Annotated in this window: 65 protein-coding genes, 3 pseudogenes and 1 riboswitch; of the genes and pseudogenes, 32 read left to right on the forward strand and 36 right to left on the reverse strand. The window is 71.6% G+C overall.

Features of this window, described 5'->3' with window-relative positions:
- The 9 genes from ADK52_RS12575 to ADK52_RS12610 form a co-directional block, all read right to left on the reverse strand.
- Nucleotides 1–318: phosphoadenosine phosphosulfate reductase family protein (locus ADK52_RS12575; protein WP_159045920.1), on the reverse strand; the 318-nt coding region annotated here is incomplete at its 3' end.
- On the reverse strand, nt 315–860 hold the full coding sequence (gene cysC / locus ADK52_RS12580; RefSeq protein WP_053689860.1) for an adenylyl-sulfate kinase: 546 nt from the start codon (nt 858–860) through the stop codon (nt 315–317). The genes ADK52_RS12575 and cysC, both read right to left, overlap by 4 nt.
- Nucleotides 861–970: 110 nt before the next feature.
- Nucleotides 971–1,699: a phosphoadenylyl-sulfate reductase gene (locus ADK52_RS12585; protein WP_053689861.1), complete on the reverse strand. Its 729-nt coding sequence runs from the start codon at nt 1,697–1,699 to the stop codon at nt 971–973.
- On the reverse strand, nt 1,696–1,875 hold the full coding sequence (locus ADK52_RS12590) for a hypothetical protein (RefSeq protein ID WP_053689862.1): 180 nt from the start codon (nt 1,873–1,875) through the stop codon (nt 1,696–1,698). The genes ADK52_RS12585 and ADK52_RS12590 overlap by 4 nt, the downstream gene beginning before the upstream one ends.
- Nucleotides 1,872–3,581 carry a nitrite/sulfite reductase gene (locus tag ADK52_RS12595; protein WP_053689863.1) on the reverse strand — a complete coding sequence of 570 codons (1,710 nt, stop codon included), beginning with the start codon at nt 3,579–3,581 and terminating at the stop codon, nt 1,872–1,874. The genes ADK52_RS12590 and ADK52_RS12595 overlap by 4 nt, the downstream gene beginning before the upstream one ends.
- Before the next feature lie 229 nt (nt 3,582–3,810).
- Complete coding sequence (locus ADK52_RS44995) at nt 3,811–3,894, reverse strand: putative leader peptide (RefSeq protein ID WP_351782709.1); 84 nt, start codon at nt 3,892–3,894, stop codon at nt 3,811–3,813.
- A 158-nt stretch (nt 3,895–4,052) separates the two neighbouring features.
- Nucleotides 4,053–4,616, reverse strand: coding sequence for a GNAT family N-acetyltransferase (locus tag ADK52_RS12600; protein ID WP_053689864.1), 564 nt, complete (start codon nt 4,614–4,616; stop codon nt 4,053–4,055).
- Between the two features lie 26 nt (nt 4,617–4,642).
- On the reverse strand, nt 4,643–5,914 hold the full coding sequence (locus ADK52_RS12605) for a GAF domain-containing protein (RefSeq protein WP_053689913.1): 1,272 nt from the start codon (nt 5,912–5,914) through the stop codon (nt 4,643–4,645).
- A gap of 355 nt (nt 5,915–6,269) precedes the next feature.
- Nucleotides 6,270–7,955, reverse strand: a complete 1,686-nt coding sequence (locus ADK52_RS12610) for an acyl-CoA dehydrogenase family protein (RefSeq protein WP_053689865.1) — start codon at nt 7,953–7,955, stop codon at nt 6,270–6,272.
- A 17-nt stretch (nt 7,956–7,972) separates the two neighbouring features.
- Between ADK52_RS12610 and ADK52_RS12615 the strand changes: the two genes are divergently transcribed.
- Nucleotides 7,973–9,106 (forward strand): YihY/virulence factor BrkB family protein, encoded by a 1,134-nt coding sequence (locus ADK52_RS12615; protein ID WP_053689866.1) that lies wholly within the window; start codon nt 7,973–7,975, stop codon nt 9,104–9,106.
- Nucleotides 9,107–9,182: 76 nt separating this feature from the next.
- A complete protein-coding gene (locus tag ADK52_RS12620) occupies nt 9,183–9,944 on the forward strand; it encodes a helix-turn-helix transcriptional regulator (protein ID WP_053689867.1) in 762 nt (253 codons plus the stop codon).
- Here ADK52_RS12620 and ADK52_RS12625 read toward each other — a convergent pair.
- Complete coding sequence (locus tag ADK52_RS12625) at nt 9,881–10,300, reverse strand: VOC family protein (RefSeq protein WP_053689868.1); 420 nt, start codon at nt 10,298–10,300, stop codon at nt 9,881–9,883. The genes ADK52_RS12620 and ADK52_RS12625 overlap by 64 nt on opposite strands.
- A 311-nt stretch (nt 10,301–10,611) precedes the next feature.
- Here ADK52_RS12625 and rsgA point away from each other — a divergent pair, with 311 nt between their 5' ends.
- On the forward strand, nt 10,612–11,733 hold the full coding sequence (gene rsgA / locus ADK52_RS12630) for a ribosome small subunit-dependent GTPase A (protein WP_053689869.1): 1,122 nt from the start codon (nt 10,612–10,614) through the stop codon (nt 11,731–11,733).
- 98 nt (nt 11,734–11,831) lie between these two features.
- Here rsgA and ADK52_RS12635 read toward each other — a convergent pair whose 3' ends face one another.
- The 3 genes from ADK52_RS12635 to ADK52_RS12645 form a co-directional block, all read right to left on the reverse strand.
- Nucleotides 11,832–12,212, reverse strand: a complete 381-nt coding sequence (locus ADK52_RS12635; protein WP_053689870.1) for a PPOX class F420-dependent oxidoreductase — start codon at nt 12,210–12,212, stop codon at nt 11,832–11,834.
- Nucleotides 12,213–12,306: 94 nt separating this feature from the next.
- Nucleotides 12,307–12,789 carry a DUF456 domain-containing protein gene (locus ADK52_RS12640; protein WP_053689871.1) on the reverse strand — a complete coding sequence of 161 codons (483 nt, stop codon included), beginning with the start codon at nt 12,787–12,789 and terminating at the stop codon, nt 12,307–12,309.
- Between the two features lie 54 nt (nt 12,790–12,843).
- Nucleotides 12,844–13,821 (reverse strand): helix-turn-helix domain-containing protein, encoded by a 978-nt coding sequence (locus tag ADK52_RS12645; protein WP_053689914.1) that lies wholly within the window; start codon nt 13,819–13,821, stop codon nt 12,844–12,846.
- 199 nt (nt 13,822–14,020) lie between these two features.
- Here ADK52_RS12645 and ADK52_RS12650 point away from each other — a divergent pair, with 199 nt between their 5' ends.
- From ADK52_RS12650 to ADK52_RS12665, 4 genes are all read left to right on the forward strand, one after another.
- Nucleotides 14,021–17,797 carry a S8 family peptidase gene (locus tag ADK52_RS12650; RefSeq protein ID WP_053689872.1) on the forward strand — a complete coding sequence of 1,259 codons (3,777 nt, stop codon included), beginning with the start codon at nt 14,021–14,023 and terminating at the stop codon, nt 17,795–17,797.
- Nucleotides 17,798–17,902: 105 nt separating this feature from the next.
- Nucleotides 17,903–19,792 carry a protein phosphatase 2C domain-containing protein gene (locus ADK52_RS39850; protein ID WP_107090044.1) on the forward strand — a complete coding sequence of 630 codons (1,890 nt, stop codon included), beginning with the start codon at nt 17,903–17,905 and terminating at the stop codon, nt 19,790–19,792.
- Between the two features lie 61 nt (nt 19,793–19,853).
- Nucleotides 19,854–21,596 (forward strand): pyruvate dehydrogenase, encoded by a 1,743-nt coding sequence (locus tag ADK52_RS12660; protein ID WP_053689873.1) that lies wholly within the window; start codon nt 19,854–19,856, stop codon nt 21,594–21,596.
- Between the two features lie 173 nt (nt 21,597–21,769).
- The gene (locus tag ADK52_RS12665; protein WP_234343689.1) at nt 21,770–22,204 is read left to right on the forward strand and encodes an ATP-binding protein; all 435 of its coding nucleotides are present in this window, start codon (nt 21,770–21,772) and stop codon (nt 22,202–22,204) included.
- 37 nt (nt 22,205–22,241) lie between these two features.
- On the opposite strand, the gene ADK52_RS12670 is transcribed toward ADK52_RS12665, so the two are convergent.
- Both ADK52_RS12670 and ADK52_RS12675 read right to left on the reverse strand, forming a co-directional pair.
- The gene (locus tag ADK52_RS12670) at nt 22,242–23,303 is read right to left on the reverse strand and encodes a DUF2637 domain-containing protein (protein ID WP_053689874.1); all 1,062 of its coding nucleotides are present in this window, start codon (nt 23,301–23,303) and stop codon (nt 22,242–22,244) included.
- A 204-nt stretch (nt 23,304–23,507) separates the two neighbouring features.
- On the reverse strand, nt 23,508–24,359 hold the full coding sequence (locus ADK52_RS12675; protein WP_053689875.1) for a (2Fe-2S)-binding protein: 852 nt from the start codon (nt 24,357–24,359) through the stop codon (nt 23,508–23,510).
- 99 nt (nt 24,360–24,458) lie between these two features.
- On the opposite strand from ADK52_RS12675, the gene ADK52_RS12680 reads away from it, so the two are divergent.
- Complete coding sequence (locus ADK52_RS12680) at nt 24,459–25,169, forward strand: GntR family transcriptional regulator (protein WP_053689876.1); 711 nt, start codon at nt 24,459–24,461, stop codon at nt 25,167–25,169.
- Nucleotides 25,170–25,375: 206 nt separating this feature from the next.
- Here ADK52_RS12680 and ADK52_RS12685 read toward each other — a convergent pair whose 3' ends face one another.
- Nucleotides 25,376–26,149, reverse strand: a complete 774-nt coding sequence (locus ADK52_RS12685; protein WP_199828492.1) for a hypothetical protein — start codon at nt 26,147–26,149, stop codon at nt 25,376–25,378.
- Nucleotides 26,150–26,360: 211 nt separating this feature from the next.
- A complete protein-coding gene (locus ADK52_RS12690; protein WP_053689878.1) occupies nt 26,361–28,040 on the reverse strand; it encodes a PucR family transcriptional regulator in 1,680 nt (559 codons plus the stop codon).
- A 254-nt stretch (nt 28,041–28,294) separates the two neighbouring features.
- Between ADK52_RS12690 and ADK52_RS12695 the strand changes: the two genes are divergently transcribed.
- The 7 genes from ADK52_RS12695 (at nt 28,295) to ADK52_RS12725 (ending at nt 38,006) form a co-directional block, all read left to right on the forward strand.
- Nucleotides 28,295–29,191, forward strand: a complete 897-nt coding sequence (locus ADK52_RS12695; RefSeq protein ID WP_053689879.1) for an FAD binding domain-containing protein — start codon at nt 28,295–28,297, stop codon at nt 29,189–29,191.
- Between the two features lie 2 nt (nt 29,192–29,193).
- Nucleotides 29,194–29,802, forward strand: coding sequence for a (2Fe-2S)-binding protein (locus ADK52_RS12700; protein ID WP_053689880.1), 609 nt, complete (start codon nt 29,194–29,196; stop codon nt 29,800–29,802).
- 2 nt (nt 29,803–29,804) lie between these two features.
- Nucleotides 29,805–32,210, forward strand: a complete 2,406-nt coding sequence (gene pucD, locus ADK52_RS12705) for a xanthine dehydrogenase subunit D (RefSeq protein WP_053689881.1) — start codon at nt 29,805–29,807, stop codon at nt 32,208–32,210.
- Nucleotides 32,211–32,592: 382 nt separating this feature from the next.
- The gene (locus tag ADK52_RS12710; protein WP_053689882.1) at nt 32,593–34,056 is read left to right on the forward strand and encodes an NCS2 family permease; all 1,464 of its coding nucleotides are present in this window, start codon (nt 32,593–32,595) and stop codon (nt 34,054–34,056) included.
- Between the two features lie 74 nt (nt 34,057–34,130).
- Nucleotides 34,131–35,294: an XdhC family protein gene (locus tag ADK52_RS12715; protein ID WP_053689883.1), complete on the forward strand. Its 1,164-nt coding sequence runs from the start codon at nt 34,131–34,133 to the stop codon at nt 35,292–35,294.
- A 124-nt stretch (nt 35,295–35,418) separates the two neighbouring features.
- Nucleotides 35,419–36,705 carry a YncE family protein gene (locus ADK52_RS12720; RefSeq protein WP_053689884.1) on the forward strand — a complete coding sequence of 429 codons (1,287 nt, stop codon included), beginning with the start codon at nt 35,419–35,421 and terminating at the stop codon, nt 36,703–36,705.
- A 68-nt stretch (nt 36,706–36,773) separates the two neighbouring features.
- On the forward strand, nt 36,774–38,006 hold the full coding sequence (locus tag ADK52_RS12725) for a GNAT family N-acetyltransferase (protein WP_053689885.1): 1,233 nt from the start codon (nt 36,774–36,776) through the stop codon (nt 38,004–38,006).
- Nucleotides 38,007–38,109: 103 nt separating this feature from the next.
- Here the strand turns inward: ADK52_RS12725 and ADK52_RS12730 are convergent, their stop codons facing one another.
- A complete protein-coding gene (locus ADK52_RS12730; protein ID WP_053689886.1) occupies nt 38,110–40,341 on the reverse strand; it encodes a terpene synthase family protein in 2,232 nt (743 codons plus the stop codon).
- A gap of 242 nt (nt 40,342–40,583) precedes the next feature.
- Complete coding sequence (gene cobN / locus ADK52_RS12735) at nt 40,584–44,195, reverse strand: cobaltochelatase subunit CobN (RefSeq protein WP_053689887.1); 3,612 nt, start codon at nt 44,193–44,195, stop codon at nt 40,584–40,586.
- A 32-nt stretch (nt 44,196–44,227) separates the two neighbouring features.
- Nucleotides 44,228–44,366, reverse strand: a riboswitch (cobalamin riboswitch).
- 139 nt (nt 44,367–44,505) lie between these two features.
- On the opposite strand from cobN, the gene ADK52_RS12740 reads away from it, so the two are divergent.
- Genes ADK52_RS12740 through ADK52_RS12750 form a run of 3 tightly spaced genes read left to right on the forward strand, consistent with a single transcriptional unit; the run spans nt 44,506 to nt 48,028 of the window.
- Nucleotides 44,506–45,882 (forward strand): cobalamin biosynthesis protein CobG, encoded by a 1,377-nt coding sequence (locus tag ADK52_RS12740; protein ID WP_234343693.1) that lies wholly within the window; start codon nt 44,506–44,508, stop codon nt 45,880–45,882.
- Nucleotides 45,879–46,526: a precorrin-8X methylmutase gene (locus ADK52_RS12745; RefSeq protein WP_182508515.1), complete on the forward strand. Its 648-nt coding sequence runs from the start codon at nt 45,879–45,881 to the stop codon at nt 46,524–46,526. The genes ADK52_RS12740 and ADK52_RS12745 overlap by 4 nt, the downstream gene beginning before the upstream one ends.
- Nucleotides 46,523–48,028: a precorrin-2 C(20)-methyltransferase gene (locus ADK52_RS12750; RefSeq protein WP_053689890.1), complete on the forward strand. Its 1,506-nt coding sequence runs from the start codon at nt 46,523–46,525 to the stop codon at nt 48,026–48,028. The genes ADK52_RS12745 and ADK52_RS12750 overlap by 4 nt, the downstream gene beginning before the upstream one ends.
- Nucleotides 48,029–48,050: 22 nt before the next feature.
- Here the strand turns inward: ADK52_RS12750 and ADK52_RS12755 are convergent, their stop codons facing one another.
- The 4 genes from ADK52_RS12755 to ADK52_RS12770 form a co-directional block, all read right to left on the reverse strand.
- Nucleotides 48,051–48,749, reverse strand: a complete 699-nt coding sequence (locus tag ADK52_RS12755; protein ID WP_053689891.1) for a hypothetical protein — start codon at nt 48,747–48,749, stop codon at nt 48,051–48,053.
- A gap of 101 nt (nt 48,750–48,850) precedes the next feature.
- Entirely contained in the window at nt 48,851–49,609 is a 759-nt protein-coding gene (locus tag ADK52_RS12760) for a cobalt-precorrin-6A reductase (RefSeq protein ID WP_053689892.1), read from the reverse strand.
- Complete coding sequence (gene cobM, locus ADK52_RS12765; protein ID WP_053689893.1) at nt 49,599–50,348, reverse strand: precorrin-4 C(11)-methyltransferase; 750 nt, start codon at nt 50,346–50,348, stop codon at nt 49,599–49,601. Before cobM ends, ADK52_RS12760 begins: the two co-directional genes overlap by 11 nt.
- Nucleotides 50,345–51,685, reverse strand: coding sequence for a bifunctional cobalt-precorrin-7 (C(5))-methyltransferase/cobalt-precorrin-6B (C(15))-methyltransferase (locus ADK52_RS12770; RefSeq protein WP_053689894.1), 1,341 nt, complete (start codon nt 51,683–51,685; stop codon nt 50,345–50,347). Before ADK52_RS12770 ends, cobM begins: the two co-directional genes overlap by 4 nt.
- A gap of 160 nt (nt 51,686–51,845) precedes the next feature.
- Here ADK52_RS12770 and ADK52_RS12775 point away from each other — a divergent pair, with 160 nt between their 5' ends.
- Complete coding sequence (locus ADK52_RS12775; RefSeq protein WP_053689895.1) at nt 51,846–52,778, forward strand: oxidoreductase; 933 nt, start codon at nt 51,846–51,848, stop codon at nt 52,776–52,778.
- A 141-nt stretch (nt 52,779–52,919) separates the two neighbouring features.
- Nucleotides 52,920–54,335 (forward strand): NAD(P)/FAD-dependent oxidoreductase, encoded by a 1,416-nt coding sequence (locus ADK52_RS12780; protein ID WP_063783825.1) that lies wholly within the window; start codon nt 52,920–52,922, stop codon nt 54,333–54,335.
- Nucleotides 54,336–54,407: 72 nt separating this feature from the next.
- Here ADK52_RS12780 and ADK52_RS12785 read toward each other — a convergent pair whose 3' ends face one another.
- Entirely contained in the window at nt 54,408–55,433 is a 1,026-nt protein-coding gene (locus ADK52_RS12785; RefSeq protein WP_053689896.1) for a trypsin-like serine peptidase, read from the reverse strand.
- Between the two features lie 244 nt (nt 55,434–55,677).
- On the opposite strand from ADK52_RS12785, the gene ADK52_RS12790 reads away from it, so the two are divergent.
- The 8 genes from ADK52_RS12790 to ADK52_RS12825 all read left to right on the forward strand — a co-directional run bounded on the left by ADK52_RS12790 (nt 55,678) and on the right by ADK52_RS12825 (nt 62,676).
- Nucleotides 55,678–56,754, forward strand: coding sequence for a phosphatidylinositol-specific phospholipase C domain-containing protein (locus ADK52_RS12790; RefSeq protein ID WP_053689897.1), 1,077 nt, complete (start codon nt 55,678–55,680; stop codon nt 56,752–56,754).
- Between the two features lie 47 nt (nt 56,755–56,801).
- Nucleotides 56,802–57,866: a tRNA (adenosine(37)-N6)-threonylcarbamoyltransferase complex transferase subunit TsaD gene (gene tsaD / locus ADK52_RS12795; protein ID WP_053689898.1), complete on the forward strand. Its 1,065-nt coding sequence runs from the start codon at nt 56,802–56,804 to the stop codon at nt 57,864–57,866.
- Between the two features lie 171 nt (nt 57,867–58,037).
- A complete protein-coding gene (locus ADK52_RS12800) occupies nt 58,038–58,706 on the forward strand; it encodes an O-methyltransferase (protein ID WP_053689899.1) in 669 nt (222 codons plus the stop codon).
- 40 nt (nt 58,707–58,746) lie between these two features.
- The gene (locus tag ADK52_RS12805; protein ID WP_234343695.1) at nt 58,747–59,496 is read left to right on the forward strand and encodes a tyrosine-protein phosphatase; all 750 of its coding nucleotides are present in this window, start codon (nt 58,747–58,749) and stop codon (nt 59,494–59,496) included.
- Between the two features lie 126 nt (nt 59,497–59,622).
- On the forward strand, nt 59,623–60,459 hold the full coding sequence (locus ADK52_RS12810; RefSeq protein WP_053689900.1) for a S1 family peptidase: 837 nt from the start codon (nt 59,623–59,625) through the stop codon (nt 60,457–60,459).
- Nucleotides 60,460–60,573: 114 nt separating this feature from the next.
- Nucleotides 60,574–60,885, forward strand: coding sequence for a DUF6968 family protein (locus tag ADK52_RS12815; protein WP_053689901.1), 312 nt, complete (start codon nt 60,574–60,576; stop codon nt 60,883–60,885).
- Nucleotides 60,886–60,940: 55 nt separating this feature from the next.
- Nucleotides 60,941–61,534, forward strand: a complete 594-nt coding sequence (locus ADK52_RS12820) for a DUF421 domain-containing protein (RefSeq protein ID WP_053689918.1) — start codon at nt 60,941–60,943, stop codon at nt 61,532–61,534.
- A 224-nt stretch (nt 61,535–61,758) separates the two neighbouring features.
- A complete protein-coding gene (locus ADK52_RS12825) occupies nt 61,759–62,676 on the forward strand; it encodes a DUF6891 domain-containing protein (RefSeq protein WP_053689902.1) in 918 nt (305 codons plus the stop codon).
- A 366-nt stretch (nt 62,677–63,042) separates the two neighbouring features.
- On the opposite strand, the gene ADK52_RS12830 is transcribed toward ADK52_RS12825, so the two are convergent.
- Complete coding sequence (locus ADK52_RS12830; protein WP_234343696.1) at nt 63,043–65,943, reverse strand: AfsR/SARP family transcriptional regulator; 2,901 nt, start codon at nt 65,941–65,943, stop codon at nt 63,043–63,045.
- 118 nt (nt 65,944–66,061) lie between these two features.
- Here ADK52_RS12830 and ADK52_RS12835 point away from each other — a divergent pair, with 118 nt between their 5' ends.
- The 3 genes from ADK52_RS12835 to ADK52_RS42945 all read left to right on the forward strand — a co-directional run bounded on the left by ADK52_RS12835 (nt 66,062) and on the right by ADK52_RS42945 (nt 70,449).
- Nucleotides 66,062–66,361 carry a trypco2 family protein gene (locus tag ADK52_RS12835; RefSeq protein ID WP_053689903.1) on the forward strand — a complete coding sequence of 100 codons (300 nt, stop codon included), beginning with the start codon at nt 66,062–66,064 and terminating at the stop codon, nt 66,359–66,361.
- Nucleotides 66,358–69,426, forward strand: a complete 3,069-nt coding sequence (locus ADK52_RS44440; RefSeq protein WP_053689904.1) for a trypsin-like peptidase domain-containing protein — start codon at nt 66,358–66,360, stop codon at nt 69,424–69,426. Before ADK52_RS12835 ends, ADK52_RS44440 begins: the two co-directional genes overlap by 4 nt.
- Nucleotides 69,427–69,627: 201 nt before the next feature.
- Nucleotides 69,628–70,449 carry a DUF6801 domain-containing protein gene (locus ADK52_RS42945; protein ID WP_324615909.1) on the forward strand — a complete coding sequence of 274 codons (822 nt, stop codon included), beginning with the start codon at nt 69,628–69,630 and terminating at the stop codon, nt 70,447–70,449.
- 480 nt (nt 70,450–70,929) lie between these two features.
- Here the strand turns inward: ADK52_RS42945 and ADK52_RS12850 are convergent.
- The 9 genes and pseudogenes from ADK52_RS12850 to ADK52_RS39870 form a co-directional block, all read right to left on the reverse strand.
- Nucleotides 70,930–71,115: pseudogene (locus ADK52_RS12850) on the reverse strand (CorA family divalent cation transporter); the annotation flags it as partial.
- Nucleotides 71,116–71,430: 315 nt separating this feature from the next.
- A pseudogene (locus ADK52_RS41395) lies at nt 71,431–71,562 on the reverse strand (TerD family protein); the annotation flags it as partial.
- 48 nt (nt 71,563–71,610) lie between these two features.
- Nucleotides 71,611–75,315, reverse strand: coding sequence for a tetratricopeptide repeat protein (locus ADK52_RS44445; RefSeq protein ID WP_053689906.1), 3,705 nt, complete (start codon nt 75,313–75,315; stop codon nt 71,611–71,613).
- An 89-nt stretch (nt 75,316–75,404) separates the two neighbouring features.
- A complete protein-coding gene (locus ADK52_RS42295; RefSeq protein ID WP_159045921.1) occupies nt 75,405–75,770 on the reverse strand; it encodes a hypothetical protein in 366 nt (121 codons plus the stop codon).
- Between the two features lie 185 nt (nt 75,771–75,955).
- The gene (locus ADK52_RS12865) at nt 75,956–77,218 is read right to left on the reverse strand and encodes a TIGR02679 family protein (protein WP_053689908.1); all 1,263 of its coding nucleotides are present in this window, start codon (nt 77,216–77,218) and stop codon (nt 75,956–75,958) included.
- Complete coding sequence (locus tag ADK52_RS12870; protein WP_053689909.1) at nt 77,215–81,447, reverse strand: TIGR02680 family protein; 4,233 nt, start codon at nt 81,445–81,447, stop codon at nt 77,215–77,217. Before ADK52_RS12870 ends, ADK52_RS12865 begins: the two co-directional genes overlap by 4 nt.
- Entirely contained in the window at nt 81,444–82,769 is a 1,326-nt protein-coding gene (locus ADK52_RS12875) for a TIGR02678 family protein (protein WP_053689910.1), read from the reverse strand. The genes ADK52_RS12870 and ADK52_RS12875 overlap by 4 nt, the downstream gene beginning before the upstream one ends.
- Nucleotides 82,766–84,388, reverse strand: a complete 1,623-nt coding sequence (locus ADK52_RS12880) for a TIGR02677 family protein (RefSeq protein WP_053689911.1) — start codon at nt 84,386–84,388, stop codon at nt 82,766–82,768. The genes ADK52_RS12875 and ADK52_RS12880 overlap by 4 nt, the downstream gene beginning before the upstream one ends.
- A gap of 411 nt (nt 84,389–84,799) precedes the next feature.
- The gene (locus ADK52_RS39870; protein WP_078988282.1) at nt 84,800–86,050 is read right to left on the reverse strand and encodes a serine/threonine-protein kinase; all 1,251 of its coding nucleotides are present in this window, start codon (nt 86,048–86,050) and stop codon (nt 84,800–84,802) included.
- Between the two features lie 317 nt (nt 86,051–86,367).
- On the opposite strand from ADK52_RS39870, the pseudogene ADK52_RS43590 reads away from it, so the two are divergent.
- Nucleotides 86,368–86,533 (forward strand): annotated as a pseudogene (locus tag ADK52_RS43590) (GNAT family N-acetyltransferase); the annotation flags it as partial.
- A gap of 49 nt (nt 86,534–86,582) precedes the next feature.
- Here ADK52_RS43590 and ADK52_RS12885 read toward each other — a convergent pair.
- Nucleotides 86,583–89,117 (reverse strand): hypothetical protein, encoded by a 2,535-nt coding sequence (locus ADK52_RS12885; protein WP_159045922.1) that lies wholly within the window; start codon nt 89,115–89,117, stop codon nt 86,583–86,585.
- A gap of 1,436 nt (nt 89,118–90,553) precedes the next feature.
- Nucleotides 90,554–91,629, reverse strand: a 1,076-nt coding sequence (locus ADK52_RS12890; RefSeq protein ID WP_053689921.1) for a magnesium and cobalt transport protein CorA, incomplete at its 5' end; no start/stop codon positions are given.

Consider the following 91,629-nt stretch of genomic DNA (forward strand, 5'->3'; position numbering starts at 1 on the left):
CACGTGCAGGCGCAGGTTGTGCTTGGCCACCGCGCGGTCGCGGTAGTCGAGGACCTCGGGGAAGTTGTGCCCGGTGTCGACGTGCAGCAGCGTGAAGGGTACCGGCGCGGGCGCGAAGGCCTTGAGCGCCAGGTGCAGCATGACGATGGAGTCCTTGCCGCCGGAGAAGAGGATCACCGGCTTCTCGAACTCGCCCGCCACCTCGCGGAAGATGTGCACCGCTTCGGATTCGAGGGCGTCGAGGTGCGACAGCGCGTACGGCGCGGCCCCCAAAGAATCGTCCGCAGCGTCGTGGACGTGTGCGACGGTGGCCGTCATGCCAGACCCCTCTCGGTGAGCAGCGCGTGCAGGGCCGAAGCCGACTCCTGCACGGTCTGCGTGTGCGACTCGATGCGCAGGTCCGGGGAGTCCGGAGCCTCGTACGGGTCGTCGACGCCGGTCAGACCGGAGATCTCGCCCGCCGCCTGCTTGGCGTACAGGCCCTTCACGTCGCGTACGGAGCACACCTCGACCGGGGTGGCCACGTGCACCTCCAGGTACGGGGTGCCCTCGGCGGCGTGCCGCTTGCGGACGGCCTCCCGGCTGTCCGCGAACGGCGCGATCACCGGTACGAGCGCCTTGACGCCGTTGCTCGCGAGGAGTTCGGCGACGAACCCGATCCGCTGCACGTTGGTGTGGCGGTCCTCCCGGGTGAAGCCCAGGCCGGCGGAGAGGAACTCGCGGATCTCGTCGCCGTCGAGGACCTCCACGCGGTGGCCCTCGGCGCGCAGCCGCTCGGCCAGCGCGTACGCGATGGTGGTCTTGCCGGCGCTCGGCAGCCCGGTCAGCCACACGGTGGCGCCCTGGTCGCTCACGCTCATCGTTCTCGTCTCCGTCGGTTCTGTGAGAGTCGGTGCTTCGGTACTCGCTGCTTTGGGACTCGGTGTCTCGGGACTCGGTGTCTCGGGACTCGCTGCTTCGGGGCCGCTCATCAGCCGTGCAGTCCGCACTCGGTCTTGGCCCGGCCGGCCCAGCGGCCGGCCCGTGCGTCCTCGCCCTCCGCCACGCGGCGGGTGCAGGGGGCGCAGCCGACGGAGGCGTAGCCGTCCATCAGCAGCGGGTTGGTCAGGACCCCGTACTCGGCGACGTAGGCGTCGACCTCGTCCTGGGTCCAGCGGGCGATCGGGGAGATCTTGACCTTCTGCCGCTTCTCGTCCCAGCCGACCACCGGGGTGTTCGCCCGGGTGGGGGACTCGTCGCGGCGCAGGCCCGTCGCCCATGCGTCGTACGCGGTCAGGCCGTCTTCCAGCGGCTTGACCTTGCGCAGCGCGCAGCACAGGTCGGGGTCGCGGTCGTGCAGCTTCGGGCCGTACTCCGCGTCCTGCTCGGCGACCGTCTGACGCGGGGTGAGGGTGATGACGTTGACGTCCATCACGGCCTCGACCGCGTCGCGGGTGCCGATGGTCTCCTCGAAGTGGTAGCCGGTGTCGAGGAAGACCACGTCCACGCCCGGGAAGGCGCGGGAGGCCAGGTGGGCGACCACCGCGTCCTCCATGGAGGAGGTGACGCAGAACTTCTTGCCGAAGGTGTCGGCCGCCCAGCGCAGGATCTCCAGCGGGGACGCGTCCTCGAGGTCGCGCCCGGCCTGCTCGGCAACGCTCTTCAGGGACACGGCCTCGGGGCCGCCGACGTTGAGACGGTCGTCTTGAGTCGTGGTCATATCTCCTCCCCTCCCGCGGTGTCGGACGTGACGCCCCGGGCCAGCAGCCCGAGGTACTGCAGCTGGAAGGCCCGGTTGCAGGCCCTGCACTCCCAGGCGCCGTGACCCGTCTCGTTCGGAAACAGGTCCTCGTCGCCGCAGTACGGGCAGTAGAACGGGGCCGCGCGCTCGCTCACGAGAGGTCCTCGTCCTTCGCACGGGTCACCCAGGCGGCGAATCGCTCGCCGTCCTCGCGCTGCTCCTCGAAGCGCGTGACGACCCGCTCGACGTAGTCGGGCAGACCGGCCGAGGTGACCTTGAGGCCGCGGACCTTGCGGCCGAAGCCGGCCTCCAGGCCGAGGGCGCCGCCCAGGTGGACCTGGTAGCCCTCGACCTGGTTGCCGTCATCGTCGAGGACCAGCTGGCCCTTGAGACCGATGTCCGCCACCTGGATGCGGGCGCAGGCGTTCGGGCAGCCGTTGATGTTGATGGTCAGCGGCTCCGCGAACTCCGGCAGGCGGCGCTCCAGTTCGTCGATCAGCGAGGCGCCGCGCGCCTTCGTCTCGACGATGGCCAGCTTGCAGAACTCGATGCCGGTGCAGGCCATCGTGCCGCGGCGGAACGGGGACGGCTTGACCCGCAGGTCCAGCGCCTCCAGCGCGGCGACGACGGAGTCGACCTTGTCCGCCTCGATGTCGAGGACGATCATCTTCTGCTCGGCGGTGGTGCGCAGGCGGCCGGAGCCGTGCTGCTCGGCGACGTCCGCGATCTTGGTGAGGGTGGCGCCGTCCACGCGGCCGACGCGGGGTGCGAAGCCGACGTAGAAGCGGCCGTCCTGCTGCCGGTGGACGCCGACGTGGTCGCGCCACTGGCCGCTGGGCTGCTCGGGCGCGGGGCCGTCGGTCAGCTTGCGCCCCAGGTACTCGTCCTCCAGGACCTGGCGGAACTTGGCCGGGCCCCAGTCGGCGACGAGGAACTTCAGCCGGGCGCGGGTGCGCAGGCGGCGGTAGCCGTAGTCGCGGAAGATCGAGATGACGCCCTCGTAGACGTCCGGGACCTCGTCGAGCGAGACCCAGGTGCCCAGGCGCACGCCCAGCTTGGGGTTGGTGGAGAGGCCGCCGCCGACCCAGACGTCGAAGCCGGGGCCGTGCTCGGGGTGGTTCACGCCCACGAAGGCGATGTCGTTGATCTCGTGCGCCACGTCGAGCAGCGGCGAGCCGGAGACCGCGGACTTGAACTTGCGGGGCAGGTTGGAGAAGTCCGGGTTGCCCACGATGCGGCGGTAGATCTCGTCGATGGCGGGGGTGCCGTCGATGATCTCGTCCTGGGCGATGCCGGCGACGGGCGAGCCGAGGATGACGCGGGGCGTGTCACCGCAGGCCTCGGTGGTGGAGAGGCCGACGGCCTCCAGGCGGCGCCAGATCTCCGGGACGTCCTCGATCCGGATCCAGTGGTACTGCACGTTCTGCCGGTCGGTGAGGTCGGCGGTGCCGCGCGCGAACTCCTGCGAGATCTCGCCGATGACGCGGAGCTGCTCGGTGGTCAGCCGGCCGCCGTCGATGCGGACGCGCAGCATGAAGTACTTGTCGTCCAGCTCCTCCGGCGCCAGGATCGCGGTCTTGCCGCCGTCGATCCCGGGCTTGCGCTGGGTGTACAGACCCCACCAGCGCATGCGGCCGCGCAGGTCGTTGGGGTCGATCGAGTCGAAGCCCGTCTTGGAGTAGATCGTCTCAATGCGTGTCCGCACGTTGAGACCGTCGTCGTCCTTCTTGAACTGCTCGTTGCCGTTGAGGGGGGTGTGGTGTCCAACGGCCCACTGACCCTCACCGCGGTGACGGCCGGTCTTGCGGCGCGCGGCGGCTGCGGGAGCTGCGGCAGCGGTCGTTTCGGGGGTGGCGGCCATGGCGGTACGTCCTTCTTCGGCGGCTCGTTGCAAGGGCGGGGGGAGGGGCGGCGAGTGCCCCTGTCATCAGCCCTGCCGCTGAGCAGGTGCGGCCGATCGCCGCCCGATTCTCCGGTTGTGCCGGTGGTCAGGGCGGTGTTCTGCCTTCAGGGGACTGCGGGCGGCGGCGCCCCCGCGACGACGGTGTGCGGGGCGCTGTGCCGGGGCTGCGCGGCGGTGGCTGGTTCCGTCAGCGCGCCGAACAGATGGCACTGGACATGCGGCCGAGGTCGACGTGCCGCCGACTCACCAAGGCAATTCCAGCTCCATTCATGGCGGAAGCGTGTCATGTGCCGATTGGAGGAGTCCACTACTGTCCATTATTCGGACGATGTAGTCCCGTATTCCGAGACGAAGTGACGCCGGTCACGTCGCGAGGGGGAGCGGGATGCGGCCGGAAGCAGTCCCTCCGCGCCGCCCCCGCCGCAGCCCCTACGCGCCCGGCCAGGGGCCGGGGGTCGGGGCGCTCTCCTTCTGCTCCGTCTCCGTCTTGAAGAGCTTGAAGCCGCGGCGGAGGTAGTTGTCCATCGCCGTCGGGCCGTCCTGGCTGCACGTGTGGAGCCAGACCCGCGTCGTCGCCTCGCGCCCCGGCCAGCGGTCCGCCAGGGACCAGGCCGCTTCGACGCCCAGCGTCAGCAGGTGGCCCCCGATGCGGCGGCCCCGGAAGTCCGGGAGCAGCCCGAAGTACATGATCTCCACCACGCCGTCGTCCTGCGGGTCGAGCTCCACGTACCCCGCCGGCGTCCCGCGCTCGTACGCCACCCACGTCTCCACGCCGGGACGGCCCAGCTGCTCCACCCACTGCGCCCGGGTCAGGGACAGCCGGTCCGTCCAGTGGATGTCGCCGCCCACCGAGGCGTAGAGGAAGCGGCTGAACTCCGGCGAGGGGACCTCCGCGCGCCGGACACTGATCTCAGGCCCTGGGACGGCCGCCCGGACCAGGTCCTGCGGCGAAGCCATTTCCAGGGACCACGTGGTGAGTGTGAGGGTGCTCATGCAGGTCAGGGAATCACACCCCCCGGCTACCGCCGGGGGGACCCCCAGGCCCCCGGACGGCCCAGCCGGGCCCTGATCACCGCCGGCGCCGTCGAGTGCGGCAGCAGCGCCGCCGGGTCCCCGGGGCGGATCAGCTCCACCTCCACGTCGTCCGCGAAGCGGTACGGGCGGTGGGTCAGCACCCCGCCCAGGTGCCGCCGTACCCGGGACAGCTCCGCCCGCACCGTCACCGTCCGGGTCGGGTCCCCGAACAGTTCCGCCGCCAGTTCCGCCGCCGACCGCCCCCGCGGGCCCTCCGCCAGCAGGAACAGCAGCTCCGCGTGGCGCGGGCTCAGCTCCTGGGACCAGCTCCCGGCGGCCCCGTACACCGTCGCCGACCACGCGCGCGGACGGCTCAGGTCCAGGACGACCCGGCTCGCCGCCGCGGAGGTGCCCGGCGCCTGCGCGACGCGCAGCAGCCAGCCGCCCGGCAGCGGCTCCACCAGGCAGTCCCCGAGCTGTGCCACCCACACCCGGCCCGGCCCGAACCCCTTCGGCAGCGCGATCCGGTCCGCCGGGGCCAGCCCCGTCACGGCCGCCGTCCAGCCGTGCGGGTCCACCGCCACGGCCTGTCCCGGCAGCCGGGCCAGCAGCGGCGACGCGACCGCCCGCAGCCGCTCCAGCGACTCCAGGTGCCGGATCCGCAGCTCCCGCTCCGCGAGGCGGGCCACCGCGCTCACCCACGCCAGCGTGGCCGGGTGCATCGTGGCCAGCGGCCCGCTGACGTCCACCACGCCCAGCAGCCGCCCGTCCCGCGGGTCCCGCACCGGCGCCCCCGCACAGGTCCAGTCGTGGTGGCTGGAGACGAAGTGCTCCGCCGAGAACACCTGGACGGGCTGCCGGGCCACCAGAGCCGTACCCACGCCGTTCGTGCCGACCACCGCCTCGTCCCAGTCGGCGCCCACCGCGAACCCGAGCCGGTCCGCCTTGCGCAGGATCGGGGAGGCCCCCTCCCGCCACAGCAGCCGCCCCTCCGCGTCCGCGACGACCATGATGTGCAGCGCCGCGTCCAGCGCCGGCAGCAGCCCCTCGCGCAGCACCGGCAGGATCTCCCGCAGCGGCGAGACCTGCCGCCGCTCCTCCGTCTCGGCCGCCGACAGCATCCGCGAGCGCGCGTCCCGGTCCGGGTGCACCCCGCCGGCCAGCATCCGGCGCCAGGACTCGGCGATCTCCGGGCGGGGCTCCGCCGGCGGCGGGTCCCCGGCCAGCGCCGCCGCCCGCACCCCCTTGAGCAGACGCGCGGCCTCCCGCGCGTCCATGGCCGAGATGCGTGCCACATCGACCGTGCTGCCTGCGGTGTAGGCCACCGGAACCTCCCCGTGCGGAACGAAACGCAGAGAACGCTGAGAACGCTGAGAACGCTGAGAACGCTGAGAACGCCGAGACCCGGAGAACGCCGAGAGCTCAGAGGACTCAGAGGGTTGCAACGGTATGCAACTCTCGCCAAGTCCCGGTCACCCGACCGAAACTGTCCGGACGTCGCCTCGCGGCGTGACAGCTCCTCCTCGGGGCTTTCGGATCAGGGGTGGTGCCGAGTCGGCGCGGCGCCACCTCTGCTCCCGGTCAACGGGCCCGGATCCCGGCTCGGACCTGTTTGGGGACAGGTCACGGAACTCAGCCCGCGATCCGCGCCCGTTCGACCAGCGCGCCCAGATGCAGGCTGTGCGGCAGTGTGCCGAAGGCCGCGCCCCAGTCGCCGCCCAGGCGCGAGGCGCAGAACGCGTCCGCCACCTCCGGCGGCGCCCAGCGCACCAGCAGGGATCCCTGGAGCACCAGGGCGATGCGCTCCACCACCCGGCGCGCCCGCGCCTCGATGCCCTCCAGGTCCGCGAGCTCCGTCAGCAGCCCCTTGATGGCCGAATCCAGCCGGTGGTCGGCGCCGCGCGCCTGCCCCACCTCTTGGAGGAGCGCGTTCAGCGCCAGCGGCTCCCTCCCCCTACGCCCTGCGGCGTGGGGGGACCCCCAGAGCGCCCGCAGCACGTCCAGGGCCTGTACGTTGCCCGAACCCTCCCAGATCGAGTTCAGCGGGGACTCGCGCAGCAGCCTCGGCAGCCCGGACTCCTCGACGTAGCCGTTGCCGCCCAGACACTCCAGGGCCTCCGCCACCATCGGCGTACACCGCTTGGTCACCCAGTACTTCGCGGCGGGCACCGCGATGCGCAGGAAGGCCCGCTCCTGCTCCGTCCCGGCGTCGTACGCGGCCGCGAGGCGCAGCCCGAGCGTCGTCGCCGCCTCCGACTCCAGTGCGAGATCGGCCAGCACGTTGCGCATCAGCGGCTGTTCGATGAGCCGTGCTCCGAAAGCAGAGCGGTGCTCCGCATGGTGCACGGCCTGCGTCAGCGCCTGCCGCATCAGCGCCGCCGAGCCCAGCACGCAGTCCAGCCGGGTCGCCGCGACCATCCCGATGATGGTCCGCACCCCCCGCCCCTCCTCGCCGACCCGCCGCGCCCACGTCCCGTCGAACTCCACCTCGGCCGACGCGTTCGACCGGTTGCCCAGCTTGTCCTTCAGCCGCTGGATCGCGAACGCGTTGCGCGTGCCGTCCGGCAGCACCCGCGGCACCAGGAAGCACGTCAGAGCGTCCGTTCCGGAGGAGGACGCCTGAGCCAGCACCAGGAACCCGTCCGACATCGGCGCCGAGCAGAACCACTTGTGCCCCGTCAGCAGGTACTCGCCCGCCGCGTCCAGCGGCTTCGCCGCCGTCGTGTTCGCCCGTACGTCGCTGCCGCCCTGCTTCTCCGTCATCCCCATGCCGAACAGCACCCCGGCCTTCTGCCCGGCCGGCCGCAGCCCCTCCTCGTACGCGTGCGAGGTCAGCCGCGGCTCCCATTCGGCGGCCAGCGCCGGATCCGTCCGCAGCGCCGGTACGGCCGCATGGGTCATCGACACGGGGCAGCCGTTCCCCGCCTCGGCCTGCGACCACACGAAGAACCCGGCCGCGCGGCGCAGGTGCCCGGCCGGCCGGCCCCACGCGTCGGTCAGCCCGGCGCCCACCGCGTGCCCGAGCAGCCGGTGCCAGGCCGGGTGGAACTCCACCTCGTCGATCCGGTGGCCGTACCGGTCGTGCGTACGCAGTTCCGGCGGGTTCTCGTTCGCCTGCGCACCCCACCGCTGGGCCTGCGCCGAGCCCGCCGCCCGCCCCAGTTCCCCGAGTTCCTCCCGCACCTCGCCGAGGAGTTCGGGGGCCGCGGCCGACAGGTGCCGCTCCACGCCCTCCCGCAGCGCCCGGTCGGTGCCGTAGACGTCGTAGCCCACCAGGGGAGGGGCCTGGTTGGTGACTGTGTGGGTGGTGGCTGCCATGCGGATACCGTAAGGACGTGCAGCCAGCAAAAGAAACACCCGAGCGGGTCCACGAGCGGGTCCCCGGGCGACTCCACCGGGCCCGTGCCCTGTACCGCAACGTCTCCAAGCGCAAGATGGCGTGGCTGCTGCTGAAAGACACCGTCAATTCGTGCATCGAGTACCGGATCCTCGGCCTGGCCGCCGAGGCGGCGTTCTTCACGCTGCTCTCGCTGCCGCCGCTGTTCCTGGGCCTCCTGGGCCTCCTCGGGTACGTCGACGGCTGGACGGGCGGCACCTTCGTGGCCTCCATCGAGGAGAACATCCTCAACGCGGTCGGCACGGTCCTCTCCGACCGGGGCGTCAACGACATCGCGAAACCGATGCTCGACGACGTCACCAAAGCCGGCCGCCCGGACCTGATCTCCCTCGGCTTCGCCTTCGCCCTCTGGTCGGGCTCGCGCGCCGTCAACGTCTTCATCGACACCATCACCGTGATGTACGGGCTCGACGGCCAGCGCGGCATCGTCAAGACCCGGCTGCTCTCCTTCCTGCTGTACGTGGTCGCCCTGGTGATCGGCGCGGTCGTGCTGCCGCTGATGGTGGCGGGGCCCGACGCGGTCGTCCGCTGGGTGCCCTGGAGCACCGAGGTGATCGCGGTCCTGTACTGGCCGATCGTCACCCTGCTGTCCATCGCGTTCCTGACCACGCTCTACCACGTGTCCGTGCCCGTGCGCTCCCCGTGGATCGAGGACGTCCCGGGCGCGCTCGTCGCCCTCGCCATGTGGGTGCTGGGCTCGTTCCTGCTGCGGATCTACCTCACGAACACCGTCGAGGGCCCGACCATCTACGGTTCGCTGGCCGCGCCCGTCGCCGTCCTGCTGTGGATCGGCGTGTCGGCCTTCGCCGTGCTCGTCGGCGCGGCGGTGAACGCCGCCATCGACCGGGTCTGGCCGTCCGTGGCCACCGCCGCGGCCCGCGAGGCCAACGAACGGGCCCGCGAGGCGGAGGCCGCGCAGCTGATCGCGCGCGCCGCCGCGTGGCGGGCCCTCGCCGAGGGCGAGTCGGAGGACGACGAGGAGGGGGACGGCGAGATGCCCTCCGAGTTCCCGGAGCGCTGGTCGAAGTTCCTGCCGCCCGAGGACTACTCGGCCCGTCTGCGCAAGCACTGACCCCGGGCGGCGGGCCGCGGGCCCCGGACCCCGGGCCGCGGGCCGATGCCGACGGCCGCGGCGTAACGTGGCGGCTGTGTACGAGGAGCGGCCGTCCGCGCTGGTGCCGGGCGCGATCGTCTGGCGCCGCACCGCAGCCCCCGGAGCCCCCGTCGGGCCCGTACTGCCCGACGGCTGCATGGACCTGCTGTGGACCTGCGGGCGGCTGCTGGTCGCCGGCCCCGACACCGGGCCGCACCCCGTCGGGCAGGTGCCGGGCGGGGCCCCCGGCGCGGTGTCGGGGCTGAGGTTCGCCCCCGGCACGGCGCCCGCGCTGCTCGGCGTACCGGCGCACGAGCTGCGCGACCGGCGGGTCGAGCTCGCCGACCTCTGGCCGGGGCCGGAGGTGCGCGAGCTCGCCGAGCGGATGAGCGCGTACGAGGACCCCGGCTCGGGACTGGAGCGGCTGGCCCGCGGCCGCGCGGCGCGGAGCAAGCCCCCCGACCCCCTCGCCGCACGGGTGACGGCCGGGCTCCGCGCGGGGGAGTCCGTGGCCGCCCTGGCGCAAGCCGTGGGCCTCGGGGAGCGCCAGCTGCACCGGCGCTCCCTCGACGCCTTCGGCTACGGACCCCGCACGCTCGGGCGCGTGCTGCGCCTCCAGCGGGCGCTGGAGCTGGCGCGGCGGGGCCTGCCGCCGGCCGAGGTGGCGTACCGGGCCGGGTACGCCGACCAGGCCCACCTCGCCCGCGAGGTGCGGGCGCTGGCCGGGACCACCCCGGGGGCCTACGCGGCGGCCTACGCCCCGGCGGCGGCGAACAGGGAGACCCCGCAGCCGTCCGGGTCGAGCACGACGGCGTAGCGCTGCCCCCAGAAGGCGTCCCAGGGCTTCAGATGGCCCTCGTACCCGGCGTCCGTCAGCTCGGCGTACACCGCGTCCACCCCTGCGGGCGACTCGCACTGGAATGCGAGCCCCAGCCGGTCGCCCCCGGCGGGGCGGGTCCAGGACGGGTCGAAGGAGCGGATCGCCTCCTCCGTGTCCCAGCCGATCCGGAGCCCGCCGGGCAGGACGGCCTCCACGTGCGGCTGCTCCTCCGCCCCGGCCGGGACGTCCAGACCCAGGCGGCGGTAGAAGGCGAGCGAGGCGGCCATGTCGGAGACGACGAGGCCGATCATGTCGAGTCGGGGAGTCGTCCGGTGAGCTGTTCGTGGAGTCATGCGGCCAGGCTAGGAGCGGCCCGGCCGCCGGTCTTGAACGAATCGGACATGCGCCCGGCAGACGTGGCCGGAAAAGAATTGGCGTGCGCCGGAGCGCACTTGCTACGGTGATCGAGTTCCCCGCCGAACCGCGCGGAACGGTCCAGTTCGTACATGACCCGGAGGTGAGTTCATTGATGACTGTCGTCACGCAGGGCGCCGCCCGCACTCAGAAGACCATCAATGTCACTTCCGTGGTCTCCGGCTGACCTCACACCTCTTCGCGCGCCGCTGAGCGCGCGCTGCCGGGGCCACCCTGTGAAGGGTTCCCCTTGTCTTTCTCTTCCGCTCGTCTTTCTTCCTCCTCCTCTTCTGCGTACGCGTCCGCCCTCGCTCCCTTCGGCTGGGACGAGGCGTGGGAGGCCGAGTTCGCCCCCTACACCGGACAGGGCCTGGTGCCCGGCCGCGTGGTGCGGGTGGACCGCGGCCAGTGCGACGTCATGACGGCCGACGGCATCGTCCACGCCGACACCGCCTTCGTCACCCCGCACGACCCGCTCCGCGTCATCTGCACCGGTGACTGGGCCGCCGTCGAGGCGGCGGGCAGCCCCCGGTACGTCAAGACGTACCTGCCGCGCCGGACCGCGTTCGTGCGCTCCACCTCCTCGAAGCGCTCCGAGGGGCAGATCCTCGCCGCCAACGTCGACCACGCGATCATCGCGGTCTCCCTGGCCGTCGAGCTCGACCTCGGCCGCATCGAGCGGTTCCTGGCCCTCGCCTGGGAGTCCGGGGCGCAGCCGCTGGTCGTCCTGACCAAGGCCGACCTCGTACCGGACCCGGTGACGCTCGCGCACCTGGTCCAGGACGTGGAGACCACCGCGCCGGGCGTCGACGTCCTCACCGTCTCCTCCCACACCGGGGAGGGCACGGACGTACTGGCGGCGATCGTCGCCGGCGGTACGAGCGTGCTGCTCGGCATCTCGGGCGCGGGCAAGTCCACCCTGGCGAACGCGCTGCTCGGCGCCGACGTCATGGCGGTCCAGGCCACGCGCGACGCGGACGGCAAGGGCCGGCACACGACGACCACCCGCAACCTGCTGGCACTGCCCGGCGGGGGCGTCCTCATCGACACGCCCGGACTGCGCGGCGTCGGCCTGTGGGACGCCGGGACCGGCGTCGGCCAGGTCTTCTCGGAGATCGAGGAGTACGCGGCCGACTGCCGCTTCCACGACTGCGCGCACGAGGCCGAGCCGGGGTGCGCGGTACTCGAAGCGCTGGAGACCGGCGAACTGCCGGAGCGGCGCCTGGAGAGCTACCGCAAGCTGCTCCGGGAGAACCAGCGGATCGTCGCCAAGACGGACGCCAGGCTCCGCAACGAGATCCGCCGGGACTGGCGGATCAAGTCGGCCGAGGGCCGGGCCAATTACGCGGCGAAGCGCAACGGCCGCTCCTGAGCCCGCCCCCGGACGCCTGCCCCCTCCCCCGAGGAGGGCAGGCGTCCGGGCCCGGACCGGGTCAGGCGTCGTCCAGCGCCGGCGCAGCCCGGGCCGGGTCAGGCGTCGTCCAGGCCCCAGGCGAACACCCGCTCCGGGTGGATCCGGATCACCTCCGGGCTGAAGTGCGGGCCCAGCGCGTGCGGGCCCACCTCCAGCGTGGCGCGGCCGCGGATCTCGACCCCGCGGACCTTCCACGGCCGGGTGCTCGCCAGATCGTCCACCACCAGCGCGAGCCGCGGGTTGTTCCCGAGGTTCCGCCACTTCTTCGTCGACCCCATGGCCATCCCGCCCACCAGGACCGTTCCGTCCTCCTGCGGGAAGAACCCCACCGGGTTCGCCTGCGGCTGCCCGTCCGCGTCCACCGTCGCCAGCCTCCCCAGCCGCTGCGACCGGAGGTACGCCAGCTGTGCCTCGCTGAAACCCTTGAACTCCGTCATGGGACCCACCCTCGCAGCGCCCCCCACCCCCCGCATCGGGCCACCGGCCGAACAGACGTAGACCCATGGCCCTAAGCCACGCCCACCACGCGCGTCAGCCCGCCACCACCGCCCCGAGCCAGGCGGCCACCACCATCAGGCACGCGAGCAGTTCCACCAGCACGCTCGTGCCCACCGCCCGCATCACCGCCCGGACCGAGGCCCAGGCCTCGCCGTGCGTGCCCAGCCGCAGCCGTTCGCACAGGTAGACGCCCCCCACGAACCCCGGAACCGCCCCCAGCACCGGCACCACCACGAAGCCGAGCAGCGCGCCCGCGCCCGCGTACACCGCCATCCGGCGGGTGACCCCCACGCCGCGCAGCCGCCGCGGCGGCAGCTGCCACTCGACCACCTGGACCACCAGCAGCAGGGCCGTCGCCGACACCAGCAGGGACCACGCCAGGGCCGACCGCTCGTGCAGCGCCCACCACAGCACCCCCGCCCAGACCAGCCAGCTCCCCGGGACACCCGGGACCAGCACCCCGACCACCCCGAGCAGCAGCACCAGCCCCACCAGGAGCAGCTGAGGCAGATCCATGCGCCCAGCCTGACCGACCGGGGCCCATCGGGCCACCCAGCCCCGGGACCGGGCTCACCGGGCCACCCAGCCCCTCTCGTACGCGTGCCAGCCCAGCTGGAGCCGCGTCGTGACCCCCGACAGCTCCATCAGCCCCTTGACCCGCCGCTGCACCGTCCGCAGCCCCAGCTCCAGGTGCTTCGCCACGCTCGCGTCCGTCATCCCGGCCAGCAGCAGCGTCAGGATCTCCAGGTCCGTGGTGTCGGGCACGCCCCCCGACTCCTCCGCCGCGCCCGTCGCCCCCAGCCGCAGCGGCAGCGCCTCCCGCCACACCGCCTCGAAGAGGCCCATCAGGGACTCCAGCAGCCCCGACGCGTGCACCACCAGCGCCGCCGGCTCCGCTCCGCGCGACGTCAGCGGGACCATCGCCAGGGACCGGTCCGCGATCACCAGCTTCGTCGGCACGTCCCCCGTCACCCGGACCTGTTCGCCCCGGGCGAGCGCCGTCGACGCCTCCCTGATGCCCGTCGGCAGGGCCAGTACCTCCCGCTCGATCACCACCCGGTACGCCACGCCCCGTACGGCGGCCCGCTCCTCCGCCTCGTTCTCCATCCCGGTGACCACCTGCGGCCGGCCGCTGACCAGGGCGCACACCTCCTCCGCCGCGCCCAGCTGGAGCTGGTGGAAGCGGTGGGCCACCGCGCTCGCGCCCGTCACCACCTCCACCAGGTCGTGCACCGCCGGCTCGGCCGCCTCCGCCCGGTACTCCTGAGCCAGCAGCGCCGCCGTCAGCTCCGCCTGCTCCAGCTCGTGCCGCTGCTGCGTCAGCAGCGCCCCCAGAGCCACCCCCGGCGGGGCCGCCACCCAGCGTCCCGGCCGGGTCGAGGACTGCGCCGCCAGACCGTGCCGCTCCAGATGCCGCAGGACCCGCTCGGTCTGCGGCACCGGCAGCGTCAGCCGGTGCGCGAGGTCGGGCACCTCCGCCGCCCCCAGCGCCACCAGCGCGCGGTACGCCGACTCCTGGCCCTCGTCCAGGCCTATCGCGTTCAGCAACCGGTCCACCCACCCTCTCCACGGCGCTCCTGGCGGGAAGCGGCCACGGCGCAAACCCGCCGCGGACATCATCGCCGCATCCCCCGCCCCTCTGCCAAGGTGACGCCACCGCAGCACCAACATCCGCCGGTCAGAAGCCACTTGCGGGCAGCTTTGCCGTGCAATGCAGCAGTTGGCCGGAATTCACCTGGGGAGAGCGATGCGCCCGATATCGCGTACGGCGGTGGGAGCGGCCACCGCGGCCGTCCTGGCCGTCACCGCCATCGGCCCGTCGGCGGCACAGCCGAGCGACGGAGCGCCGGGAGGCGCGGGGAAGAGACCGATCGCGGGGAGCGAAGCGGCCGGAAAGCAGCCCACGGCCCCGGTCACCGTGACCCTGGTCACCGGCGACCGGATCCTGGTCTCCACCGACCCGGCCGGGCGCAGCGCCGCCACCGCGATGCCGCGCGAGGACGGCTCGCAGCCGCTCGTGCAGACCCGCCAGAACGGCAAGGACCTCTACGTCTACCCCGAGAGCGCGGTCAAGGCCCTCGCCGCCGGCCGGGTCGACCAGGAGCTCTTCAACGTCACCGGCCTGATCCGGCAGGGCTACGACGATGCCCGCACCAAGAAGCTCCCGCTCATCGCGGTCTACGACGGCTCCGCCGACCTGGCGCGCAGCGCGCCCCCGGCCCCGCGCGGCGCCGAGCGCTCCCTCGTGCTGGGATCCATCGGGGCCGTCGCCCTCGCCGCCGACAAGCAGCAGGCCGCCGCCTTCTGGGCGGACGTCACCGACACCCGCTCCCGCGCCGCCGGCGGGCTGAAGAAGCTGTGGCTCGACGGCAAGGTCCAGGCGAACCTGGAACGGTCCACCAAGCAGGTGAACGCCACCGCCGCCTGGGCGGCCGGGTACGACGGCAAGGGCACCAAGGTCGCCGTCCTCGACACCGGCACCGACCTGGAGCACCCCGACCTCAAGGGCCGCGTCGCCGCGTCGAAGAACTTCACCGACTCCGACACCGACGCGGACCGCCAGGGCCACGGCACCCACACCATCTCCACCGTCGGCGGCTCGGGAGCCGAGAGCGGCGGCGCCAAGAAGGGCGTCGCGCCGGGCACCGAACTGCTCAGCGGCAAGGTCCTCAACGACCAAGGCTACGGCCTCGATTCGTGGATCATCGCCGGGATGGAGTGGGCCGTCGAGAGCAAGGCCGACGTGGTCTCCATGAGCCTCGGCGACCCCTCGCAGACCGCCTGCGACGACCCCATGTCGGCCGCCGCCGAGCGACTCGCGCAGAGCGGAGGCACCCTCTTCGTGATCGCCGCCGGCAACTCCGGCCCCGGCAACAACACGGTCTCCTCGCCCGGTTGCGCGCCCAGCGTGCTGACCGTCGGCGCCGTCGACCGCGACGACACCACGGCCTCCTTCTCCAGCCGCGGCCCCACCGGACTCCAGCACACCCTCAAGCCCGAGATCGCCGCCCCCGGCGTCGGGATCTCCGCCGCCGCCGCGGGCGGCCGCGGGGTGTACGCGTACCAGTCCATGTCCGGTACGTCGATGGCCACCCCGCACGTCGCCGGCGCCGCCGCGATCGTCAAGCAGCGCCACCCCGACTGGACCGCCCAGCAGGTCAAGGCGGCCCTCGTCGGCTCCGCGAACTCCGCCGTCCCCGGGGACGTGCGCCAGACCGGCGGCGGCCGCCTCGACGTCAAGGCCGCCGTCGACACCACCGTGACCGGCGCGCCCGCCGTGCAGGGCGGCTCGTACCACTGGCCGCAGGAGCGCGGCGACCGGACGAGCGTCGAGATCCCGTACACCAACAGCGGCACCCGGCCCGTCACCCTCGGCCTCGCCGTCGAGAAGGTCACCGGCAACGACGGCTCAGCCGTGCGCAGCCGGATCGCGGGCCTGGACCGCCGTACGGTGACCGTCCCGGCCGGGGCCACCGTCAAGGTGCCGCTCGCCCTCGACCCGGCGGCCCGGCTGGAGCGCTCCCAGTACGGGGACGTCACCGGGCGCGTCGTCGCCACCGCGGACGGCGTGCACGTCTCCACGCCCTTCTCGCTGTACGTGGAGCCGGAGACCGTCACCCTGCGCGTCAAGCTGATCGACCGCGCGGGCAAGCCCGCCGCCGGACCCTCCTCCCTCGACGTCATCGGCACCGACGACGCCAGCGGGGAGCGCCGCTTCAACGACGGCGCCGCGGACCAGGTCTACCGGGTGCGCCCCGGCTCGTACTTCCTCTCCGCCTTCGTCGGCACGCTCGACGCGGGCGACGGGGCCACGCTGTACGACTCCCTCACCTACCTGGGCCGCCCCCAGGTGGAGGTCAAGAAGGACACCGTGATCGTGCTGGACGCCCGCAAGGCCGCCCGGCTGTCGATCGCCACCGACCGGCCCGCCGAGGCCCGCAACACCACCCTCGCCTTCTCCCGGTACTGGGACGAATCCTGGCTGCACGCGGGCACGGCCATGGGCGGACGGACGATCCGCGGCTACTACGCCTCGGTCGAAGGCCGGGCCCACGAGGGAGAGTTCGAGTTCGGCAGCTACTGGCGCGCGGCCGCGCCGCTGATCTCCGAGCTGAAGGTCGCCGGCCCCGGCGGCCCGGCCCTGCACCCGATCACCGCCTCCACGGGCAGCGACAACCTCGACGCGGCGGGCGGCGCGCCGCTGGTCGACGCGGGCGCCGGTACGCCCGAGGAGCTCGCCGCCGCGGGCGCCAAGGGCGCGATCGTCCTGGTCAAGGCGGAGGACGGCTCGCTGTACGAGGTCGCGAACAACGCCAGGGCGGCCGGGGCCGTGGCCGTCCTCGCCTTCCGCGACGCCCCCGGCCGCTGGGCCGGCTTCACCGGCTACGCGGGCGGCTCGCTCCCGGCGCTGACCATCGAGCAGCCCGAGGCCAAGGCACTGCTGGCGCGGCTCGCGGCCGGCAAGGTCACGCTGAACTGGAAGGGCAGCGCGAAGAGCCCCTACGTCTACAACCTGGCGCAGGTGGAGAAGGGCGAGGTGCGCGGGGACCGGACCTACCGGGTGCGCGACCGCGACCTCGGCTCCGTCGAGTCCACGTACCACGCGATGGGTGTGGCCGCCGACTTCACCGACATGACCGGCGCGTACCGGCCGCTGGGCAACGCCGTGTACTTCGGCGGCCTGGACACGGTCGCCGTGCCGGGCCGGCGCACCGAGTTCTACTCCGCCGGGGACACGGCCTGGGACCACCTGGTCTCCAGCAGCTTCCCCTGGGGCGAGTTCATGACCGACCAGCAGCGCACGTACGCCAAGGGCGGCAAGCGCAGCGAGAGCTGGTACGACGGGGTCATCGGCCCGGTCGCCGGCCGCGACCTCGCGGGCCGGCCGCAGCTGGCCGCCGAGCGGCAGGGGAACCTGATCGGCTTCGCCTCCGCGATGTGGGGGGACAGCGGGCACTACGCGCAGGCGGGTTCCTTCGGGGACGTCGGCGGGCTGGTCCTGAAGCGCAACGGAGAGCAGATCGGCGACAGCTGGTACCCGTCGGGGGTCTTCGAGGTCCCGGCCGAGGAGGCCACGTACGAACTGACGCAGCAGATCGAGAAGTTCGGCGCCCCGGCGCGGACCTGGCAGCGCTCGCAGGCGGTGGCGACGACGTGGACCTTCCGGTCGAAGCAGGACCCGGCGCAGTATTCGCAGGCCCTGCCGATCCTCTTCCCCTCGATCTCGATCCCGGCGGACGGCATGAAGACGCTGCCGGCGGCGAACGGGCAGACGATCGGGCTGGGCGTCACGGGGCACGCGGGGTACGTGCCGGGGGCGCTGAAGTCGGTGAAGCTGGCGTACTCGTACGACGGTGAGCACTGGACGCAGGCGGCCGTCGCCGAGCGGGGCGGGCGGTGGTCGGCGGTCGTGGACCACGCCGGGGCCGGGGCCGGCCGGCAGGTTTCGCTGAAGGTGGAGCTCACCGACACGAACGGCGCGGCGGTCACCCAGACGGTCGTGCGGGCGTACGACATCCGTTAGGTCGTACGAGAGATACGAAAAGGGGTCCACCCGGGCGGCGGCCCGGTGGACCCCTTTTCGCGCATTCGGCGTTTTCTGCCGCTGTGGGGGGCCAAGAATGAGCCCATGAGTCAGCAGGGCGCGGACGACTGGTGGCAGAAGCTGTACGAAACCCCGGACCCGGACCCGGACCCCACCCCGGACCCGGCCGACACCCTGGATTCCCGCTTCCACTCGGCATCGTCCGTCACCACCCGAGTCCCACCCCAGGGCGCGCCCGGGCCGCCGCCGGTGGGTGCGCCGCCGGGCCCGGTGGGCGGGCCACCCGTGCCCGCCGTGCCCCCCGTGCCGCCCGTCCCGTCCGCGCCGCCGGAGCCGGAGCCGGAGCCGAAGCCGGTCCCGCCCGCACCCCCGGGGCCGCCCGGGGCGGGGCCGGGGCCCACGCCACCGGCGCCGCCGGGGCCTGCGCCCTTCGGGCTGCCGCCGGGGCCGGTGCCGCCGCCGTACGCCGTGCTGCCCAGGCCGCGCAGGGAGGCCGACCCGGAGTCGGCGCCGCCGCCCCGGGACCCCCGGGAACCCGGGACGACGGGATACGGCCTGGGCAGTGTGACCGTGCCGCCGGTCCTCCCCGAGGCGCCGCCCGAACTGCCGGTCTGGCGCTGGGGCGCTCCGCCCGAGCCCCCGACCCGGGACGCACCCCCGGAGCCCCCCGCCCCCGAGCGGACGCCTGACGGTGACACCGGTACGCCACCGTGGCCCGGAGCCGGAGCCGGAGCCGGAGCCGGAGCCGGAGCCGGAGCCGGAGCCGGGCCCGTTTCCCGGCCCGGCCAGGACCCCGGCCCGGCCCATGCGGCCGAGCCCGTACCCGGACCCGTACCCGTACCCGTACCTGAACCCGAACCCGGACCGGGAGCCTGGCCCTGGCCCGGCCGCGAGCCGTCGCCCGGCTCCGTCGCCGTGCCGGATCCGCGCTCGGGTGCGGAGCCCCCGGCTCCGTGGGACGCCCCCGGCGCCGGGCAGGCCGGTGCCCCGCCTCTGGCCGGGTCGGGGGATCCCGTCGCCGGTGAGCCCTGGTCCGGTGCCGGAGACGGTGCCGGAGCCGGTGGGGAGGCGACGGTGTGGGGCGGGGAGCGGCCCGTCGTGGAGTTCCTCGGGGATCGGGCGCCGACCTATGCCGCCGAGCCCGGGGCGCTGCCCCTCGCCGATCCGGGGGCGCTCGGGGAGCTCGTGCCCGACACCGTGCTCGAAGGGGCCCGGCACGGGGCGTACACCCTGCGCGCCACCTCCGTGCGCGGGGACTCCGCCCGGTTCCGCGGCGAGTCCCGGCGGGACTTCCTGCTGACCGCGCGCTTCGGCACCGGCGACGACGCGCTCGTCCTCGTCGCCCTCGCCGGAGGGGACCGCGCCGCCCCCGGCGCCGCCGAAGCCGCCGCCGAGCTGTGCCGCTGGATCGCCTCGGCCGTGGGCCGGAGCCGGGAGCGGCTCGCCGACGACATCCGCGCCGGCCGGCGCGACGCCCTGCGCTCGGGGCTCCAGCGCCTCACCGACCGGGGTTACGGGCGCCTGCGCGCCCACGCCGCCGAGCTCGGGCTCCCGGAGGACGCGTACACCGCCGGCCTGCGCGTCCTGCTGCTCCCCATCGACCCCGAGTGCAAGACCCGGATCTCCTTCGGCGCGGGCGCCGGCGGCCTGTTCCGGCTCAGGGGCGGGGCCTGGGAGGACCTGGAGCCGCAGCCACGGCCGCAGCCGGACTCGGACTCGGACTCGGAAACGACCGGGACCGCCGTGGACGGGTTCCGCTTCCGTGCCGCCGTGGCCCGGCCCCGCGACACCCTGCTGCTCTGCTCCGGCGGGCTCGCCGACCCCATGCGCGAGGAGGGACTCCTTCCGGCCGAACTCGCGGCCCGCTGGACCGGAGCGGAGCCCCCCGGCCTCGCATCCTTCCTCGCGGACACCCAGCTCCGCCTCAAGGGCTACGCCGACGACCGGACAGCCGCCGCCGTCTGGGAGGCGTAACCGCGCCGAGTGTGGATGGATGGACGGGCGTACCCGGCGGGCAACGGAAGGGCGCTTCTCCATGGGCAAGCAGAACGTGGCCGAGCAGTTCGTCGACATCCTCGTGCGCGCCGGCGTGCGCCGGATGTACGGAGTCGTCGGCGACAGCCTGAACCCCGTCGTCGACGCCATCCGCCGGACCGGCGGCATCGAGTGGATCCAGGTCCGGCACGAGGAGACCGCCGCCTTCGCCGCCGGGGCCGAGGCCCAGATCACGGGCCGGCTTGCCGCCTGCGCGGGCTCCTGCGGGCCCGGCAACCTGCACCTGATCAACGGCCTCTACGACGCCCACCGCTCGATGGCCCCGGTCCTCGCGCTCGCCTCCCACATCCCCTCCGGCGAGATCGGCCTCGGCTACTTCCAGGAGACCCACCCCGACCGGCTGTTCACCGAGTGCAGCCACTACTGCGAGCTGATCTCCAACCCGCAGCAGATGCCCCGCGTGCTCCAGACCGCGATCCAGCACGCCATCGGCCGCAGCGGTGTCGGCGTGGTCGCGCTGCCCGGCGACATCGCCTCCCTCCCGGCACCGGAGAAGAGCATCGAGCACGCGCTCGTGACCGCGCGGCCGACCGTACGCCCCGGCGACGGGGAGATCGAGAAGCTGGTCCGGCTGATCGACGAGGCCGACAAGGTCACCCTGTTCTGCGGCAGCGGCACCGCCGGGGCGCACGCCGAGGTCATGGAGTTCGCGGGCCGGGTCAAGGCGCCCGTCGGGCACGCCCTGCGCGGCAAGGAGTGGATCCAGTACGACAACCCGTACGACGTCGGCATGAGCGGACTGCTCGGCTACGGCGCCGCCTACGAGGCCACGCACGAGTGCGATCTGCTGATCCTGCTCGGCACGGACTTCCCGTACAACGCCTTCCTGCCCGACGACGTGAAGATCGTCCAGGTGGACATCCGCCCCGAACACCTGGGCCGCCGCTCGCAGTTGGACCTCGGCGTCTGGGGGGACGTACGGGAGACCCTGCGCGCCCTGAACAGCCGGGTCAAGGCCAAGACGGACCGCCGTTTCCTGGACCGGATGCTGAAGAAGCACGCGGACGCGCTCGAAGGCGTGGTGAAGGCGTACACCCGCAAGGTGGAGAAGCACACCCCGATCCACCCCGAGTACGTGGCCTCCGTCCTCGACGAACTCGCCGACGAGGATGCCGTGTTCACCGTCGACACGGGCATGTGCAACGTGTGGGCGGCGCGCTATCTTTCCCCGAACGGCAAGCGGCGCATCATCGGCTCCTTCAGCCACGGCTCCATGGCCAACGCCCTCCCGCAGGCCATCGGGGCGCAGTTCACCGACCGCGGCCGTCAAGTGGTGTCGATGTCGGGCGACGGCGGTTTCTCGATGCTGATGGGAGATTTCCTCACCCTGGTGCAGTACGACCTGCCCGTCAAAGTGGTCCTCTTCAACAACTCATCGCTCGGAATGGTCGAGTTGGAGATGCTGGTTTCCGGCCTTCCTTCGTACGGAACGACCAACCGCAACCCGGATTTCGCGGCGATCGCCCGCGCGGCGGGCGCGTTCGGGGTCCGCGTCGAGAAGCCCAAGCAGCTCGCAGGGGCTTTGAAGGACGCGTTCCGGCACAAGGGACCCGCCTTGGTGGACGTGGTGACCGATCCCAACGCCCTGTCGATTCCCCCCAAGATCAGCGCTGAGATGGTGACCGGTTTCGCACTTTCCGCCAGCAAGATCGTGCTCGACGGTGGCGTGGGAAGGATGATCCAGATGGCTCGATCCAACCTGCGCAACGTGCCCCTCCCGTAAGCCCGCAGGAGTGCGGATTGCCCCGGCGGGCATGCATCCCCGTAGACCAGTTCGAGATCCACGGGAACTTACGGGGGAGGGGCATCGCCGTGCGGGTGGGGGCGAAGACCGGGAAGCAGTGGAGGAGAGGGCGGCCCGAACCGCGTGAACCGTCCGTCGAGGACGGGAGAGCGGTGGACGCGGTGCAGATCACCCGAAGCATACGCCGGGCGGATCTCAAGGCGGTGGGCGAAGTGCGCCGGGCCTTAAGGGAGTTGATGCGTCACCGGTGCCCGGCCGACACCGCCGAGGTGGCGGAGCTGCTGATCACCGAGCTCGTCACCAACGCCCTCGTCCACACCGACCAGGGCGCGGAGGTGTCCGCGCGGCTCGCCGCCGACCGGCTGAGGGTGGAGGTCCGGGACCACGCCACGCGCAGGCCGCGGCCGTACGTACCGACCGCCGACGACGGTACGCACGGCCGCGGACTGATGCTGGTGCAGGCCCTCGCCGACGCCTGGGGCGTGGACGCGTCCGTGCAGGCCGGCGGAAAGGTGGTCTGGTTCGAGCTGGACGGCGCCCTCGGCGGCCGGGCCTACGGCGGTGCGTACGACGGAGGGCCCGCCTGACCGGCGGGCCCTCCGGGGTCGGTCCTGCGCGCAGTCGTCAGCCGAACTGCTGCTCCAGGTCCTTGAGTTTGCGTTCGAGCGAGTCGAGGCGGGGGATCGTCTGGGTGTCGTCCTCGGCGGTGAGGTCCACCGTCCGGGTGCCGGTCACCTCAGCGTTCTCGGGTCCGTGCACGGCCTGAAGGGAGGGCCGGCGGCGCGGTGCGGGCAGCTGTCCCGTTTCCGCTATGGCCGGCTCCGCGCCGACCGGCGCGGAGCCCGATCCGGGGGCCAGCCCCGGTACGTCGACCTGGCGGGCGCGGGAGCGTCCGAACGCCCGGTTCTGCCGGCCCAGGGCCTTGATGCGGGCCCGGTCCAGCCGGTTCTGGTCGCGCCGCCGGTGGCGGTCCTGCTCCCGCTCGCGCTTGTCCTCGCGTACCTCGTCCACGGCCTCGTCGAGGGTGCGGACACCCTCCAGCAGCATGAGGGACCAGGCGCCGAAGGTCTCCCGGGGGGCCCGCAGCCAGCGGACCATCCGGATCTGCGGCAACGGGCGCGGGATCAGGCCCTGTTCGCGCAGCGCGGCCCGGCGGGTCTGCTTGAGGGCGCGGTCGAAGAGGACGGCCGCCGAGAGCGACATCCCGGCGAAGAACTGCGGGGCGCCGTCGTGGCCCATGCCGCGCGGCGCGTGCACCCAGTTGAACCAGGCGGCCGCGCCCGCGAACAGCCAGACCAGCATGCGCGAGCCGAGGGCGGCGTCGCCGTGGCTCGCCTCGCGGACGGCGAGCACCGAGCAGAACATGGCGGCGCCGTCGAGGCCGAAGGGGACGAGGTACTCCCAGCCACCGGAGAGGTTCAGGTTCTGCCGGCCGAAGCCGACCAGTCCGTGGAAGGAGAGCGCGGCGGCGACCGCCGCGCAGCAGAACAGCAGGACGTAGGAGGCGGTTCCGTAGACGGCTTCCTTGCGCCGCCGCCGCTCTTCGCTGCGCTCCCAGGTGTCTTCGGCCGCGGCCTTGTCGCCGTCCCGCTTGCCCCGGGCCAGTACCGCAACTGCCGCAAGCACGCCCAGGATCAGCAGGCTGCCGGGCAGCAGCCAGTCCAGCGATATGTCGGTCAGTCTCATGCGGATGTCCCTTGCCTCTGCCTCGCGTGTGCGGCCTTCCGGGAGCCATGGTGGCGCAGGAGATCGGCCCGGCACGCGGGTTTCGGGGCAAGTGGACGCCATCGGGGGGCGGGGCCCGCCGGATAGGGTGTTGTCACTCGAACTACCGCTCGTACGGTCGGGGTTGCGTTCGATTTCGGTCAGTCGTACGAGTGGGTTCAGAGGTCAGGCGGCAGCCGTGAGGCGGATGATGCGGTCCGCGTCGCAGGTGCGGGGACAGGTGGTGCAGGTGTCCTCGGGCCGGATCGTGTAGAAGAGGCAGCAGCTGGCCCGGTCCCGGGTGGGGAGCTGCTCGCCGCGCGGGCCTTCGAGCGTGCGGAACGCCGCGCCGGCGGTGTACGGGGCCGTCCGGCCGGGCAGCAGCGCCTCCAGCTCGGCCATGGCCCGCTGTTCCTCGTCCACGAGCTTCCCGAGGTGCCAGACGCCGGAGACGATCTCGTCGGTCACCATGCCCCACAGGGCGCGGCGGCCGCGCCGCACGCGCGGGCCGAAGGCCTCCAGCACCGGTTCGAGGTGGTGGGCCACCGCAGCCCGTACCTCGGCGCGCAGCGCCTCCTCGCCGGGCACGACACGGGCCCCGGGGAGAGCGGCCGCCGGATCGTCCGGCAGGCAGGAGAAGGACTCGGCGCGCACGCTCATGCGCCCCTGGGTCCGGTGGAACGCCACGTCGCCCGCCGACAGGTGGGGCACCCGGCGGTCGAGGAACCAGGGGGCCGTGATGAGCAGGCACGCGGGCCACGCGTACCGGTGCAGCCCGAAGGTGGCCACCACGTCGGGGCGGGCCTGGCGGCCGTAGTCCCGCAGGACCTGGGCGTCGTCCCAGGCGAGGTAGCCGTCCACCTCGGTCCCGCCGGCCGCGAGCGCGTCCGCGCCGATCCACCCCACACCCCGAGGGGCGGGCTCGTGCGCCGCGCGCTCGACGACCTGGAGGCGGGGGTACGCCCGCGACAGGCGTGCGTACGCGTCCGCCACCGGAGAGCCGGCCGGGGGCGGGGCGACGACGGAGCTGTCGGGCATGGCGGGACCACCGATTCGCACGGTCGGAAGCAAGAGAGGTAAGCCTTACCTTATCTGATCTAGGGCGGGCGTACCAGCACCCGCGGGACCGATTCGCCTATTCTCGGGAGGGCGCAGGTCAGGTCGAGACCCGAGGAGGACGGAGTGCACGAGGCGGCACACGGCAGGGTGGCGGCGCTGATCCCGGCGCAGAAGGTGCTGCGGCACTCGGTGCGCGGGCAGGTGCTCGACGCACTGCGCGCCGCGCTCGTCGACGGGGACCTCGTGCCGGGGGAGATCTACTCCGGGCCGGCCCTGGGGGAGCGCTTCGGCGTCTCCGCGACGCCCGTGCGCGAGGCGATGCAGCAGCTGGCGCTGGAGGGGGCGGTGGAATGCCTCCCGAACCGCGGCTTCCGGGTGCTGTCGCGTACGCCGCGGGCCCAGACGGAGCTGGCGGAGGTACGGGCGCTGCTGGAGGTACCGGTGGTGCTGGGTCTGGCCCGTACCCTCCCGGCGGAGGCCTGGGCGGCGCTGCGGCCCGTGGCGGCGGCAGCGGCCGGGGCGGCCGAGGCCGGTGACCTGGCGGGGTACGCGGACGCGGACCGGGCCTTCCACCGGGAGCTGCTCTCCCCGGGCGGGAACGAGCAGCTGGTCTCGGTGGCGCAGGAACTCCACCGCAGGTCCCAGTGGCCCCTCCCGGGGGCCCCGCGCACCCGCCGGGCGGAGCTCGTCGCGGACGCGGCGGAGCACACGGCCCTCCTTGAGGCCCTGATCGCCGGTGATCTCCCGACCGTGGAGCAGGTGCTCCGCAGCCACTTCGGCACGGCCTGAGCCGGGCGCGCCCCGGCCCCCTCGGGGCTGCGTCCCCCGGCTCCCTTCGGCTGCGTCCCCAGGCCCTCTGCGGCTTCCGCCGCCGGCCCCTCGCAGCTTCGCCGCCGACTTGCGGGTGTGGCCCCCGGACTTTGGGGCTTGGCCCTCGGCCTCCGGGGACTTCGCCGCCGATGTCTCGGGGCTTCGCCCCCGGAGGGAGCGGCGGGTCAGACGCCGGCGGGGCTGGGGCTGTCCGGGTGGAGCTGGTCGGCCAGCCAGGTGGGGATGCCGCCCAGGAGGTGGAACAGGCGCCGGGCCTCCGCGCGCAGGCGGGCCGCCTCCGGTTCCGGCTCGGCCTCGGCCAGCGCCGCCAGCGCGGGCGCCGTGCCGATCAGGAAGCCGAGGTCCTCCCGGATGCGCAGCGACTCCGCGAAGCCCTTGCGGGCCTCCGCCACCTCCCCGTCCCGCAGGGCCAGCGCCGCCAGGTGCCGCCAGGTGAAGGACAGCAGCAGCGTGTCCCCGTGCGCCAGCGCCCCGGCATGGGCCCGGCGGTACGCCGGACGGGCCGACTGCGGGGCGTCCGCGAGGTGCTCCGCGACCAGCCCCCGCCGGAAGTCCAGCAGCGGGCGGGTCCGGGACCCGGGGGACAGCAGCGCCGCCGCCCGGCCCAGGGCGGAGCGGGCCTCGTCCGAACGGTCGCGGACCCCGAGCACGGTCGCCGCGTAGGCCAACTGCCCCCGCTCGCAAGCTGCCGCGCCCCGCTCGTCGTCGTCGCGGGCCACCGCCTCCGCGACCCGCAGCGCGTCCTCCGCCTCCGCCCACCCCTGCCCGGTGAACAGGCACCGCTCGACCAGCAGCGCGGTCCGCTGTACGGCCGCGCCGGCGTCGTGCAGGTGGGGCGTCAGCAGGGCCGCCGCGTCGGTCCAACAACCGCGCGAGCGCAGCCGCCATATCGCCCGCTGGAGGGGGTCGTCCCCCCCGGTAGTTCCGGCACCGGACATGGCGGTATCCGCCACATTGCCCTCCCCAAAGCAACCAAGCAGCACGTCGTTGAGCCCTGGGGCGAAATGAGAGCACGGATCGGAGCCTTCGGCCAAGGGGTCGGGTGAACTCTTTCACAAAGTCCGGACGACGTGTCAGGCGCAGGGGCGTCACGGCCCGTCACCGCCTGCCGCCTCCCGGCCGTGCGGCGGGGGCCCCGGCCGGATCCGCTCAGCTCATCCGCAGTGCCAGGAAGAAGTCGAGCTTGTCCTCCAGCCGCGAGAGGTCACGCCCCGTCAACTGCTCGATTCGCCCGACCCGGTACCGCAGCGTGTTGACGTGCAGGTGCAGCCGCGTCGCGCAGCGCGTCCACGATCCGTCGCAGTCCAGGAACGCCTCCAGCGTCGGGATGAGCTCCGCGCGGTGGCGGCGGTCGTAGTCCCGCAGCGGGTCCAGCAGGCGCGCCGTGAAGGCGCGGCGCACGTCGTCCGGCACGAACGGCAGCAGCAGCACGTGCGAGGCCAGCTCGTGGTGGCCCGCCGCGCAGACCCGGCCCGGGCGCGCCGCGGCGACCCGGCGGGCGTGCCGGGCCTCCTCCAGCGCCCCGCGCAGCCCCTCCGCGGAGTGCACGGCCGCGCTGACGCCCAGGGTGAGCCGGCCGTCGTCGGCGAGCCCCGCCTGCAGGGGCTCCCGTACGGCGGAGAGCAGCTCGTCGGCGTGCAGGGCGCGGTCCGGGCCCTTCTCCTCGCCGGGCTCCGCGGGGAGCGCGGGCAGCGGTACGAGGGCGATGGCCTCGTCACCCGCGTGGGCCACGGCGATCCGGTCCGAGGGTTCGGGCCCCGAGACGGACGGGTCGACCAGGATCTCCTCCAGCAGCGACTGGGCCACCGGGCCGCCGGGGATGTCCCCGCCGTCCCAGTCGACCCGCGCCACGACGACCTGCCAGTGCGGGGCGGTGCCCAGCCCCGGCAGCAGCACCGGGGCCGCGACCCGCAGGCGGGCGGCGATCTCGGCGGGCGGGGCGCCCGTTTGGACCAGCTCCAGCACCTCCTGGGCGAGCCGGCGGCGCACGGTGCGGGCCGCGTCGCGCCGGTCGCGCTCGACGGCGATCAGCTGGGTCACGCCCTGGAGCAGGTCGAGCCGCTCGGCGGGCCAGTCCCCGGCGTCCGCCTCGACGGCCAGCAGCCAGTCCGAGAGCACGCTTTCCCGCACGTCACGGGCCCCGGGGCCGCCCGGGCCCCGGCCCGCTCCCCTGATCGGGAAGAGGGAGTAGGTAATACCCTGGAGGGAGATCCGGTGCGGGCCCCTGCGCCCGGTGCGGACCGCCGCGAGGTGCTCTCCGGCCAGAGTCGCGCAGACGCCCGGAGCCAGGGGTTCGCCCGCGCCGGCGATCTGCCGGCCCGTGGGGGACAGCACCCAGGCGCGCAGATCGAGGTCGGTGGTGAGCAGATCGAGCACCACATCGGGTCCACCGCCCGCGGGGCCCGACGTCATCAGGCGGCGGTGCCGGTCCACGACCGCCGCGAGGTCGCCCGCGCGCTCGCCCGAGACCTGCCGCACGACGTACTCGGTGATCGTGGCGAATGCAACGTCTTCGTTCACCGCGAACAGCGGCAGCCGGTTGCGCCGACAGGCTGAAACGAGATCGTCGGGGATGTCCCCGAGCTCCGCCTCGCCGGCCGCGAGGCCGGCGACGCCCGCGCTCGCGAGGATTCGTACGAACGGCTCGGAGTCGGCCGAATTTCTTCGCCACGCCAGGCCGGTGAGGACGAGTTCGCCCCCGGTGAGGTATCGGCTGGGATCCCGTAGGTCGGTCGTCATGACGCCGCGGACCGTCCGGTCGAGTTCGTCCTCGCCGCCCAGCAGCCGCAGCCCCAGCGCCTCGGTTTCCAGCAGTGCGCGCAGCCGCATGGTGTCGCCGCCGATCTGTCTCGAATGTTGCCGTTGGAAATCGGGCAGGTCGTTGCATCCTGCCTTTCATACGAATCTACAAGACGAGGGAGGCCGCCAGCCAACTCCTTCATGGTTTCGGTGACTGCACCCGAAGGACGCACGGCTTGTGTACTGACTCCACACCGCGTTAACAGCACGTGAACGACCAGTCGAGGGCCTGAGGGCCTCCTGGCTTGAAGTGAACGACACGATGAAGAAGAAGAGAGCCGCACATGGACTTCCTTCGCCCCGCCAGCTGGGAGGAGGCACTCGCCGCTAAGGCCGAGTACCCCACAGCTGTGCCGATTGCGGGTGGCACCGACATCATGGTCGAGATCAACTTCGACCACCGTCGGCCGGAGTACCTCCTGGACCTGAACCGCATCGGTCTGCTGCGGGAGTGGGAGGTCGGCGAGGACGTGGTCCGGCTGGGCGCCTCCGTTCCGTACACGCAGATCATGGAGAACCTCCGGACGGAGCTCCCGGGTCTCGCGCTCGCCTCGCACACGGTCGCGTCCCCGCAGATCCGCAACCGCGGCGGCGTCGGCGGCAACCTCGGTTGCGCCTCGCCGGCCGGCGACTCCCACCCCGCGCTGCTCGCGGCGGGTGCCGAGGTCGAGGTGGAGTCCGTACGCGGCTCCCGCCTGATCCCGATCGACGAGTTCTACACCGGCGTGAAGCGCAACGCGCTCGCCGCCGACGAGCTCATCAAGACCATCCACGTGAAGAAGGCGGACGGTCCCCAGCAGTACTCCAAGGTCGGCTCCCGCAACGCGATGGTCATCGCCGTCTGCGCGTTCGGCCTGGCGCTGCACCCCGAGACCCGCACGGTCCGTACGGGCATCGGGTCGGCAGCGCCGACCCCGATCCGTGCCAAGGCCGCCGAGGAGTTCCTGAACGCCGCGCTCGAAGAGGGCGGTTTCTGGGAGTCCGGCAAGGTCATCACCCCGTCGATCGCCAAGCAGTTCGGTGACCTCGCCACCGGCGCGGCCAACCCGATCGACGACGTCCGCGGCACGGCGAAGTACCGCCGTCACGCGGTCGGCATCATGGCTCGCCGCCAGCTCGTCTGGACCTGGGAGCAGTACCGCGGAACCGGCCACGGCCGCTCGCTCGAAGGGGCTGCGTAATCATGCGCGTCAATTTCACCGTCAACGGCCGTCAGCAGGAAGCCGACGACGTCTGGGAGGGCGAGTCCCTCCTCTACGTGCTGCGCGAACGGCTCGGCCTGCCGGGCTCGAAGAACGCCTGTGAGCAGGGCGAGTGCGGTTCCTGCACCGTCCGTCTCGACGGCGTGCCGGTCTGTTCCTGTCTGGTGGCAGCCGGACAGGTCGAGGGCCGCGACGTCGTGACCGTCGAGGGCCTGGCGGAGTTCGCCAAGCAGCGCGAGGAGCACGGCCACGGCGGTGCCTGCGGTACCGGCGGCGGCTGCGGCTCCAAGGCCGGCGTCACCCTGGACGCGGCCAAGCAGTGGCAGGCCAAGCCGGCCGACTCCCAGACCGGCGAGGGCACCCCGCTCTCCAACGTCCAGCAGGCGTTCATCGACGCCGGCGCCGTGCAGTGCGGTTTCTGCACCCCCGGTCTGCTGGTGCAGGCCGACGCGCTGCTCGAACAGAACAGCTCCCCGTCCGACCAGGACATCCGTGAGGCCCTGTCCGGCAACCTCTGCCGCTGCACGGGCTACGAGAAGATCCTCGACGCGGTCCGCCTGGCGGCCGCACGTCAGGGAGAGGCGGTCTGACCATGGCTCAGAACACCCGCACGGTACCGGCCGGCACGCCGACCAACGTCACCCAGAAGCACAACAAGGGCGGCATCGGCGAGTCCACGCTCCGCCCGGACGGCACCCTCAAGGTCACCGGCGAGTTCGCGTACTCCTCGGACATGTGGCACGAGGACATGCTCTGGGGCCAGACCCTGCGCAGCACCGTCGCCCACGCCGAGATCGCCTCGATCGACATCTCCGAGGCCCTCGCGATGCCGGGCGTCTACTCGGTGCTCACGTACGACGACCTGCCGGCCGAGATGAAGAACTACGGCCTGGAGATCCAGGACACCCCGGTCCTCGCCAACGGCCGGGTGCGCCACCACGGTGAGCCGGTCGCCCTCGTGGCCGCCGACCACCCGGAGACCGCCCGCCGCGCGGCCGCCAAGATCAAGATCGACTACCGGGAGCTGCCGGTCGTCACGGACGAGGCCTCCGCCCTCGCCGCGGACGCGCCGCTGATCCACCCGGGCCGCGACGACCACCACTCCGGTCACGTACCGCACCCGAACATCGTGCACCGCCAGCCGATCATCCGCGGCAACGTGGAGGAGGCCCGCAAGCGCGCCGACGTCATCGTCGAGGGCGAGTACACCTTCGGCATGCAGGACCAGGCCTTCCTCGGCCCGGAGTCCGGCCTCGCCGTACCCGCCGAGGACGGCGGCGTCGACCTCTACGTCGCCACCCAGTGGCTGCACTCGGACCTCAAGCAGATCGCCCCGGTCCTCGGTCTCCCGGAGGAGAAGGTCCGCATGACGCTCTCGGGCGTCGGCGGTGCCTTCGGCGGCCGCGAGGACATCTCGATGCAGATCCACGCCTGCCTCCTGGCCCTGGCCACGAACAAGCCGGTCAAGATCGTCTACAACCGGTTCGAGTCCTTCTTCGGCCACGTGCACCGCCACCCGGCGAAGCTGTACTACGAGCACGGCGCCACCAAGGACGGCAAGCTCACGCACATGAAGTGCAAGATCGTCCTGGACGGCGGCGCGTACGCGTCCGCTTCCCCGGCGGTCGTGGGCAACGCCTCCTCGCTGTCGGTCGGCCCGTACGTCCTCGAGGACGTCGACATCGAGGCGATCGCGCTCTACACGAACAACCCGCCCTGCGGCGCGATGCGCGGCTTCGGCGCCGTCCAGGCCTGCTTCGCGTACGAGGCCCAGATGGACAAGCTCGCGGCGAAGCTGGGCATGGACCCGGTCGAGTTCCGCCAGCTGAACGCCATGGAGATGGGCACGATCATGCCCACCGGCCAGGTCGTGGACTCCCCGGCGCCCGTCGCCGAGCTGCTGCGCCGGGTCAAGGCCCGCCCGCTGCCGCCGGAGCGCCAGTGGGAGACCGCCGGCGAGGGCGCGGACGTCCGCGCGCTGCCCGGCGGCCTCTCCAACACCACTCACGGCGAGGGCGTCGTACGCGGTGTCGGCTACGCGGTCGGCATCAAGAACGTCGGCTTCTCCGAGGGCTTCGACGACTACTCCACCGCCCGCGTGCGCCTGGAGGTCATCAACGGCGAGCCCGTCGCGATGGTCCACACGGCCATGGCGGAGGTCGGCCAGGGCGGTGTCACCGTCCACGCGCAGATCGCCCGTACGGAGCTGGGCGTCACGCAGGTGACCATCCACCCGGCCGACACGCAGGTCGGTTCCGCCGGTTCCACGTCCGCCTCGCGGCAGACGTACATGACCGGTGGCGCCGTGAAGAACACCTGCGAGGCCGTCCGCGAGGCGGCCCTGGAGATCGGCCGCCGCAAGAACGGGTCCTACCACCCCGCGTGGGCGACCGCCGAGCTGCTCCTCGAAGGCGGCAAGGTCGTCACCGACGGCGGAGAGGTCCTCGCGGACCTGGCCGACATCCTGGAGGGCGAGGACGCGATCGACCTGGAGCTGGAGTTCCGGCACCGGCCGACCGTCGCCTTCGACCTGAAGACCGGCCAGGGCGACGGCCACGTCCAGTACACCTTCGCCGCGCACCGCGCGGTGGTCGAGGTGGACACCGAGCTCGGCTTGGTCAAGGTCGTCGAGCTGGCGACCGCGCAGGACGTCGGCAAGGCCCTGAACATGCTCTCCGTGGTCGGCCAGATCCAGGGTGGCACCACCCAGGGCCTGGGCGTCGCGATCATGGAGGAGATCATCGTGGACCCGAAGACCGCGAAGGTGCGCAACCCCTCCTTCACGGACTACCTGATCCCGACCATCCTCGACACCCCGACCATCCCGGTCGACGTCCTGGAGCTCGCCGACCCCAACGCGCCGTACGGCCTGCGCGGGATGGGCGAGGCCCCCACCCTCTCGTCCACCCCGGCCGTCATCGCGGCGATCCGGGCGGCGACCGGTCTGGAGATCAACAAGACGCCGATCCGTCCGGAAGCCCTCACCGGCACCCTCTAGGACGGCCGGGTCCGGGGGCCGCGAGGCCCCGCCGCAAGGCCCCCGGCCCCCCCACAGACTCTCCGGGCGGTGTGACACCGGGAACGTCACACTTCCTGTCGCACCGCCCGGAGCCAGAAGTCCGGAGTACGAAAAGACCGCACCGCTCGCGGTCCGTCCCACCGGCAGTACCCCCACGGAACACCTGGTGGCCCCGGCACCCCGGAGCCGCCGCCAGCACCACACCAGTACCGCAGAACCCCCGCAGTACCCGCAGTACACGCAGTGCATTTCGCGTCGCCTCGGGCCGTCACCCCGGGTCGTGCAGCCAAACGGAGTTTCCCAAATCCCGCGTCTCCAATCTCCATGCGGGTGCCCCTTTGAACCTTGGGAGTTAGGCACCATGACCCAGTCGTCTGTAGAGCCCAAGACCACCGCGGAAGAGGCCGGCGACGGCTCTCGCACCCCCGCCGGGCGTTCTTGGCTCGACCGGTACTTTCACATCACGCACAGAGGTTCCAACGTCGGCAATGAGATTCGTGGCGGAGTCACGACCTTCATGGCCATGGCGTACATCCTCTTGCTCAACCCGCTGATCCTCTCCGGCAAGGACGTCGCCGGAGACACCATGAGCCAGAAGGCCCTCATCACCGCCACGGCCTTCGCCGCGGCCCTCACCACGCTCCTCATGGGCTTCGTCGGCAAGGTCCCGCTGGCCCTGGCCGCGGGCCTGTCGGTCTCCGGCGTGCTCTCCTCGCAGGTCGCCCCCCAGATGACCTGGCCGCAGGCCATGGGCATGTGCGTGATGTACGGCGTCGTGATCTGTCTCCTGGTCGTCACCGGCCTCCGAGAGATGATCATGAACGCGATCCCCCTCGCGCTCAAGCACGCGATCACCATGGGCATCGGCATGTTCGTCGCCCTGATCGGCCTGGTGAAGGCGGGCTTCGTCGGCAACGGCGGGGAGTTCGCTCCGCCGGTCCAGCTCGGTGCGATCGGCCAGCTCTCCGGGTGGCCCGTCCTGATCTTCTGCATCACCCTGCTCACCATCTTCATGCTGCAGGCCCGCAAGGTCCGCGGCGCGATCCTCATCGGCATCGTCGGCGGCACCGTGATCGCCGCGATCGTCAACGCCGTCGCCGACGTGGACGCCAAGGCCTGGCGCAACGGTCCGCCCACCCTGAACGGCTCCGCCGTCTCGATGCCGGACTTCTCGCTCTTCGGCGAGGTCTCCTTCGGCGGCTGGGGCGAGGTCGGGGCCATGACGGTCGGCATGATCGTCTTCACCCTCGTGCTCGCCGGCTTCTTCGACGCGATGGCCACCATCATCGGCGTCGGCACCGAGGCCAAGCTGGCCGACGACAAGGGCCGCATGCCGGGCCTGTCGAAGGCGCTGTTCATCGACGGTGCCGGCGGTGCCATCGGCGGCCTGGCCGGCGGTTCCGGCCAGACCGTGTTCGTCGAGTCCGCCACCGGCGTCGGCGAGGGAGCCCGTACGGGCCTCGCCTCCATCGTCACCGGCCTCTTCTTCGCCGCCTGCCTCTTCTTCACCCCGATCACGCAGATCGTCCCGGGTGAGGTCGCCTCCGCGGCCCTGGTCGTGATCGGCGCGATGATGATGCAGAACGCCCGCCACGTGGACTGGGCCGACAGCGCGACCGCCATCCCGGTCTTCCTGACCGTGGCGATCATGCCCTTCACGTACTCGATCACCGCGGGTGTCGCCGCCGGTGTGATCTCCTACGTGGCCATCAAGATCGCACAGGGCAAGGCCCGCGAGATCGGTGCCTTCATGTGGGCACTGACCATGATCTTCGTGATCTTCTTCGCGGAGCACCCCATCGAGGCATGGCTCGGGGTGAAGTAAGGCGGGGCCGGTGATCCGGCCCTGACCCTCCACGCATCCGATACTGGTAACCGAACCCCTCCGAGGAGGCCGCAATGCTGGACATCGCCGAAGAACTGAACCGGTGGGTCGAGCAGGGACGTGACTTCGCCGTCGCCACCGTGGTGGCGGTCGGCGGGAGCGCGCCCCGGCAGCCCGGAGCCGCACTCGCCGTCGACAGCGAGGGCACGGCCATCGGATCGGTCTCCGGCGGATGCGTGGAGGGCGCGGTGTACGAGCTGTGCCGGCAGGCGCTGGAGGACGGCGAGACCGTCCGGGAGCGCTTCGGGTACAGCGACGACGATGCCTTCGCCGTTGGCCTGACCTGCGGCGGGATCATCGACATCCTCATCACCCCGGTTCCGGTGGGATCCCCCGGGCGGGAGGTGTTCGCGGCCGCGCTGGCGGCGGCCTCCCGCGGGGAGGCGGCGGCGGTGGCCCGGATCGCGGAGGGTCCGGCCGAGCTCCTGGGCCGCGCCGTGCTCGTCCGGGGCGAGGGCGGCCACGAGGGCGGTTTCGGGGGCCACCCCGAGCTGGACCGCACCATCGCCGAAGAGGCCCGCGCCATGCTCGACGCCGGCCGCACGGGCGTACTGGAGATCGGCGCCGACGGCCGGCTCTGCGGCGAGCCGCTGAAGGTGCTCGTCGAGTCCAGCGTCCCGCCGCCGCGGATGATCGTCTTCGGTGCGATCGACTTCGCGTCCGCCCTGGTGCGGATCGGCAAATTCCTCGGCTACCACGTGACCCTGTGTGACGCCCGGCCCGTTTTCGCGACGAAGAACCGTTTCCCCGAGGCGGACGAGATCGTCGTCGAATGGCCGCACCGCTACCTGGAGGCCCAGTCCTCGGCGGGCTCGGTCGACGGCCGGACCGTCCTGTGCGTGCTCACCCACGATGCGAAGTTCGACGTGCCGCTCCTGGAGCTGGCCCTCAAACTGCCCGTCGCCTACGTCGGCGCCATGGGCTCCCGCCGCACCCACGAAGACCGCAACAAGCGGCTCCGGGACGTCGGCGTGACCGAGCTGGAGCTGGCCCGGCTGCGCTCCCCGATCGGCCTGGACCTCGGCGCCCGCTCCCCGGAGGAGACCGCGCTGTCCATCGCCGCCGAGATCGTCGCGAACCGCCGCGGCGGTTCGGGCGCGGCCCTCACCGGAGCGCACATACCGATCCACCCCGACACCTCGAAGAGCGTGATCGGCCGGATCGGCTCGGTCGCCTGAAGGGCGGCGCCGGAAAGGCGCTGGAGGACGACTTGGGGCGTGACTCCGTGGGGGTTGCGCCCTTTCGCCGTCCCGCCTATTTTACCGGCCGGTAACAGCGCCTTCCTTTAACGGAGTTGAGCGGATGTCCCGGACCGAACGCACCGCCCGCACGGCACGCACCGCCCGCACCCCCGTCCGTACGCTCCTCGCCGGCTGTGCGCTGGTCGCGGCCTCGCTGGCGGGGGCGCCGGCGTCGGCATCCGCCGCCGCCCCGGGCTCCGCCCCCGGCAACCGCGAAGTGCTGTTCGTCGGGAACAACTGGGAGGGCACCGCCGATGTGCTCGCCTCCACCGGCGACCTCGCCAAGGTCGGCCGGCTCAACATGATCCCCGACAAGGAGGAGCGGCTCCGGGAGATCTACCTCAACCCGGTCAAGCTCGCCTTCTTCCTCGGCATCCGGGCCGGCGCGGGCGAGGGCCACGACCAGTTCGTCGACGACATGTACACCACCCCCGACGGCTCCGCCGTGGTCGCCTCCCGCCCCAGCTTCGCCGACGTCGTCTCGATCGACGTGCGCACGGGCCGGATCAACTGGCGCTTCCCCGTCTCCGGCTACCGCTCCGACCACATGGCGGTCTCGCCGGACGGCACCCGGGTCGCGGTCTCCGCCTCCACCGCCAACACCGTGCACGTCCTCGACATCGCCACCGGACGGCAGCTCGGCTCCTTCCCGACCGGCGACAAGCCGCACGAGAACACCTTCAGCCGAGACGGCCGCTTCCTGTGGAACAGCTCCATCGGGGATGTGACCTCCGCCCTCGACGCGCCGTGGCTGGACTGGACGAAGGGCGACCGGAAGATCACCGTCGTCGACGCGCAGACCTTCCGCACGGTCCGCGTGATCGACATGCGCGAGCGGCTGGACGCCTTCGGCCGCCCGGACCTGTCCGACGCCGTCCGGCCGATGTCCTTCAGTCCCGACGAGTCGAAGCTCTACTTCCAGGTGTCCTTCTTCAACGGTGTCGTCGAGTACGACGTGGCCACCGACCGGATCACCCGGATCAAGGAGCTCCCGCGCAATCCCGCCACCAACGCGGACCGCACCACCTGGGTCAACGACTCCCGCCACCACGGCATGTCCATGAGCCCGGACGGGACCAAGCTCTGCGTCGCGGGCACCATGGACGACTACGCCACCGTCGTGGACCGCGCCTCCCTCACCGAGGGGCCGCCGGTGCCCGCCGACAAGCCGTACTGGGCCACCGTCGACGGGGACGGCACGGCGTGCGTGATCTCCGAGAGCGGCGCCGACCGGGTCACCGCCATCGACTTCGCCACCGGGACCAAGCGGGTGTCCGTCCCCGTCGGTGACCACCCGCAGCGCGTCCGTCTCGGCCACGTCCCGACGGGCTGGACGGGCCCGCAGTAGCGGCGCCCCCCGGCCACCCCGGTCCATATGGGGTGACCGGTCCGCGATGACCGATTAGTCTCCCGATCATGGTGGACATCCGTGAGGTACCCGAAGCCGACATCGACCGTGCTCTGGAGCTCGCGTACCTGGTCTTCCACGACCGCCCCGAACCGGAGGGCCGCGAACGCCACCACGCCCTCCTGCGCCACTGCGCACGGCTGGGGGCCTACGACGGGGACGCGCTGGTCGGGTTCATGGCCGCGCACGACTTCCGGCTCTCGGTGCCCGGGGCGGATCTGCCCTGCCCCGGGCTCACCTTCGTCGGCGTCGCCCCCACCCACCGCCGCCGCGGCGTGCTCACCGCGCTGATGGACGAGCAGCTGCGGCGGACGGGGGCGGCGGGCAGCCCGATCGCCGCCCTGTGGGCCTCCGAATCCGCCATCTACGGCCGCTTCGGCTACGGTTCGGCCACCCAGGGCGCCACCATCGAGATCGACTCGACGCGGCCGCTGGCCCTGCGCATCACCCCGGACCCGCGCCCGCTGCGACTGGTCGACCCCCAGGACGCGCTCGGGGTGATCGGGCCGTACCACGAGGCCGCCCGCGCCGGGCGGGCCGGCCGCCCGACCCGCGACGCGGAGCGCTGGAACGAGTCCTGGCTCTGCGAACAGGACGAGGAGGACGAGGAGTTGGGCCCGCCCCGGATCATCGTCCTCGGCGATCCGGGCGAGCCGATCGCGGGGTACGTGCTCTACCGCACGAAGCACGAGGCCGACGGCGGCCCCGCCCGCAGCCCCGGCCTGGTCCGCGTCGACGAACTGGAGGCGGACACCCCGGCGGTGGCCGCCGCCCTGTGGGACTGCCTGGCCGGCCTCGACCTGACCGGCAAGGTCTCCGCGTGGGGCCGGCCGCTGGACGACCCGCTGCTCCGGTTCGCCGCCGACCGGGACCAGGTCAGGGTCACCGCCCAGTTCCCGGCGCTCTGGTTGCGCCTGGTCGACGTACGGGCGGCGCTGGCCCGGCGGGCCTGGGCCGCGCCGGTGGAGATGGTGCTGGAGGTGGCCGACGTACGGCTGCCCGCGAACGCGGGGCGCTTCCGGCTGAAGGCGGGGCAGGGCGGGGCGACGTACGAACGCGCCGCGGCCCCCGCCGACCTGGAGCTCGACGTACGGGACCTCGCGGCCTGCTACCTGGGCGGGACCCGGGTCGCCGAGCTGGTCGCCGCCGGGCTGGTCGCGGAGCGGACCCCCGGCGCGGCGGCGGCCCTGGACGCGGCCCTGCACACGCCCCTGCTGCCGCACACGGCGGACGAGTTCTGAGGCGCGCGCTGCGCCGCCGTGTCGGCGGCGGCGGGGTGCGGTGGCGGGGGTGCGGTGGCGGAGACGGGCGAGCGGACCGCCCCCACCACCGGGCTCCGCGGGATCAGGCGGGCAGCGAGATCCGGGCCGCCGCCATGCCGAACGAGGAGCTCCAGCCGAGCCGCGCCCCCGGGCCCCGGCCGGCGGTCTTCGGGTGCAGGTCCTCGTCGCGGTAACGGCTCACGCTCCGGTGCCAGTTGAGGACCGCGGCCATCCAGTCCTCCAACTCCCGTACGTACGCGTCGAGCGAGGCCCGCGCCTCCTGTCCGAGGCCGTAGTCCTCGTACAGCACCGGTAGTTGGTGGTCGCGGATGTGCTCGAACTCCTTGGTTCGCTGCACCATCAGGTCGGCGACGATCGCGAAGGCCGGCGGGTAGTCGATGTCGAAGAAGTTCTGGGTGACGAGGACGTGGTTGTGCACCTCGCCCTCTACCTCGATCTCCTTCTGGTAAGAGAAGAGGTCGTTGGTGATGCACCCGACGTCCGCCGCCGCGCTCTCCAGCGAGCGCATCACCCCGTCCCGGTGGACCTCGGGCGGGACGCCGTCGCCCTCGTGGCCGAACTTGGCCAGGAACATCGTCAGGTACGAGCCGAACGTGAAGCGGCGCATCTCCGCGTAGTCGACCGGGTCCGGGATCCGGTTCATGACGGCGTTGCCGATCTCCCAGACCCAGCTGTCCAGCATCCCGATGACGTGCCCGCGAAATTGCGCGCGCATCGCGGAGCTCATCCCCGCGACGGTCCGGGCCCACAGGTCCTTCAGGCTCCGCTCCATCGCGGTGACCGGCTCCGGGGCCCCGGCCGGGTCGACCGGGATCATGGAGATCAGCCGGTCCGTCGTCGCCCGGGCCGCGCCGGGGGACTTCGAGCCGGCGAACACCTTGGGGTAGTAGTCGTCGGCGTACGTGCCCCAGGTCAGCCACTGCGCGCTCAGGCACAGGGCCTCGGCCGTGGCGTCGGGGTCGATGCCCGCCGAGCACAGGGCGAAGTCCATGCCGACCAGCTTGTCCTCGTCCCAGATGTCGGAGCCGGGATCGCCGGGCTGCGCCTGGAGCAGGCCCATCTCCCGGGACCAGACCACCAGTTCGCGGCGGGCCCGGTCCAGGTGCGGGCTGAGGGTGAGGGGGAAGGGCATGTAGAAGTCGGGCAGCAGCGAGGGGCCCACCTTCCGGAACGGGACGTGCGTGAAGCTGCGGCGGCGCAGCTCCATGGCGCGGGGGTTGAGCAGCGAGCGCAGGTCGAGGGCGGCGGTGCCCCGCCCGCTGGGCAGGAACGGCAGGGTGAGCGGGGCCGCGCCGGCCGCCTTGGCCTCCCCGTTCATGTAGCGGCTGGAGACCATGTGCCACTCGTGGCCGCCGGACTGCCAGTCCTGGAGGCCCTTCGCGTACGCGAGTACGGACGCCATCTCGACGGGGTCGAGACCGTGCTGGGCGGCGAGCGCGGGGACCTCGGCGAGGGCCGTGTACTCGAACTGCTGGAGCCGCGAGGTCAGCAGGTCGTTCGACAGGTCGGCGGCCTCCTGGGTGGTGCAGTCCAGGAAGGTCTCCAGGACCAGGACGGCGTTGGAGAGTTCGCCCTCCTGCTCCACCTCGCGCTGGTACGAGAAGATGTCGTTGCGGATGTGCACCGCGTCGGAGAACGCGTCGCGGAGCACTTCGAGCGGGCGCGCGTGCGCCACCCGGGCCGGCACCTCGGCGGACACGTACTCGATCAGCCCGGCCGACCAGGGGGCGCCGCCGACCTTGCGGCGCATCTCGATGTATTCGAGCGGGTTGGCCACGCGGCCGATGTTGATGTTGTGGAGCTCCCACATCGACTCGTTGAGGAGGTTCCGCGTCGACTCGGAGAACCGTTCCCTCCAGTCCATCGACATCGCCGGCACGGTGCGCGACCACAGGTCTTTGAGGCCCGCCTCGACCGGGTTCGCCGGCTCGGGGAACCCGTCGGCGAGGTCCATCGGCATGAAGGCGGCCAGCCCGTCGAGGTACTTCTTGGCGCCCTCGCGGTCCTGGGTTCGCTTGTAGACCTCCAGGAAGTGATCGTCGAAGAAGAAGACCCACACGTACCAGTCGGTGACCAGGTCCAGCGCGTCGCCGCCGCAGTCGGGGTGGGTGTACGAGCACAGCAGCGCGTAGTCGTGCGAGTCGAGGTCCCGCTCGTCCCAGACGCCGGACCCCTCCAGCATCCCGAAGCCGCGGGCCCACTGCTTGGTGTGCGCTCGCGCGGCCTCCAGGTGGGGGTTCAGGCGCGCCGGATACGGCACATAGAAATCCGGCAGGTGAAACGGCTGTGTCACGGCGGGCGGGACCTTTCGTCCGAGGGCGCGGGGGCCCTTGCCTGCGGCCCCCCGCACGAGATCAGCACCCCTCTGCCCGTGCCGCCGCCGGGACGAGGAAGAGTTCACCGCTTCAGGTGACGGATGCCCCGTTCCGGGGCTCAGGTGCCTCATGGGGGATACGGGCACGAAGAATGCCGTCCGCCTCGCCCGGGGCAGGGGCGAGGCGGACGGCATCGGTGGTGCGGGGACTGCGGAGCGGACTACTCCGCTTCGGCCTCCAGGTTGCCTTCCGTGTCCAGGTAGACCTGGCGGAGGGATTCGAGGATCTGGGGGTCCGGCTTCTCCCACATGCCGCGGGACTCGGCCTCCAGGAGGCGTTCCGCGATGCCGTGGAGGGCCCAGGGGTTGGCCTCCTCCAGGAAGGCGCGGTTCTCCGGGTCCAGGACGTACGTCTCCGTCAGCTTGTCGTACATCCAGTCCGCCACCACGCCCGTCGTGGCGTCGTAGCCGAAGAGATAGTCGACCGTCGCGGCCAGCTCGAAGGCGCCCTTGTAGCCGTGGCGGCGCATCGCCTCGATCCACTTCGGGTTCACCACGCGGGCGCGGAAGACGCGGCTGGTCTCCTCGACCAGGGTCCGGGTCTTCACGGTCTCGGGACGCGTGGAGTCGCCGATGTACGCCTCCGGGGCCGTGCCGCGCAGGGCGCGGACCGTGGCCACCATGCCGCCGTGGTACTGGAAGTAGTCGTCCGAGTCGGCGATGTCGTGCTCGCGGGTGTCCGTGTTCTTCGCGGCCACCGTGATCCGCTTGTACGCGGTCTCCATCTCCTCGCGCGCCGCCCGGCCCTCCAGGCCGCGGCCGTACGCGTAGCCGCCCCAGACCGTGTAGACCTCCGCGAGGTCGGCGTCCGTACGCCAGTCGCGGGAGTCGATCAGCTGGAGGATGCCGGCGCCGTACGTGCCCGGGCGCGAGCCGAAGATACGGGTCGTCGCACGGCGCTCGTCACCGTGGACGGCCAGGTCGGCTTCCGCGTGGGCCCGGATGTAGTTCTGGTCCGCGGGCTCGTCCAGGCCCGCCGCCAGCCGGACCGCGTCGTCGAGCAGGCCGATGACGTGCGGGAACGCGTCCCGGAAGAAGCCCGAGATGCGGAGGGTGACGTCGATGCGGGGGCGCCCGAGTTCTGCGAGGGGGATCGCTTCGAGCCCCGTGACGCGGCGCGAGGCCTCGTCCCAGACCGGGCGGACGCCGAGCAGGGCGAGGGCCTCGGCGACGTCGTCGCCGGAGGTGCGCATCGCGCTCGTGCCCCACAGGGACAGGCCCACGGAGGCCGGCCACTCGCCGTTGTCCGTGCGGTAGCGGGTGAGGAGGGAGTCGGCCAGGGCCTGGCCCGTCTCCCACGCGAGGCGGGAGGGGACGGCCTTCGGGTCCACGGAGTAGAAGTTCCGGCCCGTGGGGAGGACGTTCACCAGGCCCCGCAGGGGGGAGCCCGAGGGGCCCGCCGGGACGAAGCGGCCGTCCAGGGCCGAGACCACGTGGGCGATCTCGTCCGTCGTGCCGGCCAGCCGCGGGACGACCTCGCGCGCGGCGAAGTCCAGTACGGCCGCCACGTCCGCCGAATGCCCGGCGGCGACCGAAGCCACCGCCTCCGGAGCCCAGTTCGCGTCCTCCATCGCCTGGACCAGCGCGCGGGCCGCCTCCTCCGCCTCGTCGGCGGTCGTCCGGGTGGCCGCGGACTCGTCCAGGCCGAGCGCCTCGCGCAGGCCGGGCAGGGCCGTCGTACCGCCCCAGATCTGGCGGGCGCGCAGGATCGCGAGGACCAGGTTGACCCGGGCCTCGCCGGTCGGCGCGCCGCCCAGGACGTGCAGGCCGTCGCGGATCTGGGCGTCCTTGACCTCGCACAGCCAGCCGTCGACGTGCAGCAGGAAGTCGTCGAAGCCGTCGTCGTCCGGGCGCTCCGCCAGACCCAGGTCGTGGTCGAGCTTCGCGGCCTGGATCAGCGTCCAGATCTGGGCGCGGATGGCCGGCAGCTTCGCCGGGTCCATCGCGGAGATCTGCGCGTATTCGTCGAGGTGCTGCTCCAGGCGCGCGATGTCGCCGTACGACTCCGCGCGCGCCATCGGCGGCACCAGGTGGTCGACCAGGGTGGCGTGCACGCGGCGCTTGGCCTGGGTGCCCTCGCCCGGGTCGTTGACCAGGAACGGGTAGATCAGCGGCAGGTCGCCGAGCGCGGCGTCCGGCGCGCAGGCCGCGGACAGCCCGGCGTTCTTGCCCGGCAGCCACTCCAGGTTGCCGTGCTTGCCCAGGTGGATCATCGCGTCGGCGCCGAAGCCGCCGTCCTCCGCGCGCGCCTGGATCCAGCGGTACGCGGCCAGGTAGTGGTGCGAGGGCGGCAGGTCCGGGTCGTGGTAGATCGCGATCGGGTTCTCGCCGAAGCCGCGCGGGGGCTGGATCAGGATGAGCAGGTTCCCGCGGCGCAGGGCCGCGAGGACGATGTCGCCCTCCGGGTTGGCCGAGCGGTCCACGAACATGTTGCCCGGGGCCTCACCCCAGTGCTGCTCCACGCTGCCGCGCAGCTCGGCGGGGAGCTCGGCGAACCACCGCTTGTAGTCGGCGGCCGGGATCCGGACCGGGTTGCGGGCCAGCTGCTCCTCGGTCAGCCAGTCCTGGTCGTGGCCGCCGGCCTCGATCAGGGCGCGGATCAGCTCGTCGCCGTCGCCCGAGACGAGGCCCGGGATGTCCTCGACGGGGCCGAAGTCGTAGCCGCCCGCGATGAGGGTGCGCAGCAGTTCCACGGCGCTGGCCGGGGTGTCGAGGCCGACCGCGTTGCCGATGCGGGAGTGCTTGGTCGGGTACGCGGAAAGGACGAGCGCGACCTTCTTGTCGCGGCGCGCGATGTGCCGCAGCCGGGCGTGCCGCACGGCGATGCCGGCGACGCGGGCGGCGCGCTCGGGGTCGGCCACGTACGCCGGCAGCCCGTCCTCGTCGAACTCCTTGAAGGAGAACGGGACGGTGATCAGGCGGCCGTCGAACTCGGGTACGGCGACCTGCGTGGCGGCGTCGAGCGGGGACAGGCCCTCGTCGTTCTCCTCCCAGGCGCTGCGCGAGCCGGTCAGGCACAGGGCCTGCAGAACCGGGACGCCGAGGCCGGCGAGCGCGCCCGCGTCCCAGGACTCGTCGTCGCCGCCGGCCGAGGCCGTCGCGGGCTTGGTGCCGCCGGCCGCGAGCACCGTGGTGACGATCGCGTCCGCCGACTCCAGCTCGGCGATCAGCTCCGGCTCGGGGGCGCGCAGGGAGGACACGTACAGGGGTACGGGGGTGCCGCCGGTCTCCACGATCGCGTCGCACAGGGCGTGCACGAAGGCGGTGTTGCCGCTCATCTGGTGGGCGCGGTAGTAGAGCACCGCGATGCGCGGCCCGTACGGGCGCACCGGGGTGCGCTCCAGGGGGCCCCAGGTGGGCGCCGCGGCGGGCGGCTCGAAGCCGTGGCCGGTGAGCAGCACGGTGTCGGAGAGGAACCGGGCCAGCTGGTCCAGGTTGGCGGGGCCGCCGTGGGCGAGGTAGCCGTGCGCCTCGGCCGCGATGCCGATCGGGACCGTCGAGGCCTCCATCAGCTGGGCGTCCGGGGCCTGTTCGCCGGTGAGGACGACCACCGGGCGGGTCTGGGTCGGCGCCAGGAGCAGGTCGAGGCCTTCCTGCCAGGCGCGCAGGCCGCCGAGGAGGCGTACGACGACCAGGTCGACGCCGTCGAGCAGGGCGGGGAGGTCGTCGAGGGGAAGGCGGGAGGGGTTCGCGAACCGGTACGGCACGGGGCCGTCCGCGGCGGCGCGGGCGCTGAGCAGATCGGTGTCGGACGTCGACAGCAGCAGGATCATGCGGCGGCATGCCTTCCTCGGGGTTTCCGCGCCCCGGGCAGTGTGGACAGCGGGAGTTCCTGACTCACCCGGCGGATCGCTCCGCGGGGTTCACAGTGGCGGGACCGCGCCGGATTCGCACCGGGCTTCCTCCCAGCGGGCCACGTGGCTCCGCCGGTGGTCATCTTAGGTGGCGTTCTCCCTGGCCGGGAGTGGGGGTGGCCCGGGCGCGGGGAGCGGATCCGGGCAGGTCGGGCGGAGAGTGGGGCGCAGGGGGCGGGTGGTGACGGACACAGCTCGGGGTCGGGGAATCGTGGGTATGCTCGCCGCCATGCCGCCCCAGCCCCCTTCCGCCGCATCGCGGGACGAACCGGTCATACGTGACCGCGGTGACGCCTGCCCCGGTGCGCTGCGGCTGCACGCGGCGGACGACGGGCACCTGGCCCGGATCCGGATACCCGGCGGGATGCTCGACGCGGACGCGGCCCTGCTGCTGGCCGATGCGGCGGACCGGCTCGGCGACGGGCACATCGACCTCACCTCGCGCGGCAACGCGCAGCTGCGCGGACTCGGTGCGAGCTGCGGCGGCGAGCTGCAGGCCGTGCTCGTGCGCGCCGGGCTGCTGCCCGCGCCCACCCACGAGCGGGTCCGCAACATCGTCGCCTCGCCGCTGACCGGCCTGGACCGGCGCGGCCTGCCCGACGTGGCGCCCTGGGTCGCGGAGCTGGACCGGCTGCTGTGCGCGAGCGCGCCGGCGGCCGGACTGTCCGGACGCTTCCTGTTCGCCCTCGACGACGGCCGCGGGGACGTGACCTCGCTCGCCGCCGATGTGAACCTGGCGGCCCTCCGGGACGGGGGCCGGGCCCTGCTGTGGACCGCCGGCGCGGCGGACGCCCTGCTCGTGGCCGCCGCCGATGCGCCGCGGGCCGCGCTCGTCGCGGCCTCGTACTTCCTCGACGCCGTCCGCCGGGCCGGCACCCGGGCCTGGCGGGTCGCCGAGCTGCCCGCCGAACAGGCGCTGCGTTCCGATGAGTTGGGTGCTCGGCTGGCCGCCGCCGGCATCTCCGCCTCCGTCGTACGGGGGCCGGCCGCCCTGCGCGGACCGGCACCCGAACCCGGCGTGGTCGACGGCCCCGACGGCGCCGCGGCGCTGAGCGTGTTCGCGCCGCTGGGGCGCCTGACCACCGCGCAGTGGCGCCGGCTGGCCGGGCTCACGGGCCGGCTCCGCCTGACCCCCTGGCGCGGGATCGTCGTCCCCGGCCTGCCCGCCCACGCCGCCGGCGGCGCGCTCGCCGGGCTCGCCGGGGCCGGGCTGGTGACCGGCGCCGACGATCCCTGGCGGTCCGTCACCGCCTGCACGGGGCAGCCCGGTTGCGCGAAATCCCTGGCGGACGTACGCGCCGACGCGCGTGCCGTCGTAGCGCAGCAGGGGCAGGCGCAAGTCCAGGCCCAGGACCAGGACCAGGCCCAGGACCAGACGCACGCGCCCGTGGAGGCGACCCGCCCGCTGCCCGTGCACTGGTCCGGCTGCGAACGCCGGTGCGGGCACCCCCGCGGCACCGCCTGGGCGGACGTGGTCGCCACCGCCGACGGGTACGACCTCTGCGCGCCCGGCCGAGCCCCGCGCCGCGGTGTCCCGGCCTCCGAACTTCCCGCGGCCCTCGCGGCCGTACGCCGCACCACCTCCCACGACGCAGCGAAGAAATGAGCGAGTACACAGTGTTCGAGTACGAGAAGGACGGCGCGGCGATCTACCGCCAGTCCTTTGCCACGATCCGCGCCGAGGCGGACCTCTCCGGGCTGCCCGCCTCCGTCGCCCAGGTCGCGGTGCGCATGATCCACGCCTGCGGAATGACCGACCTGCCCCAGGACCTCGGCTACACCCCGGACGTCGTGCTCCGCGCGCGGGCCGCACTGAACGCGGGCGCGCCGATCCTCTGCGACGTGCAGATGGTCGCCAGCGGCGTCACCCGCAAGCGGCTGCCCGCCGGCAACGAGGTGATCTGCACCCTCTCCGACCCCGCCGTGCCGGCCCTCGCCGCCGAGATGGGCACCACGCGCAGCGCCGCGGCCCTCGAAGTCTGGCGCGACCGCGGCCTGCTGGAGGGCTCCGTGATCGCCGTCGGCAACGCGCCCACCGCGCTGTTCCGGCTGCTGGAGATGATCGAGGAGGGCGCCCCGCGCCCCGCCGCCGTCATCGGCGTCCCGGTCGGCTTCATCGGCGCCGCCGAGTCCAAGGACGCGCTCGCCGCCCACGGCTCCGGGCTCGACCACCTGATCGTGCGCGGCCGGCGCGGCGGCAGCGCCATCGCGGCCGCCGCCGTCAACGCGATCGCGAGCGAGGAAGAATGAGCACGGGAACGACCTCCGGGAAGCTGTACGGCGTCGGGCTCGGTCCCGGCGACCCCTCCCTGATGACACTGCGGGCCGTCGAGGTGATCGCCGAGGCGCAGGTCGTCGCGTACCACAGCGCCCGCCACGGCCGCTCGATCGCCCGCTCGATCGCCGCGAAACACCTGCGCGCCGACCACATCGAGGAGCCGCTGGTCTATCCGGTCACCACCGAGACCACCGACCACCCCGGCGGCTACCAGGGGGCGATGGAGGAGTTCTACGAGGAGTCCGCCGCCCGGCTGGCCGCGCACCTCGACGCCGGCCGGACCGTCGCCGTGCTCGCCGAGGGGGACCCGCTCTTCTACGGCTCGTACATGCACATGCACAAGCGGCTCGCCGACCGGTACGAGGCCGAGGTGATCCCCGGTGTGACCTCGGTGAGCGCCGCCGCGGCCCGCCTGGGCACCCCGCTCGTCGAGGGCGAGGAGGTGCTGACGATCCTGCCCGGCACCCTGCCGGAGGAGGAGCTCACCGCCCGCCTCGCCGCCACCGACTCGGCGGTCGTGATGAAGCTCGGCCGTACTTTCCCCGCCGTACGCCGGGCCATGGAGGGCAGCGGCCGGCTGGCGGAGGCCCGGTACGTGGAGCGCGCCACCATGGCGGGGGAGCGGACCGGCGTCCTCGCCGACACCGACCCCGACAGCGTCCCGTACTTCGCCGTCGCCGTGGTGCCCAGCCGCGTCGGCAACCCGGGCAGCGTGCCGTCCGGCCCCGGCGGGGTCGTGGTCGTCGGCACCGGCCCGGCCGGACCGCTCTGGCTCACCCCCGAGACGCGGCGGGCGCTGGCCGACGCCGAGGTGCTCGTCGGGTACACCACGTACCTGGACCGGGTCCCCGTGAAGCCGGGCCAGGTGCGGCACGGCTCCGACAACAAGGTCGAGTCGGAGCGCGCCGAGTTCGCGCTCGACCTCGCCCGCCGCGGCAAGCGCGTGGCCGTGGTCTCCGGCGGCGACCCCGGCGTGTTCGCCATGGCCACCGCCGTGCTGGAGGTCGCCGGGCAGCCGGAGTACAAGGACGTGCCCGTACGGGTCCTGCCGGGGGTGACCGCCGCCAACGCGGCGGCCGCCGCGGCCGGAGCCCCGCTCGGCCACGACTACGCCACCATCTCCCTGTCGGACCGGCTCAAGCCCTGGGAGGTCATCGCGGAGCGGCTGCGCGCCGCCGCCGCGGCGGACCTGGTGCTCGCCCTGTACAACCCGGGCTCGCGCAGCCGGACCTGGCAGGTGGCCCAGGCCAAGGAGCTTCTGCTGGAGCTGCGTTCGGAGCAGACGCCGGTGGTCGTCGCGCGGGACGTCGGCGGCCCCGAGCAGTCGGTCCGCGTCCTCCCGCTCGGCGAACTGGAGCCGTCCGAGGTGGACATGCGCACGATCCTGCTGATCGGTTCCTCGCAGACCCAGGTCACGGACCGCCCGGACGGCTCCCGCGTGACGTGGACCCCGCGCCGCTACCCGGAGGCCTGACCGGCCGGCCGGGCGGCCCCCCTCAGCACTGCCAGAGGAACGCCGCCCGGCCGCAGGGCTCGCAGGCGTGCGCATAGGCGCTGCCGGAGCCGAAGTTGGGGGCGGTGAGGGGGTCCGGACCCTCCTCCAGCCGGGCGACGAACTCCATCGGCCCGCCGCAGTCCGGGCAGTCGGGCGTCTCGTCGTTCTGAAGCCAGTCGGGGGCGCCGCCGAGCTGTCCGAGGACGTGGCGCGTCGGGCGACCGCTCCGCTCGGACCAGGCCTTGGAGGCGGCCCGGTACTGCGGCTCGGCCACCGCCACCGCCCTGACGGTACGGACCGCGCCGAGCTGCCGAACGTCCTCGTCGTCCTCGTCGTGGTCTCCGTCGTCCTCGTCCTCGTCGTCGCCCCCGTCGCCCCCGTCGTCCTCGTCCTCTGAGGTGGGGAGTGCGGGCAGCGGTACCGGCACCAGCCCGGTCGGCGGGAAGAGGTAGGCCCTGTTGCCGCCGGCCGTTGCGCTCCACTCCTGGCAACTGCCCGGATCGTTCGCGCACATGAAGACGGCGAGGACCCCGCGCCCGCCGTCGAGGACCAGCTGCGCGATGAACTGGAGCGGCCCGGAGCAGGTCGTACAGGTGGGCCACCGCGTGCCGGCGGGAGCCAGCGGAAGGCCGCCGATGCGGGTGACCGGGGCATCGGGTGCGGCGGAGCCGTCGTGGATCAGCAGAGTGGTGGTGCTCATGCGGACGAGAGTAGGAGACCCCTGTGACAACGGCCGGGCGGGGTCTGCGGGGTGGGCGGGGGCGTGCGGAGCGCGTGCCCCTCGGGGCCCGTTCGCCCTTCCTACCCCGGGGTTGCCGCGAGCCACTCCACGGCCGCCTCCGGGCCCTGCGCCTCCGCGACGCCTGCCGGGACGGGGGGCCTGCGGACCACCAGGACCGGGATGCCGGCCTCGCGGGCCGCGGTGAGCTTGGGGGCGGTCGCGGAGCCGCCGCTGTCCTTGGTGACCAGGACGTCGATCCGGTGCCGGGCCAGCAGCTCCCGCTCGCCGTCCAGGGTGAACGGCCCCCGGGCGAGCAGGACTTCGAGTCGCGGCGGCACCGGAGCGTCCGGCGGGTCCACCGAGCGCACCAGGAACCAGGTGTGGGCCAGGTGCGCGAACGTGTGCAGGCCCATGCGGCCGGTGGTCAGGAAGGCCCGGGCGCCGAGCTCCGGCAGCCGCAGCGCCGCCCCGGCGAGCGAGTCGGCGAAGTGCCAGTCGTCGCCGGGGCCGGGGGACCAGCCGGGGCGGCGCAGCGCCAGCAGCGGGACCCCGGTGAGCGCCTGCGCCTCGGAGGCGTGGAAGCTCATCCGTTCCGCGAACGGGTGGGTGGCGTCGACCAGGTGCGTCACGCCGTGGCCGGCGATCCAATCCGCGAGCCCGGCGCTCCCGCCGAAGCCGCCGATCCGCACCTCGCCGGGCGGCGGCACGGGCGCCGACACCCGGCCCGCCAGCGAGGTGGTCACGCGGTACGCCGGGTCGGACGCGAGCGCCTCCGCGAGCCGCCTGGCCTCCGTCGTACCGCCCAGGACCAGGACGTGGCGGGGCGGATCAGCAGACATGCCGGTCGCGTTCGGGGGAGTACAGGTGGCTGTCGCGGAACTGCTCGGCGCCGAGCGTACGGCCCACCACGATGACCGCGGTGCGGACCAGGCCCGCCTCCTTCACCTGGGCGGCGATGTCGGCCAGCGTGCCGCGCAGGATCAGCTCGTCGGGGCGGCTGGCCATCGCCACCACCGCCACCGGGCACTCGGCCCCGTAGTGCGGCAGCAGTTCGGCGACGACCCGGTCCACGTAGCGCGTGGCCAGGTGCAGCACCAGTAGCGCGCCGCTGCGGCCGAGCGTGGCCAGGTCCTCGCCGGGCGGCATCGGCGTGGCCTGCTGGGCGATCCGGGTCAGGATGACGGTCTGGCCGACGGTGGGGACGGTCAGCTCCCGCTTGAGGGCGGCGGCCGCCGCGGCGAACGCCGGGACACCGGGCACCACCTCGTACGGGATGCCCGCCGCGTCGAGCCGCCGCATCTGCTCCGCGACCGCGCTGAAGATCGACGGGTCGCCCGAGTGGAGCCGCGCGACGTCCGCGCCCGCCGCGTGCGCCCGTACGCACTCGGCGATGATCTCGTCGAGGTTCAGCTGCGAGGTGTCGACCAGGCGGGCGTCCGGCGGGCACTCGGCCAGCAGTTCGCGCGGGACCAGGCTGCCCGCGTACAGGCAGACCGGGGCGGCGGCCAGCGTCCGGGCACCGCGCACCGTGATCAGGTCGGCGGCGCCGGGGCCCGCGCCGATGAAGTACACGGTCATGTCGTCTCCTGGTCCGTTTCGTTCTGTTCGTGCGCTGCTGCTGTGGGATGGGCCGTGGGGTGGTCCGTGGGATCGGCCGTGGGGTGGTCCGTCCGCGGCCAGGGCTTCGTCACGGACCACTGGGTGACCGCCATCGCCTGCCGCCAGCCCGTGAAACCGCCGACCGGCGCCGCGTGTGCGACGGCCAGCTTGACCAGGTCGCCGCCGTGGCGCCGGTAGCGCTCGGTGAGGACCGCCTCCGACTCCAGGGTCACGGTGTTGACCACCAGCCGGCCGCCGGGGGCCAGCGCCGCCCAGGCCGCGTCCAGCAGGCCCGGCGCGGTCAGCCCGCCGCCGATGAACACCGCGTCGGGGGCCGGGAGCCCGGCCAGGGCCTCGGGCGCGGCGCCGGTGACCACGCGCAGCCCCGGGACGCCGAGCGCCTCCGCGTTGCGGGTGATGCGGCCCGCCCGCTCCGGGACGCGCTCCACGGCCACCGCCCGGCAGGAGGGGTGCGTCCGCATCCACTCGATGCCGATGGAGCCGGAGCCGCCGCCGATGTCCCACAGCAGCTCGCCGGGGGCGGGGGCGAGGGCGCACAGGGTCGCGGCCCGGACGTGGCGCTTGGTGAGCTGGCCGTCGTGCTCGTACGCGGTGTCGGGCAGGCCGGGGGTCGCGCCGAGCCGCGGGACGGCGCTGTGCCGGTCCCGGCGGCAGTCCACGGCCACCACGTTGAGGGGATCGCCGGGCGCGTGGTCCCAGCTGGACGCCTCTCCCTCGTACGTGTCCTCGCGCTCGGAGCCGAGCTGTTCCAGTACCCGCATCCGGCTCGGGCCGAAGCCCCGCTCTCGAAGCAGAGCGGCGATCTCGTGGGGGGTCGGTGCTCCGGCGCTGAGCACCAGCACCCGCCGCCCCTCGTACAGCGCGGCTGCGAGCCGGGCCACCGGGCGGCCGACCACCGTGACCACCTCGGTGTCCTCCACCGGCCAGCCCAGGCGGGCGCACGCGTACGAGACCGAGGAGGGGTGCGGGTGGACCCGCAGGGCGTCCGGACCGAGCTCCTCCGCCAGGGCCCGGCCGATCCCGTAGAACATGGGGTCGCCGCTGGCCAGCACCGCGATCCGGCGACCCGCGTGCTCGGCCATCAGCTTCGGCACGGCGGGCCGCAGCGGGCTCGGCCAGGCCACCCGCTCGCCCGCGCAGTCGCCGGCCGGCAGCAGGTCCAGCTGGCGCGGGCCGCCGATCAGCACCTCGGCCCCGGTCAGCGCGGACCGCGCGGCGGCGGTGAGCCCGGCCCAGCCGTCGGCGCCGAGGCCGACGACCGAGACGGGCAGGGGGGACGGCGGTGCGGAGCTCACTGCGCGGTACCTCGGGAACGGGAAGGGGAGCGGGCGGGTGGACCCGCAGCCTACTGGCCGGGGCACCGGCCCCCGGCTCCACCCCCGCGAAGGGGGAGGTCTACCCTCGGTAACCCCATGGTGACCGCACCGTGCAACCCACCGTCGCGAGGGAGCTCACATGTCTGGCTGGAACGCCGAGAACATCCCCGACCAGAGCGGCCGCACCGCCGTCGTCACGGGCGCCAACAGCGGCATCGGCTACGTCGCCGCCCGCGAGCTCGCCCGGCGCGGGGCCGACGTGGTGCTGGCCTGCCGCAGCTCGGCGCGCGGCCGGGCCGCGGTGGTCCGGCTGCGCTCCGAAGTCCCGGGCGCCGAGGTGGAGTTCATCCCCCTGGACCTGGCCGACCTGGCCTCCGTACGGGAGTTCGCCCACGTCCACGGGCAGCGCCGCCGCTCCCTCGACCTGCTGGTGAACAACGCGGGCGTGATGGCGCTGCCGTACGGGCGGACCGCCGACGGGTTCGAGACCCAGTTCGGGGTCAACCACCTCGGCCACTTCGCGCTGACCGGGCTGCTCCTGCCGCAGCTGCTGGCCGCGGCCCCCGGGGCCCGGATCGTCACCGTTTCCAGCGGGTTCCACGCGCTGGGCGACGTGGACCACGACGACCTGAACGGCGAGCACGGCTACCGGCGCTGGATCGCGTACGGCCGCTCCAAGACCGCCAATCTCCTCTTCACGCACGAGCTGGCCCGGCGGCTCGAAGCCGCCGGCTCCGGGATCGTCGCGGTCGCCGCGCACCCCGGCTACGCCTCGACCAACCTGCACGCTGGGGCCTCGCGGCAGGAGGGCCACCGGCCCATGTCGCGGCTGATGGGCCTCGGCGCCGCCGTCCTCGCCCAGTCCGCCGCCTCCGGCGCGCTGCCCACCCTGTACGCGGCCACCGCGCCGGGGGTGCGGCCCGACGCGTTCTTCGGGCCGCGGCTCGGCTGGCGCGGGGCGCCCGTCCGCTCCTGGCGGGCGAAGTGGACCCTGGACGACGCGTCCGGCGAACGGCTCTGGGCGGCCTCCGAGAAACTGACCTCCGTCCCGTACGGGTTCCCCGCCCACTGAGCGGGCCGCGCGACCCGGCCCCTCCGGCCGCGTCCGGGTACGGGCGCCCCCGCGTGAGCCCCCCGTCCGCCCCCGGGGTGCCTCGGGGCGCCCCGGGCGGGACCTGATCCGGCGCGCGGCCGGCGCGGGAGACTCGGCGCCATGGACGACGACACGGACAACCACCCAGAAGTCCACGAAGCCCACGATCACGCGGTGGTCCTCGGCGCAGGCCTGGCGGGGCTGCTGGCGGCGCGGGCGCTCGCCCAGCGGTTCGCGCGCGTGACCGTGGTGGAACGGGACGAACTGCCGGACGCCGGACCGGCCTTCCGGCCCGGCGTGCCGCAGTCCCGGCACGTGCACGTGCTGTGGTCGCGCGGCCTGGACCTGATGGAGGGGCTGCTGCCCGGGGTCACCCGCGAGCTGCTGGCGGCCGGGGCGGCCCTGATGGAGACGCCGCGCGACTTCCTGTGGCTGAGCCCGGCCGACTGGTTCCACCCGGTTCCCGGGTCCCGGATCCTGATCGGCAGCCGGGAGCTGATCGACTGGACGGTCCGCCGGGAGGTGCTGCGGGACGAGCGCATCCGGGTCCGCTCCGGATCGATGGCGACCGGGCTCGTCGCCGGGCCCGACGGCCGCTCGGTCACCGGGGTACGGCTGCGCGAGGGGGACCCGCTGCCGGCCCGCTTCGTGGTCGACGCGACCGGGCGGACCTCCCGGGCCCCGGCCTGGCTCGCCGCGCTCGGCCACCCGGCCCCGGCGACGACCCGTTACGACTCCCACCTCGGCTACTCCAGCCGCTACTACGAGATCCCGCCGGACCCGGCCCGCCGCTGGCAGGGGATCTACGTCCAGGGCCGCCCCGAGAACCCGCGCGGCGGCGTGCTGGTGCCCCTCGACGACGGCCGCTGGCTGGTGACGCTGACCGGCAACGGCGAACACGCCCCGCCGACCGGGGAGGAGGAGTTCCTCGACTTCACCCGGACCCTGCGCAGCCCGGTGCTGTACGACGCCATCCGCGACGCCAAACCCCTCTCCACGCCCACGGGTTACCGCAACACCGCCAACGAATGGCGCCACTTCGAGCGCCTCGACCGCTGGCCGGCCGGGTTCGTCGTCCTCGGCGACGCCGTCTGCCGGGTCAACCCCGTCTACGGGCAGGGGATGACGGTGGCCGCCCTCGCGGCGGACGCACTGGCCGGCGCCATCCGGGGTCTGGCCCCGCGGGAGATCGCCGCGGCCGCCCGCCGGATCCAGCGGCGCACGGCCGCCGCCTCCGACGTGGCCTGGCAGATCGCCACCAGCGAGGACATGCGGTACCCGGAGACCGAGGGGCCGCCGCCCGACCGGGCGACCAAGGTCTTGCAGGCCTACATGTCCCGGGTGATCGTGGGCGCCAACGCCGACCCCGAGATCTCCCGGCCCTTCTTCGGCGTGCTGTCGCTGGCGGTCTCGCCGAACGTCCTGCTGAGCCCGGGCACGGTGGTCCGGGTCCTGTCCAAGTGGCGGCTGCCGACGGCCCCGGAGACCGCCGACTACCCGCCGCACCACAAGGCCCCGGCGGATTCGGGGACATAGGACCCGACGGGGTGCGAGCCGTGTACCCGCCGTGTACCCGCCGCGTACCCGCCGTGAACGACCGCGCCGCGTCTAGCGCGCCGCCGCGGCGCGCTCGTACACGGCGCGTACCCCGTCGTCGAACAGGCTGCTGTACGAGGTCTTCTCGTCGCCGCCCCCGTCGCGGCCGCCGACCACCCCGATCAGGGTGTGCGCGTCGGTCAGCACCGGACCACCGCTCGTGCCGTCGGGTACGTCCGCGCAATCCAGCCGCAGCTGCGTGGGCCCGTCGGCACGGGCGGTGTTGAAGCACTCCACGGGGTACTCGGTGTCGTTCGGATAGCCCACGACCCGGGCCGGGGCGGGCAGTTCGGGCCCGAACCGGATCGTCTGCGCCCCGGTGACGTCCTCCAGCCGCTCGCCGGGGTGGCCCGGCCGGCGCATGCGGAGGAACGCCACGTCGTAGTCGGGGTCCTGGTCCTCGATCCAGCGGGGGTCCACGTCGATCCGGGTGGGCACCCACACCCCGTACGGGGCCCGGCCGTCCCGGTAGCCGGGGGCGAAGGCGAGGTTCGTACGGAAGCCGAAGACGCCGCGGTACACGCAGTGGGCGGCGGTGGCGATGAGGTCGCCGCCGGGGGCGTGGACGACGCTCGCCGAGCAGTGGTGGTCCTGGTCCGCGTCCTCACCGGGGGAGAACAGCGCCCCGATCGCGGGCTCCGCGGCGGCGGGCCGCGCGACCAGCGGGTCGGAGGGCCGCCAGCCGCCCGACCGCCAGCGCACGCCGGCCGGGGGGCCGACCGTGCCCTGCGCGGCCGGGCCGGATGCGGCGGGGCCCGGTGCGGCGGGATCCGGTGCTCCCGGGGACGCCAGGGCTCCCGGGGCTCCCGGGGCCGCCGGCGGGACCTCCCGCGCCGGGCCCTCCAGTACGGCCGCCGCCGCGCGGTCGGCCTGCCCGGCGTCCTGTACGTAGCTCCCCTCGCCGGCATCCCCGTCCGCCAGGTACGCCGCCACGCCGTGCAGCTTCCACAGGAGCCCGGCGCACCCCATCAGCACGGCGCAGCCGACGCCGACGAGCAGGGAGACCCGCACGACCCGCCCGCGAACCTTGGTGAACATGTGGTACTCCCGCCCGGAAACGCCGATCGCGTCCCGATCGCGTCCCGATCAGCGCGCCGACCGGCGTCCCGATCGGCTCCCTGTTCGACGGACGGCGTGAGGGCGCCAGTTCCGGGTCGGAACGTGTCCGTCCTCACAGCCGGGACGCCCGCCATCCCCCGTCCTTCCGCCCTTCACCCAACTGTCCTACTCTCCCGCCGAGTTGACACATGGCGCACCGACTGGGCGGACAGGAGCCGAACTCATGGGATTGCGGAACCGGATGGCGGGCGCGGTGACGGCGGGCCTGGCGGCCCTGACCCTGGCCCTCGTACTGGGCACGGCCCCGGCGGGGGCCGCCGGCAGGGCGACAGGGGCGGGGGCGGGGGCCGCCGCCGACCTCCCGTACGCGGGATCGACCGGCGTCGGCGTGCACAACGCGTACGAGAAGGCGAAGTACCCGTACTTCGCGGACGCGCTCGACTCGGGCGCCGCGATGCTGGAACTCGACGTGTGGACCAACTTCTTCGGCAGCTCCTGGCGGGTCTCGCACGACAACCCCTTCGGCAACGACAACAACTGCGAGAACGCCACCAGCCCCGCCCAGCTGCGCACCAAGTCCCGCAACCAGAACCTCGCGGGCTGCCTCTCCGACATCCGCAGCTGGCACGACGCGCACCCCGGCCACCGCCCGGTCGTCCTCAAGCTGGAGCTCAAGGACGGCTTCGCCGCCAACCTCGGGCGCGGCCCGGCCGAGCTCGACGCGCTGCTGAACTCGAAGCTCGGCGACGCCGTCTACCGCCCCGGCCAGCTCGCCGCCGGCCACCCCGACCTGGACACGGCCGCCCGGGCCGGCGCCTGGCCGAGCCGCGCCGCGATGGCCGGGAAGTTCCTGGTGGAGCTGATCCCCGGCACGCTGGAGGAGGGCAACGCGGGCGACACCCTGTGGACCGACCGCGAGTACGCCGAGTACCTGCGCTCCCTCGCAGCCGCCGGCCGGCTCGGCCAGGCCGCCGCCTTCCCCGCCGTGCACCGGGCCGAGGCCGCAGACCCGCGCGCCCGGTACGCCGACGCCTCGCTGCGCCCCTGGTTCGTGGTCTTCGACGGGGACGCGAGCGCGTACGCGGGCGGCTCGATCGACACCGCCTGGTACGACCGCAACCACTACCTGCTGATCGCCACCGACGCGCAGGGCGTGGCGCCCGCCATCGACGGGGTGCACCCGACCGAGGCCCAGGCCCGGGACCGGGTCGCCCTGATGGCGGCGCACCACGCGTCCATCGCCTCGGCGGACTGGTACCCGCTGCCGTCGGTGCTGGCGACGGTGGTCCCGCGAGGCTAGTAACCTTATTGCGAACTATTCGCAATAAGGGGTCGGGTGCGGGTCTGATGGCTGTTTCTCCGGTGGTGCTCGGCATCGAGTCCTCCTGCGACGAGACGGGCGCGGGCATCGTGCAGGGCGGCCGGCTCCTCGCGCACGTCGTCGCGTCGAGCATGGACGAGCACGCCCGGTTCGGCGGGGTCGTCCCCGAGATCGCGGCCCGCGCCCACCTGCACGCCTTCAACCCGGTGGTCCGTCAGGCCCTCGACCGGGCCGGACTGCGCGCCGACCAGCTCGACGCGGTGGCCGTCACCACCGGCCCCGGCCTCTCCGGCGCGCTCCAGGTCGGACTGGCCGGGGCCAAGACCCTCGCGTACGCGCTGGGCGTACCGCTGTACGGGGTCCACCACCTGGCCGGGCACGTCGCCGCCGACACCCTGGAGCACGGGCCGCTGCCCGAACCCTGCGTGGTGCTGATCGTCTCGGGCGGACACACCTCGCTGCTGCTCGTACGGGACCTCGTGCGCGAGCCGATCCTGCACCTCGGGGACACCCTGGACGACGCGGCGGGGGAGTGCTTCGACAAGGTGGCCCGGGTGTTCGGCCTGCCGTACCCGGGCGGGCCGGCCATCGACCGAGCGGCCCGGGGCGGGGACCCGGAGGCGGTCCCGTTCCCGCGTCCGCTGACCGGCGGGCCGCGCGCGCAGGACCCGTACGCGTACTCCTTCTCCTTCTCGGGGCTGAAGACGGCCGCGGCCCGCTGGGCCGAGGGCCACCGGCAGCGCGGGGAGCGGCTGCCGGTCGCCGACGGCGCGGCCTCGCTCCAGGAGGCGGTGGCCGACGTACTGACCCGCAAGGCGGTCGCGGCCTGCGCGGCGTACGACGTGAAGACGCTGGTGGTGGTCGGCGGGGTGGCGGCCAACTCGCGCGTCCGGGCCCTGGCGGAACGGCGCTGCGCCTCGGCGGGCATCGAACTGCGGGTGCCGCCGATGACGTTGTGCACGGACAACGGCGCGATGATCGCGGCGATCGGCGACCTCCTGGTGCGCGCGGACGCGGCCCCCGCCCCGCTCGCCCTCACGATCGACCCGTCGGCCCCGCTGGAGTACGCGGCCCTGCACCCGACGCCCTGACGGCCCTGGCGGCCCTGGCGGCCCTGGCGGCCCTGACGGCCCTCGCGTCCTTGGCGGTCGCCCGAGCGGTCGGGGCCGTTGCCGCCCGGAGGCGGATTCGTTGGGCAGCGGGGTGGTCCCGGGGCGGGGGCCGTCCCGAAGGCACACGGGACTCGCGAAGGGACGTACGACATGGACAGGGCCGTCGGCGACGTGAAGACGGTGCACCTCACCCCCGAGGTGTACGGGTACCTGGTCGCGCAGGCCGAGCCGCCGAGCCGCGTCCAGGAGGGGCTCGTGGAGCGGACCCGCGCGCTCGGCCGCCCGGCGCAGATGCAGGTCCCGCACGAGCAGGGCGTCTTCCTCACCCTGCTGGCCAAGATGGTCGGCGCCCGCCGGATCGTCGAGGTCGGCACCTTCACCGGCTACTCCACGCTGGCCCTGGCCGCCGGCCTGGCCGCCGGCGGGCGGGTCCTGACCTGCGACGTCTCCGAGGAGTGGACGTCGATCGCACGGGAGGCCTGGAAGGCGGCCGGGGTCGACGACCGGATCGAGCTCGCGATCGCCCCGGCGCTGGAGACGCTCCGCGCGCTCCCGCGGGACCCGGTGATCGACCTGGTCTTCCTGGACGCCGACAAGCCGGGCTACCGCGCGTACTGGGACGAGCTCGTGCCGCGCCTGCGGCCCGGCGGCCTGATCCTCGCCGACAACGTCCTGTACGGGGGAGAGGCGGTCGACGCCGGCGCCCGGGGGAACGCCCTGGCCATCCGGGAGTTCAACGCGCACGTGCGCGCCGACGACCGCACGGAGTCGGTGATGCTCCCGATCGCGGACGGGCTCACGCTCGCGCGCAAGCGCTGAGGCATGCTGGGGCGCTCAACCGCATTCCGAGGAGCCCCAGTTGCCCGACCAGACCGTGTACCCGCACCGCCGCCACGTCGACTTCGACCGCCTGCACAACTTCCGCGACCTGGGCGGCTACCGCTCCGCCGACGGCCGTACCGTCGCCTGGGGCGCGCTCTACCGCTCCGATTCGCTGGGCAAGCTCGCGGGAGCCGACTGGGACCGCTTCCTCGGCCTCGGCATACGTACGGTCATCGACCTGCGCTACCCCTGGGAGATCGAGGCCAAGGGGCGGATCCCCGAGCCCGAGCGGTTCACGTACGCCAACCTCAGCATCGAGCACCGCCCGTACGACCAGGCCGCGATCGACCCCGGCATCGACCCCTGGCGGTACCTGGCCGACCGGTTCGCCGAGGTGACCGAGGACGGCGTGGAGGAGATCCGCGGGGCCATCGAGCTCATCGCCGCCGGTCCCGGGCCGGCGGTCTTCCACTGCACCTCCGGCAAGGACCGCACCGGCCTGATCGCCGCTTTCGTCCTGACCCTCCTCGACGTGTCCGAGGAGGAGGTCCTGGCCGATTTCGCGCTCACCGAGCTGGCCACCGCCCGCCTCACGGCCGACTGGCACGCCGCCAACCCGGGCCGCACCATGCGCTGGCCCTCGTACGGCCGCGCCCCGGCCGAGATCCTGTCCCTCGTCCTCGCCGACCTGGGCACGCGCTACGGCTCCGCTGCCGACTACCTCGCCACGCGTGTCGGGATCACACCGCAGACGGTGGCCCGCCTCCGGGACCGCCTGCTGCGCTGACGGGCGTTCTGGACCTGAAACCCGCCAACTCTGGCCACATCCTTGCCTGTTGATGCGCGTGTCCCAACAATGCACATGACAACCGAAGGATCTTCGGTTGCATCGTCATCAGAGGGGAACCCCCACATGCGCAAGCCTCTCGTCGGCGCCGTGCTCTCGCTGCTCCTGATAGGAGCGGCGGCAGCACCGGCCGTGGCCTCGACACCCCAGGACAAGGCGGCGGCCGCCGTCACCGTGAACTACGCGGGGACGGTCGCGCTCAGCAACTGCTCCGGCTCCGTCGTCCGCGTCCCCGCCTCCCAGCCGAACGACCCCGCGCTCGTGCTCTCCAACGGGCACTGCATCGAGACCGGTTTCCCGGGGCCGGGCGAAGTCGTCAAGGACCAGTCGTCCAGCCGCTCGTTCTCACTGCTGGGCGCGTCGGGCTCGCGGGTGGCGACGCTGCGGGCCAGCAAGATCGCGTACGCGACGATGACCGACACGGACATCTCGATCTACCAGCTGACCAAGACGTACGCGCAGATCCAGAGCCAGTACGGCATCGCCGCACTCACCCTGAACGACGCCCGACCGGTGCAGGGCACGGGGATCAAGGTCGTGTCCGGGTACTGGAAGCGGATCTACAGCTGCAACGTGGACGGGTTCGCGTACCGCCTCAAGGAGGGTGAGTGGACCTGGAAGGACTCGGTCCGCTACACCTCGTCCTGCAACACGATCGGCGGCACCTCGGGCTCCCCGGTGATCGACACGACGACGGGCAAGGTCGTCGCGGTGAACAACACGGGCAACGAGGACGGGCAGCGCTGCACGGAGAACAACCCGTGCGAGGTGGACGAGGCCGGCAACGTCACGGTCCGCCAGGGCATCAACTACGCCCAGGAGACGTACATCATCGTCCCCTGCATCGGCGCCGGCAACAAGATCGACCTGAACCGCGCCGGCTGTACCCTGCCGAAGCCGTAACGCAGGAGGCCGCCCGCCCCGGCGGGGGCGGGCGGCCGCCATACGCCGAACCGACGGAGACTGACGGAGACTGAGGGAGGCCGGCCCCACCCAGTCGACGAGAAGGCCGCACACATGAAGAACCACCCGACCATCGCGAGCCGCCCGCTCCAGGCGGTCACGAGGGACGGCGAGACCTTCCCGGTCACCCTCCGGCTGGGCGCCCCGTACCCCGATCCGGACCCGGACGGCGACTGGATCTGCCCGTGCCGGCTGGAGGGCCTGTCCGGTGTCACGTACGAGATCCACGGGGTCGACGGATTCCAGGCCCTGTCCCTCGCCGCGGAGGTCCTGCGCAGCCGGCTGACCGAGGCCGCGCAGGAGCGCGGCCTCACCTTCACCTGGGGCGGGGAGAGCGGCCTGAGCGCGGCCGAGGTCCTGATCTAGCCGGATACGGCGGGTCGGTGACACCGGACACGCCGGATGTGCCAGCGTGGTCGGGATGCATTCCGTCCACGACGCCCTCACCCCCTTCCTGCACGGCGACGTCCCGTACCTGGAGAAGGCGCTCCGCACCATCGGGGTCTACGTGCTGATCCTGGCGCTGCTCCGGATCGTCGGCAAGCGCCAGCTCGCGCAGCTCAGCACCTTCGACCTGGTGGTGATGCTGCTGCTGGCGAACGTCGTGCAGAACGCCGTGATCGGTCCGGACAACTCGGTCGTCGGAGCGGCCTTCGGGGCCGCCGTACTGCTCGGGGTGAACTCCGTGGTGGTCCGGACGGCCGCCCGCTACGAATGGCTGGGCCGCCTCCTGGAGGGCAGCCCCACCACCCTGGCCCGCGACGGCCACTGGCTCACCCGGGTGATCCGCCGCAACGGCCTGCGCCGCGCCGACCTGGACGCGGCGGTCCGCCACCAGGGCGGTGACGACGTCACGGAAACCACGGAGGTCACCCTGGAACCGGGCGGCGCCCTGGTGGTCCAACTGGCGGAAGCGAACCAATCCGCGGACAAGTCCGACATCGCCGCCCTGAAGGCCGCCCTGACCACCCTGACCCACAAGGTCGACGCCCTGTCCCCCCACAACACCCCCTGACGAACCCCCCGTCGGCGTTCTGGTCGGTAGCTACGAGCCGCACCGCCCGAAGTCCGGTGACGGCGGCGGCCGGTTCGGCTGGGAGGAAACCGTCGATCTCTTGGCCCCGTTCCTCGCGGGAGGGGCGCCCGCCACTGGCGGTTGGCGGACGCCCGACCACCGGTCGCCGGCCGCGCGCGGGAGCCGCTCCCGCTGTTGTCAGAGGGGCGTGTCAGAGTTTGCGCATGCTCGAGATCGTGGTGATGACGGAGAACGGGGAACGGCACGTCCGCGTGTCCGCAGAGGAGTTGGCCGGGCTGGTCCGGCGAATCGGCGGCGACGGTGACCGGTTCTTGGTGATCCAGCGGATACCAGACCTTCCGGACGTCTTCGCGCAGGTCTGGCACAAGGCCGGAGGCGACTTCACGCTGGAGCACCGCGGCGGTGCCGCTGCCCGGCACTTCCAGGCGATGGCCGACAAGCCGGAGGACGTGATCGGGGCGCTCACCGGCTGGGCCCTTCAGGAGGCCGGCTGGGACGCCGGCCTGGCATGGTCGCTGCTGGACATGGGCCCCACCCTTGGGGCGCCACCGCTCGACCTTGACGAGGACGAGCGCGAGGAGTTGGAGAAGCGGGTCCGGGAGGTGTTGGTCGGCGGGTTCTCTTCCCGCGCCGAGCTGGCCGAGCTCGCTGAGGACTACCTGGTCACCAAGGACCGCCGGCCCGTCTCGCGCGAGCAGGCGGTGGCACTGGTCGATCGGATGTGGCTGGAGCGTGTTGCGGAGCAGGCCGAGTGGCAGGGTGAGACCGACCCCGAGCGGCTCACCCGCGCGTTCACCGTCCTGCGGGAGGCCGGCATCACTGCCCGCGAGAACTTCACGTGCTGCCGCGGCTGTGGCCACGCGGAGATCGGAGGGGAAGGCGGGCCCGGCACCCGTGGCTTCGTCTACTTCCACACCCAGTGCACGGACTCCGCCGCGGCCGGCCATGGACTGACCCTTCTCTACGGCGGCTTCGACGGATCGTCCGAAACCACCGCATCCATCGGCCACGAGGTGGTCGCAGCCCTCGCAGCGGCCGGCCTCCCCACCGAGTGGGACCAGGACCCCGGCCAAGCCATCACCGTCACCCCTCTGGACTGGCGCCGACGCCTGGTCGGCTAGGGACCGGCGCAATGGCTCCCGCCCACATGCGGAGTGAGGCGGGGGTGAGGTGCCGTTCATGACCGTGCGGCCGTCCAGCCCAGGACGGCCCGCAGGGCGCGGCACGCAGCAGATGCCGTGCCGCCCCGGATCGCATCCGCAGCGGCGTGTCCTGTGGCGAAGCCGATCAGTGGATCGAGTCGGCCCGTGGGAGCCAGTCGCGCTTCATGAAGATCACGTACGGGCTCGTCCGCACCATCGCCATCAGCAGGATCGCGACGGTTCGGCGGAGGCACCTCCACCCCCGCCTTGCCGGGGCCGGTGCCTGCGGACGTGGCGCCCTACCGGGCTTCCCGGTCTTCGAGCTCCTCGGACGTCGGTGCGCGGTCAGGGCGCTGCCCACGGGCGCCCGGGGATGTCGAGCACGGCCTGGAACTGCCCGAGCGCCTCGTGGATGCGGCCCGTCGCCAGGTAGGCGCGGCCCAGCCGCGAGCGGATGTCCATCTCCAGCCAGTCGTACGCGGGTTCGGTGAGTGGGGACAGCAACTGGTGGTATATCAGGGCCTGATGGTGGAGTGTCACTGCTGTGCCCGCATCCCCTTCGCCCTGCTCTGCAGTGCCCAGCCGGGTGAGCCCGCGCGCACAGAGGAAGACGTCTCCGGCCTCCTCGACCAGGTGGACTGCCTGACGGAGCAGGTCTTTGGCCTCGGCGTACCGGCCGAGGCGGAGGTGGATGTCTGCGGCGAAGCTCAGGACCCGGCCGAGCAGGCGCGGTCTGCGGCTCCTGTCGGCGTGGGTACGGGCCTCGGCGAAGCAGGCCAGCGCCTCCTCGTTCCGTTGCTCCAACTGGTGGGCGAGGCCTTGGATGACGTATGCGATCGAGGCAACCCACTCGTTGTGCGGCGGCCGGGACACGTTCAGTCCCGCGGTGACACGGGAGATCGCCTGGTCGCCCTCGCCCACGCTCACGTCGACGGACGCCAGCCCGATGAGGGCCCGGGCCTCTTCGACCGGGTCGAGGCAGCGCCGGCTGAGCTCGAGGGCCTCGGTGAACAGGGCCCGCGACGGCGCGTACCGGCGTTGGTACACGCCGGTGTAGGCAAGGCAGTTCCGCAGGGCGAGGGCCATCCGCGGGTCGGTGGCCTCGTCCACGTGCGCGAGGGCGATCTCAAGAGCGGTCTGGGACTCGTGGTAGCGGCCCTGACGCGTGAAGTAGTCGACCAGCGCCTCGGCGATCCAGCACGCGTAGTCGACCTCGCCGAGGGCCACGGCGTGTCCGACGACGTCGGCGAGCTCTCCACCGGCCGCGTCCAGCCAGATCTCCGCTTCCTTCCAGTTCGCGAACGGTGCCCCGGAGGGCTGGGGTCCGGTGGGGAAACCGGTGGGGAGGCCCCAGTCACTGGCGATCCGGGCAGCGTCCAGATAGAGGCGCAGGGCAGCCGTACGTGTGCCGGCAGCCTCGCCGGGCAGGGCTTCCGCGAGGCGCCGCGCGTGCACGCGCACCAGATCGTGCAATCGGTAGCGGCCCGGACGCGGTTGTTGCAGAAGGTTCGCGTCGACCAGGCTTTCCAGGATCTCCTCGGTGTCGTGGAGCGGTCGGTGGAGCATGGCCGCCGGCGCCAGCGCATCGAACTCGACCGTCGGTGCCTGGCCCAGGGCTCGGAATCCGAGCTGCTGGTCGGGTGCGAGCTGGTCGTACGACAGCCGGAAGGCCGCCTCGACGCTGCGCTTTCCGACGCTCAGTTCACCGAGCCGGCGTTCGTCGTCCGCCATGCGGGCCACCAGGTACTCCACCGTCCAGCTGTGGCGGTTCTGCAGCCGAGACCCGGCGATGCGCAGTGCCAGCGGCAGCCCGTCGCACAGCCCGACCAGCTGACGCGTCGCCTCCGGCTCGCGGCTCGCGCGCTCCTCTCCGATGATGTGCGTGAGCAGCAGCACCGCACGCCCGCTCCTCAGCGGCTCCAGCGTGACCCGCCGGTCGGCGTCCAGTTCGGGCAGCCGTCGACGGCCGGCCACCAGCACCCTGCTTCCCGCGCCTGCGGGCAGCAGCGGTCGCACCTGGTCGGCGTCGAGGACGTCGTCCAGCACGAGGAGCAGGCGTAGCGGGCTGGTTGCCGCGCGCCAGGCGGCGGTGAGTTCTTCGAGGTCGCTCGGCAACTCGCCTTTGGCCGCGCCCAGGGAACGCAGCAGGCGCTGCAGTGCCTGCTCGGGGGTCTGCCGCCGCTGCGTGCTGTGCGCGCGCAGGTCCACGAACAGGCTGCCGTCCGGGTACCGGTCGCTGAGCTCATGGGCCGCGCGTACGACGAGCGCGGTCTTGCCGACACCGGCCGTACCGTCCACGATCACGATCGACACGGATCCGGGAGCACAAGCCTCGGTCAGCTGCGCGAGCTCGGCCTCCCGGCCGACGAGTCGGCCGGTGTCGCCCGGCAGCTCATTGACGGTGCGGCGGGTCCGGGCCCGGGTCCGGGCGGGCTGCGCGGCGGAGCGAGCAGCGGCCGGACCGAGCAGGTGTTCGTCGTCGTGGCGCAGCACCGCTTCGTACAGTCGGTGGAGCTCTGCCCCCGGATCGACGCCGAGCTCGTCACGCAGCCGTACGCGCATGCCCTGATAGGCGTTCAGCGCTTCCGCCTGGCGTTCACAGCCGTACAGGGCTCGCATCCGCAGCGCCAGCAGCGACTCGTCGTACCGGTCGGACGGCGACAGGATCGTGAGGTCGTCCAAGGCGTCACCGAACCGGCCGAGCAGGACCAGGCACTCGAGTCTGTCCAGCCGGAGCCCTCGCCTGCTCTCCGACAGCCGTTGCCGCTCGGCCTGGGCGAAGGCCCCCGGCAGGCCGGCCAGGGGCTCGCCGCGGAACAGTGCGAGCGCCGCGGACAGTTGGTCGACAGCCCTGGCCAGCTCGCCGGACGCCTTCGTGCGCCGCGCCTCGACGCCCCGCTCGGTCAGGTCCGCCGCATCGAGCCGGACCCCTTCGACGGCGAAGCGGTACCAGCCCTTTCCGCTGCGGATCACCGACTCCGTATGGCGGGTGCCATCCGCGTCGAGCGCTCGGCGCAGCGGGTTGACATGGCTGGCCAGAACTTTGTGTCCGGACGCGGGCGGCTCCACCCCCCACACCCCGTGCATCAGCTGCTCGTGGCTCACCACGGCCCCCCGGCGGAGCAGCAACGCGGCCAGTACGGCTTGCCGTTTGACGGGCCCCAGATCGAGCGGTGCTCCGCCCCGGCACGCCCGTAACGGCCCCAGCACCGCGATCCGGAGCCGCTCGGGAGGTTCGCTGTCCATGGAGGAGCCCCGCTTTCGCACATCATCGGAATTTCATCTGCATTGCAGCGCGTCCGGTCATGGTTGCAGAGATGCGACTGAGAACGGCTGAGAAGCCAGGGAGCGCAAGGGGCGCGGTGTGATCGAGTTGACGAGCGTGATCAGGGACCTACGGGAGGAGCTGGGCCGCGCGATCGCTGCGGCGGAGGGCGAGGCCCTGCGCTTCGAGCTGGGACCGATCGAGTTGGAGCTGTCGCTCGCGCTGGAGCGGGCCGGGCAGGCAGGGGCGAAAGTGCGGTTCTGGGTGGTGGAGTCCGGTGCTGAGGCGGAAGTGCGCGCCGTCTCCGCGCAGCGCATCTCACTGGCGCTGCAGCCGGCCGTGGCTGGGGCGGGCACACCACCGTTCATCTCCGGTCGCGCTGACGCGAACGAGCAGTGAGCGGCGTCGCGGACGGGGTGACGGAGCAGAGCGGGTCGACGGAGCCGAGCGGGGCGAAGGAGCCGAACGGGCCGACGGAGCCGAGCGGGCTCGACCGGCGGCGGGCGGTCCAGGTCGTCACCACATGCGGCGCGGGCGCCGGAGGGCGCGGGTCGGGTTACCAGGTGGCCGGGAACGTGGTGCTCACGGCCGCGCACGTGGTGCGCGGCGCGACGACGGTGCTGGTGCGTTTCCTCACCGAGGACGGCGGTACGCGGGAGTTGCAGGCCGAGCCGGTTTGGATGAACCACGACTCGGATGTCGCGCTGATCGTCCTCGCGGACGCAGCCGTCCGCGGCCCGGGCGCGGGCAGCCCGGCCGGTGCTGCGGTTCCGCCGGTTCGGTTCGCCCGTGTTTCGAAGCCGGTGGAGTGCGAAGCGCTGGGATTCCCGAGGTTCAGACTGCGTGCCGGGACCGCGTCGCCGGACGGCGGTGCGCCCGTGTCGTATCGGGATTCCCACCACGCGCGCGGTGAGACCACCCCGTTGTCGAACCAGCGTGAGGGCAGTTTGGAGATCACCCTGAAGTCTTCCCCGGAGCACGACCCCGAGCGCGGCCGTTCGCCTTGGGAAGGCATGTCGGGGGCCCCGGTGTGGAGCGACGGGTACCTGATCGGAGTCATCACCAAGCACCACCGCTCCGACGGGCTCGGCACGCTCGCGGCGAGCCCGGTGGACCGCTGGTACCGACACGTGAGCGCGCGGGAGATCGGCGAACTGAGCTCGTTGATCGGGTTGCCGGTGCATCCCGGCGGCCTTGAGGAGCTTCCCCGTCCGGCGCCGCTCCCCGGGGCGCCGGAGCTGAGGGAGGCGGCCGGGGCGCTCGCCTCCAGGGTGGCCGGACAATGGCGGAAGGAGGAGCGGCGGCGGCACGTGCACGACCCGTTCCCGCTCCCGGTGCGCTTCCGCAACGGCGACGCGCGCCTGCTCGATCACTGGGCCAAGATCCGCGACGCACCACCCGGGGCGAATCCGGCGCCGCTCGCACTGGCCGGGAGCATCGACCGGATCGTGCAGGCGTACCGGTCCGTCCCGTCGGGCCGGCTGGTGGTGCTGGGTGCGGCCGGCTCGGGCAAGACGATCCTCACCCTGCGCTTCGTCCTCGACTGGCTGGGGACCCGTACGGCGGACGAGCCCGTACCGGTGATCTTCACTCTGGGGTCATGGGACCCGACCACCGTCTCCCTGCGCGACTGGATGTGCCGGCAGCTGGTACGCGACCACGGCCTCGCCGTCCCTGCCGCGCACGGAGGGGACCTGGCCGGCGCGCTGGTCGACACCGGCTGGATCCTGCCCGTCATGGACGGGTTCGACGAGATCGCCGGCGGCCTGCGGCGTGCGGCGTTCAAAGAGCTCGACCGCACCACCACCCCGCTGCTCCTCACCAGCCGGCCCCGGGAGTACGCCGAGGCGGTGGCGGCCGCCCGCCCGTTCCCGAAGGCTGCCGTCGTCGAGCTGGACGAACTGACCTTGGACGACGTCGCCCTCTACCTGCCTCTCACCAGCCGTCCGGGCACGGACGGTGGTATGCGCAGTACCGTGTGGGAACCCGTCCTGGACGAACTGCGCGGACAACGGCGCAGCCCGGGCGCGGAGAACGTGGCCAGGGCGCTCACCACCCCGCTGATGGTCGCCATGGCCCGTGCCGTCTACAGCGACGTCCCCGGGGCCGACCCCGTACGGCTTCTGGACACCTCCGAGTTCGCCTCCCCGGAGGCCCTGCAGAGGCATCTCCTGGCCGCGTTCACCCCGGCCGCCTACGAGCCCTCGCCGACCGACGGCGGCAGCGGTCGTCGTGGGCGGCGGGACTGGAACCCCGACCGTGCGCAGCAGTGGCTCGGCTACCTCGCCGCGCACCTGGACCGACTCGGCAGGTCGGGCACGGGCGTCCCCGCACGTGACCTCGCCTGGTGGCAGCTGGGCACCACGATGAGCCGTTCCTCACGCATGCTCCTGATCGGATTTCTGGCCGCGCTGGCCCTCGGGGTGACGACCGCCGTCGGGAACGTTCCCGTGGACTTGGTGGCGACATCGTTGGGGCTCAGGTTCGCGATCGTGCGCGGGCTCGTGGTCGGGCTCCTGCACGCGCTCGTGAACGGACTGTTCTTCGGGCTCGTGTACGGATTCGTGTCCCGGGGCGGGGCGGAGCCGTCGCGCGTACGCATCCAGGTCTTCGGCGGGACCGGGCGCAGGCGTACGGGGGTTCTCCCCAGGTTCCGGCTGGGGCTCGCGTGCGGGGGCCTGGCCGCGCTCGTGCTCTTGTTCCTGGACAGGGTCGTGGTCGAGTCCTTGGGGCTCGGGGACGGCCTGGACGGCGGGCTCGTGGGGGGCTTCGTGTTCGTTCCCGGGCTCGGGCTCGGGGTCGGGTCGGTGCTCGGGCTCATGGCCTGGCTGGAAGTTCCCGTCGACATCAGATCCGGTGTCAGTTCCTCGGAGCTGCTCGGCCAAGACCGCAGGAACGTGGTCTTCCATTTGCTGGTGTGGGCGCTCGTGTTCGGGACGGGAGCCGGATGCGCCAACGCGTTCACGTCCGGGCCCGGGTGGGGGCTCCTGGTGGGGCTCGCGTTCGGGGTTGAAGCGGCCTTCGCGGGCGGACTTGCGTACGGACTCGCCTTCACCGCTTGGGGCCAGTGGGTGGCCCTCGCCCGCATCTGGCTGCCCCTCACGGGGCGGTTGCCCTGGCGGCTGGTCGCCTTCCTCGACGACGCGTGCGAGCGGGACGTACTGCGCCAGGCCGGCGCGGTCTATCAGTTCCGGCACGCTCAACTCCAAGATCACCTGAACCGCGTCTTCCGGGCGGGCCGCAGCAGCGGCCCGCCGGCTCCCGCTGAGTCACCCACGGCGGGCGACGGAGCCACGACGGGGGTCGGCTGCGTGCCGGCCGAGGTCGGCATCGGCTCGCCGGGCCGACTACGGCCGACCCGGCCGACCCGGCCGACCCGGCCGACCCGGCCGACCCGGCCGACCCGGCCGACCCGGCCGACCCGGCCGACCCGGCCGACCCGGCCGACCCGGTCGAACCGGTGACGGGCCGGACCGGTGACGGGCGCCGGACCGGCCGTCACCGGCACGTCGCAGCACTGCACGTTTCTCCGAGCGATCAACACACCCTGATGGGGGTCGGCATGAGAACTGGCAAGCACACTCTCAACGCGCACGAACGGTGCCGTCCGGAGGAGCATTCCGGTGCCGGGCGGCCCGCTCCGACTGGCGACGGTCGCAGCGGTTGTGGGCGGGGGACTGGGACTCTCGGCGACCGGCCCCGCTGCCGCGGACCCGGCGTCGCTCACCCTGCGGTACACGTGTTCGACCGGGGTGATCGGGAGTCTGCCCGTCACGGTGCGGATCGACGCGGACGTCCCCGAGTCGTCAGAGGTGGGAAGGCCGACCCCGGCCTTTCCCATCAATGCGGCGGTGCCGGTGCCTGCGGACGCTGCGAAGGCACTGGCCGGGCTCGGCGTGGCGACCGTCGAGGGCATGGTGGAGGCGCAGGCCCACGTGGCGGCTCCGGAGGGGGCCAGCCGGGTGAAGGTACCGGTTGATGTGTCGGCCGCTGTTCCGGCGGCCGGGTCCTTCCGTGTCGAGGGGTCGGGGTCCGCACCGGCGCTCACCTTCGGGCAGGCGGGCACCGCGCGGATCACCGTCGGCGACCTCGTTGCGCATCTGGTCCTGAAGGACGCGCGCGGCCAGGTCGTCTACCCCGGCGAGATCGACGCCCGGTGCACGCCGGATACCGGGCAGAACAACGTCCTGGCTTCGTTCCGCATCACCGGGACGGGGACCGTGACCGGGCCGGACAGCGGGCAGGCCACGTCCGGGGCGCAGGGAACTGCCGGTACGGCCGCCACCCCCGGTGCGTCGCCGGCCGGCGGGACCGCGTCAGGCGCTGCCGGGTCCCGGCCGCGGGGCGCGCTCCCCGAGACCGGATACGACCCGGCCCCGTGGTTGCTCGGCGGCGCGGGCGTGCTGCTGGCCGCCGGCGCCGGCGCCCTTTTCGCCGCACGCCGAACCCGCGCGGACGGCGGCGCCGGCGATGCCGCAGCGCCCTGACCGGGTGATCGCCGCCCGACCTGCAACTCGTAACAGCTGGTCATGCTCCTGACTGCGGCACAACCCCCCCAGGGGAAGTGATCAGCGCATGACCAAGCGGCCCTTGAGGAAACCGGAGCCGTCTGCAACGGGGCCCGCTGGTACACCCGCTGGGGGTGGGTCGAGCCGAGGGCCGCGCCGGCGGCCTCCGAGTTGCCGCACACGTACAACATCCGGCGCAGCACCCTCGACCCGCTGATCAGCTCCTGTGTGGCGCAGACGCCCGGCGTCGATCCGCTCCGCGGCCACCACCGAACGACGACGGGGTGACGGTCCTCGCGCTACGCCAAGGCCCGTCCGTTCCATCCAGGGGAGCGGCTGATGTTCCCGGCGGCAGCGCCCACCACCGTCCCGCCACACACGGAGTCATGACCGGTTCCTCTTCCACCCCCGCCCACTCTCACCGAGCGGGCTCCGGAGAAGCGGGTCGCGGTCCGTCGTCTACAGCCAGTCGCGCTTCTTGAAGATGACGTACAGGCTCGTGCAGACCACCGCCATCAGCAGGATCGCGAAGGGGTAGCCCGCCGCCCAGTGGAGTTCCGGCATGGTCTCGAAGTTCATGCCGTAGATCGTTCCCACCAACGTGGGTGCAAACAAGATGGCCGCCCAGGAGGAGATCTTCTTGAAGTCGTCACCCTCACGCCGCTGACCTGCGGAATCGGGCAGAGAAGCCCTCTGATCTGCGGCGATCCGCCTTTCTGGCTCTTTCACCGTGTTGCCCATTTATACGGCCGATCCTCCCCAGCCGCTCCCCAACGGGGTTTCATTCACCCCAGATTCTCCCCAGCCGAAGGTACCTTCGAAGGCGGTTCACCGCTGGTCAGCGGGGTGACTTGGGCGGTGGGGCGGGCTACGGAGCGTATTGACGTAGGGCGCCTGCCTGCGGCTAGGGGGTTGAAGTCGCGGATAGCTTCCACCCTTGGTGGGCGTCGACACAATGGGCTACCCCACGTCGACTCCGTGCGCTCTGGCCAAGCCGTCGAGTCCGTCGGCCCAACCCTGTCCGACTGCTCGGAGCTTCCACACCGGCCGACTCTCGGCGGACCTGTGCCGGTACAGCTCCGCGACGAGAGGGGCGGCCGCCTCCTCGGACGGCTGGGAGCCGTCCGAGGGCGGCTGTTACTAGGAGTCGCCATCGTCGGCACGCACGGCCATCAGAACGCGTTGCAGTGCGGTGATACGCCGGCCCCCCTTCGGATAGACCTCCAAATCTCGGACCAAGAGCGCTTCGAGCTCGGCCTGCGCGGCACGCGGCTGCTTCGCCTCCCACAGCATCTGGGCCCGACGGTAGCGCGCATCCCAGACCATGTCGTGATCCGCACCATGTGTCCGGGCCAGGCTCTCCGCGTTCTTCTTGAACTCTTCGGCGCTCTCCACCAGCCTGCCCACCCGGTGCAGGCCTTCGCCAAGATTCCTCCGCGCTATCTGCGTGTCCTCGTGATCCGGTCCTAGTCTTCGTCCCCGACGCTCTACCACGTCATGAAACCGGGAGATGGCCTCGGTGAGGTTCCCTTGGTTTCCCAGCGCCATGGCTAGGTTGTGGTCCATCGTCAGGGTCTCGGGGTGATCGTCTCCGAGTACCTTCCGGCATGTGGCCAGCGCGTCGCGGTACTCCACCTCGGCTTCGGTGAATCGTCCTTGATCGGCCAGCAGGAAGGCCAAGTTCCCCTGCACAGAAAGAGTCTGGGGGTGATCCCTCCCCATGACGCGGGCGCTCACTGACCAGATGTCCCGGTACGCGGCCTCGGCCTCGGAGACGGCCCCCCTGTCAGCGAGAATGCGGCTGATGGCTGTACGCGTGGCGAGTGTCTGAGGGTGCTCGGGCCCGTGGGTACGTTCCAGGATCGCCAAGATCTCCGACTGTTCCTTCTCCGCTTCGCCGAGATGGCCCTGGATACGCATGACGACAGCGAGGTTGTGGCGTACTGCTAGCAGTAGCGGCTCGTCGTTCGAGTGCTTGGGGGCCGCATCCTTGAGGGCTTCCCGGTAGACAGCCGCTGATTCGTCGAGCATTCCTAAATCCTTGAGCGCGACCCCGAGGCTATTGCGAGCGGTGATGGTCGCGGAGTGTGCGTCTCCTGACCGCCGCCGCTCCTCGTCGATGATCCCCCGTAGCTGATGGATCGATTCCTGCAGCTCGCCGCGTGCACGCAGCACCGCCGCCAGGTTGTGCCGTGTGCTCAGCCGCGCACTGTCCTCCTCCGGTAGCGCCTTCACCGCCTGCCTCAGCTGCTCCTCGGCCTCGGCGAGGCTCCCCTGTTCAAGTAGGAGCGCGCCCAACGCCGCCCGAACACTGGCGACGTTCCGGTGCGGTTTGCCGAGCACTCGCTCCTGAAGAGCCAGGACGTCGCGCAGCTGGGAGACGGCTTCGTCCGTTCGCCCGATGCGCCCCAGGGACATCGCCCACTCGTATCGGGCATTCAGCGTGGCGGCGTGGTGCTCCCCGTGGCGCCTGGTCACCGAGTTCAGGATCGACCCGTACTCCGATTCCGACTCGGCCAGTTTGCCCACGGCTTGTAGTGCTGCGGCACGACTGCTGCGCCCCACCAACACATTGGGGTGGTCGTCGACGAATTGCCGGCGCTGTGCCTCGGTCAGCTCCTCGAAGACGGCCGAGGCGCTCTTTGCGTCGAGCTCACCCTGCGACATGAGCAGGACGGCCAGAGTGTGGCGTGCGTCGAGCGTCTCGGGATGATCGGCTCCCAGGATGCGGGTCCGCGCGTCCAGTACGGCGCGGATCTCGGCTTCGGCCATGGTGAACTTCTGGCGCAGAAGGAGCGTGGAAGCCAGATTCGCCCGCGTGGTCAGCGTGGACGGGTGTTCGACCCCGAGGGCTTCCTCCTCCAGTTCCAGAACCTGGCGGAATACCTCCTCCGCACGTTCATTCTCCCCTTGGTCGCGCAGCGAGACCGCGAACTCGTGCTGGGCTTCGAGGACGTCCGGGTGTCGGTCGCCCAGCTCGGCCCGCAGCCCTTCCAGTACGTGCCTCCCCTCACTCGCCGCTTCATCAAGACGCCCCATGCCCCTGAGGCAGATCGCACGGGCGTGCCGAGAGCGCAGAGTGTTGGACGACTCCGCACCGAAGAGCCGGGTTTCATGGAGGATGACCTCGTCGTATTCGTGCTCGGCTTCCTCGAGCTTCCCCCGCCGGGATGCCACTCCTGCCCGCTCGTAGCGCACGGCCAGGGTCGTTGAGTGGTCCACTCCGAGATGCCTTACACACTCCTCCACAATGTGATCGAGTTCGGCCTCTGCCGCCTTCAGATCACCCATCTCCTTGACCGCGATTGCCCGGTGCTTGCGGATGTTCACCCCGATCCAGGGGTTCGCCGCCGCGTGATTGGCGCGCTCCAATACTTCGTCCGCCAGCCCGCAAGCCGCTTCGTAGTCGCCTCGGAAGTGGAGATAGGCCACGGCGATCCCGGCGCACAACAACACATCAGTGAGAAGGGCATCGGCGGTGGCACCCCATCGAGGAAGCCGGCTCATCATGACCAGCCAGTGCGGGACGAGCCCCTGCCAAGCCGGCCAGCAACCTGGGTCCCGCGGATCTTGCAGGTACGGGGTGACCTTCACCAGAAGGTTGGCGGCCGAGTCCCACACCAACCGGTGGTTCTCGGGGTTCGAGAGGAGGGGGGCGACGGATACTTCGGCCACAAGCCGGTGGATCTGGTACGCGGGTTCCACCGGTCGCGCTCCGACCCCGATGAGGCCGAACCGGCGGAGTCCGCTCATGGCCGCTCTGATTGCCCGCGGTTGTAAGTCCGTGGGCCACATTGCCAGGGAGGCAATGGTAGAGGGGGCGAGAAGGGCATTCGGCAGGGAAGCGGTCGGTGCGAAGCAGGAGAGCAGCTGAAGCAGACCACGGGCATGCGTAGTGCCCTGCCTGTCGAGGAGATTGAGGGACAGCTCCCAAGTGCCGGCAATCGTCCTGCGCGCCTTCTCCTCCTCGCTGCGCAGGTCGCCGTGTACACCCTCAACCGCGTCGTCAAGGAACAGCGGTGAATCGCCGAGCGCTTCGACGTACTCGGAGAAGGTTTGCGCTTCGGCAAGTGGATCGCCATGCGCCATGCCCAGATACATGCCCGCCAAGTGCAGGGCGAGCGGCAGGGAGCCCAACCGGTCTGCGAGGGCCCCGGCGGCGCTCGTATCGCCGGCTTCTGGAGCCAATGTCTGGAGGATACGACCCGCGAATTCGAGTTCCAGGACCTCAAGTCGGTGGAAGTGAGCAATCCGGCTGCCCCAGGACCGCTCGTTGCCATCGCGCGTGGTGACCAGGACTCCCTGTGACATGCCAACTGGAGGCCTGACCCAACCCGTGGCGTCGGCCAGCGCCGCCCCTGGGCAGGACAACACATCGAGATCATCGGCATCGTCGAGGACCAGCAGCCAGGGGCGGTCCAACGCTGCCAGATAGCGCCACACCAGATCTGCTGCGGGCCGCCCGCCCTTCTCCCAGGCGTGGGCCACATGTTCGACTGGGGCCCCCGCGAGGAGGGCCGCGTGACGCATACCGTCGGCGACAGCCGCAGCGGATCCTGCCTGGATCCAGAAAACCTCGACGCCAGACTCTTTGGCCCGCTGAGCTGTGCTTAGGGCAACGGTCGTCTTGCCGACCCCGCCCATTCCCGCAAGGACGTGGATACGAGGGCGATCCACCGCGTCGGCCTGGATAAGAGCCGTGAGGGTACGGTCCCGCCCCAGCACGGCCTCCGGGAGCCTGCCGTACGGCGGCTCCACCGAACCCAGGGCAAGTAGCTCCTCGGCGGAAGGGGCGGGGTCAGCCAGGCTCGTTCCCACGTTGATGTTGACGGCGGCATGGAACACCGCTCCCGGGGCGTTGAGTCCTGCCGACCCCGTGACGCTATTTGTTCCTGCGTCCTGATGGGGCTCGGATCCTGTCGACGTCACCGCGCTTACTCGGGCTGACCGAAGGACATGCGTACTTCTCCGTTGAACGTCGCCCCAGGCGCGTTCAGACCCTGTGAGTCACGCACGGTGTTGATGGTGCTGCCCGCAGGCCGGGCCAGGTGGGACAGCCAATCTTCCACCTCGCGTCGGAACGCTGGGTCCGCAGCGGCCTCGCGACGCAGCGCCTCACTAAGCACGGCCACAGCCTCCGGATCGTTGATGTCTCGCCCTTCCAACGCCGCGAGTGCCGGGTCGTCGCCGCGAAGTCGGTCTCGGAGACGCTGCCAAAGGCTGGTCACCACAGCCTCACTCAGGCTTCCGCTGGCACCGCCCAGCGCGGCCAGTGCCAGCTCTGTGAAGGCTAAGTCCATTGATACTCCCAGGAGTTGAACGTGTATCGAGCCAGAAGCCCATTCTAAAGCGCCAAGGTGCAGCCTCATGTGCCTCGGTGGCGTGCTGGCGCTGACCGTCGTGGTTCCGTCTCGGCAGGATCAAAATCGCGAGGAGGCATCGACGGGCATTTGCCCACTGTGCCGGCGAGGCCATCCCCTCAAGTTCATGCCAAGTCCGCCACGAGCAGGTCGAGTGTGGCTTCCTCGTGGAGGGCTATGCCGAGCGCGGCCATGGCTGGGGCGAGGCCCGGATCCCAGTCCGCGGTTGTCGGTGGGCCGGTGAGCGGGTGCTGTGGGACGTTGCGGGCTTGGGTGCTGGCGGCGAGCTGTTCGTAGTCTTCGGCGCCCATCCGCCATGGCTCGGCGCCGTAGCGGTGGACCACGCGGTTGGCCAGGGCTATGCCCGGCCAGTCGAAGTCGCCGTGGTAGGCGAAGCGGCAGCCGGTGGCCGCGAGGGCGTCGAGGAGGGTGAGGACCGCTGTCGCGGCACTCCCCGAGGTGCACACCAGAGGTTGTGAGCAGGCAGCGTCGGCTGCGGCCTCCACCACGCGTGGGTTCTCACAGATGCGGATGAGGGTGCCGGCCGACAGCGAGAGCCGCAGTGCGTGCAAGTCGCGCAGGGTGAGGTGGGTTTCCACGTGGTGGACCGCTCGTTCGTACAGGGAGCGTTCCCGCCAGCCTCCGCCGTCGGGGCGCAGGCCATAGGCGAGCACGGTGCTGGAGACCTCGTCTGGCGTGACGGATGCGAATCGCCACAAGGCGCGGCGTCCGGCCGCGTCGTCGGGGAGCTCGGTGTCGTGGGCGAGGGCTATGCCCCGTTGGACGAGGCGCGCGAGCCAGGTCCCGTCGTCCAGGCCGTGGGCCGATCCGGTTGCTTCGGCGGCGAGGTCGCCCCGCCCCCACGTGCCGGCCCGCCCGGGACCGAAGAGCAGGGTGAGGGCGTGGACCGCCTGCTGGAGGGTACGCACCGCTGTTGCGGGTGTTACACCGTTGGGTACGCCCGTGCGGCGCAGTCCGTCGTACCATCGCCAGGCCCAATCCTCGTTGGTGAGTTGGCAGCCCTCCAGGGACGAGGCGAGTGAGGACCACACCTGATCGCGCCGTGCCTGGGCCTCCGTCCGAGCGGCGCGGCGGTCGGTGAGCGGCGGTCCGAGTTCCTGGAGTACGTCCCTGAGACCGAGGCCGGCGGCCGAGGACCGCAGCCGGATATCGAGTGAGTCGAGCTGCACCGTGGCGGTGGCTCCCGTGATCGGCTTACCGAGCAGGAGCGACAGGTCGTTCCTCTCCTTTACTGCCAGTCCTGACAGCCGCACCGAGCCGGTGGCCTGAAGTCCGTTGCCCTCCAGGCGCTTGCGCGCCGATTCCCAGAGCCGAACGAGTCCCGGCCCGGCCAGCCAGTCATGTGTGGCAGCGGGGATCCGGCTCATACGGACACCAGGCGCCGGTGCCGGCCGTTCCACGTGTAGTGCAAGGTGGCGACCCCGCGGGCGTGCGGGTCGCGGAGGCACTCGTAGATGTGCAGGGAGGGCACCTCGGCCCAATTGCCCATGAGCCTCTCGCTGGTGAGCACGAAGTCGAGATCGAGGTCGACGAGGATGCGGCCGAGCCGACCATGGGTGGGTTCGTCGACCTTGGCGAAGGCGTCGTCCAGGAGGATCAGCCGGGGAGCGTGCGGTGCGGACTCTCCAAGTGTCGTGAAGTGGGCGGCGGCTGCAGCGAAGAGCACGAGGTAGGAAAGCACGCGCTGTTCGCCCTGGCTGAGTCCGGTGCGTCCGGTGAGCTTGCGCTTGCGGCCGGGGACGGCGTCCTCGACCACGAAGGTGTGGAAGCGGAACCAGTCGCGGTAGTCCAGCGCGGTGCGCAAGTGGGCGGCGTACCCAGCTGACGGATCGGTCCGGCGGGCGTCCTCGATCCGGCGTTGCAGCACCTCGCGCAGCTGCTCGCCCTGCTCACGGGTGCGGAGGCTCGAAGGACTGCGCAGTAGTTCGACGGCTGCCCGCACGTCGGCGTCGACGTCCTCGTCCAGCTTCCACTGCAGCTCCACGCCGAGCCCGTGTGAGGTCCGCACGGTCTTGAGCGTGTCGTTCAGGGCAGAGACGAGGTTGGCAGCGGTGACGACCTGCGTTGACAAGTGGTCGCCGAGTTCGCCGGTGAGGAAGCGCTGGAAGACCTCGCTCTCACGCTCGGTGAGTCGACCACGGGCTTCGGCGGCCCGGTCAGCGATGCGTTCTCCGACGACGGCGACGTAGTGCGGGCCGTGGTCATCGACCAGGCGGCAGATCTTGATCCCGGCGAGTTCCTCGAGTTGCGCGTCATACCCGCCGGCCAACTGGTCGCGCAGTGCCGTGTGCCCGTTGAGGAGTGTGCTGTCCGAAACCTCCTTCCTCGAACGGTCGAGACCGCCCCGCACAGCATCTGCTAGCTCGCGCAGGGACCGGATACGGTCACGGACGTCCGCGGCGGGGTCGTCCAACAGCAGTGCGGGCAGGGAAGACCGGTCCAGCCCGGCGCCACCGATCACCTCCGGACGACCGACCGCACCGCGGAGGGTGCTTCCGGCGGTGATGACGGCCGTCTGCTGTTCCAGCAGTAATTCGCGACTTCGCTTCTCGTCCTCCTCCGCGCGGACCCTCCGGTCGCGGAGGTCGTCGTGTCCCCGTTGGGCTCCCGGCTGCGCCTCCGTGGCGGATGCGATGCGCTGCTTGGTTTCCTCTTCGCGGGCGAGGATCTCCTCTTCGGAGGAGCCGATGGCTTCTTCGCGGGTGCGGAGGTCCTGCTGGGCCCTGCGCAGTTCACCGAGTCGGAGACCATGGCCTTCCGCTGCCTCCAGGCGGTCACGGTGCGCTCGTGCGTACCTGGTGTGATCGGCCCGGTGCCTGTCAAGCCCGTCGGCTACGCCCCGAATAGCCCGGCACATACCTCCAATGCCGCCGAGTAGAGTTGCGAGGGCGATTCGGACGTTTTCCAGGGCGTCGGCGTCGGTAGGCAGGTCGTGGGCTGTCGCGGTTGCCTCTGCTTCACTTCGAGCGGCCACGGCCCGGGTGCGTGCCTCTTCGGCCAGGCGTGCTGCCTTTGTCGCCTTGGCGGTCAAGTTCCGCAGGTCTTTCTCCCCGGAGTCGAGCTCGTGCCAGGCGAGGGTGAGGGACTGCGGCTGGGGGAAGTCGCGCTCCGCCGATGCCAGGTCCCGGCGGATGGAGTCAAGCCCGTCGAGTTGTCCGCGGTAGTCGGACAGCAGCTTCTCCGCTTCCGCCCACCGGGCTTCCAGTTCGGCGATCTTTCGGCGTCGTGTCTCGGCGCGTACGGCGGCGCCCACGTATTCAGCACCGTCCTTGGAATGGTGGCCGCGGAGGGGACCGAGGCGCCAGCTGCCGTCGTAGTACACCGAGCTGGTGGCGGCGACGTCCTGGGCCGGGGCGAGGGCGATGGCGGCCAGGAGGTGTTGGACCCGTTCGGGGGAGATACCGCTGTCCGGTTGCGCGGTGGGGCGCAACGCGGAGGCGAGAGTCGAGCCGCCCTGCGGTACGGTCCCGGGCTGGAGCAGGACGTTTCGAGTCAGGGGATCGAGGAGCGTTCCGTCCGAGGTCACCCAGGCGTCCAGAACCCCGCTCGCTTCGAGCGCTGCCTCCAGGCCCGCCCGGTTGGTGGGGGACAGGTCGTCAGCGAAGTCCACCAGCCGGTAGAAGGGCGCTCCGGTGCTTGGATCGCGCTCGGCGGTGCGGTGGTACGGGACTGGCGGTTCCGGATCGGTTCGCCGCTCCCATTCCTCCTTCTCTCTGGTCAGGAGGTCGTGTTCCTCGGCGAGCCGGGCGACGCGCAGCGCGAGGGCGTCCCGCTGTTCGGTCAGTTGCACACCGTATGGCTCCAGCACCGTCAGGGCGGTCCGCTTCGCCTGCCCGTCGATGTCGGGTGGCAGCACCCGCTCGGCGAAGGGGGCCTCCGACGAGGTCTCACATGCGACCGTCGCACGGACAGGATTCAACAGAGGGCAGTCCGGGCCGGCCACAGCCCGGACGTGCTCCAGCCAAGCCTCCACCTGACGGAGGTAGCCCCCGCTCTCCTCGGCTACCTTCTCCCGATGGCCTTCGAGGCGACCCGCAGCATCCTCGGCCTCCCCTTCAAGCCGCTCATGCTCGGCATCCGCAACAGCTGCCCGCCCCCGCATCTCAACAACCTGCGCGACCAGGCCGACGACCTCTTGGACCCTCCGGGTTCTGTGCTTCACCACAGTGCCAGCGTCCTCAAGCTGTCCTTGCCAGGACCGCAGGGCGGATTCCGCTGCCGTGGCGTCCACGGCGATCACCCGGTGGTGCCGCACGATGTGGACTTGTGCGTCAGGTCCCGTGAGTTCCGCCGTCGAAGCTCCGGCCACATCCGTGCGGGGCAGGCCGACAGTCTCGCCGAGATGCCCTGTGGGGAGTCCCGCCTTCTCGGCCTGCACCACGAGCTCGCGGTGATCCGTACCTAGTTCGCCAAGGCGTTCGCCTAGATGTGCGATGCCCTCGGCCAGGCGGTCTGCCGCCCCCTCTTCCGTGTCGTGCGCCTTGGTGAGCGCGGCGAACGACGTTCCGGCCGCTGTTTCCAAGGCGCCGACCGTGGTCCGGCGCTCGGACAACTCTTCCAAGCTGCGGTACGCGCTACTCGCACGCAGGGCGTCGAGTTCGGTCCGGGCGGCTTGTTCCTCCTCGCGCAGCGCGCTCAGACGTGCTTTAGCCTCGGCTTCCCGTCCCTTCAGGGCGCCTGTCTTCTTCGATGCGTCTCCGGCCTGCAGGCGTCGCTGCGCCAGGGCGTCCAGTTCTCCGTCCACCTTCTTCGCGGTCCTGAGCAGCACTCCGGACAAATAGTCGCGGTAGTCGCCCAGGAAGGTGCGAAGGGCCCGGTCGGTACGCTCCAGGCGGCCGAGCTCCTCTCGAACGGCGTCGAGGTCGTGGAGGTTGCGTGCCACTTTCTCCACTACGTCGTCGTCGAGTCCTGGCAACGTCTCGCTCAGCAGGGAGGCGAGCCCGCCGGACTCGATCCGGTCCCCGACGGTGGGACGTCGCAGCCGGTGGAGGAGCTGTGTGAGATTGCGGTATCGCGTTGCGTCGGTGATGCCGAAGAGTTCACGGGCGACTCGCGAGCGGTGCTGGACGGAACGGTCCGTGACGTTCTCCGCGCCGACGGCCTCCTTGAGGCGATCGACTGGCAGGGGCCTGCCTGCCTCGACCAGGCGGAAGTCCTCGCCGACTCGCAGCGGGGTGACGAAGAAGACCGGCACGGCCTTCTTCGTCGACTTCGATGCCCGGATGGCCGCCCCAAGGGTGAGGTAGCGGTCACCACCGTTGTCCGTTGTCATGTGGAACTCGACCCACAAGTATCCGAGGCGGTTCGTCTGCTCGAAGCCGTCCAGCATCAGCCAGACGAGGCTCGTGCGACCCGTACCCGTGGCGTCCAGCGCGCGGGAGTCGCCGTCCAGTAGGTAGGGGAGCAGCATCTCCAAGGCCTTGGACTTGCCTGCCCCGTTCTTGCCGCGCAGCAGCAGTCGTCCGTCGCCGAAGTCGAATTCCTGTTCGTCGTACTGCCAGACGTTGAGGATGCCTGCGCGGTGGAGGCGGAAGCGCGTGCCAGCCGAAGTGACGGATCGCTGAAGGGGGATGGGGCCGTTCGCGCCCGGGGTCATAGCGGCATCTCCTGCTGTATGTCGATGCCGGGTGTCGCTCCGGCGGGCCGGCGTTCGGTGACATGGGTGGCGTAGCGCGCGGCCGCGGCGAGGAGTATCCAGTCGGTGCCGGCGGCGCGGGCGCCCAGCACGTCGGTCACGGATCGGCCCTCCGGGACCGTGTCGCTGTATCCCTCGGGTATCCCCTGGCCTGTGGAACGGAGAGGGCCGACGGGAGCCACCATCCGCATCCGGCTCAGCAGGTCCAGAACCGCCTTCCGCAACGAGGAGGGATCCTCCAGGTAGTCGCGCTGCCAGTTGCCGCGCTGCCCGTACTCGGTGATGAGCTCGGCGAGCAGCTCATCCACCAGGTCGTCTGGAAGGGTGACCCCGATGACGAGCCGCCCTCCCGTTGCCGGGTGTCCTGGCTCGGCAGGCCGCAGCCGTTCCACGAGGCGCTCCACCAGGAGGAGCGAAGCTTGGGCGACGGTTCCGGTGCCGGGCAGGTGCAAGTCCGTCAGCTCCTCCTCAGGGTCCACCAGCGCCACGCCCTCGCCGCGAATCTCGGCCTCGAGTCCCAGAAGCTCGGAGAACGCCTGGGCCTCGCGGCGTTGCCTGGTCCGCAGCCAGTCCCTCTCAGTATCTGTTAGTTCATCCAAGTACACGACGGGCGTTTCCACGAGCATCCGGCGCACGTAGGTGCGGGGACCGCCGAACCCGGGGTCGGCAGCCCGCCTCACCAGGTCCGCCCCGTCCAGGCTCTGCGTGAGGGGGCCGGAAATGATGATCCGGGCGATCTCCCGGTCCACCGTGATCAGGGCTTCGGCACCTTCCTCCTGAACGAGCGAGCCCACACTGCCTTCCGTCTCCGTCAAGACACCCCAGTCGATCAACTGGCGAAGGGCGGCGACCAGAGTCCGCTTCTCCACGGCCCGGCCCGTTTCCTCCAGCTTCACGCCTGCGTCGGCCGCTGCGGCCCTGATGTCAGCGACCAGCTGGGAAAGCAGCATCTGTTCCGGGGCGGTCACCAGCACGGAAAGCGCGAGCGCGAGACAGGAGTAAGTACGCGGGGTGAAGGCGGTACCGGTGGATCGCTCCAGCCGGTGCCCTGCGCCGGCGCCCAATCCGGCCTTGAACAGCCGGGCGTAGGAGGTGTCGACCAGGAGCCGGTAACCGAGTACCTGCTGGAACCGCTTGCCCAGCCAGTCGGCGTGCCGTCGTATCAGGGGGAACAAGTCTGCGTACGGGCCGACCGACGTCACCAAAGGGTGGGCAAGTAGCAGCCGCCCAGCGGCACGGCGTTCGGTGGCCAGGGCCACGTCGTGTGCCGAAGGAAGCGTCACGACACACTCATTTCGACCTCACGTCCGGCCGTGCCGGCCGCACGTCCGATCTCCAGCTCCAGGTCGTCCAGCACGAGGTCGCCGTCGGCGGAGTGCAGCACCGTCTTCGCACCGGAGGAACGACGTACGGTGAGTCGGATGCCGAGCTCGGCATCCTCGCTCTGTGCGGACTCCAGGCCGAACTCCTGTGCCTCGTCCAGGTCTCCAACTCCAGTGCGCCGCAGCCGAGCGTTCCCCAGTGCTGTCGCCAGCAGTTCCAGTAGCAGTCCGAGGGCCGCAGAGGTGAGGCGTACGTCTGCGAAGCGACCCGCAGCGCTACGCAGTTCGTCTGCGGCCGCCCTTCTGGCCTCGGCCTGTGCACGGGCGGCCTCCTGAAGGTGCCGCTTCTGCGCCGAGTGGTTCTCCATGGCCGACGCCCGGCCTCGCTGCGCCCGACTGCCCCGCTCGCGTAGAGCCACCGGCACCTCGACCACCGGGCCGTTCCACCAACTGGTGTACGCGGGAACTGCCTCGTCAGAGGCTGGCGGGACACCCAGGTGGCGGGCGCCGTAGAGGCCGAAGGCAGCGACCGCGATGTCGTGCGCTTCCTCCGGAGCTGCCACGTTGAACCATCGGGCGAGCCGAAGGAGGTCCTTGCGCCTCGACATCTCCCCCGAGGCCGAGCGCAGCATCCGCTTTGCGTTGGTCAGCAAGGACTGCAGCGCGCGCATGGTGGCATCACGCAGCTGATCGACCTGGCTTCCCTGCCCGTCGACGTCGGTGAACCAGCCGCGCAGCCCCTCCCAGTCGGCCTTCTCCCGGCCCCGGCTGCGCTGCACCCGGACCTCGGGCTGGCCGCCGGCCCCCGGAACCCCTGACAAACCGCGGGCGTGGGTGTCGAGGCGCTCCAGGAGGCCAGGGAGGTGCGGCCACAGAAGGTCGAGGACCGATGCGATTCGAGGAGCGCGGAAGGCCACGTCCTCCCTGATCGCCTCGACGTAGTCAAGCAGCAGTTCCTTGAAGCCCTGGTACTCAGCGCTGTCCAGGTCGTAGCGCGCCAGTACCTGACCGAGGTAGGCGTAGAAGTCCCGCACGGAGTCAGCAAACTCGGTGAACTGAACGAACAGCGTGCTGACCCGTTCCAGAGCGTCCTGCGGCTCTATCCCTCCCGGCCTTTGGACCAGCTCGTTCAGTTCGCGCAGTCCGCGCTCGACCAGCGCCAGCAGCTCGCTGCTCACCTCGCGGGCCGCGTCTGCCCCGGTCAGGACCTCGTCGGCGTCCCGCTGGATCCGCTCGCCCAGCTTCGACAACTGGTAGCGGGACCGGGATCGCTGGTACTCGGTGATGCTCGACGCCTTCACCGAGTGACTGCTCCGTAGCAAGGCGCCCCAGTGCACCAGCCGCTCTAGCCGGGCGGTAAGCGTCTCGGCGTCTAACGGGACTGCTGGCCCGCCGGACCCTGCCAGTTTCGCCAGTACGTCCGGCACCGCGAGGTCGGCGAGAAGGGTGCCGCAGAAGACCCGCATGACGGCGATGTACTCCAGCCGCTCCGGCGCACTGAGGTACGCGTATGCGTTCAGCCGCTGCCACGTATCGTCGCGGCCGGTCTCTGGTGATGAATCCTGCGCTTGCTCCCCCATGACATCGAGATTACGCAGTGATACCGCCCATTTGCGGGGGGGGGGGGTTCGGAGATGTTCTGCAAGGGAACGCCGCACCGAGTCTGGGCAATGACTCCGAGCGCTCCGGTCGGTATCAGCGACGCATGTGCCATGGGCTCGCGTTGGGCGCCCGCACGGGTGTCCTTCAGCATCCAGGTGCAGGTCGGGTGTCTTGCACCGTCACGGTGCCGCAGGCGTCGGTGGCTGCACCCAGGGCAGCAGACGACCCAACAGTAGGGCCTCGTCTGGGTTGTGCGGTACTACCTCGCCCTGGCACTGCTGAACCAGCAGGCCAACCGCGACTGAGTCATGTCCGAAGCCATCTTTCCGCAACACCCTTTAGAGGTTTCGGCCGAGGAAGACGTGCTTCGCAGGTCTAGGCGATGGCAGTTACAAGACGCGCATCGGTGCGTAGCGTAGGAGGAGCCTCTTCTCGCCGCGTTCGTCGAAGTTGACGACCGCTTGGATCTCCGCTCCAGATCCACGCAGGCCGACTACCGTTCCGCTGCCAAAGACTTGGTGTTCAATGCGGTCACCGACGTCCAGGATGCTCAAGAATCCCCACTCTGGCGGTGAGGGAGCCTCGCCCAAGAGCTGAGGTTCTCGGGTACCGGGCTGTTCACCCGTCCCTGGTGGTTGGAAAGAAGGACCGAGGGACCACCAGTTGACTGGGGAGAGGTTGTCGCTGCTCGTGGGTCCGGCATCCTCCGGCCCGCTGCCGACTGCCTTGCCGTCAGCGCGTGAAGCTCGCGTCGAAGTGCGGGTGTCTTGCTGCCAGATGGGCAGATCCGCAGCGCCTTCGACATGCCCAAGCCCGGTCGGTGGCTGTACTTCGGTCGGCGCTGGCGTGACCAGAAGTTCGAGGAGCTGCTGTGCTGTAGGGCGCCCTGCGGGGCGTTTATCCAGGCAGCGTGTCAGGAGTCGACCCAGAGCCACTGACGTTCCGGTCAAGTCGGGCTCTTCGTGAACAACTCGGTACAATAGGGCGTGGGTCGAGCCGTCGAGGCCAAAGGGTCCGTGACCGGTTGCTGCATAGGTCAGGACTGCCCCCAAGGAAAAGATGTCGCTCTTGGTATCTACCTTGGTGCCTACGGCCTGCTCGGGTGACATGAACGCGGGGGTGCCGATCACGCTGCCTGTGGTGGTGAGCGCAGTGCCGCCATCAAGCGCCTTAGCAATGCCGAAGTCGATGACTCGTGGCCCCCCGTCGGTCATCAGAATGTTGGACGGTTTCAGGTCCCGGTGCACGAGACCGGCGCGGTGAATGTCCACAAGTGCTTCTGCAAGCCCTGCTCCCAGCCTACGGACCTGCGGATCCGCTAATGGTCCGTTCCTTCCCATCAGAGTCCCCAGGTCAGGTGCGTCGATGTACTCGCTGGCCACCCAGGGCATCTCGGTGTCCGGATCGGCATTGACTACCGCTGCTGTCCAGAACCCGCCCACTCGCTGGGCCGCCTCCACCTCACGCCGGAAACGTTGGCGGAATCCGGGTGCTTCTGTGAGTTCGGAACGTACGACCTTCACCGCCACAGACCGACCGCTGGGTGACCGTCCGAGATAGACGTGCCCCATACCGCCCGCGCCTAGCCGGGCGACCAACTTGTAAGGCCCGACGCTAGTAGGGTCACCTCCAAGGAGCATGTCCACCGTTTCCCCCGAACTCTCAGCCGTACAAGGGCGCTTCGGCAGCAGTATCTGCGATTCGCACCTGACGCACCACCTGGACCGAGACCTGCCGTACGTGCTGACCGACCTGCGGCGATCCGCCTTTCCGACCCTTTCGCCGTGCTGCCCGTCTGTACGGCCGCCGATCCTCCCCAGCCGTTCCCCAACGGGGTTCCATTCTCCCCAGATTCTCCCCAGCCCGGCCTGGATTCGAGGGTGGATCGCCACCTCGTAGGAGCGCGATTTAGGTGTCGGGACGGGCTACGCAATGCAGTGGATGGGCCTCCTCCGCACTGACCCCGAACGCTATTGGCAACTACCCGGCCCTGGAGCAAGCTCACGTTCGTGATCTGACGTCCGCCGATCTCCCGGCCTGTACGTGGGTCGGGCTCGGCCACCAATCTGGTGCAGGTGGCACGGGAGCTGGAACGCGCGGCTGCCGGCGAGGTGGACTACCTGATCCGGGCCGCGGCGGACTGGATCTCTGACTCAGGCCCCTTGGGGCGTCTTACAAGTTGCCCGTGGACCTTCTGATCACTGCGCTGCCAAACCGTCGAATGCGTATGGCCAGGGCCTGCGGTTTGGTCAAGCCGCCGCCAGCCACCAGCCAGCGCCAGGGCTCCCGCACTCCGTTCAGGTTGGTCAAGCCGTCCTCCGCCGCCTTGGCCTTCACGGCACGGACCAGTCCACCGACATCGCGCCGGGCTGCCTCGCGAAGGGCGTCTGGAGAGTTCACTCCGGCGGCGATAAAGAGGTGGAGCATTCCTGGAGTATCGAGATCCGGGTGGAGCTGTGCCAGCAGCGCTTGGTCGCGGATCTGGTCGACGAGAATTGGAGAAACCTCCAGGTAGGCCGCCAAATTAGACCGCTGCGTCTCGGTATTAGTCCGGCGGACGAGTTCGTACGAGGTGGTGAGGCCGGCGGAGTGCAGCGATGCCCGGCATGTGGCGAACACTGGCAGCTCCAAGAGGGAGGTTGGGGGAACGGTTCCGACGAGTTGACGGAAACGACGGTCGCCTTGCAGCGGCTGGAAGCTGCGCTCTGTCCTGGCGGTTTGGCTGTCTGCTTCTGTGACGAGGGCGAACCTCAGGTCTTCTATGGCCTCATCCACTCGTTGTCCCTCATGCCGCGTCTCCAGCAGGAAACAGTCGAGACAAGCGTTGTCGTAAGCGAGCGCGGGGGCTGGGAACACCTCGCCGTGAGGATGGAACCAGTGCGCACTCTCCGGCATGGGTCCGGGTGCCAGTACGGAGATACAGTGCTGCAGGTTGTCGACAAACGGACGGATACGCTCGATGAGATCGCTCAGCTGATCCTTGTCTTCGTCGCTCGGCTTGATTGCCTTTATGAGCGCCTGAGTTGAGTCTTGTGCCTTGGACAGCGCTGCAGTGTCCTGGTACTGCGTCTGCACGTATTCGCTCACCCAGAGGACGGCGCTGCGATACAGGGCCCGGACATGCAGGGGTTTCCATCCCGTCAAATTCTTGACGTCCTCCGCCGTATCGGTGATCTGTCGGTCGGTCATCTCTGCGAGGTGTCTGTAATCCCTGTCCTCTTCGGAGGTGTCGCAGACCTCCCGCAGGTAATCGAAGCGTGCCAGCGCATACCCTGGATCCTCATTCACAGCTCGGGCCAGCAATGCACGTCGGCCTTCGTGGATGAGTGATGCGCTGGTGGCGATCACCTGCAGGGTGACGCTCTTCCAATTGCGTGCCCCGCACAGTTCCTGCTTGAGGTCCGGGTGGACCTGGCTGAGGTGCAGAAGGATGAAGGCGGCGGCGCCGGTGAGCAGCTGCGCCCGCGCCAAATCCTTCGCCATAGTGTTCTGGAGTTCTTCCGAGCCGACCGGGATCGGGGGGAGGCCGAGGTCCAGTCGGCTGAAGATGATGCTCTTGGCGTGGCGGCCGTTGCGGGACAGAGAGATCGACACTCTGTTGTCATCCACGATCGTAGCCCGGGCGCGCCAGGTGAGGTCGGGTCTGAGGGTGAAGAAGACCCGGGACAGCGAGCTTGCGGTCGCGCCGGCCGGGAGCGCGCTCAGATGCTCGCTGGTGAGTCTGCTCAGTGGTGAGGGGGCCAGGGGGCTAGCGGCGTGAAGGCTGTTTGGCGACTCTGTGCCCAAGGTCTGCATTCTGGCCAGCAGGTAGTCGGTCGAGGCTGCGTGCACAGTACCGTCGGGGAGCTGTGCCTCGACCTGCAGGCGCAGATTCTGTCCCAACGCCGCTGCGGTCATCAGCACGCCGAAGAGTCCAAGCGTGACGTAGAGCACCCCGAGGCGCGCCTCGAGAGCCGTGAGGGCGGTGAAGGACAGGGCGATGGCCACCATGACGATTGCGCCGAGGGAGCACAGCAGGTGACTCCAGACCCGCCAGATATCTCTGTGGCGGCCCCACATGATCAAGACCAGGACTACCAGGCCGACCAGGACTGGGCCGGCCATCCAGCAGAGGATCCGCATCGTGGAGTCGAAGGGCTTGAACATGGCGTATAGGGGGAGCATCACCGAGGTGGCCGTGATCAGGGCCAGGCCGACGAATGAGGCCAAGTGTCTTTCGCCCTTTGACCACACGACGGCTCGGACCCCGACGACCCATCCGGACAGGATCCCGCTGGCGGACAACAGGACAGTGAGTCCGATGGCGATGAAGAGCACCAGCTTGCCGATGGGGATGAGCCAGTCGCTGTAGAAGCGGTCCCAGTTGGACGATGCGGTCGGTATCGCTTGGTGGTCTTGTTCCACCGCCTTGACGAGTCCCGTCGCAGCTGCTGCATTTTCCGCGTCTATGATGAGCGCCTCGTTGAACCTGGTTTTCGCTTCCGACGTCTTTCCCTCACGGATCTTCTGCTGCCCATCAGTCACCAGATTCGCGGCATTCTGGCGTGCTGTGGCGACGTCTCGCAGGCCGTGGAGCGCGCAGTCCGTCGTGTCTGCCGTTGCCGGTACCGTGATGTACGTAGCTTGGGCGAGGTTCAGGTAGCCGGCATCCAGATACCTCTTCGCGGTCTTGCATATCGGGTTGTCGGCGGTATCTGGCGTAGACATTGCGGATGCCGATCTCGCAGCGGCCGACGACAGGCCGTCGGTAGGTGGAGGGCTTGATTCACTAGTCCGTCCACACGCGATGGCTGCCGTGGCGGTCAGAGAGACAACCGCGGCTGTCAGTGCTACCCGTTTCGGCATATCAGGTACCTCGGGTACCTCGAAGGGGTGTGGCCCACTCCTGTTGACCGTAGGCTGCGCCAATGGATGGCGCACCTTGGCAATGGCCGCCATGGGACCTGGAGCAAGAAGGCGCCGAGTCGGGTCCTGGGGCTTCCTCTCGGAGTGGATAGCGGAAGCCAGGGCCCGGTGACAGGTGCACGGCCATCAGAGGTTCGCTCGGCTGGTACCTGCCCCGGTAAGCGTGGGGTACGTCGACGTCGGAGGCCGTAGACCAGTGGGCCAGGCTGCGGGGTGTCTCTCGTCCCTGCGGCTCAGGCGAGCGGGTGGGTTTACGGGGCGATGGGACGACGCGCGAACTGAAGAGTCTGGCTGGTTGGTTGCGGGCCCGGCTTTGTGGAGGTGAATGCGCGAATCTAAGGGCTGTCCCGTAATCCCCGGTGGATCAGCGCGCGGCGTCAGATGCGGTGCATCGCAAGGCGGAGGAGCGTCCTCATACTGGGCGTATCCGGGCGTTCCGACAACGCGGCGAGGTGCCGCAGCTGTCGTCGCGCGCCCGCCGGGGATTACGGGACAGCCCTTAGGCAATGAAGAAGGCCGAGGTCGCTGACCTGGGCCTTCTCTCAAGATCGGATGACGGTAATCGAACCCGCGTTGTAAAATTGGGAATCTGCGGCGTGCAAGGTGTCTGACCTGCCAAAAAAGTTTCTCGAGACCCTTCGTGAGGGTACTCGTATTGACCGTTACTTACCGCTCCAAAGGTCGCGGATGGGGCACGCCCTCGCTACCGGCAAGGACTCGTGGGGATATTCGCTTTGAAGTGGGTATCGCAGGGGTGCAGTGGCCGTGGTGCTGAACTGATTCGCACCGGCAAGTGGGCGGGCCGCCGTTGTGCCAATACGCCAGGCCAGTCGCCGATAGTTGGCCAGCGACCACCACGCGGAGCGCGCCAGGTCTGTTCTACCGCGTCGTGGGGTGCAGGTGGGGTCCGATCTCGGGTGAAGCCGGTGCTCAGGCCCCTCATCAGCGGTCCGTCGATGCCTCCGGGCCCGGTGACACCACCTCCCGGATCATGAACCGCAACAAGGGGGGAAGTGATGCCGGGCCCGAAGGCCGGAGGCCCCATGGCGGAGCCACGAAAAAGGTAACGGCACGTGATGATGAAGGCAGTCGAGGGCGGGAGAGGGAGTAACCCCAAGGCGCTGGGGGTGCCCTGCAAGGTCGGGCTGCGCATTCTCCCTAGATTCTACCCGGACGGCCTGACGGGCGACTAACTAGTGTTCCCAACGGCTAAGCGGATCAACAGCTTGATGCGCTGGCTAGAGCCAGTCGCGCTTCTTGAAGATGACGTACAGGCTCACGCAGACCACTGCCATCAAGAGGATTGCGAAGGGGTAGCCACCTGCCCACTTGAGCTCGGGCATGTCCTCGAAGTTCATGCCGTAGATAGTTCCGACGAGTGTGGGTGCAAACAAGATGGCGGCCCAGGAGGAGATCTTCTTGATCTCCTCGTTCTGTTCGAAGCCGGCTTCGGCCAGGGCTCGCATTTCGGCGTTCTGTTGTTGGGAGACCAGGGTGGCGTTGACCGTCAGGATTTCGGTCAGGGCCTGGCGGAAGCCGTCCACGCGTTCGCTGGTGTGGGTGACGTGGTCGGCCACGTCGCGGAGGTAGCGCTGGAGCTCCTCGTCCGTGCCGTACTTCGCAAAGCCCGCCATCAGGGCGTGGAGCATGCCGACCAGGGGGCGGGTGGCGCGTTGGAACTCGACCATCTCGCGGGAGAGTTCGTAGATGCGGCGGGAGACCTCCGGGTCGCCGCGGAAGACCTCCGTCTCGATCTCGTCCATGTCGTTCTGGACGCCCGCGACGACCGGGGCGTAGCCGTCGACCACCGCGTCGAGGATCGCGTACAGGGCGGCCTCGGGGCCGAGGGACAGGAGTTCCGGGGTCGCCTCCATGCGGCGGCGGACCGCGGAGAGGTCGGGGGCGGCGCCGTGGCGGACCGTGATCAGGAAGTCCGGGCCGACGAAGACGTGCAGCTCGCCGAACTCGACCTCCTCCGGGGCGTCGAGGTAGCGGGCCGCGCGCAGGACGACGAAGAGGGTGTCGCCGTAGCGCTCCAGCTTGGGGCGCTGGTGGGCCTCCAGGGCGTCCTCGACGGCGAGCTCGTGGAGGTTGAACTCGGCGGCGAGGGAGTGGAGCTCCGGTTCGGTCGGGCGGTGGAGGCCGATCCAGGCCATGCCGTCCGGCTGGTCGCGCAGTCGGCGGAAGGTCTCCGCGAGGGTCGCGGGGGAGGCGATGCGCCGGCCGTCGCGGTACACGGCGGAGTCGATCACGCTGCGGTGGTCCGGGGGAGTCGCCGGAGCCGGCGCGGTCGGCTGCGGGCCGGCCGGCGGGG

It is taken from the genome of Streptomyces sp. WM6372 (assembly GCF_001279655.1).
Taxonomy (GTDB): Bacteria; Actinomycetota; Actinomycetes; order Streptomycetales; family Streptomycetaceae; genus Streptomyces.

What these genes read in the sequence shown, in the direction of transcription:
- ADK52_RS12635 (WP_053689870.1), bottom strand. Translation starts at nt 12,212, where the DNA reads ATGACGGAGTTCAAGGGTTTCAGCGAGGCACAGCTGGCGTACCTCCGG.
- cobN (WP_053689887.1), bottom strand. Translation starts at nt 44,195, where the DNA reads ATGATCCTGCTGCTGTCGACGTCCGACACCGATCTGCTCAGCGCCCGC.
- ADK52_RS12740 (WP_234343693.1), top strand. Translation starts at nt 44,506, where the DNA reads ATGCCGCCCCAGCCCCCTTCCGCCGCATCGCGGGACGAACCGGTCATA.
- ADK52_RS12650 (WP_053689872.1), top strand. Translation starts at nt 14,021, where the DNA reads ATGCGCCCGATATCGCGTACGGCGGTGGGAGCGGCCACCGCGGCCGTC.
- ADK52_RS42295 (WP_159045921.1), bottom strand. Translation starts at nt 75,770, where the DNA reads ATGGACTTAGCCTTCACAGAGCTGGCACTGGCCGCGCTGGGCGGTGCC.
- ADK52_RS12710 (WP_053689882.1), top strand. Translation starts at nt 32,593, where the DNA reads ATGACCCAGTCGTCTGTAGAGCCCAAGACCACCGCGGAAGAGGCCGGC.
- ADK52_RS12865 (WP_053689908.1), bottom strand. Translation starts at nt 77,218, where the DNA reads ATGAGCCGGATCCCCGCTGCCACACATGACTGGCTGGCCGGGCCGGGA.
- ADK52_RS12820 (WP_053689918.1), top strand. Translation starts at nt 60,941, where the DNA reads ATGCATTCCGTCCACGACGCCCTCACCCCCTTCCTGCACGGCGACGTC.
- ADK52_RS12685 (WP_199828492.1), bottom strand. Translation starts at nt 26,149, where the DNA reads ATGTCCGGTGCCGGAACTACCGGGGGGGACGACCCCCTCCAGCGGGCG.
- cysC (WP_053689860.1), bottom strand. Translation starts at nt 860, where the DNA reads ATGAGCGTGAGCGACCAGGGCGCCACCGTGTGGCTGACCGGGCTGCCG.
- ADK52_RS12625 (WP_053689868.1), bottom strand. Translation starts at nt 10,300, where the DNA reads ATGACTCCACGAACAGCTCACCGGACGACTCCCCGACTCGACATGATC.
- ADK52_RS12810 (WP_053689900.1), top strand. Translation starts at nt 59,623, where the DNA reads ATGCGCAAGCCTCTCGTCGGCGCCGTGCTCTCGCTGCTCCTGATAGGA.
- ADK52_RS12725 (WP_053689885.1), top strand. Translation starts at nt 36,774, where the DNA reads ATGGTGGACATCCGTGAGGTACCCGAAGCCGACATCGACCGTGCTCTG.
- ADK52_RS12695 (WP_053689879.1), top strand. Translation starts at nt 28,295, where the DNA reads ATGGACTTCCTTCGCCCCGCCAGCTGGGAGGAGGCACTCGCCGCTAAG.
- ADK52_RS12595 (WP_053689863.1), bottom strand. Translation starts at nt 3,581, where the DNA reads ATGGCCGCCACCCCCGAAACGACCGCTGCCGCAGCTCCCGCAGCCGCC.
- ADK52_RS12760 (WP_053689892.1), bottom strand. Translation starts at nt 49,609, where the DNA reads ATGTCTGCTGATCCGCCCCGCCACGTCCTGGTCCTGGGCGGTACGACG.
- ADK52_RS12750 (WP_053689890.1), top strand. Translation starts at nt 46,523, where the DNA reads ATGAGCACGGGAACGACCTCCGGGAAGCTGTACGGCGTCGGGCTCGGT.
- ADK52_RS12780 (WP_063783825.1), top strand. Translation starts at nt 52,920, where the DNA reads ATGGACGACGACACGGACAACCACCCAGAAGTCCACGAAGCCCACGAT.
- ADK52_RS12825 (WP_053689902.1), top strand. Translation starts at nt 61,759, where the DNA reads ATGCTCGAGATCGTGGTGATGACGGAGAACGGGGAACGGCACGTCCGC.
- tsaD (WP_053689898.1), top strand. Translation starts at nt 56,802, where the DNA reads ATGGCTGTTTCTCCGGTGGTGCTCGGCATCGAGTCCTCCTGCGACGAG.
- cobM (WP_053689893.1), bottom strand. Translation starts at nt 50,348, where the DNA reads ATGACCGTGTACTTCATCGGCGCGGGCCCCGGCGCCGCCGACCTGATC.
- ADK52_RS12700 (WP_053689880.1), top strand. Translation starts at nt 29,194, where the DNA reads ATGCGCGTCAATTTCACCGTCAACGGCCGTCAGCAGGAAGCCGACGAC.
- ADK52_RS12690 (WP_053689878.1), bottom strand. Translation starts at nt 28,040, where the DNA reads ATGCGGCTGCGCGCACTGCTGGAAACCGAGGCGCTGGGGCTGCGGCTG.
- pucD (WP_053689881.1), top strand. Translation starts at nt 29,805, where the DNA reads ATGGCTCAGAACACCCGCACGGTACCGGCCGGCACGCCGACCAACGTC.
- ADK52_RS44995 (WP_351782709.1), bottom strand. Translation starts at nt 3,894, where the DNA reads ATGAATGGAGCTGGAATTGCCTTGGTGAGTCGGCGGCACGTCGACCTC.
- ADK52_RS12775 (WP_053689895.1), top strand. Translation starts at nt 51,846, where the DNA reads ATGTCTGGCTGGAACGCCGAGAACATCCCCGACCAGAGCGGCCGCACC.
- ADK52_RS12870 (WP_053689909.1), bottom strand. Translation starts at nt 81,447, where the DNA reads ATGACCCCGGGCGCGAACGGCCCCATCCCCCTTCAGCGATCCGTCACT.
- ADK52_RS12610 (WP_053689865.1), bottom strand. Translation starts at nt 7,955, where the DNA reads ATGGCAGCCACCACCCACACAGTCACCAACCAGGCCCCTCCCCTGGTG.
- ADK52_RS39870 (WP_078988282.1), bottom strand. Translation starts at nt 86,050, where the DNA reads ATGCTCCTTGGAGGTGACCCTACTAGCGTCGGGCCTTACAAGTTGGTC.
- ADK52_RS12670 (WP_053689874.1), bottom strand. Translation starts at nt 23,303, where the DNA reads ATGAGACTGACCGACATATCGCTGGACTGGCTGCTGCCCGGCAGCCTG.
- ADK52_RS12660 (WP_053689873.1), top strand. Translation starts at nt 19,854, where the DNA reads ATGGGCAAGCAGAACGTGGCCGAGCAGTTCGTCGACATCCTCGTGCGC.
- ADK52_RS12675 (WP_053689875.1), bottom strand. Translation starts at nt 24,359, where the DNA reads ATGCCCGACAGCTCCGTCGTCGCCCCGCCCCCGGCCGGCTCTCCGGTG.
- ADK52_RS39850 (WP_107090044.1), top strand. Translation starts at nt 17,903, where the DNA reads ATGAGTCAGCAGGGCGCGGACGACTGGTGGCAGAAGCTGTACGAAACC.
- ADK52_RS12605 (WP_053689913.1), bottom strand. Translation starts at nt 5,914, where the DNA reads ATGGACGCGCGGGAGGCCGCGCGTCTGCTCAAGGGGGTGCGGGCGGCG.
- ADK52_RS12790 (WP_053689897.1), top strand. Translation starts at nt 55,678, where the DNA reads ATGGGATTGCGGAACCGGATGGCGGGCGCGGTGACGGCGGGCCTGGCG.
- ADK52_RS12720 (WP_053689884.1), top strand. Translation starts at nt 35,419, where the DNA reads ATGTCCCGGACCGAACGCACCGCCCGCACGGCACGCACCGCCCGCACC.
- ADK52_RS12745 (WP_182508515.1), top strand. Translation starts at nt 45,879, where the DNA reads ATGAGCGAGTACACAGTGTTCGAGTACGAGAAGGACGGCGCGGCGATC.
- ADK52_RS12715 (WP_053689883.1), top strand. Translation starts at nt 34,131, where the DNA reads ATGCTGGACATCGCCGAAGAACTGAACCGGTGGGTCGAGCAGGGACGT.
- ADK52_RS12830 (WP_234343696.1), bottom strand. Translation starts at nt 65,943, where the DNA reads ATGGACAGCGAACCTCCCGAGCGGCTCCGGATCGCGGTGCTGGGGCCG.
- ADK52_RS12800 (WP_053689899.1), top strand. Translation starts at nt 58,038, where the DNA reads ATGGACAGGGCCGTCGGCGACGTGAAGACGGTGCACCTCACCCCCGAG.
- ADK52_RS12815 (WP_053689901.1), top strand. Translation starts at nt 60,574, where the DNA reads ATGAAGAACCACCCGACCATCGCGAGCCGCCCGCTCCAGGCGGTCACG.
- ADK52_RS12880 (WP_053689911.1), bottom strand. Translation starts at nt 84,388, where the DNA reads ATGGGGGAGCAAGCGCAGGATTCATCACCAGAGACCGGCCGCGACGAT.
- ADK52_RS12785 (WP_053689896.1), bottom strand. Translation starts at nt 55,433, where the DNA reads ATGTTCACCAAGGTTCGCGGGCGGGTCGTGCGGGTCTCCCTGCTCGTC.
- ADK52_RS12600 (WP_053689864.1), bottom strand. Translation starts at nt 4,616, where the DNA reads ATGAGCACCCTCACACTCACCACGTGGTCCCTGGAAATGGCTTCGCCG.
- ADK52_RS12755 (WP_053689891.1), bottom strand. Translation starts at nt 48,749, where the DNA reads ATGAGCACCACCACTCTGCTGATCCACGACGGCTCCGCCGCACCCGAT.
- ADK52_RS12640 (WP_053689871.1), bottom strand. Translation starts at nt 12,789, where the DNA reads ATGGATCTGCCTCAGCTGCTCCTGGTGGGGCTGGTGCTGCTGCTCGGG.
- ADK52_RS12585 (WP_053689861.1), bottom strand. Translation starts at nt 1,699, where the DNA reads ATGACCACGACTCAAGACGACCGTCTCAACGTCGGCGGCCCCGAGGCC.
- ADK52_RS12885 (WP_159045922.1), bottom strand. Translation starts at nt 89,117, where the DNA reads ATGTCTACGCCAGATACCGCCGACAACCCGATATGCAAGACCGCGAAG.